We start from the raw sequence: 115,343 nt of genomic DNA on the forward strand, positions 1-115,343 counted from the left end.
CTTTTTTGTCGTTTTCTGCGTTTCTGCATCAGCGACGTTTATTAATTTATCATATCCTTACTCTTAGCGTCAACACTTTTTAATAAAAAATTCTTTTTCTTACATAACGAATACATTCTTCCCTATTAGCAACTCTCCGAAATAAACAAAAAATGATTTTATACCTTTCTTCCATCGCCTTTTTTACAACGCTATGTATACGCTCATCTTCAAAATCAAATAAAAGTTCCTCTAACTCTCTCTTCAGTATGTATTCAATTTCTTTTCTCTCTTCCTTCGTCAACATAATCCCAAGCAAATTATCACCCCAATAACTCCTTACGTGTACCGATAAACGCCCCACTCATTTTCAATTATCAATAATGTATCACCAAAAACAAAATTCTATCACTCATTATATCCATCACTTACGATATTAATCCCTTGTTCTCTTTTTTAAATTTAAAGCATATATGTAACTGAAAAGGATTGGACAAAGGGGCGTAATATTATGTTTTTCTTTTTTATTACGAGTAAAAGAACATTTAAACACATTAGCTTAATAGTCGTACTTTCCTTATTTACAGCATGGCTACTCTTTTTAAAAACATATTCACATGAATCTGCTTTTTCAACTGCTACTGGCCCTAAAGTGATTTACAAAGGGGACACTGCAAAAAAACAAGTTGCATTCACGTTTGACATTAGCTGGGGGGACAAAAAAGCTATTCCAATCCTTAATACACTCAAAGAAAGAGAAATTAAGAATGCAACCTTCTTTCTCTCTGCTGCATGGGCTGAAAGACACCCTGATATTGTCGAACGCATCATGAAAGATGGACATGAGATTGGTAGTATGGGCTATAATTACACATCCTACACTTCACTAGAAGCAAATGAAATACGACGAGATCTTTTGCGGGCACAAGATGTTTTTACGAAACTTGGCGTAAAACAAGTCAAGCTATTACGTCCACCTAGTGGCGATTTTAACAAAACAACTCTTAAAATAGCGGAATCACTCGGATACACCATCGTTCATTGGAGTAACAATTCAAATGACTGGAAAAATCCCGGCGTAAATAAAATCATTTCCACAGTCTCTAGCAATTTAAAGGGTGGAGATATCGTCTTATTACATGCTTCTGATTCTGCCCTTCAAACAAATAAGGCTTTACCATTACTCTTACAAAAATTAAAGAGCGACGGATATGAACAAACATCTGTATCACAACTTATTTCCAACACAAGTACAAAAAGTGAAGATATTAAGTAGTTCCTTTCTACACGGTTCTTCACACATAAAAAGCTCTGCTATCTTTTGTTAAGATAGCAGAGCTTTTTTATCCTAGCATTTACAGACGATAAGAATCTGGATAATTAAAAATCCACTCTCCTCATTAAGCTGACTTACTCTTTTGTCCAATTAAACGATGCAATACAAGTAACTGATATGAATTACATAATAAAAGTGGTATCACCATTAAATATAACCAATCTGTATCATTAATCCGGAGCGCTGGTACCCATTCAAGAATTGTTACAACAACCATAAAGAACAGAGCGGGAACAAATGCTTTTTTATTCGTTTCTTTACTCTTTATATAAGCGACAATTGCCCCAAACACAAATAACATCCCAGCAACAAGTATGTTATTCCCTAATGAAACTTCCCCATTTGCAACAAGTACTGACCTTAAATAAACGAAATCAAATAATACGAACGCAATAAAGAACAGTTGCACTGTATTCCATAAAGAAGATGACCGAAACATCCCTAATCCAAAACGATGGATCGTTAAATACGCAAAGAACCCCATTTGACTTATAACACTAAAAATAAACCCTACGCCCATCAACCAAAAGGAAATTGCTAAAATCTCTTTTCCGTCGAAATTTTGAAAAAATTTAGCGTACTTGTCCCATTCTAAAACAAAACCAATAAAGACTGTGCTAATCCCACCAAGAAACAACGTCGTAAAAAATAGTCGTACCCACTTGCGGCTATTCACAACACATCCCCCATTATTCTTATATTTCTAATTAAATTGTAACAATGACAATTTCAAAAAGCTAGCCATGTTAATGTATAAATTCCTTAAAGAGATTTATATTAAAAAAAGAGAACTTTGCTGAAAGGAGCTCCAACTTATGAAACGGATGCTGCTCGTTTTGATTTCTTCTTTTCTATTTATAGCACTAGCGGCATGTGCACAAGAAAAAGAAGCAAAATCCGAACTTGATTATGATCAAACAAAAAAAATGATTGTTGATATTTTAAAAACCGATCAAGGAAAAAAAGCGATCCAAGACGTATTAACTGATGAAAAAATGAAACAAGCACTCATACTAGATGAAACAGTAGTAAAGAAAACGATTGAAGATGCACTGGTATCTGAAAAAGGGCAACAATTCTGGGAAAAGCTCTTTAAAGACCCTGAGTTCTCATCGAAATTTGCTAAAAGTATGGGAAAAGAACAAACAAACTTAATGAAAACTTTACTAAAAGATCCTGAATACCAATCAGGTGTTATAGAGATTATGAAAAATCCTGAAGTAGAGAAAATTATGTTACAAACAATGAAGAGTAAAGAATATCGTCAATATTTACAGCAAGTACTAACTGAAACTGCCGAAAGTCCTCTCTTCCAAGCTAAGATGATTGACATCATTAGTAAAGGTGTACAAAAAGCCGAAAAAGGTGGGTCTGATAAGAAAGGCGCAGGTGGTGAAGGCGGTTCTCAAGATGGGAACAAAGAACAATAATAAAAATTATAGCACTGAGTGGACAATGTATATATTGTCCACTCATTACTACTTTAGTTTTGCGCGACAGCTGTTTTATCAATAACTGTCTCAGCTATCGTACGATAAATGAGACCCGTTGTATGTGTATCTTCATATACTGACGGCGCAAAGTCCTCTTTATTCCAATCAGGTTGTTGAAGTGGAATTCGGCCAAGTATATCCGTTTGGAGTTCCATAGCCAATTTATCTCCTCCACCTCTTCCAAACACATACTCTTTTTCACCAGTTGCTTTACTTTCAAAATACGCCATATTTTCAACAACACCAAGAATACTATGTTCTGTACGTAAAGCCATGGCTCCAGCGCGCGCTGCTACAAATGCCGCTGTTGGATGCGGCGTTGTTACAATAATCTCTTTACAAGCCGGCAACATCGAATGTACATCTAAAGCAACATCACCCGTACCTGGTGGTAGGTCCAATACTAAGTAATCTAAATCACCCCACTCTACTTCTGTGAAAAAGTGATTTAACATTTTCCCAAGCATCGGTCCTCTCCAAATAACAGGTGCGTTATCTTCTACAAAGAATCCCATTGAGATTACTTTCACGCCTAGACGCTCCACTGGTATTATCTTATCACCTCTTACGATTGGACGTTTTTCTATACCCATCATATCCGGTACACTAAAACCGTAAATATCCGCGTCGATGATACCAACCTTTTTGCCTAAACGAGCTAAAGCAATTGCAAGGTTAACAGAAACAGTTGATTTCCCTACTCCACCTTTTCCACTTGCCACTGCTAAAAATGTTGTATTTGAGTTCGGTGATAATAAGGATTCACTTTTCTCTTCCTCTTGCGGTGGTGCAAACTGAGCTAATTCCTCTTCTGTAAATTCTGCAAAACGAAGTCCAACTGTTGTTGCTCCAAGTTCTTTTACTAACTTTACAATTCCAGACTGCAACTGCATTTGTTCCGCTGTACCCGTCTTTACAATTGCAATTTTAACACTTACATGTTCCTTCTCAGGCTTGACTGTCACCTCTTTAATTGCATTTGTTTCTTTTAACGTTTTATGTATAAACGGATCTACAATCCCTTCCAATGCTTCCACTACCTGCTCTTTTGTTACCATAATTAGCCCAGCCCCCTGTATGAAAAATAACGTATTGTTAATTAAATTTATCTATCTTTATTTTTGAAATAAATGCGTTTACATTTCCAGTATAACATATTTTCGGAAAACTTCGTTAACGAGAAAAACTCGAAAAAATCCTCCTTATTCTGGAGGATTTCCTTTTTCCGTAAAATAACGTAATATACCACGATATATTGCAGCAGCTACTTTTTGTTGGTATTTCTCCGAATTTAACATATATCTTTCATTCACATTCGATAAAAAGCCAGCCTCAATTAAAGCACCTGGTGTTTTGGCATACTTCAATAAATACACGTGAGGAATTGTTTTAGCAGAACGATTCGTATTTTCTAAGCTTGTTCTCAATTCAGCTTGTATAAATTTTGCAGCCCGTTCATTTTCAATCGAAGAACGATAGTAGAACGTTTGTGCGCCCTTGGATCCACTACTAGTTAGGGCATTTAAATGAATACTCGCAAAAAAGTCTACATCAGGCTTATTAATGATCTCAACACGCTTTTTTAAATCCTCTGCTTTACGTCTACTATATGACTTTGTATCTTTATTAGCTAAATCATAATCTCCTTCACGCGTTAAAATAACTAAAGCACCTTGTTCTTGTAAATAATCTTGTACCTTTTTTGTAATCTCAAGTGTAATATCTTTTTCTACAATATCCTTTCCACCAACAGCCCCTCCGTCTGGCCCACCATGCCCAGCATCTAGTACAATCACTTTCCCTGATAAGGGTAAATTCCAAGCTCGCCACGATTTTGTAATTTGAAATTCTTGTTTAACTAAAAAAAACAAAACAACCGCAGCGAGCGCAAAAGAGATAATTCGAATTCTCTTCATACCTTTCCTCCTCCAGCTAGTCCCTCTAATTACTTATATGGGACAAGAGGAAAGTTTATGCTTGTCTTAGTGTAGCTTTAATCGATATCTTCTTTCGCCTTTTTCATAGCCTTCCTGCCACCACAAGCCGATAAACTGCTGGCAAGATTCAAAAAGCAATTCCTCGTCTTGCAACTTAATTTCACGTATAGTCATACTCGTTAAAAATTGAAATAACGTTTCAGTTAATTGTTGTTCTTCTTCTAAAGCCCTATATTTCACATCAAAGAATGATTCGCCATGATAACCAAATTTACTGTATCTCGCTCCTAATAAATAAGATTCTATCCCTAGTTCAATGCAATAATCTTCATACTGACGATGAAGTTCTTGCATTTGAAAGGCATCACGAATATTTAAACGCAATGTTTTTAATGATAATTCTCGCAGCATCTTCCGCTCGTATTTTAACTGCTTTTCTTTTTGTTTTTCTTGTAAGCTGACAATGACATTCATAGTACTTATAAACCTCCCTAATACGTATTAGTCTAAACTTCTAAAGAAGAAGCATACGTAGGACGGTAGCACTAAAATATTCCAAGCTAAAAAAATTACAAAAGAAGAATTAAACATAAAAAAACCCCAACCAAAATGGTTGGGGTTTGTAGTTCGCAAAAATTAACGTTTTGAGAACTGAGGTGCACGACGTGCGCCTTTAAGACCGTATTTTTTACGCTCTTTCATACGTGCGTCACGAGTTAATAGACCCGCACGTTTTAATGTTAGACGGTATTCTGGATCAGCTTTTAATAAAGCGCGAGAAATACCGTGACGAATAGCACCAGCTTGACCAGTGTATCCACCACCATTTACGTTTACAAGTACATTGTAGTTACCTAAAGTTTCTGTTGCAACTAGAGGTTGTTTCACTACTTCACGTAATGCAGCAAATGGGATATAGTTTTCAAAATCACGACCGTTAATAATAACGCGTCCTTCGCCTGGAACTAGGCGTACGCGCGCTACTGAACTCTTACGACGTCCAGTGCCATAGTATTGAACCTGTGCCAAAGTAAGCCCTCCTTTAATTAATTATCCGCGAAGTTCGTAAACTTCTGGTTGTTGTGCTTGGTGTGGATGCTCTGCTCCAGCATACACGTTTAATTTCTTAGACACTTGACGTCCTAAACGTCCTTTTGGAAGCATGCCTTTAATTGCAAGCTCTAACATTTGTACAGGGTAGTTTGTACGCATTTCTAGAGCTGTTCTTTGCTTAAGTCCACCTGGGTGGTTAGTGTGACGGTAGTAAATTTTATCGTTTAATTTATTACCTGTTAAATGAATTTTCTCAGCGTTAATAATAATTACATGATCACCCGTGTCAACGTGTGGTGTAAATGTTGGTTTGTGTTTACCACGTAAAATGGATGCTACTTCAGTAGATAGGCGACCTAAAGTTTGACCTTCAGCATCAACCACATACCATTTACGCTCAACTTCGTTAGCTTTTGCCATAAAAGTCGTACGCATGTGTTTCCCTCCTCGTTATCTTTTCCATAGAAAAAATCTATTGTTTATCTTAAACACGATTTCCTTCCGGGGCTAATCGTGGTTTTAGAAACAATACCATATGTTATGATATACTTTTGAGTTTCTAATGTCAAGCAAATGTTACACCAGGATTAGTTGTTATAGTTTACCTGCCATAAGTAAAGTCCATGACCTGGAGCCATCTTTCCAGCAAACTGGCGATTTTGTTTCGCTAAAATCTCTGGAATACTATCCGGATCAAGCTTTCCTTGACCTACGCTAAGTAACGTACCAACAATAATTCTGACCATATTATATAAAAATCCATTACCTACAAAGCGAAAAATTAATTCATCGTCTTGCTCAATTAATTCGATTTCATAAATTGTTCGTACTTTATCTTTTTTGTCAGTTTTTGCCGAACAAAAAGAAGTAAAGTCATGCGTTCCAATAAAATAAGGAATCGCTTTTCTTATAGAGTTTATTTCGAGTGGATATGGATATTGATATACGTAATTTCTACGGAATACATCCGCAGTCTTTGATAATAATACACGATAGCGATATTCTTTTTTCTCGACACCGTAACGTGCATGAAATTCTTCTGTTTTCTTCTCTACCTGCCTGATAATAATATCATCCGGCAACATTGTATTTAAAGCATTACTCCATTGCCACTCTTCAAGAGACAAAGGTGTATCAAAGTGTATCACTTGTCCTTTGGCGTGAACGGTAGAATCCGTTCTGCCTGATGCCTGCACACGAACAAGTTCTCCTTTATGCAACTTCTGCAATGCTTTCTCTATTTCTTGTTGAACAGTCCGATGCTGTGGTTGAATTTGGTAACCACAAAAATGAATGCCATCATATGCAACTGTACATTTTATTCTTTCCATTTCTCTATTCTCCATTACGACCGCACCCATGCCAAAATACAAGCTAAACAAAGTAAGCTTACAATTGTTACTGTATCACTTATTTTCCAGCGTAGTTGCCTAAATTTAGTACGTCCTTCGCCACTTTTATATCCACGAGATTCCATCGCAATCGCTAAGTCCTCTGCACGCTTAAAAGCACTGATAAATAATGGAACGAGTAGTGAGATAATAGCTTTCATCCTATCTTTTATCGGTCCCCCGGCGAAATCAATGCCACGTGACGCTTGTGCTTTCATAATTTTACTCGTTTCATCCATTAATGTCGGGATAAAACGTAGTGAAATTGACATCATTAATGCGATTTCATGAACAGGAACTTTTATACGCTTAAACGGCTTTAATAACGTCTCCAACCCATCTGTAATTTCAATAGGTGTCGTCGTTAACGTTAATAATGTCGTCATTAAAATAATAACGAAGAATCGTATAGAAATGTATATCCCTTGCTCTAATCCTTTTTCATGTATCGAAAACCAACCAAGCTGGAATAGTACTTCCCCTTCTTTATTTGTAAAAATATGCAGGAAAAATGTAAAAAGAAAAATCCACAGAATTGGTTTTAAGCCCGAAAGTACATAACGAATCGGCACTTTTGCAAAAAATAAAGCAATGAGTGCATATAAAAATAAAAATCCATATGAAATCGCATTATTTGCTAAGAAAACAACAAATACATATAAAAAGACAATCAACAGCTTCGTACGAGGATCAAGTTGATGAATGAGTGACTGACCTGGAATATATCTCCCAATAATCAACTGCTGCATGATTCATGACCACCTTTTCGTAACACCTGTACAACTTCATGAGTAAGATCCTCTAAAGATAAGGTAGCCTTCGAAATTGAAATACCAAACTTCTCTTCAATTGCACGTTTATACTTTAAAGACATTGGAAGATCCACACCGATTTGTTCTAATTCATCAGCATATGAAAATACTTCCTCTGCTCTTCCTTGCAAAAAGACCGTTCCTTTATGCATGACCACTATTTGATCTGCATACTTAGCGGCATCCTCCATATTATGGGTAACAAGAATGACTGTAAGCCCCTGTTCCTTATGCAAATTGTAAAACATCTCCATGAGCTCGTGCTGTCCTTTTGGATCAAGCCCTGCTGTAGGTTCATCTAATACAAGCACTTCGGGTTCCATCGCTAGTACGCCTGCTATTGCAACACGCCTCATTTGCCCACCGCTTAATTCAAACGGAGAACGTGCTAATAACTCTATGTCCAATCCAACAAGCTGGATTGCATCTTTCGCCTTTTGTTTTGCCTCTTCTTCAGATACACCAAAATTAGTCGGTCCAAAACAAATATCCTTTTCAACTGTTTCTTCAAATAGTTGATGTTCTGGAAACTGAAAGACAACCCCTACTTTTTTTCGTAGCGGCTTAAGCTTTTTCTCTTTCTTCCCTGCTGAAATTAAATGTTCACCAATTTGAACCGTACCATTTGTCGGCTGCAATAAACCATTTAAATGTTGAATCATCGTCGACTTACCTGAACCAGTATGACCGATAATGGCATAATAGCCCCCACTTGGAAACGACACGTCTACATCATAAAGTGCGCGTCTTTCAAATGGAGTTTTATATTGATAACGATGTTCTACTTTTTGGAATGTAATCTCCAAAGTTCGTTCACCAAGCTTTCCATTGTAAGATGCGTATTTTGCAAGTGAATTCCATTTCTTTTTAATAATTCTGCTATTTTCACCGAAAAAGGTACATCTAATCCAATCTCTTGGAGCATATGAGAGGATTTGAAAATTTGCTCTGGAGTACCTTCCTCTAATATTTCTCCCTTGTTCAAAATAATAATACGGTCTGACTGTGCCGCTTCTTCTAAATCGTGCGTAATCGATAACACCGTAATACCCTTTTGATCAACAAGTTGTCTGACCGTTTCTACTACTTCACGTCTCCCCTGAGGGTCTAACATTGAAGTTGCTTCATCTAGTATTAAAATAGATGGTTGAAGTGCTAAAACACCTGCTATTGCGACTCGCTGCTTTTGTCCACCAGATAACGAATGGGGTTCTTCATTTAAAAAATCTTCCATACGGACAAGTTGCAGAGCTTGTTCTAGTCTTTCTATCATCTGCTCCCTTGGCATTCCGATGTTCTCTAGGCCGAATACAACGTCATCTTGTACTGTCGTTCCAACAAATTGATTATCTGGATTTTGAAATACCATGCCAATTTGCTTTCGAACATCCCATACTGTTTCCTCTGATAAAATCATTGTATCATTTAAAGTAATTTTCCCTGATTCCGGTAAAAATAAGCCATTCAATAATTTTGCAAGTGTAGACTTCCCTGAACCATTTTGTCCAATAACAGATACCCATTCTCCTTCATATAAGGAAAACGAAACATCTTTTAATGCATAAGAGGCTGCCCCAGGATATTGAAATGATATATTTTCTGTCCGAAGTTTCTCTTTTTTCAATACAAGGCACCCTTTCTTTCGTCAAGTTAGCCTATTTTTATACTTAAAAAAAAAGGGCCATGACCAGTTACTTGAAAAGAACTGTCCTGCCCTTTTAATCATCATTATACTAACTCGATAATTACCATTGGTGCTGCGTCTCCGCGACGTGGACCAATTTTTGCAATACGAGTGTATCCGCCTTGGCGCTCAGCATAGCGTGGAGCTACATCAGCGAATAATTTTTGAAGTGCATCTTGACCAGTCTCAGCGTTAGCAACCTCATTACGGATGAAAGCTGCTGCTTGACGACGAGCATGAAGATCTCCGCGTTTACCTAAAGTGATCATTTTTTCCACTACAGAACGAAGTTCTTTTGCACGAGTTTCTGTCGTTTGGATGCGCTCGTTGATAATTAAATCAGTAGCTAAATCACGTAACATAGCTTTACGTTGCGCACTTGTACGGCCTAATTTTCTGTATGCCATTCGTAGTTCCCTCCTTTGTTGATGGGTTTAAATCCTCAGTCGTCTTTACGTAAACCTAAACCTAATTCCTCAAGTTTATGTTTAACTTCTTCTAAGGATTTACGTCCTAAGTTACGAACTTTCATCATATCTTCTTCTGTTTTGTTCGCAAGCTCTTGTACAGTATTAATTCCTGCACGTTTTAGGCAATTATAAGAACGAACAGAAAGATCTAGTTCTTCGATAGTCATCTCAAGAACTTTTTCTTTTTGATCTTCTTCCTTCTCGACCATAATCTCAGCATTTTGTGCTTCGTCAGTTAAACCAACAAAGATATTTAAATGCTCAGTTAAGATTTTGGCACCTAAAGAGATAGCTTCTTTTGGCCCGATGCTTCCATCCGTCCATACATCAAGCGTAAGCTTATCATAATTAGCCACTTGTCCGACACGTGTCTTTTCCACTTGGTAAGTCACACGTGATACTGGAGTATAAATAGAATCAATAGGAATTACTCCTATTGGTTGATCTTCGCTTTTATTTGCATCAGCTGGCGTATACCCACGGCCACGCTTTGCAGTTAAACGCATGCGGAAATGCGCATTTTTTGCTAACGTCGCAATGTGTAAATCTGGATTTAAGATTTCAACATCACTATCGTGAGTAATATCAGCAGCTGTGACAATACCTTCGCCCTGTACATCGATTTCCAACGTCTTCTCTTCATCAGAGTAGATTTTAAGAGCTAACTTTTTCAAGTTTAAGATCATCGTCGTAACGTCTTCTACTACGCCCTCAACTGTTGAAAATTCGTGTAAAACGCCATCGATTTGGATAGCAGTTACAGCGGCACCAGGGAGTGAGGATAAAAGAATACGACGTAAGGAGTTACCCAAAGTAGTACCATATCCACGCTCAAGCGGTTCAATCACGAATTTGCCATACTTAGCATCTTCGTTAAGTTCAACCGTTTCGATTTTCGGTTTTTCGATTTCAATCATTAACTAAACCCTCCTTCAAAACGTCGAAACCCCGGTTAAACAAAGGAAGAACCTCTGTTTAACCGAAAGTCCCCCTTAGGCAGTTCCCGATTGTGCACAACAAGCGATGTTTCTGTACGAAATTTCTCGATAATGCATCATATCCATTATAGACAAAAGGGAAAATTCTATACAGAAAAATTACACACGACGACGTTTTGGTGGACGACATCCATTATGAGGAACTGGAGTAACATCTCTAATTGCTGTTACTTCTAGACCTGCCGCTTGAAGAGCACGAATTGCAGCTTCACGACCAGCACCAGGACCTTTAACAGTAACCTCTAAAGTTTTTAAACCATGCTCCATTGCAACTTTAGAAGCAGCTTCAGCAGCCATTTGCGCAGCGAATGGAGTAGATTTACGAGATCCACGGAAACCAAGTGCACCAGCACTAGACCAAGAAAGTGCGTTACCATGAGTATCTGTAAGTGTTACGATTGTGTTGTTGAAAGTAGAACGAATATGAGCTATACCAGCTTCAATATTCTTTTTCACACGTTTTTTACGAGTGTTTGTTTTACGTGCCATTGTTAGTTCAACCTCCTTTACTTATTATTTCTTTTTATTTGCTACTGTACGACGTGGACCTTTACGTGTACGAGCATTGTTTTTAGAGTTTTGACCACGAACTGGTAAACCACGACGGTGACGAAGACCACGGTAAGAACCGATCTCCATTAGACGTTTAATGTTAAGAGATACTTCACGACGAAGGTCTCCCTCAACTTTAATACGATCGATGATATCACGGATACGTCCTAATTCATCTTCCGATAAATCACGAACTCGTGTTTCCGAAGAAATACCAGCTTCTGTAAGAATTTTTTCAGCAGTTGTGCGACCAATGCCGAATACGTAAGTTAAAGAAATAACAACGCGCTTGTCACGAGGAATATCTACACCTGCGATACGTGCCATTTTGAATGCACCTCCTTCTGATTAACCTTGTTTTTGTTTATGTTTAGGGTTTTCACAAATAACCATTACTTTTCCACGTCTACGAATAACTTTACATTTTTCGCAGATTGGTTTAACTGACGGTCTTACTTTCATGTCTCGAACCTCCTTAAAGATTACGGAGTGCTATATTATTTAAAACGGTACGTAATACGACCACGATTTAAATCGTACGGAGATAATTCTACCGTAACTTTGTCTCCTGGTAAAATACGAATGAAGTTCATACGGATTTTACCAGAAACGTGAGCCAATACGACATGCCCATTCTCTAATTCTACTTTGAACATAGCATTTGGCAACGTTTCAAGAACGGTACCTTCGACTTCAATTACATCATCTTTAGCCATTCAATAGTTCTCCCTTCTTCAAATCAGTAACATTTTACACTGCTCTGAAATCCCGGAGAGCCAGCTACTTATAAAGTGGTAAGGATTTCGTATCCTGCTTCTGTAAGAGCAATCGTGTGCTCAAAATGGGCACACCATTTACCATCTACCGTTACCACTGTCCAGTCATCAGATAGTGTTTTTACATATCGTCTTCCTTGATTCACCATCGGCTCAACACAGATGACCATTCCCGGCTTTAATCTAGGGCCTCTATTTGGTGGACCATAGTGCGGGATTTGAGGGTCCTCATGTAAGTCTTGCCCGATTCCGTGACCAACATACTCCCTAACGATCGAGAACCCATTCTCTTCAGCATGTGTTTGAACCGCATGCGAGATATTTGATAATCTTTCGCCTGGTTTTACTTGTTCTAGACCAAGATACAACGATTTTTCTGTGACATCAAGTAGCTTTTGAACAGATTCAGAAATGTTTCCAACTGGATACGTCCATGCAGAATCACCATGGTACCCATTGTATTTCGCACCAATATCGATACTGATGATATCGCCCTCTTCGAGCTTACGCTTCCCTGGAATCCCGTGTACAAGCTCTTCATTTACAGAAGCACAAATGCTCCCCGGAAATCCGTTGTATCCTTTAAAAGATGGCGTAGCACCATATTTTCGAATCGTCTTTTCCGCTATTTGATCGAGCTCTTTCGTTGTAATTCCTGGAGTAATATGTTGTTTCAACTCTTGATGAGTTAAAGCAACGATCCTGCCAGCTTCTCGCATGATTTCTATCTCGCGAGGAGTTTTGCAGATGATCATTACGCTAAGTCTCCGATGAGAACATCGATATCAGCAAATACTTTATTGATATCTTGCTCACCATTAATGCTTTGTAAGTAGCCAAGCTCCTCGTAGAAATCAAGCAAAGGTTTTGTTTGCTTAATATTTACATCTAAACGATTTGCTACAGTTTCTTCATTGTCATCAGAGCGTTGATATAATTCGCCACCACATTTATCGCACACATCAGCTTTTGCTGGCGGATTGAATTCTAAGTGGTAAGTCGCACCGCATTCTTTACAAATGCGACGGCCTGTAAGGCGTTTTAATAACAACCCTGAATCCACATTAATGTTTAAAACATAGTCGATTTTTTTGCCAAGATCTTTCATAATCTCTTCAAGAGCTGATGCTTGTGCAACAGTTCGTGGGAAACCATCTAATAAGAAGCCTTTAATACAGTCTTCTTGGCTTAAACGTTCACGAACAATTCCAATTGTAACTTCATCTGGAACAAGCGCACCTTTATCAATAAAAGATTTTGCTTGTAAACCAAGTTCAGTTTCAGCCTTCATAGCTGCACGGAACATATCTCCTGTTGAGATGTGAGGGATGTTATACTTGGCAATAATCTGTTCGGCTTGTGTACCTTTACCAGCACCAGGAAGCCCCATTAAAATCAAGTTCATCCTTGTTCCCCCTCAGTACATGAGCATGTAGGGAAGACAGTTCTTCCCACTTACTCACTGCTTGATAAACCCTTTGTAATGGCGTTTTACCAATTGGCTTTCTAGCTGCTTCATTGTTTCTAAAGCAACGCCGACAACGATTAACATACTCGTTCCACCAATCTGTGCAGATGGAGGAAGATTTCCCAATTTCGTAAAGATAACTGGTAAGATTGCAATCGCTGCTAGGAAAATTGATCCCACAAAGGTCAAACGATACAAGATTTTTGTAAGATATTGTTCTGTATTCTTACCCGGACGAATACCTGGAACATATCCACCTTGTTTGTTTAGATTCTCTGACATTTGCTCTGGATTAACCTGAACAAATGCATAGAAATATGTGAAGGCTACAATGAGCGCAACATATATGATCATTCCCACTGGGTGAGAATAGTTAAAGTTTGCAATAATCCACTGCGACACATCATGTTTCGGGAAGAACTGTGCAATAGTTGGAGGCGTAATTAAGAATGAAACAGCAAAAATGACTGGAATAACACCCGCACTATTTACCTTAAGTGGTAAATGAGTGTTTTGTGCTCCAGCATGATTCCCATTCCCTCCTGTTACACGCTTCGCGTATTGAATTGGGATCTTTCTAACAGCCTGTTGAATGAAAATAACACCAACAATAACCGCTAGCACAGCTAGTAAAATCAATGCAACTTTAACGATACTCATGAACAATTGATCTCCGATATTTTGAAACTGTTGTTGATACACTTGAGATATAACACTTGGGATCGCTGCGGCAATACCGCCAAAGATAAGAATGGAAATACCATTACCTACACCTTTAGCTGTAATCTGTTCACCTAACCACATTAAAAATGCAGTACCAGCAGTCAGTACCGTAGCAATGTATAAATAAGTGCTCCAACCTGGATTCAAAATTAATTGCCCACCTACCATACCGTTAAAACCGATTGACATACCAAACCCCTGAATAAACGCAAGAACAATTGTAAAATAACGCGTGAATTGCGTTAGTTTACGACGGCCCATTTCGCCTTGCTTCGACCATTCCGAAAATTTAGGAACAACATCCATCTGCAATAATTGCACGATGATGGATGCTGTAATATACGGCATGATTCCCATCGCGAAGATGGAGAAGTTTTTCAAGGCGCCACCGCCAAATGTATTTAGGATACCTAAGGCATTTAATTGATCTTGTGCTTTCAGTACGTCTCCATTTGTAAATGGCACTGGGATAAACGTGCCAATCCTGAATACGACTAACATCGCTAAAGTGAATAATATTTTACGTCTTATCTCAGCAACGCGCATAAAGTTGGAGATTGTACGAAACATTAGATCACCTCAACTGATCCGCCAGCTGCTTCAATTGCTTCTTTAGCACTTGAAGAGAACTTGTGCGCTTTAACAGTTAATTTTTTCTCTACTGCTCCGCTTGCAAGAATTTTAACACCGTCGTTTAATTTGCTGATAACGCCAGTTTCCAGCAATAATTCAGGTGTTACTTCTGTACCATCTTCAAAACGATTTAACGTTGATAAGTTTACAATAGTAAACTCTTTACGGTTAATGTTTGTGAAGCCGCGTTTTGGTAAACGACGGAATAGTGGAGTTTGACCACCTTCGAAGCCAAGACGAACACCGCCGCCAGAACGTGCGTTTTGTCCTTTATGACCTCTACCAGCAGTTTTACCGTTACCAGAACCGATACCACGACCGACACGGTTACGTACTTTACGAGAACCTTCTGCAGGTTTTAATTCATGAAGTTTCATTCCCAGGCACCTCCTTATATTAATGAGTTATCCTTAAGCTTCTTTTACAGAGATAAGGTGAGAAACTTTGTTGATCATACCAAGAATAGCAGGAGTTTCTTCCTTAACTACAGTTGAATTCAACTTTTTAAGACCTAAAGCTTCTACCGTCGCACGTTGATCTTGTGGACGACCAATTACACTACGAGTGAGGGTAATTTCTAACTTTTTCGCCATTTGTTTTCCCTCCTTAACCTAGTAGCTCTTCTACAGATTTACCGCGTAATTTTGCAACATCTTCAGCGCGCTTAAGTTCGCTTAATCCGTTCACAGTAGCGCGAATCATGTTGATTGGTGTGTTAGAACCAAGAGATTTCGAAAGAATATCTTGTACACCAGCTAATTCTAGTACCGCACGAACAGGTCCACCAGCAATAACACCAGTACCCTCAGCAGCAGGTTTTAAGAATACTTCACCAGCTCCAAAATGACCGTTGATTGTGTGAGGAATTGTTGTACCAACTAATGGTACAGCGATTAGGTTTTTCTTAGCGTCTTCGATAGCTTTACGGATTGCGTCTGGTACCTCTTGTGCTTTACCAGTACCGAATCCAACATGACCGTTTTTATCGCCAACTACAACTAGTGCAGCAAAGCGGAAACGACGACCACCCTTAACAACTTTCGCGACACGATTTATCGTAACTACACGTTCTTCAAGTTCTAATTTACTTGGGTCAATGCGTTGCATCAATTTTCCCTCCTTTGACCATTAAAATTGTAATCCAGCCTCACGAGCAGCTTCAGCTAGAGCTTTAACACGGCCATGGTATAAGTAACCACCGCGATCAAATACTACTTCTTTAACGCCTTTCTCTACAGCACGCTTAGCAACTGATTCTCCAACTTTCGTAGCAGCTTCAGTATTGCTAGTACCGTTAAGAGCAAGGTCTTTATCAAGAGTAGATGCACTTACTAATGTTACACCATTTACATCATCAATAACTTGAGCGTAAATATGTTGGTTAGAACGGTACACGTTTAAACGTGGACGTTCTGCAGTACCAGTAAGTTTAGCACGTACACGTGCATGTCTTTTCTTACGAGTCGCATTTTTAGCAGCTTTAGTGATCATTCTTGTCACTCCTTTCTTTCACCTAACGGGTTTACTTAGCAGTTTTACCTTCTTTACGACGAACAACTTCGCCTTCGTAACGAATACCTTTACCTTTATATGGTTCAGGAGCACGTACAGCGCGGATGTTAGCAGCAAATTCGCCAACACGTTGCTTGTCGATACCTTTAATTACGATTTTAGTTGGTACAGGTACTTCAACTTCAAGTCCTGCTTCTGGAGTCATTTCTACTGGATGAGAATAACCTACGCTTAAAACAAGTTTATCTCCTTGTTTTTGAGCACGGTAACCAACACCGACTAATTCAAGTCCGCGTACGAAACCTGTAGTTACACCTTCAACCATGTTTCCGATTAAAGCACGAGTTGTACCGTGTAATGCACGGTGTTCCTTCTGTTCAGATGGACGCTCAACTGTTAGTGTATTTTCTTCAATTTTGATAGACATATCAGTTTTGAAAGTACGAGTTAATTCACCTTTAGGGCCTTTTACTGTTACAGTATTGTCTTCTGCAACTGTAATAGTAACACCTGCAGGGATTTCAAGAATCTTTTTACCAATACGAGACATGTGGTCACACCTCCGTTCGTTTTAAATATATATTACCAAACGTATGCTACTACTTCTCCACCAGTTTGTAATTGACGAGCGTCTTTGTCTGTCATTACTCCCTTAGATGTAGAAACAAGAGCGATACCTAATCCGTTAAGTACACGTGGTACTTCATCAGCTTTTGCGTAAACGCGTAAGCCAGGTTTACTGATACGTTTTAATCCAGTGATTACACGTTCATTGTTTGCACCATATTTCAGGAAAATACGAAGGATACCTTGTTTGTTATCCCCAATGTATTCTACATCACGAATGAAACCTTCACGTTTTAAAAGTTCAGCGATCTCTTTTTTGATTTTAGAAGCAGGAACCTCTAATTTCTCATGACGTACCATGTTCGCATTACGGATGCGAGTAAGCATGTCTGCAATTGGATCTGTCATCACCATGTGTTTTACCTCCTTCCCATTTGTGGGTTTTACCAACTAGCTTTTTTAACACCAGGAATTTGACCTTTATATGCAAGTTCACGGAAACAAATACGGCAAAGCTTAAATTTGCGGTATACAGAATGCGGACGACCGCAGCGTTCGCAACGTGTATACTCTTGTACTTTAAACTTAGGAGTACGCTTTTGTTTCGCGATCATAGATTTTTTAGCCACGTTTTCGCCTCCTCTACTTAGCGTTGGCTTCCATTATTTTTGGAATGGCATACCGAATTGTGTTAAAAGTTCACGAGCTTCTTCATCAGTTTTCGCTGTAGTAACGATTACGATGTCCATACCGCGGACTTTACTTACTTTATCATAATCAATCTCAGGGAAAATTAGTTGCTCTTTAACACCTAATGTGTAGTTCCCACGACCATCGAATGATTTCTTAGAAACACCACGGAAATCACGTACACGTGGTAAAGAAACTGATACTAATTTGTCGAAGAACTCATACATTTGTTGTCCGCGTAAAGTTACTTTCGCACCGATTGGCATACCTTCACGAAGACGGAAACCAGCGATTGATTTTTTAGCGCGAGTTACAACAGGTTTTTGACCTGCGATTTGCGTTAATTCTTCTACTGCATTGTCTAAAGCTTTTGAGTTAGATACCGCGTCACCAACACCAGTGTTGATTACGATCTTTTCGATTTTCGGTACTTCCATCACAGATTTATAGTTAAACTTGCTCATTAGAGCAGGAGTAATTTCCTTTTGGAACTTCTCTTTAAGGCGATTCAATGAAGTGACCTCCTTTCTTAAGAAAATTATTTATCTAATAATTCACCAGATTTTTTTGCAATACGAACTTTTTTACCATCTTCTACTTTGAAGCCTACGCGAGTAGGTTCGCCTGTTTTCGGATCTAATACCATAACATTAGAAACGTGAATAGGTGCTTCTTTCGTAATAATTCCACCTTGTGGATTTAATTGAGATGGCTTAGAGTGTTTTTTAACGATGTTAACACCCTCAACGATAACACGGTTTTGCTTTGGGAAAGCCACAAGGATAACGCCTTGTTTTCCTTTGTCTTTACCAGTGATTACCTGAACTTTATCACCTTTTTTTACATGCATCTTAATTCTGCACCTCCTTAGCAAGGCAATACCTTAAATTATAGAACTTCTGGAGCTAAAGAAACGATCTTCATGAAGTTGCTATCACGTAATTCACGAGCTACTGGTCCGAAGATACGAGTACCACGTGGGCTCTTATCGTCTTTGATGATAACCGCTGCGTTTTCATCAAATTTAATATAAGAACCGTCCGGACGACGAGCTCCGCTCTTCGTACGTACCACTACTGCCTTAACAACGTCACCTTTTTTAACAACGCCACCTGGTGTTGCTTGTTTTACCGTAGCAACGATAATATCACCAATATTAGCATATTTACGACCAGAGCCGCCTAATACTTTAATTGTTAAAAGTTCACGTGCACCAGAGTTGTCAGCAACTTTCAAACGAGATTCTTGTTGGATCATGTTATGAAACCTCCCTTCGGACTAAAAATTCCGATTCGTCTATTTAGATAACAACCGCTTCTTCAACGATTTCAACTAAACGGAAACGCTTAGTAGCAGAAAGCGGGCGAGTTTCCATGATTTTAACGATATCGCCAAGTTTTGCTTGGTTTTGCTCATCATGGGCTTTGTACTTTTTAGAATACTTAACACGTTTTCCGTACAAGGAATGAGTTTTGTAAGTTTCAACTAAAACTGTAATCGTTTTGTCCATTTTATCAGACACAACACGACCAGTATAAACTTTGCGTTGGTTACGTTCGCTCACTATGCAAACCTCCCCTCAATTTATCGATTAATTCCGATCTCTCTTTCACAAACTACAGTTTTCATACGAGCAATCGCTTTACGCACTTCACGGATGCGAGTTGGATTCTCTAATTGTCCTGTAGCAAGTTGGAAGCGAAGATTGAACAATTCTTCCTTTAAAGCTTTAACTTTTGTTTCGATTTCGGCAGTGGTTAATTCACGAATATCATTAGTTTTCATTAGATTCACCACCATTTTCTTCACGTTTTACGAACTTACATTTCACAGGTAGTTTGTGAGCTGCAAGACGTAATGCTTCGCGTGCTACCTCTTCAGATACACCCGCGATTTCGAACATAATTTTCCCAGGTTTTACTACTGCTACCCAGCCTTCTGGTGCCCCTTTACCGGAACCCATACGTACTTCTAGAGGTTTTGCAGTGTAAGGTTTAGAAGGGAAAATTTTAATCCATACTTTACCGCCACGTTTCATGTAACGAGTCATTGCACGACGAGCAGCTTCGATTTGACGGTTTGTAATCCATGAAGCAGCTTGTGCTTGTAAACCGAATTCACCGAAAGCAATTTCAGTTCCACCTTTTGCACGACCACGCATTTTACCACGATGCTCTCTACGATATTTTACGCGTTTTGGCATTAACATATTATTTTCCTCCTTCCTCAGAAGCTTTCTTTTTTGTAGGAAGGACTTCTCCACGGTAGATCCATACTTTTACGCCTAATTTACCGTATGTTGTATCAGCTTCAACTGCTGCATAGTCAATATCAGCGCGAAGTGTATGAAGTGGAACAGTTCCTTCACTGTAAGATTCTGCACGAGCGATATCAGCCCCGCCAAGACGACCAGAAACCTGTGTTTTAATACCTTTTGCTCCTGCACGCATAGCACGTTGAATAACTTGCTTTTGTGCACGACGGAATGATACACGGTTTTCTAATTGACGAGCGATGTTTTCGCCCACTAATTTAGCGTTAAGATCAGCTCTCTTAACTTCTAAAATGTTAATGTGTACACGCTTGCCTGTTAATTGGTTAAGAGCTTTACGAAGTGCTTCAACTTCAGTACCACCTTTACCAATTACCATACCAGGTTTTGCAGTGTGAATTGTAACATTTACACGATTTGCTGCACGTTCGATTTCTACTTTAGCAACAGCAGAATCTTTTAAGCGTACAGTAATGTACTCACGGATTTTGATGTCTTCATGTAATAACGTAGCATAATCTTTCTCAGCGAACCAACGAGATTCCCAGTCGCGGATAATACCGACACGAAGACCAATTGGATTAACCTTCTGACCCATCGATTATCCCTCCTTCTTTTCTGATACCACAACTGTGATGTGGCTTGTGCGTTTGTTAATTTGGCTTGCACGACCCATTGCACGTGGACGGAAACGTTTCAACGTTGGACCTTCGTCAACGAAGACTTTTTCAACAACTAGGTTGTTAATATCCATCTCATAATTGTGCTCTGCATTTGCGATTGCAGATTTTAAAACTTTTTCTACAACTGGAGAAGCAGTTTTTGGTGTGTGGTTAAGGATAGCAATCGCTTCACCCACTTGCTTACCTCGGATTAAGTCTACTACTAAACGAACCTTACGAGGAGCAATACGAACTGTTCTCACTACTGCTTTAGCTTGCATTGAAGTGCCTCCTCTCATTATCTTCTAGTTTTCTTATCGTCAGCAAGGTGACCTTTATACGTACGAGTTGGTGCGAATTCACCTAACTTATGGCCAACCATATCCTCAGTGATGTACACAGGTACGTGTTTACGACCATCATATACAGCAATTGTATGTCCGATGAACTGAGGGAAGATTGTTGAACGGCGAGACCAAGTTTTAACAACTTGTTTTTGCTCAGATGCAACTAATTTTTCCATTTTGTTCATTAAGTGATCATCGACAAATGGTCCTTTTTTTAAGCTACGAGCCATTTTGGTGCCTCCCTTCGTGATTGGCGTACGGTTCTTGAAATGAACCGTACTACAATCCCATTATTTTTTACGACGACGAACGATAAATTTATCAGACGCTTTGTTTTTCTTACGAGTCTTGAATCCAAGAGTTGGTTTACCCCATGGAGACATTGGAGACTTACGTCCGATTGGAGAGCGTCCTTCACCACCACCGTGTGGGTGATCAACCGGGTTCATTACAGAACCACGAACTGTTGGGCGCTTACCTAACCAGCGAGAGCGACCTGCTTTACCGATTTTGATAAGTTCGTGTTGTTCGTTACCAACTTGACCGATTGAAGCGCGACAAGCAGATAATACTAAACGTACTTCACCAGAAGTTAAACGTACAAGTACGTATTTTCCTTCTTTACCAAGTACTTGAGCAGACGTACCAGCAGAACGGACTAATTGTCCTCCACGACCAGGCTTAAGCTCGATATTATGAACAACAGTACCTACTGGAATGTTGATTAATGGTAATGCGTTACCGATTTTAATGTCAGCTTCAGGGCCAGACATAACTTCCATACCTACTTCTAAAGTTTTAGGAGCAAGAATGTAACGTTTTTCACCGTCAACGTAGTTAATTAATGCGATATTCGCAGAGCGGTTTGGATCGTATTCGATCGTAGCAACGCGTCCTGGAATTCCATCTTTGTTACGCTTAAAGTCGATGATACGGTATTGACGCTTATGTCCGCCACCTTGATGACGTACAGTAATTTTACCTTGGTTATTACGACCAGCCTTTTTGCTTAAAGGAGCAAGTAAAGACTTTTCTGGTCTGTCAGTCGTGATTTCAGCGAAATCATTCGTAGTCATGTTACGACGACCGTTAGTAGTTGGATTATACTTTTTAATTCCCATCTCAATTTCCCTCCTTCTTTAGTAAGAATTAAACGCCTTGGAAGATTTCGATTTCTTTGCTGTCAGCAGTTAGCTTAACGATTGCTTTACGACGACGGCTAGTAAAACCAGCGTGACGACCAACACGTTTTGCTTTCGGCTTGTAGTTCATGATATTTACTTTGTCTACATTAACACCAAAGATCGCTTCTATAGCGTCTTTAACCTCTGTTTTATTAGATTTAACGTCCACGTCGAACGTGTATTTTTTTTCAGCCATCATTTCCATAGAACGTTCAGTGATAACTGGGCGCTTAATGATATCACGAGGATCTCTCATTATGCAAGCACCTCCTCTACTTTTTCCACTGCCGCTTTTGTCATGATTAGCTTATCATGATGAAGCACATCTAGCACGTTTACGCCATCAGCAGTGATTACTGTTACTCCAGGGATATTGCGAGCAGATAACTCTACAGATTCGTTTGCATCAGCAGTTACGATAAGAGCTTTCTTCTCAACAGTTAATCCTTTAAGTACTGCTACCATGTCTTTTGTTTTTGGTGCATTTAACACTAGGTCCTCAAGAACTACAATGTTGTTCTCAACTACTTTAGTAGCTAATGCAGATTTGATTGCTAAACGACGAACTTTCTTAGGAAGTTTGTACGCATAGCTTCTTGGTGTAGGTCCGAATACCGTACCACCACCACGCCATTGAGGAGAGCGGATAGAACCTTGACGAGCACGTCCAGTTCCTTTTTGACGCCATGGTTTACGACCACCACCACGAACTTCAGAACGAGTTTTTACTTTGTGTGTACCTTGACGTAAAGATGCACGTTGCATCATTACAGCTTCAAATAGTACAGCTTCATTTGGTTCGATACCGAAAATAGCTTCAGCTAATTCGATTTCACCAACCTGTGAACCAGTTTGGTTATATACAGTAACTTTTGGCATTGGAATTCCTCCTTCCTATTGTGAATTATTTGCTAACCTTCACAGCGCCTTGAACAACTACAAGAGATTTCTTAGCACCTGGAACGTTACCTTTTACTAGTAATAAGTTGCGCTCAGTGTCAACTTGAACGATTTCTAAGTTTTGGATAGTAACTTGGTCTCCACCCATACGTCCAGCAAGTTTTTTGCCTTTGAATACACGGTTCGGAGCAACTGGCCCCATTGAACCTGGACGACGGTGATAGCGAGAACCATGAGACATAGGTCCGCGAGATTGTCCGTGGCGTTTAATAACACCTTGGAAACCTTTACCTTTAGAAATTCCTGTTACGTCAACGATTTCACCTGCAGCGAAAACTTCAACTTTTACCTCTTGACCAACCTCTAATCCGTCCACGTCTGCATCGCGGATTTCGCGAATGAAGCGCTTAGGAGTTGTAGATGCTTTAGCAGTGTGGCCTTGTTCAGGTTTGTTAGTTAACTTTTCACGTTTATCTTCAAATCCTAACTGAATTGCGTTGTAGCCATCAGTTTCAGTTGTTTTCTTTTGAAGAACAACGTTTGGATTAGCAGCGATTACCGTTACTGGGATTAACTCACCGTTCTCAGCAAATACTTGAGTCATACCGATCTTTCTTCCTAAGATTCCTTTGGTCATGAGTTACACCTCCTACATTTTTAAGTTATATGAATTATAGTTTGATTTCGATATCTACACCAGATGGTAAATCTAAACGCATTAATGAATCTACTGTTTGCGGAGTAGGACTCACGATGTCGATTAGACGTTTGTGTGTGCGCATTTCGAATTGTTCACGAGAATCTTTGTACTTATGAACAGCACGAAGAATTGTGTAAATAGTCTTCTCAGTTGGTAATGGGATCGGACCAGAAACTGTTGCCCCAGAACGCTTAGCTGTTTCTACAATTTTCTCAGCTGATTGATCAAGAATACGGTGATCATAAGCTTTTAAACGGATACGAATTTTTTCTTTTGCCATTATTTTCCCTCCTTCGTTCGCCTATTTCTAAAATAGACCTTCTCCATGGAAATTTCCCCACACCATGCCATGGCAAAGCGGCCGGGTGTGTCAGCAACCTTCCACTTCATCGCAGTCAAAGACCAACATTGTCTATTATACAATGTTATTCGTCTAGATGCAAGCATCTTTTTGTTCGCATCTGCTTTTCTCTACTTTTGCTATTATACATGGCACTTTAAAGAATATCAAGTTTTCATCTACTCTTATTCAACTTACAGTTTTTGGGTGTTATTTTTCGTTTTATATACTATAGAAGAAACTCATCCAAAAATAGAAAATACACCTCTTTCTTCTATAGTAATAAGCAATAAAAAAACTCAAGGGAGAATCCCTTGAGTTTTTAATAATCTAATTAAAGACTACTCAGCAACGATTGTAGCAACTACACCGTAACCTACTGTACGTCCACCTTCACGAATAGAGAATTTAGTTCCCTCTTCGATAGCGATTGGAGCGATAAGTTCGATAGTCATTTCGATGTTGTCACCAGGCATTACCATTTCAGTACCTTCTGGTAATTGGATGATTCCAGTTACGTCAGTTGTACGGAAGTAGAACTGTGGACGGTAGTTAGCGAAGAATGGAGTATGACGTCCACCTTCTTCTTTAGATAATACGAAAACCTCAGCTTTGAATTTAGCGTGTGCTTTTACAGAGCCAGTTTTAGCAAGAACTTGTCCACGTTGGATGTCTTCACGAGCAACCCCACGAAGTAGAGCACCGATGTTGTCTCCAGCTTGAGCTTGGTCAAGAAGCTTACGGAACATTTCTACACCAGTTACAGTTGTAGTAGCATTCTCTTCAGCAAGACCGATGATTTCTACTACGTCACCAACTTTAACGATTCCACGCTCAACACGACCAGTTGCAACTGTACCACGACCTGTGATAGAGAATACATCCTCGATAGGCATTAAGAATGGTTTGTCAGTTTCACGTTCTGGAGTTGGGATGTAAGCATCAACTTCAGTCATTAATTCGATAATTTTTTCTTCCCACTCAGCTTCTCCTTGAAGAGCTTTAAGAGCAGAACCTTTAATTACAGGAATATCGTCGCCTGGGAATCCGTATTCAGATAATAGGTCGCGAACTTCCATTTCTACTAATTCTAATAATTCTTCGTCATCTACCATGTCGCATTTGTTTAAGAATACAACGATGTAAGGAACACCTACTTGACGAGAAAGAAGGATGTGCTCACGTGTTTGAGGCATTGGACCATCAGCAGCAGATACTACTAAGATACCGCCGTCCATTTGAGCAGCACCAGTGATCATGTTTTTAACATAGTCAGCATGACCTGGGCAGTCAACGTGTGCATAGTGACGAGTTTCAGTTTCGTACTCAACGTGTGCAGTTGAGATTGTGATTCCGCGCTCTCTTTCTTCTGGAGCAGCGTCGATTTGATCGTATCCGCGTGCTTCAGCACCACCAGCTTTTGCAAGAACTGTAGTGATCGCAGCAGTTAATGTAGTTTTACCATGGTCAACGTGGCCGATTGTACCGATGTTAACATGGGGTTTAGAACGTTCGAATTTAGCTTTAGCCATTCTAAATTCCTCCTTAGTTTATATGGGTTATTTTATATTTAGACTAGAAAGTGAAACTTGCGTCTCACTTTCTAAGCTTACATAAGTAGTTATACTTGAACAATCGATAAAAATCAATTATTCACCTTTATTTTTTTTAATAATTTCTTCAGAAACAGACTTCGGTACTTCTTCATAATGATCAAATGTCATTGAGAATGTTCCGCGTCCTTGAGTGTTAGAACGTAATGCCGTTGCATAACCGAACATTTCAGAAAGTGGAACCATAGCGCGAACAACTTGAGCGTTACCGCGAGCTTCCATACCTTCTACACGTCCACGACGAGATGTTACGTCGCCCATAATGTCACCCATGTACTCTTCAGGAATTACAACTTCAACTTTCATCATTGGCTCAAGAATTACTGGGCTACATTTAGAAACCGCAGCTTTAAGCGCCATAGATGCAGCGATTTTGAACGCCATCTCAGATGAATCGACATCATGGTAAGATCCGTCAACTAACGCAGCTTTGATGTCAACTAGTGGGTAACCAGCTAGTACACCATTTTTAAGTGAGTCTTCAAGACCCGCTCCAACAGCTGGGATGTATTCACGTGGAACTACACCGCCGACGATTTTGTTTTGGAATTCAAAACCTTTACCTTCTTCATTAGGTTCAAACTCAATCCAAACGTGACCGAATTGTCCACGACCACCAGATTGACGAGCGAACTTACCTTCAACTTTCGCAGCAGCGCGGAAAGTCTCACGGTATGCTACCTGAGGAGCACCAACGTTTGCTTCCACTTTGAATTCACGGCGCATACGGTCAACGATGATATCAAGGTGAAGTTCACCCATACCAGCGATGATTGTTTGGCCAGTTTCTTGGTCAGTGTGAGCACGGAATGTTGGATCTTCTTCAGAAAGCTTAGATAATGCTGTACCCATTTTATCTTGGTCAGCTTTAGATTTTGGTTCGATAGCTACAGAGATAACTGGTTCTGGGAATTCCATAGACTCAAGGATAACAAGGCTCTTCTCGTCACAAAGAGTATCACCAGTAGTAGTATCTTTTAAACCTACAGCAGCAGCGATATCACCAGCGTAAACTGTTGAAATCTCTTCACGGCTGTTAGCGTGCATTTGTAGGATACGACCTACACGCTCACGCTTACCTTTAGTTGAGTTTTTCACGTATGATCCAGAGTTTAACACACCAGAGTACACACGGAAGAACGTTAACTTACCAACATAAGGATCAGTCATGATTTTGAATGCTAAAGCTGCGAATGGTTCTTCATCGCTAGACTTACGCTCGATAGCTTCATCTGTATCCGGAAGAGTACCTTTAATAGCAGGTACATCTAATGGAGATGGTAGGTAGTCGATAACTGCGTCTAACAGAATTTGAACACCTTTATTTTTGAATGCAGAACCACAGATTACTGGGAAGAATTCTACAGAAGTTGTAGCCTTACGGATACCAGCTTTAAGCTCTTCTACAGTGATTTCTTCACCTTCTAGGTACTTCATCATCATTTCTTCATCAAGCTCAGCTACCGCTTCAATAAGTTTTCCACGGTATTCTTCAGCTAATTCTTTATGCTCTTCAGGAATTTCGACACGCTCGATGTCTGTTCCTAAATCGTTAGCGTACATGTAAGCACACTCTTCAACAAGGTCAATGATACCATTGAACTCATCTTCAGCACCGATTGGTAACTGAATTGGATGTGCGTTTGCTTGTAAACGATCGTGGATTGTTCCTACAGAGTATAAGAAATCTGCACCAATCTTATCCATTTTGTTAACGAATACGATACGAGGTACACCATAAGTAGTAGCCTGACGCCAAACAGTTTCTGTTTGTGGTTCTACACCAGATTGTGCATCAAGTACTGCTACTGCGCCATCAAGTACGCGTAAAGAACGTTCTACTTCTACTGTGAAATCTACGTGTCCTGGAGTGTCAATGATATTTACACGGTGACCTTTCCATTGTGCTGTAGTTGCAGCAGAAGTAATTGTGATACCACGTTCTTGCTCTTGCTCCATCCAGTCCATCTGAGATGCACCTTCATGAGTTTCACCGATTTTATGAATACGTCCTGTGTAATACAGAATACGCTCAGTTGCTGTTGTTTTACCAGCATCGATGTGAGCCATGATACCAATATTACGAGTGTTTTCTAAAGAGAACTCTCTAGTCATTTGGTGTCTTGCTCCTTCCATATATGGATTGGATTATTTTATTTTAAGTAGCAAAAAAGCCACTTTATATTGTTACATATGCCAGTGTCCAGTACCCTCATTATGTAAAACGAGCGCCCAACGAAAGGGAGAGGCATTCTCCCTCTCCACACTTCCATAAGCGACAAATAAAGCGGTTTATGCTTACATTTATTTTACGTTGAATCCTACCAACGGTAATGAGCAAATGCTTTGTTAGCTTCTGCCATTTTATGAGTGTCTTCACGTTTCTTAACAGATGCACCAGCGTTGTTAGCTGCATCTAAGATTTCGTAAGCTAGACGCTCTTCCATAGTTTTTTCACCACGAAGACGAGCATAGTTTACTAACCAGCGAAGACCTAAAGTTGTACGACGTTCTGGACGAACCTCAACTGGAACTTGGTAGTTAGCACCACCAACACGACGAGCGCGTACTTCAAGAACAGGCATGATGTTCTTAAGAGCTTGCTCGAATACTTCCATTGGTTCTTTATCTGAACGTTCACGAACGATATCGAAAGCGTTATAAAGAATTGTTTGAGATTTACCTTTTTTACCGTCAACCATCATTTTGTTGATTAGGCGTGTTACAAGTTTAGAATTGTACATTGGATCTGGTAACACGTCACGTTTCGCAACAGGTCCTTTACGAGGCATATTGAGTTCCTCCTTTCATTATAAGTTTATTATTTTTTAGCAGGTTTTGGTCGCTTAGTACCATATTTAGAACGTCCTTGCATACGTTTGTCAACACCAGCTGTATCAAGCGCACCACGAACGATGTGGTAACGTACCCCTGGTAAATCCTTTACTCGACCACCGCGAATTAATACTACGCTATGCTCTTGTAGGTTATGACCGATACCTGGGATGTAAGCTGTAACTTCAATACCGTTTGTTAAACGTACACGAGCGTATTTACGTAACGCTGAGTTCGGTTTCTTCGGAGTCATTGTACCAACACGAGTACACACACCACGTTTTTGAGGTGCAGAGATATCAGTTGATTTTTTCTTTAAAGAATTAAAACCTTTGTTTAACGCAGGTGATTTAGACTTCCATACTTTATCAGTACGACCATTTCTCACTAATTGGTTAATAGTAGGCATTTGATTATCCTCCCTTCGCATGTTTGTATGACCACATATCCAGGTGGTTCATTATTAGTTGAAAACAAAGTTTTTGCAAGGAAGAGCAAATGCTCTCTCCTCACAAAAACAGTTTTAACTTATTATTCCTATTGCTGAAGCTCCCACTTGAATCCCCGAAACTTTTCCAAGCTTACGAACTGATTCAACTTTGGTTATGGGTATGTTATGTTGCAAGGCAGTACGAATGATAACATGGGTTAACCGCACATCAGCATCTTCCGCAATAACAACTTCTTTAACTATACCATTTTTGATTGCTTCCAATGTTCGTTTATGACCAACGACTACATTTTCAGCATTTGACACTTTTTGATAAGACATTTAAATATCCTCCAAAGCATCATTCAGGAGCAACCTTGATTATAGTAACATTTTGTCTCATACAATGTCAACTAGGATCAGCTGTTTTTATACAAAATTTACGACGGAAAATTTTACTGTTCCACATAAACTTCATCGTTTTCTACATTCATGTTATCTTGTGTTGTTTTTACAAGATCCACTTTGCGATAACGATTCATACCTGTTCCAGCAGGAACAAGCTTACCGATAATAACATTCTCTTTCAATCCTAGAAGCTCATCGCGTTTACCCTTAATTGCTGCATCTGTTAGAACACGAGTTGTTTCTTGGAATGACGCCGCAGATAAGAACGAATCTGTCTCAAGTGAAGCTTTTGTAATACCAAGTAGAACCGGTCTAGCCGTTGCTGGTTGTTTACCTTTCAGTAACACCTTCGCATTCGCATCAGTAAACTGATGGATATCTAGTAATGTTCCTGGTAATACATCTGTTTCACCCGCATCACTTACACGAACTTTACGTAGCATTTGACGTACCATTACTTCTACGTGTTTGTCACCAATTTCTACCCCTTGCATACGGTATACTTTTTGAACTTCACGTAATAAGTATTCTTGAACTGCTGTAATGTCCGTTACTTTTAGTAATTCCTTCGGATCAATAGAACCTTCTGTTAACTCTTTACCGTGGCTAATTGGCTGTCCTAGAGTTACTTTCAGACGAGCACCGTAAGGAATAGCATACGTACGAGCTTCAACTTCACCCTGTACAACTACTTCTTGGCGATCTTTAACATCGTTGATCGCTGCGATAACACCGTCAATTTCACTGATAACTGCCTGACCCTTCGGATTACGAGCTTCGAAGATCTCTTGGATACGAGGTAAACCTTGTGTGATATCATCCCCGGCAACCCCACCTGTATGGAACGTACGCATCGTTAACTGTGTACCTGGCTCACCGATAGATTGAGCTGCGATAATACCTACCGCTTCTCCTACTTCTACGTCTGTACCAGTTGCTAAGTTACGACCGTAACACTTCTTACATACACCATGGCGAGTATTACACGTAAACGCTGAACGAATGTTTACAGTTTCAACACCCGACTTTTCAACGATATGAGCAATATCTTCAGTAATTAATTGATTTTCAACAACTAATACTTCACCTGTTTCAGGATGTTTTACAGTTTTTCTTGCAAAACGTCCAACAAGACGATCATATAGTGACTCAATAACTTCATTACCCTCTTTAATCGCACCAATTAGTAAACCGCGATCTGTTCCACAATCATCTTGACGAACAATTACATCTTGTGCAACGTCTACAAGACGACGTGTTAAGTAACCAGAATCGGCAGTTTTAAGTGCTGTATCGGCAAGACCTTTACGCGCACCATGCGTAGAGATGAAGTACTCAAGTACTGTTAAACCTTCACGGAAACTCGATTTGATCGGAAGCTCAATGATACGACCAGATGGATTGGCCATCAGACCACGCATACCAGCAAGCTGAGTAAAGTTCGATGCGTTACCACGGGCACCGGAATCACTCATCATGAAGATTGGGTTGCGTTTATTCAAGGATTTCATCAGCTTTCCTTGGATAACATCTTTTGCATTACTCCAAATAGAGATAACGCGATCGTAACGTTCTTCTTCCGTGATTAAACCGCGACGGAATTGTTTAATTACATTATCTACTTTTGCTTGTGCTTCATGGAGAATTTCATCTTTTTCACCTAATACAAGAATATCTGATACCCCAACTGTAATACCAGCTTTTGTAGAGTATTTAAATCCTAAGTTTTTCATACGGTCAAGCATGCGAGACGTTTCTGTAATTTGGAAACGTTTGAATACTTCCGCAATAATATTACCAAGGATTTTCTTGCTAAATGGTGCCACTTCTTCGCGACTAGCAATAATTTCTTTAATGTTCGCACCTTTTTCAACGAAATATTCCGCTGGTGTTTCTTTTTCAAGGTTTGAGTTTGTTGGTTCATTAATATAAGGGAACGACTCTGGTAAGATTTCGTTAAATATTAATTTACCAACTGTTGTTAATAGAAGCTTACTCTTTTGCTCTTCAGTAAACGTTACATTATTTACCGAACTCGCAGCAACTGCAACACGTGTGTGCAGATGTACATATCCATTTTGGTATGCAAGTATTGCTTCGTTTGCATCTTTGAAGACCATACCTTCACCGATTGCACCCTCGCGCTCAAGTGTTAAGTAATAGTTACCTAATACCATATCCTGAGATGGAGTAACAACTGGTTTTCCGTCTTTTGGATTCAAGATGTTTTGTGCCGCTAACATAAGGATACGAGCTTCTGCTTGTGCCTCTGATGATAACGGAACGTGAACCGCCATTTGGTCACCGTCAAAGTCCGCGTTGTATGCAGTACATACAAGTGGGTGAAGACGGATTGCACGACCTTCTACTAGTGTAGGTTCAAACGCCTGGATACCAAGACGGTGAAGTGTTGGTGCGCGGTTTAGAAGCACTGGATGCTCTTTGATCACAGATTCTAAAACGTCCCAAACTTCAGGGTGTACACGCTCGATTTTACGTTTAGCACTCTTAATGTTGTGTGCTAATCCTTTTCCAACTAACTCTTTCATAACGAAAGGTTTAAACAATTCAAGTGCCATTTCTTTCGGCAATCCACATTGGTACATCTTTAAGTTCGGTCCTACAACGATTACAGAACGGCCAGAGTAGTCAACACGTTTACCTAATAAGTTTTGACGGAAACGTCCTTGTTTACCTTTAAGCATGTGAGATAGTGATTTTAATGGACGGTTACCTGGTCCAGTAACTGGACGGCCACGGCGACCATTATCGATTAATGCGTCTACAGCTTCTTGTAACATACGTTTTTCGTTTTGAACGATAATGCTTGGTGCACCTAAGTCCAATAGACGTTTTAAACGGTTGTTACGGTTAATTACACGACGATATAAGTCGTTTAAGTCAGAAGTAGCAAAACGTCCACCATCTAACTGTACCATTGGGCGTAGTTCTGGTGGGATAACTGGAAGAACCTCTAAGATCATCCAAGATGGGTGATTTCCAGAGTTACGGAATGCTTCTAATACTTCTAGACGTTTAATAGCACGAGTACGGCGTTGTCCTTGTGCTGTTTTTAATTCTTCTTTTAAGAAGTCTACTTCTTTATCTAAATCGATGTCTTGCAGTAATTTTTTAATCGCTTCTGCACCCATAGCAGCATGGAATGTACTGCCATATCGATCACGATATGCACGGTATTCTTTTTCAGAAAGTAATTGCTTCTTATCAAGTGGTGTATCTCCACTTTCTGTTACAACATAAGAAGCGAAATAAATTACTTCTTCAAGCGCGCGAGGGGACATGTCTAAGACAAGTCCCATGCGGCTCGGGATACCTTTGAAATACCAAATATGAGATACAGGAGCAGCTAATTCGATATGACCCATACGTTCACGACGAACTTTTGCACGCGTTACTTCAACGCCACATCGATCACAAACTACACCTTTATAACGTACACGTTTATATTTCCCGCAATGACATTCCCAGTCCTTTTGTGGTCCGAAAATACGCTCACAGAACAAGCCATCTTTTTCAGGCTTTAACGTACGATAGTTAATTGTTTCTGGTTTCTTAACTTCACCGTATGACCAAGAACGAATCTTGTCAGGTGAAGCAAGTCCAATCTTCATATATTCAAAGTTATTTACATCTATCAAGGGGCCTACCTCCCTTTTAGTCTACAGGTTATCCCAATTATTCCTTAGTTGTCTCAACTTCAACATTCAATTTATCTGCTGATTGATGATCATCGTCATCTTCCGTATCACGCATTTCAATTTCTGTATCGTTGATAGACATCATTTTAACGTCCATACCTAAACTTTGCAGTTCTTTAATCAATACTTTGAATGATTCAGGAACGCCTGGTTCTGGAACATTTTCACCTTTAACAATTGCTTCATACGTCTTAACACGTCCAATAACATCATCAGACTTCACTGTTAAGATTTCTTGAAGAGTATAAGCAGCACCATAAGCTTCAAGTGCCCAAACCTCCATCTCACCGAAACGCTGTCCACCGAACTGAGCTTTACCTCCAAGAGGTTGCTGCGTTACAAGTGAGTATGGTCCAGTAGAACGAGCATGAAGTTTATCGTCAACCATGTGCGCAAGTTTGATCATATACATGACACCAACAGATACACGGTTATCGAATGGCTCACCAGTACGTCCGTCATACAGGATTGTTTTCGCGTCATTTGCCATACCAGCTTCTTCAATTGTGCCCCATACATCTTCCTCACGAGCACCATCGAATACCGGTGTTGCAATGTGAATACCAAGGTATCTTGCTGCCATACCAAGATGAAGCTCTAATACCTGACCGATATTCATACGAGATGGTACCCCTAATGGGTTTAACATGATATCGATTGGCGTACCATCTGGTAAGTAAGGCATATCTTCTTCCGGTAAAATACGGGAGATAACACCTTTGTTACCATGACGACCGGCCATTTTGTCACCTTCAGAAATTTTACGCTTTTGAACGATATATGCACGTACAAGTTGATTCACGCCTGGTGGCAATTCATCGCCATCTTCACGGTTAAACACTTTTACGTCTAAGATAATACCGCCACCACCGTGTGGTACACGTAGTGATGTATCACGTACTTCACGTGCTTTTTCACCGAAGATTGCATGTAATAGACGTTCTTCTGCCGTTAATTCTGTTACACCTTTTGGCGTTACTTTACCAACAAGTAGATCTCCATCTTTTACTTCAGCACCGACGCGAATAATACCGCGCTCGTCAAGATTACGAAGTGCATCTTCTCCAACATTCGGGATATCACGTGTAATTTCTTCTGGTCCAAGCTTCGTATCACGAGCTTCTGATTCATATTCTTCAATATGGATAGAAGTGTACACATCATCTTTTACAAGGCGCTCACTCATGATGATCGCATCCTCATAGTTATAACCGTCCCATGTCATAAAGCCAACAAGCACGTTACGTCCAAGCGCCAGTTCACCTAGTTCCATAGAAGGACCATCCGCAAGGATTTCACCTTTTACAACTTGGTCTCCAACACTTACGATTGGACGTTGGTTGTAGCAAGTTCCTTGGTTAGAACGAATGAATTTTTGCATTTTGTAGCGATCTAAGTCGCCTTTTACTGTTTGACCGTCAACGTCTACATAGCGACGTACCCAAACTTCACGTGCTTCTACGCGCTCAACAACACCAGGCTGTTTACAGATTACTGCAGCACCTGAGTCTTTTGCTGATACGTACTCCATACCTGTACCTACAATCGGAGATTCCGGATTTATTAACGGAACCGCCTGACGTTGCATGTTCGCTCCCATAAGTGCGCGGTTAGAGTCATCGTTTTCTAAGAACGGAATACAAGCTGTCGCTGCCGACACTACTTGTTTTGGAGATACATCCATGTAGTCGATGCGTTCTTTATTTGTGACAATGTTTTCACCACGGAAACGAGCTACGATATCTTCATCAAGGAATTCCCCTACTTCAGATAATTTCATATTCGCTTGGGCTACAACATAGTTATCTTCTTCATCTGCTGTTAAATAATCAACCTGCCCTGTTACAAGACCAGTTTCTGGGTCAACACGACGGTATGGCGTTTCAATGAAACCAAACTCATTTACTTTCGCAAACGAAGATAATGAGTTAATCAAACCGATGTTTGGTCCCTCTGGCGTTTCAATTGGACACATACGACCATAGTGAGAGTAGTGAACGTCACGTACTTCAAAGCCTGCGCGCTCACGCGTTAAACCACCGGGTCCTAATGCAGATAGTCTTCGTTTGTGAGTTAGCTCTGCTAATGGGTTTGTTTGATCCATGAACTGAGATAACTGAGAACTTCCGAAGAACTCTTTAATAGATGCAATAACCGGGCGAATGTTAATTAACGCTTGTGGTGTAATTGCATTTGTATCTTGAATCGACATTCTCTCACGAACAACACGTTCCATACGAGAAAGACCGATACGGAATTGGTTTTGTAGTAACTCTCCTACAGAACGCAGACGACGATTTCCTAAGTGGTCAATATCATCTGTATCCCCTACTTTATATAGCAAGTTAAAGAAGTAGCTAATAGAAGCAAGAATATCACCTGGTGTGATGTGTTTTATATCACGAGTAATATTTGCATTCCCAATTACGTTTATAGATCGTTCGCCTTCTGATTCTGGAGCATAAATCTTAATAGATTGCAGCTCAACATCGCCTGCTACCACTCCACCCATTGGTTTCGCTGTTTTGAATCCAATGTTTTTCTCTAAGTAAGGTAGAATGCGATCCAGTGTACGACGATCTAAGACTGTTCCTTCTGCCGCTAAAATTTCACCAGTTTCTGGATCCACCAGTGTTTCAGCTAAACGTTGGTTAAACAATCTGTTTTTAATGTGTAGCTTTTTGTTGATCTTATAGCGACCTACATTTGCTAAATCGTAGCGCTTCGGATCAAAGAAACGAGACACAAGTAAGCTCTTTGCATTTTCTACTGTTGGTGGTTCACCAGGGCGTAGACGCTCATAAATTTCAAGCAATGCTTTCTCTGTGCTATCTGTGTTGTCTTTTTCTAACGTATTGCTTAAGTATTCGTTATCACCTAAAAGCTCGGTGATTTCTTGATCAGAGCCAAACCCTAATGCGCGTAACAAAACAGTTACAGGAAGTTTACGCGTACGGTCAATACGCACATATACAACATCCTTAGCATCTGTTTCATACTCTAACCAAGCTCCGCGGTTTGGAATTACAGTAGCAGTAAAACCACGTTTTCCGTTTTTATCCACTTTGCCACTATAGTATACGCTTGGAGAGCGAACTAACTGGGAAACGATAACACGTTCTGCACCGTTAATTACGAATGTTCCAGTCTCTGTCATGAGTGGGAAATCTCCCATGAACACATCTTGTTCTTTTACTTCACCAGTTTCCTTGTTGATTAGACGCACTTTTACACGAAGTGGTGCTGCATACGTCACATCACGCTCTTTGCATTCTTCTACAGAGTATTTAGGTTCACCCAAGCTGTAGTCGATAAATTCAAGCGATAGATTTCCCGTAAAGTCTTCGATCGGAGAAATGTCTTGGAACATTTCTCGCAAACCCTCATCAAGAAACCACTGATAAGAAGAGGTTTGAATTTCGATAAGATTTGGTAACTCTAATACTTCACTAATACGGGCATAACTTCTTCGTTGGCGGTGGCGTCCGTATTGAACTAGTTGACCTGTCAACTGCTTCACCCCTCAAATCATGAGTATTATAAATGCACAAAAAAATTTGTGCAAAATCACAAATAAATACAACTACTGCTATTAGCGTAGTTTTTTTCTCTTAAAGATAGATACGTTGAGTCTTTCTACCTGCTCAAAAAAGAAAAATGGCTTCTATAAGAAAACCATCATTCTGTTTCATAATCTGCTGATTTTACTATCTTTTCCAAGAGAAGCAAAAATATACATCTTTCTCAACGCAGAAAATCATATATTGGCATTGTATAATGTTAACATAGCCAAAAATAACCGTCAACGCTTTTTTGATTTTATGATATAATATCCTTTTTTCTTTTCTACAACTTCAACTTCAGAAAATACTTCTTCTAGTTTTTTCATCGCAGATGGCGCACCTTGTTTCTTTTGAATAACAATCCACAATTCTCCACCTGAAACTAAATACTCCACAGCCTTTTCTAAAATCTCATGCACGATATCTTTACCAGCACGAATTGGAGGATTAGATAGAATAACAGCATACTTGCCATCTACATTTTCATAGACACTACTTTGTAAAATACGTATATTTTCAATTCTGTTATTAGCGGCATTTTCTTTTGCAAGTCCCAAGGCCCTTTCATTCACATCCACCATGTGAATTTCACGATTTTGAAACTCTTTCGCTAACGACAAACCGATTGGACCGTACCCACATCCTACGTCTAACACATTACCTTTAACATCTGGCATTTGAAACGCTTCAATTAAAAGACGAGAACCAAAGTCCACTTCGTTTTTCGAGAACACCCCATGGTCAGATAAAAAAGTAAATCGAGATTCACGAAGTGTAACTTCCCATCGTTTACGATCACTTTTACTAGAAGGGTCGTTAGAAAAATAATGGTCTGCCATATGGCCACCTCTTTTCTTTACAGTTAAAAAAAAAGCTCGCATAAGAGCGAGCTTTTTTTAAAGCACCAAAAGTTAATTACTTAACTTCTACAGCAGCGCCAACTTCTTCAAGTTTAGCTTTCATTTCTTCAGCTTCCTCTTTAGTAACGCCTTCTTTGATTGCTTTTGGAGTGTTGTCAACTAATTCTTTAGCTTCTTTTAAGCCAAGACCAGTGATTTCACGTACAGCTTTGATAACTTTGATTTTTTGAGCGCCAGCACTTGCAAGTACTACGTCAAATTCAGTTTGCTCAGCAGCAGCTTCACCAGCGCCACCAGCTACAGCTACAGGAGCAGCAGCAGTTACGCCGAATTCTTCCTCGATAGCTTTTACTAAGTCGTTAAGTTCTAATACAGTCATAGATTTAACTGCTTCAATGATTTGTTCTTTAGTCATTGTAAATATCCTCCCTTAAATAGGTTTGTATTGTTTTATAGATAACAAGTAATTATCTTTTAAAAAATTAAGCGCCTTGCTCTTCCTTTTGATCTGCAACTGCTTTAGTAGCAAGTGCAAGGTTACGGATTGGAGCTTGAAGAACGCTAAGAAGCATAGAAAGTAAGCCTTCACGTGATGGAAGAGTAGCGATAGCTTTAACCTCATCAAGTGTTACAAGTTTACCTTCGATTACGCCCGCTTTAATTTCTAAAGCTTCATGATTTTTAGCGAAGTCGTTTAATACTTTCGCAGGAGCAACTACATCCTCGTTACTGAACGCGATTGCGTTTGGTCCTGTTAAGAATTCGTTTAACTCAGCCATTTCAGCAGACTCTGCAGCACGACGAGTTAAAGAGTTTTTGTAAACTTTGAACTCAACGCCAGCTTCACGTAAGTTTTTACGTAATTCTGTTGCTTCAGAAACTGTTAAACCACGGTAGTCAACAACAATTGTAGATTTACTCGCGCGAAGTTTTTCAGCGATTTCAGTTACAACTTGTTGTTTAGTTTCGATTACTTTGCTCATGTTATTACACCTCCTGTAGATTATATAGAAGATGTACCGAAAGTGCACTAAAAACCTCCATGCCCAACTTGTAGACATGGAGGCATATAGTCACAGAAAAAAGATTCCGCTTCGTATATTAACACCTAGGTAGGAAATTAAGTCGAATCGACTCCTACTGTCTACGGTACACTATTAAAATTCACAACATAAATGATTATATTAAAACTTCTTTATGAAGTCAACTTCCAATTTTTACGCAAGTGTAGAAACGTCTACGCGTACGCCAGGTCCCATTGTAGAAGCAACAGTTGCGTTCTTCATGTAAGTACCTTTTGCAGCAGCTGGCTTAGCTTTTTGTAGCGTGTCAGCAATTGTTTTGAAGTTTTCTACTAATTTAGCATCTTCGAAAGATACTTTACCGATTGGAACGTGGATGTTACCAGCTTTATCAACGCGGTATTCAACTTTACCAGCTTTGATTTCGTTAACAGCTTTAGTTACATCGAAAGTAACTGTTCCAGTTTTAGGGTTTGGCATTAAACCTTTAGGTCCTAATACACGACCAAGTTTACCAACTTCACCCATCATGTCAGGAGTTGCTACTACTACATCGAAATCAAACCAACCTTTTTGGATTTTACCGATGTAATCAGCATCGCCTACGAATTCAGCGCCAGCAGCTTCAGCTTCTTTTGCTTTTTCGCCTTTAGCGAATACTAATACACGTTGTACTTTACCAGTACCGTGTGGAAGAACAACTGCACCACGAATTTGTTGGTCAGCTTTCTTAGGGTCAACACCTAAACGGAATGCAGCTTCTACAGTTGCATCAAATTTAGCTGTGTTTGTTTTCTTTACTAATTCTACTGCTTCTGTTGCAGAGTAAGCAGATGCACGATCAACAAGCTTCGCAGCTTCAACGTACTTTTTACCTCTTTTAGCCATGTTTGTTTCCTCCTTGAATGTGGTTTTAGCGGAATAACCTCCCACGTTTACGCCTTCATTCCGGGAACCCCCGAGGATGTGCGCCCATCCATTTATTTAAAAATGATGATCATTTACGATAATAAAGGTTGCGAATTGGAATTCCAGACCCGCAACCTTTTTTACAAAAAACAAATCGAATTAGTCTTCGATAACGATGCCCATACTGCGCGCAGTACCTTCAACCATACGCATTGCAGCTTCTACGCTAGCAGCGTTTAGGTCAGGCATTTTAGTTTCAGCGATTTCGCGTACTTTATCACGCTTAACAGTTGCCACTTTATTACGGTTTGGTTCACCAGAACCAGACTCAATACCAGCTACTTTCTTAAGAAGAACAGCAGCAGGAGGAGTTTTAGTAATGAAAGTGAATGAACGGTCCTCAAATACCGTAATTTCAACAGGGATGATAAGACCAGCTTGATCAGCTGTACGAGCGTTAAACTCTTTACAGAAGCCCATGATGTTAACACCTGCTTGTCCTAATGCTGGACCAACCGGCGGAGCTGGATTAGCTTTACCTGCAGGAATCTGAAGTTTTACCATTTTAATTACCTTTTTAGCCACGAGACACACCTCCTTAAGTCCGTGATGTGGTCAATTGGGCAGTGATTTGCCCTCCCACTTCATATTTTATCATAATGATAAAATCTTTTTCAAAAAACGTCTCCGTTACCGAAGACGTACTGACTTAAAAGATATTATCACTTTTTACAATTCATTTCAAGTTTCATTTTATAATTTTTCAATTTGATGGAAATCAAGTTCAACCGGAGTCTCGCGACCGAACATGTCTACAAGCACGCTAACTTTTTTCTTTTCCACATCAATTTCTTCAATCGCACCTGTATAATCCGCGAATGGCCCCTCATTTACACGCACTGTTTCATGAAGTTCAAATTCGAAATCAACCACTTCATTGTCCATTCCCATATGCTTCATGATGGTAACAACTTCCTCTTCTAATAGAGGCGATGGTTTAGATCCTGAACCAGAAGAACCGACAAAGCCTGTTACACCTGGCGTATTACGAACAACATACCAAGAATCATCAGTCATGATTAGTTCTACTAATACGTAACCTGGGAACACTTTTCTTTTCGTTATTTTTTCTTTACCATTTTTCATTTCTACTTCTACTTCTTCCGGGACAACAACACGGAAAATTTTATCTTGCATACCCATTGATTCTACACGTTTCTCTAGGTTTGCTTTTACTTTATTTTCATATCCAGAATAAGTATGGACAACATACCAACTTTTTTCCATTCATTTAGGACGAGCGTCCTTCCCTCCCTGACGTACATTTTTTTGCGCAAATGAAAAAACCCGTTCACCGGGCTTTTACACAGTTCTTATAAATAACATTATATCATGGATAAGTGCTTCTTATTCAAGAATTAACCAAGAATTAACCGAATTAAAGAAGAAATGCCCATATCAACCACTGCGAAGAAAATCGCAAAGAACACAACTGTCGCGATAACAGTCGTTGTTGATCGGAGTAATTCATCTTTTTTAGGCCAACTTACTTTTTTCATTTCGCGACCTACATCGCCGAAAAAGTTCGTTAAACGCATCTACGGGACCTCCAGTTTATTATTTCAATTATTTATTTTGTTTCTTTGTGAACTGTATGCTTATTGCATGTTTTACAAAACTTCTTTATCTCAAGTCGCTCTACTGAGCTCGTATCTTTCATCGTAGAGTAGTTTCGATTTTTACACTCTTCACATGAGAGTACAACTTTTTTCCTCATTAGTTACACCAACCTTGTAACATTGTCCCTAAAAATGTATCATACAACAAAAGACAATGTCAATGTCATGACTTTCACTCTCTTAACAAAAAGAAAACAGGTGAATTATTTTACACCTGCGGCACTTGCTATGAATTTAAAGTTGTGCTCTCTCTCATCTCCATATATCTTTCTAATTTCCTTTTTACACGCTGCAATGCGTTATCAATAGATTTCACGTGCCTGTTTAACTGTTCTGAAATTTCTTGATAGGAACGACCATCTAAGTATAAAGAGAGCACTTTTCTTTCTAAATCGCTTAATAATTCAGATATTTTAGATTCTATGTCTGTATATTCTTCCTGACTTATAATCATCTCTTCTGGATCAGTTACTTTCGATTCCGAAATAACATCTAATAATGTTCGATCAGATTCCTCATCGTAAATTGGCTTATCTAAAGACACATACGAATTTAACGGAATATGTTTTTGCCTTGTTGCTGTTTTAATAGCGGTAATAATTTGTCGAGTGATACACAGTTCAGCAAATGCTTTGAACGAAGACAGCTTGTCCCCTTTATAATCACGAATAGCTTTAAACAATCCAATCATGCCTTCTTGAACAATATCTTCTCGATCGGCACCCACTAAGAAATAAGATCTTGATTTCGCGCGAACAAAGTTCTTATATTTGTGAATTAAATATTCTAGAGCGTCAGTATTACCTTTTCGAACTAACTCAACGATTGCCTCATCCTCTAAATCACGAAATGTAACGTCGCCTACACTTACGAAGCCTGCTTCCACCCTGATCCCTCCGACCGCTATATATTTAGCAATATTATACAGTAAAAAGATAAAGAGCGTCAATGCTTCAACGCTCTCCTCTTCTTAATTTTTCTAATTTTTCTGTAATATCTTCACTAAATATCTTTCGCATGGCGGGTTGCTTTTCTTTCGTGTCTTTTGTACACCTTCTTACTTGTTGTTCCATCGCTTGCACTTCTAACTCTAATTCACGCGCAGATTTTCGAAGTGCACCTTGCGCAAATATAATCCACTGCTCCGTATAATCCGAAGTTGCAACGTATATTTGTGTATTTATATTTCTAAGCTCAATCGCAAGTTGTTCTATCTTTTCATCTGCAGTTTGATTTTTTCTCGTGAATATTACTTCCACCCGTGATTGTTTCATCTTTTTTTCAATACCATAGACTGTATAGGCATCAAAGACAATCATTACCTTTGTGCCTGTATACCCTTGATAATCCGCCATCTTATCAATAAGTGCGTCTCTTGATGACTGTAAATCTACATCCCGCAGTTTCTTCAAGTCTCCCCAAGCCCCGATAATGTTGTAACCGTCAACGATTAAAATATCGTTCATTTTTTATTTACCAATTTCGTGACGTTTACGATATACCTCATACATTAACAAACTTGCGGCTACTGAAGCATTTAAGGATGTAACTTTACCGACCATCGGTAAAGTAATTAGGAAATCACACTTTTCACCAATAATACGACTCATACCTTTTCCTTCACTACCAATTACTAGTCCGATTGGCATATTACCATCTAAATTACGGTAATCTGTTTTCCCTTTGGCATCTGTACCAGCAATCCAAAGTCCACGTTCTTTTAATTCATCAATTGTACGCGATAAATTTGTTACACGTGCAACAGGAATATATTCAATTGCCCCAGTCGACGCTTTCGCAACTGACGCTGTAAGCCCCACAGCTCTTCTTTTTGGAATAATAACCCCATGAGCCCCTGTTGCATCCGCAGTACGCATAATAGAGCCTAAGTTATGCGGGTCTTCAATTTCATCTAAAATTAAGAAGAACGGATCTTCATTGCGTTTTTCTGCTAATTTAAACAAATCCTCTAACTCAGCATATTGATATGCAGCTACTTGAGCAATTACACCTTGATGATTACCCTCAACCAATTGATCTAATTTCTTCTTTGGTGCGTGTTGCAAAATAACCTTATTCTCTTTTGCTAATGCTAGTACAATTTGCACTTGTCCTTTGGCAGCACCTTCCGCTACCAAAATTTTATTAATATCTCTCCCCGCTCTTAAAGCTTCAATTACAGGGTTACGTCCGATAATATATTCACTACTCATGATGATGTGCTCCCTTCCTTTTCTTCCAAAACGTCAATCGCCTTATATACAATCTCGTCCAATCTTTCACGATTATTCAACAAGTGATGATAACCGATTAGTGCTTCAAAGGCTGTACTGTGTCGATATGTTTGTACATCTGTATTTTTTGGAACAGTACCCGAATTCGCATTACGCCCTCTTCTTAATACCGCCTCTTCCTCTTCTGTCAAAAATGCCGTTTCTAATAAATGATAAACAACTTTCGCCTGTGCTTTTGCCGAAACAAAGCCCGTCCCTAAGCGATGTAATTGATTAGGGCGAACTGTTCCCTTTTGAAGGAGGTGATAGCGGATATATTGCTCATATACCGCATCACCCATATATGCTAAAGCTAAGCTGTTCAATTGCTTTGCATCAATCATTCTTATCCTCTTTTCCATCTTGTACCTTGAGCGGTATCTTCTAAAATAATATTACGTCCTTTTAAATCATCGCGAATTTGATCAGATAGTGCGAAGTCACGATTTTGACGAGCTTCAATACGCTTTTGGATTAGTGCTTCAATTTCTTCATCAAGCAACTCTTCTTGTGCTAATTCTAATCCTAAAATACTAAATAATGTTTCAAGTTGTTTTACATACGCTTCAATTACAACTTTAGAAGTATGTTCTTCTAACAAATATTGATTTGCGTGATTTGCTACGTTATATAATTCAGTAATCGCATTAGCCGTATTGAAATCATCATCCATCGCTTCTTCGAATGCAACCTGGAACTTTTCCATTTCAGCTAACCATTTTTCATTATGGTCCGTTAAATCCGTACTACTTTCCATACGATGCTTTAAGTTACCGTAAGCTGTTTTAATTCTTTCTAGTCCATTATTAGTACTTTGCAATAAATCCTCGCTAAAGTTAATTGGGTGACGGTAATGTACCGATAGCATAAAGAACCTGATTAACTGTGGATCATATTGTTTAATGATATCGTGAACTAAAATGAAGTTTCCAAGCGACTTAGACATCTTCTCGTTATTAATATTAATATATCCGTTATGCATCCAATAACGTGCAAATGTTTTTCCTGTCAACGCCTCAGACTGCGCAATTTCATTTTCATGATGAGGAAATGCTAAATCTTGACCACCAGCATGAATATCAATTGTATCCCCTAAATATTTACGCGCCATTGCTGAGCATTCAATATGCCACCCTGGGCGTCCTTTCCCCCAAGGGCTTTCCCAGAAGATTTCTCCTTCTTTCGCAGCTTTCCATAAAGCAAAATCAAGAGGGTCTTGTTTCTTTTCTCCTACTTCAATACGTGCACCGTGACGTAAGTCCGCAATCGGTTGATGTGATAATTTACCGTAACCTTCGAATTCTTTCGTTTTAAAGTACACATCACCTTCTGATTCATATGCATACCCTTTATTCACAAGTTCTTGAATAAATTCAATAATGATATCCATATTTTCCGTTACACGTGGATGAACCGTTGCATGTTTGCAACCTAGTGCCGTTACATCTTCAAAGTAAGCTTCAACAAAACGATCTGCAATTGTTGGCACATCTTCACCCAATTCGTTTGCCGCCTTAATTAATTTATCATCCACGTCAGTAAAGTTAGATACATACTGCACATCATATCCTTTATATTCTAAATAACGGCGTACTGTATCAAACACCATAGGTGGTCTTGCATTCCCAATGTGAATGTAGTTATACACTGTAGGTCCGCACACATACATCTTTACCTTATTTTCTTCTAATGGCATAAACTCTTCTTTTTGACGCGTTAACGTATTATAAATGTGAATAGTCATTTTTATCCTTCCTTCCTACCTTTACTTCGAGTTGCTTTCTCAATTTATCAAGTTCTACTTCCATAACCTTTAATTTATCAAAAATCGGATCCGGAAGATCAGAATGATTTAATTCTTGACCAATTTTTACTCCATTTTGAATAACGACTCGGCCAGGTATACCTACAACTGTAGAATGCGCAGGAACTTCCTTTAACACGACAGATCCTGCTCCAATTTTAGAATTCTCTCCAATAGTAATAGAACCTAGTACTTTAGCACCTGTTGCAATTAATACATTATCCTGAATTGTAGGGTGCCTCTTTCCTTTTTCTTTACCTGTACCACCTAATGTGACACCTTGATAAATTGTTACGTTTTCGCCAATTTCACACGTTTCTCCAATCACAACCCCCATTCCATGATCAATGAAAAAACGACGACCAATAGTTGCTCCTGGATGAATCTCAATGCCAGTAAAAAAACGACTAACTTGCGAAATCCAACGTGCCATAAAGAAAAAATTCCTTTTATAAAAAGCATGTGCAATTCGATGGGCCCAAACTGCATGTAATCCAGAGTAAGTTAAAATGACTTCGAAATAACTTCTTGCCGCTGGATCCTGTTCAAAAACGACTTCAATATCTTCCCGAAGCCTCTTAAACATCGATGTTCCCTCCCCTTTATGGGCTGCTTTTTTCGAGTGAACTAACTCCCCACTTCCCCCTAAATCTTTATACAAGGGGATAAAACTTATACTCACACCATTTACATGGTATAAAAAAAAGACGCCTCTGTCATATAGACAGAGACGCCTTTTAAGCGCGGTTCCACTCTGTTTAGGCTAAAGAAGCCTCAAACTCATCCATGATAACGGTTTACACCGCTTCTGTTTACTTTGCGCCCTAAGACGTTCCGCGAAATACTTCGCTGTTCAACAGAAGACTCGAAGGGGCATTTCAAAAATCCGCTTATAAACCACTTCCAGCCTAAGGGTGGTTCTCTCTGTAAAAAGCCTGATTTTCTACTTCTCCTTCTCGTCGCTTTTCCTTATTAGATTTTAGATATACTTATTATATTGCTAAACCTAGAAAATGTTAACCAATTACTTTTTGAATACGATTTAAAACTTTTTCTTTTCCAAGAAGAGCAATAGCGTTAGGAAGCTCTGGACCATGTGTTTGTCCAGTAGTAGCAACACGGATTGGCATAAATAGGTTTTTACCTTTATGTCCTGTTTCTTTTTGAACTGCTTTAATAGCCGCCTTAACTGCCGCTGGCTCCATTGCTTCTAAAGCTTCTAATTGATCGGCAAATGCACGAAGTACTTCAGGTACTTGTTCACCTTTCAATACTTCTTGTCCCTCTTCTTCATGATCAACATGATCTTTAAAGAACATTTCAGAAAGCTCTACAATTTCAGCTCCAAAGCTCATTTGGTCATGATATAAAGCAATTACATCACGAACCCACGCTTGTTCTTGTTCGCTTAAGTTTTCACCTACGCGACCCGCTTTCACTAAATGCGGTAAGCTTAGTTCAACAACCGTATCTAAATCTTGTTTTTTCATATATTGGTTGTTCATCCATTTTAGTTTTTGGGAATCAAATAATGCAGGTGATTTTGATAAACGAGCTGCATCAAACATTTTGATGAACTCATCTTGAGAGAAGACTTCTTCTTCACCTACTGGTGACCAACCTAGTAATGCAATAAAGTTAAAGATTGCTTCTGGAAGATATCCAAGCTCTTTATATTGCTCAATAAATTGAATAATAGATTCGTCACGCTTACTTAGCTTTTTACGGCTTTCGTTTACAATTAAAGTCATATGACCGAACTTCGGGATATCCCAACCGAAAGCTTCGTAAATCATCATTTGTTTTGGCGTGTTTGAAATATGATCATCACCACGAAGTACGTGTGTAATCTCCATTAAGTGATCATCTACCGCTACCGCAAAGTTATAAGTTGGAATTCCATCTTTTTTCACGATAACGAAATCACCAAAATCATTTGAATGGAATGCAACTTCATCTTTTACGAGATCTTTAAACGTGTAGTCGCTATCAGCCGGCACACGGAAGCGAATACTTGGAATACGGCCTTCAGCCTCAAATCCTTTAATTTGCTCCTCAGTTAAATCACGGTGGTTTCCTGCATAACGCGGTGTTTCACCACGAGCGATTTGACCTTCACGCTCTGCTTCTAGCTCTTCTTCTGTCATATAACATTTGTAAGCTAAATCACGCTCTAATAAATCTTTATATAATTTTTTATAAATATCTAAACGCTCTGTTTGACGATATGGTCCAAATTCACCACCAACATCAACACCTTCATCCCAGTCCATACCGAGCCATTTCAAGTATTTTAATTGGCTTTCTTCTCCACCAGCAACATTACGTTTCACATCAGTATCTTCAATACGAATAATAAACTTACCATCTTGATGACGAGCAAATAAATAATTAAATAATGCCGTACGCGCATTTCCGATATGTAAGTGTCCTGTTGGACTTGGCGCATAGCGCACTCTCACTTGCTTTTCCATAGTTGGTACACCTTCCAATCTTAATGTCAACACATTCTATAATTGTACACCAAAAAAACGTGATTATCCATCTTACGAATTAAAAACCACTATTTTTTCTGTAATAAAACAACCGCTTGAGAAGCAATCCCTTCTTCTCTACCTGTAAATCCTAATTTTTCTGTTGTTGTTGCCTTTACATTAATATTATCAATAGACGTTTCTAATAGTTCACTAATGCGTTTACGCATGCTTTCAATATGCGGTGCCATTTTTGGCTTTTGGGCAATAATTGTACAATCTAGGTTCCCTAGCTCATAACCTTGTTCACGCACAAATTCCCAAACCTTTTGTAACAATACAGCTGAATCCGCATCTTTGAAGGCAGGATCTGTATCGGGAAAATGTTTTCCAATATCTCCTGCTGCAATTGCTCCTAGACATGCGTCAGCAATCGTATGTAACAATACATCTGCATCCGAGTGACCGATTAATCCTTTTTCATGAGGAATTGTAATTCCACCGATAATTAACGGTCTACCTTCCGCAAATTCATGTACATCAAAACCTTGTCCAATTCGAAACATTCTTTACATCCTCCTCAATCTAAACTACTTTATGAATTCTATATTATATTGCTATCTCTATAAAGAAAAGCTCGGCAACTGCCGAGCTTTTCTTTACTATAATACCATCACTTCTATTTCTTCTGAACATGAAGGAAACTTTCAGCAATTAGTAAATCCTCTGGAGTCGTCACTTTAATATTATAGTAACTCCCCTCTACTACGCCTACTTTCTTCCCTACACGTTCTACGAGACTTGCGTCATCTGTACCAAGAAAACAACTTTGCTTTGCACTTCTATGAGCTTCTAATAAAAGAGGAACAGAAAATCCTTGCGGTGTTTGAACCGCTTTAAGCTGAGAACGTTCTACCGTTTCAACAACAACACCCTGTTCTACTTTCTTAATGGTATCCTTCACTGGCACCGCACAAATGGAAGCACCATATTTCTCTGCTGCAGTTAATACATCTTGCATCATCTTATTCGTTACGAACGGGCGCGCACCATCGTGTACGAGAACATATTCAACACCACTCACATACTGAAGCGCATTATACACACTATCTTGTCTTTCGGCCCCGCCTTGAATAAATTGCACCTGCTTTTCAACCGGGTACTTCTGCATTAACTCCTCAAAATAAGGGCGTTCCTCTTCGTTAATTGCCATGATAATACGTTTACATGCTTTATCTTTTTCAAAAGCACGTAATGTATGCACAATGATAGGTACTCCATTTATAAGTAAGAACAACTTGTTTTTGCCAGCACCCATCCGTTTCCCTTGACCCGCTGCTGGAATAATTAACGTATACATATTAATAATCCTCTACTTATAATGCTTTTTCTAATAATTTACGTTTTGCGAAAATCATACGACCAGCCGATGTTTGCAACACACTTGTAACTAGTACATTAAGTTGCGAACCGACATATTCTCTACCGTCTTCTACTACAATCATCGTGCCATCATCTAAATATGCCACACCTTGATTTTGTTCTTTACCATCTTTCACAACATAAACACTTAATTCTTCGCCAGGGAGTACGACTGGTTTAATTGCATTTGCTAAATCGTTAATGTTTAATACTGTTACTCCTTGTAATTCAGAAACTTTGTTTAAGTTGAAATCATTTGTTACAACAGTTCCACCAGTGATTTTAGCTAACTTTACAAGCTTGCTATCCACCTCTTGGATATCCTCAAAATCGCCTTCATAAATTTCCACCGGAATTGGTAGCTCTTTTTGAATACGATTTAAAATGTCTAATCCTCTGCGACCACGATTACGCTTTAAAGCATCAGAAGAATCGGCAATATGCTGAAGCTCTTCTAATACGAATTGTGGAATCACAATTGTTCCTTCTAAAAACTTCGTTTGGCAAATATCCGCAATACGTCCATCAATAATTACGCTTGTATCGAGAATTTTCCAATGAGTTGTAGATTTTTCTACCTCTACCTCTTCGTTCTCGCTATTGTTTTTCTTCTTACCTCCACGCTGGGGTAATGTAAATAATCCTAGCAATTCATTTCTCTTTTTAAATCCTACTTGGAATCCTAAATAACCAAGTAAAAGAGTAAAGAACACTTGTAATACTGTACTAATGACTGGAATCGTGAATTCACGAATTGGTATCAAAATTAAATATGCAACAATAAGACCAGAGATCAACCCTAATGTACCAAATAAAACATCCGCTACCGGTGCCTTTACAAGGGCTTCTTCGATATGTTTAATAAGTTGAACAATATAATCCACAAGCCAAAATGTTGTTAAAAATAAAATAATTGCACCAATAATCGCACGAACGTACGATCCCTCAAGCAAAGGAACAGCACCAACGTCCAATACATTAATAACTTTTGGGATTAGAAAAATCCCTAACGCTCCCCCGATCACTAAAAAGAAGAGCTGTACGATCCTTTTTAACATCCAACCACCTCCTACTCATTATTAACCATTGTTTTGCTAATCAAAACGCCGAATGCAAAAGCGGACGTGTTTTTTTGTAAATAGTTTTATTTACCAATATACCATATCATATAACAAAAATGTTCTAGTGTCGTTATATTATGGAATCAATGTAATATTCTTAATTGTGTCTACTCATATAGAGATGCTCTTGAATTCTTTTTAGGCCCTCTCGTATTTTCTTCGCCCTAACTTCCCCAATTCCTTCCACATCATCCAATTCATTAATAGTCGCACGACAAACACCTTGCAATGTTTTAAATCGATTAATTAAATTTTCAATGATAAGTGGTGGAACACGAGAAATTTTGCTTGCGATTCGGTATCCCCTCGGTGTCACGCTTTCTTCTAAGCTCATTTGCCCTGGATAGCCGAGCAATTTAACTAAATCGCTATCCTCTAAAAGCTGTGTATTTGCAAGATCTTGTAACTTTTTCAAAATTTGATGGTGATCCTGCGTTTTTTCTTGATAATAATCCTTAATTAATAACGCTGCCTCTGCTTCTAAGTCGGCTAGTAATTCTGTAAGTTGTAAACGAATTAACCTTCCTTCCGTTCCTAACTCATGAATGTAGCTCACTATTTCATTTTTAATACGCAGTACCATTTCAACACTATGTAAAACGTGAACTACCTCGGACATTGTAACGACCTCTTCAAATTCTAGAATGCCCAAATTCGTAATCCCATCATTCCATACAGCTTTATATTTTTCTAACGTTTGAATAGCTTGGTTTGCCTTTGTTAAAATTACACCTATATCTTTTAGTGTATAACGTAAGTTCCCTTGATATAGTGTAATTACGTTACGTCTTTGTGAAATAGCCACAACAAGGCTAGCCGTCTGCTTTGCTACACGCTCTGCCGTTCGGTGACGCATACCTGTTTCAATAGAATCAATGGATGGATCTGGAACTAATTGTGCATTTGCAATTAAAATTTTGCTCCCAGTTTCATTTAAAATAAGTGCCCCATCCATTTTTGCTAATTCATATAAACTAGCCGGTGAGAATGCACAATTAATGTGAAATCCTCCATCAACAATACTTTTAATCTGCTCATTATACCCAAGAACAATTAGCCCTCCAGTTTGCGCACGAAGTACGTTATCTATCCCTTCGCGTAGTGGTGTTCCTGGGGCAACAAGCTGTAGAATATTAATCATACTTTTGACACGTTGCTTGTTTTCCTCCATAGCCTAGCCTCCTAATGTCAAACGAAGCGCTTCTCCTAAATTAGAAACACCTACTACCTCAATCCCATCTGGAATTGTCCATCCTCCCAAATTTTTTCTAGGAATAATAGCACGTTGAAATCCTAATTTCGCTGCTTCTTGTACACGTTGTTCAATTCTTGATACTCTTCTTATTTCTCCAGTTAGGCCTACTTCTCCTATTACCGCATCGGCTGGTGCAGTAGCTTTATCTCTGAAACTTGAAGCAATACTTAAGGCGACAGCTAAATCGATTGCTGGTTCATCTAATTTCAAGCCACCCGCAACTTTTAAATATGCGTCTTGATTTTGCAACAATAAACCTGTTCTTTTTTCTAGCACTGCCATAATAAGTGAAACGCGGTTATGATCAATTCCCGTCGCCATTCTTCGAGGATTTCCAAAACTAGTAGGGGAGATTAATGCTTGTATTTCTACTAAAACCGGTCTTGTTCCTTCCATTGAAGCAACCACTGTGGATCCTGCAACTCCAACTGGACGTTCCTCAAGGAAAATTTCAGAAGGATTTAGTACTTCTGCAAGACCTAGTTCCTTCATTTCAAAGATACCCATTTCATTTGTGGAACCAAAACGGTTCTTCACAGCTCGCAAAATACGATATGTATGGTGACGATCTCCTTCAAAGTAAAGAACTGCATCAACCATATGTTCTAGCATACGTGGTCCTGCAATTGCCCCTTCTTTTGTCACATGTCCGACGATAAAAATAGGAATCCCTTTCGTCTTTGCAAGTTTCATTAATTCCGCTGTACATTCACGTACTTGCGTTACACTCCCTGGGGCTGACGTCACTTCAGGTAAATGTATCGTCTGAATGGAGTCAATAACAACAAAAGCTGGATTCATCTCTTCAATGTGCGCTGCAATTCTCTGTAAATCAGTCTCTGCTACAACAAATAGATTACTACCCTTTACATGCAAACGATCTGCACGAAGTTTGATCTGCTTTGCTGACTCCTCACCTGATATGTATAGTACATCATATGAAGAATCTGCTAATTGCGATGAAATTTGTAATAACAATGTTGATTTCCCAATCCCAGGGTCTCCACCAATAAGTACTAAAGATCCATCTACAATCCCGCCACCAAGTACACGGTTAAACTCTTGAAATTTCGTTTCAATACGCGCCTCAGACTTTGTTTCTACCTCTGTTAAGCGTCTTGGTTTTGTTACTTCTGATTGAATTGCATTGGCATAATTAAGGCGTCTTGATGATACAACTGGTTCCATCTCTTCAACAAGCGTATTCCATTGACCACACCCAGGACATTTCCCCATATATTTTGGCGACTGATAACCACATTCTTGACATGTAAATTTTGTTTTCTTTTTAGCCATATCTTTTATAGTTCACTTCACTTTCATCTACAAACGTTTATCCTTCTCGTACAAGAAAGAGGGCTATCGCGTAGCCCTCTTTGTTTGTCTATACTTATTTTACCTTTTCCGCACTATGAATGACAAATGATTCTCCTTCTATATCAAAGATAACTTTTTGTCCTTTCTCAATAGCACCTTTTAACAGTTCTTCTGATAGTCTATCTTCTACATGTTTTTGAATTGCTCTACGAAGCGGACGAGCACCGTACTCTCGATCAAATCCTTTATCAGCAATTGCTGAAATTGCTCCTTCTGTTAAGTGCAATTCAATCTCTTGTTCTTTTAAGCGTTTCACTAACTGATTCACCATAAGAGTTACAATTTCTTGAATATGTTTTTTCTCAAGCATATGGAACACGATAATTTCATCAATACGGTTTAAGAATTCTGGACGAAATGCTTTTTTCAATTCATCCATTACTTTACCTTTCATATCTGAATAATCGCGGCTCTCATCTTGTACGTTAAATCCAAGATGTTTATTACGTTTTAATGCGTCTGCACCAACATTAGACGTCATAATAACAATTGTATTACGGAAATCAACTGTACGTCCTTTAGAATCTGTTAAACGGCCATCTTCTAATACTTGTAGTAAAATATTAAACACATCAGGATGAGCTTTCTCTACTTCATCTAATAAGACAACTGAATATGGCTTACGACGAACTTTCTCTGTTAATTGTCCACCTTCTTCATATCCAACATATCCTGGAGGAGATCCAACTAAACGAGAAGTAGAATGCTTTTCCATGTACTCAGACATATCGATGCGGATCATTGCATCCTCATCACCGAACATAGATTCTGCTAATGCTCTTGCTAGTTCTGTTTTACCTACACCAGTAGGTCCTAGGAAAATAAATGAGCCAATTGGACGTTTCGGATCTTTTAATCCCGCTCTCGCACGACGAACAGCTTTTGCCACAGCTACAACTGCTTCATCCTGCCCAATTAAACGATCATGTAAAATTGATTCCAAGTTTAATAATTTATCTGTCTCTGTTTGTGCAAGTTTAGAAACTGGAATACGTGTCCATGTGGAAACGACATTTGCAATATCTTCTACTGTTACTTCTGAGTTTTCTTGTCCTTGTTTCTCTTTCCACTGACGCTTTGTATCTTCTAACTTTTCACGTAAACGTTGTTCCATATCACGTAAGGAAGCAGCTTTTTCAAATTCTTGGCTTTGTACAGCTGCATCTTTTTCTTTTCTAATTTCCTCAAGCTTCACTTCAAGCTCTTTTAAGTTTGGCGGTGTTGTATAAGAACGTAAGCGCACTTTTGATGCAGCCTCATCAATTAAATCGATTGCTTTATCAGGTAAAAAACGGTCTGTAATGTAACGATCTGAAAGTTTTACAGCTGCATCGATTGCATCATCTGTAATAGATACGCGGTGATGCGCCTCATAACGGTCACGTAAACCTTTTAAAATTTGAACTGATTCTTCTAAGTTTGGTTCATCAACATGAATTGGTTGGAAACGTCTTTCTAATGCCGCATCCTTTTCAATATATTTACGATATTCGTCTAAAGTTGTTGCACCAATACATTGTAATTCACCACGTGCTAAAGATGGTTTTAAAATATTCGATGCATCAATTGCACCTTCCGCCCCGCCTGCACCAATTAACGTATGAAGCTCATCAATAAATAGAATGATGTTACCAGCTTGGCGAATCTCATCCATCACTTTCTTTAAACGATCCTCAAATTCACCACGATATTTTGTTCCAGCAACAACTGTACCCATATCTAATGTCATAACACGCTTATCTCTTAAAGTTTCAGGAACTTCATTATTTACAATTTGCTGTGCTAATCCTTCCGCAATTGCTGTCTTACCTACACCAGGTTCTCCAATTAATACTGGATTGTTTTTTGTTCTACGGCTTAACACTTCAATTACACGTTGAATTTCTTTACTACGTCCAATAACAGGATCTAAACGATTTTCACGTGCAACAACTGTTAAATCACGTGCTAGACTGTCAAGTGTAGGTGTATTCGCATTTGTTGATGAACCACCCTGGTGACCTGAACTAGCTTCATTACTTCCAAGGAGTTGTAACACTTGTTGTCTTGCTTTATTTAGGCTTACACCTAAATTATTTAAAACGCGTGCTGCTACACCTTCACCTTCACGGATTAAACCAAGTAAAATATGTTCTGTTCCAACGTAGGAATGGCCTAGCTTACGAGCTTCGTCCATAGACAACTCAATAACTTTTTTAGCACGAGGTGTGTAATGTACTGTTTGAGAAGCTTCTGTTCCACGTCCAATTAATGCTTCTACCTCTTTTTGAACTTTCTCTGGACTTAATCCAAGAGCAATTAACGCTTTTGCTGCAATTCCTTCACCTTCGCGTACAAGCCCAAGTAAAATATGTTCTGTTCCAATATTATTATGCCCAATGCGAATTGCTTCCTCTTGAGATAAAGCTAATACTTTCTGTGCTCGTTCTGTAAATCTTCCAAACATCATAGAAATCGCCTCCTACTTGCGCTTAATTTTGTTCAATTCGTAATCGCTCACGGATTAAGGTTGCTCTTCGATAATCTCTTTCTTCTGGTCCTAAAGGTCCTCCTGCATATTGTTGCAAAATGCCTGGCTGAGTAAGAACCATTAACTCAGTTAAAATATTTCTCGATATACCTTGTATATATCCTAAGTCAATACCAAGCCGTACATCTGATAAGCAATTGGCTGCTTCTGCAGATTGAATTAAACGACTGTTAGCTAGTATTCCGTAAGAACGATATACTTTATCTTCAAGCTCAATGCTTGAATTTTGTACAATTAATTCTCTAGCCGTTTTTTCTTGATGGATGATTTGTTGAATGACACTCTTTAAATCTGCAATAATATCTTCTTCTGATTTCCCTAGTGTCATTTGATTTGACACTTGAAATATATTACCTAACGCTTCGCTACCTTCACCGTATATTCCTCTTACAACTAACCCTAATTTTTGAATTACTTGTATAATACGGTTAATTCTTTTCGTTAAAACCAGTCCCGGCAAATGAATCATTACCGAAGCCCTTAATCCTGTACCGACGTTAGTGGGGCAACTCGTAATATATCCAAGCGATTCATCAAAAGCATATTCAACCTGCTCCTCGATCCAATTATCTATTTGATTGGCACTTTGAAGCGCCTCTGATAACTGTAAACCTGAAAATAGGCACTGAATCCTAACATGATCCTCTTCATTAAGCATGATACTTATATGTTCACTTTCTGATAGTAGGCATGCTCCGTATTCTGTTCCTGCAAGATTTGGACTAATTAAATGCTTCTCAACTAAAACTCTCCTTTGAAGAGGATTTAATTCATTCATTTTTAATAGTTCAAACTCCCCAAAAGGTTCTACAGTTTTTTTTATAAACTTCTTCTTAAATAACTCATGAATCTGCTTAGCTTCTTCCTCGTTTTGCATAGTAGAGAATTGATATTTTTTAAAATTACGAGCCAAACGAATTCGACTACTTAAAACAATATCAGAATCAGGGCCATCTCCCTTCATCCATGGACTAATCGCTTCATTCATGATTCTGTCCAGTGACATAGAACTATTCCCCCTCTCTATGCTCACTAAGCTGATTTACAAGACCTCGAATTTTATCTCGTACTTCAGCCGCTTTCTCAAATTCCTCTTTCTGTACATATTGTTTCAGATTGAGTTTTAGTTCATCTAATTCTTTCTTTAAGTAGATATTTCCTTCTATACGTTCAGGAATTTTTCCACAATGATCCGTATGCCCACCGTGAAGACGTTTTAACAACGGTTTTAAATGCCCCTTAAATGTATCGTAACAAGAAGCACATCCAAAGCGTCCCACTTTTGTAAATTGTTCATATGTCATCTTACAATTCGGACATCTTGATATATTTGTATTTGAAAATGCATCTTGCCCTTCTTCAAACATTGCCGGTTCACTATGCAATAATCCGGCTAATAGGTCATGGAATGAAAAATTAGACTGCGGTGATTGAAAGAAAGACGTATAGCCACTTTGTTCTGCACATTGCTCGCAAAGATGAACTTCCGCCTTTTTTCCGTTGATTACTTTTGTATAATGTAAAGTTGCTGGTCTTATATTACAGTTTTGACAAGTCATCGCTATCCCCCACCTTTACAACAGGAACGATCTATCTCATGATACTTTTCATACATTACTAGATTGTTCTCTTTCCTTAATCCATTTAGTAAAAGCACATGTCATCTTTCAAAATCCCTACAATATTAAACTGCATTATCTTAGCTATCATTCTTAACAAAAGTTATATTTATTTATATTTCAGTGTTCTTAACATTGCGCATAATATTCGAGCCCTAAGTTCATCTCGAGAAGGAACATCCATTAATAATACAGAACGATCTAGTACGCTTAACATAAGTTTAGCTTCACGATTTGTTATAATACCCTCTTCTATTAAACGTATAATCATGCTTTCTGCATTTCCTTGTGCAACGCTATGATCAATCATATGAAGCATTTGATCAATAATGTCTATATCATCATGCAGTTTGACTTTTATAATGCGAATGTAACCTCCTCCACCTCGTTTACTTTCTACTACGAATCCTCTTTCTAACGTAAAACGGGTATTGATTACATAGTTGATTTGAGACGGCACACAATCGAATCGATCAGCGACCTCATTCCTCTTGATTTCAATCGCATTATTATTGCTTAAGTCAATAACTTGCTTTAGATATTTCTCAATGATATCAGATATATTTCTCATTTATCCGCCACCTTTATTGACTTTGACTATCTTTGACTTTAATTATATACGTATTAAAAAAATTTGCAACTCTTTTGCTTATTCACTATCCTAGCCACATTTCCCTGTCTTTAATCAAAAGGACGATTCTTTAAGTAAAGATTTTTTAAATTACTATGAATTGTAAAAAGAAACACGAAAAAACACAAGTCAAAAGACTTGTGTTTTTATTTTGCTTGGCGACGTCCTACTCTCACAGGGACAAGGTCCCAACTACCATCGGCGCTAGAGAGCTTAACTTCCGTGTTCGGTATGGGAACGGGTGTGACCTCTCTGCCATCATCACCAAACTGATGAAGGTATATTCCTTCAAAACTAGATAACATTGCTTCATATTATATGGTTAAGTCCTCGATCTATTAGTATTCGTCAGCTCCACATGTCACCATGCTTCCACCTCGAACCTATCAACCTGATCATCTTTCAGGGATCTTACTAGCTTACGCTATGGGAAATCTCATCTTGAGGGGGGCTTCATGCTTAGATGCTTTCAGCACTTATCCCTTCCGCACATAGCTACCCAGCTATGCCCTTGGCAGAACAACTGGTACACCAGCGGTGCGTCCATCCCGGTCCTCTCGTACTAAGGACAGCTCCTCTCAAATTTCCTGCGCCCACGACGGATAGGGACCGAACTGTCTCACGACGTTCTGAACCCAGCTCGCGTACCGCTTTAATGGGCGAACAGCCCAACCCTTGGGACCGACTACAGCCCCAGGATGCGATGAGCCGACATCGAGGTGCCAAACCTCCCCGTCGATGTGGACTCTTGGGGGAGATAAGCCTGTTATCCCCGGGGTAGCTTTTATCCGTTGAGCGATGGCCCTTCCATGCGGAACCACCGGATCACTAAGCCCGACTTTCGTCCCTGCTCGACTTGTAGGTCTCGCAGTCAAGCTCCCTTATGCCTTTGCACTCTACGAATGATTTCCAACCATTCTGAGGGAACCTTTGGGCGCCTCCGTTACACTTTAGGAGGCGACCGCCCCAGTCAAACTGCCCACCTGACACTGTCTCCCGGGTCGATGAGACCCGTAGGTTAGAATTTCAATACAGTCAGGGCGGTATCCCACCAGCGCCTCCACCGAAGCTAGCGCTCCGGTTTCAATGGCTCCCGCCTATCCTGTACAAACTGTACCAAAATTCAATATCAGGCTACAGTAAAGCTCCACGGGGTCTTTCCGTCCTGTCGCGGGTAACCTGCATCTTCACAGGTACTATAATTTCACCGAGTCTCTGGTTGAGACAGTGCCCAAATCGTTACACCTTTCGTGCGGGTCGGAACTTACCCGACAAGGAATTTCGCTACCTTAGGACCGTTATAGTTACGGCCGCCGTTTACTGGGGCTTCAGTTCAGAGCTTCGCTTACGCTAACCCCTCTCCTTAACCTTCCAGCACCGGGCAGGTGTCAGCCCCTATACTTCGCCTTACGGCTTCGCAGAGACCTGTGTTTTTGCTAAACAGTCGCTTGGGCCTATTCACTGCGGCTTTCCGTTAAGAAAGCACCCCTTCTCCCGAAGTTACGGGGTCATTTTGCCGAGTTCCTTAACCAGAGTTCTCTCGCACACCTTAGGATTCTCTCCTCGCCTACCTGTGTCGGTTTGCGGTACAGGCACCTTTTATCTCGCTAGAAGCTTTTCTTGGCAGCGGGGAATCAAAGACTTCGCTCCATAAGGAGCTTCCCCATCACAGCTCAGCCTTCACGATAAGCGGATTTGCCTACTTATCAGCCTAACTGCTTGGACGTGCACAACCAATCGCACGCTTCTTCTATCCTTCTGCGTCCCTCCATTGCTCAAACGATAAAGAGGTGGTACAGGAATATCAACCTGTTGTCCATCGCCTACGCCTGTCGGCCTCGGCTTAGGTCCTGACTAACCCTGAGCGGACGAGCCTTCCTCAGGAAACCTTAGGCATTCGGTGGACGGGATTCTCACCCGTCTTTCGCTACTCATACCGGCATTCTCACTTCTAAGCGCTCCACCAGTCCTTCCGGTCTGACTTCACTGCACTTAGAACGCTCCCCTACCACTGATACCATTGGTATCAATTCGCAGCTTCGGTGGTGTATTTAGCCCCGGTACATTTTCGGCGCAGAGTCACTCGACTAGTGAGCTATTACGCACTCTTTAAATGGTGGCTGCTTCTGAGCCAACATCCTAGTTGTCTAAGCAACTCCACATCCTTTTCCACTTAATACACACTTTGGGACCTTAGCTGGCGATCTGGGCTGTTTCCCTCTTGACTACGGATCTTATCACTCGCAGTCTGACTCCTAAGGATAAGTCATTGGCATTCGGAGTTTGACTGAATTCGGTAATCCGATGAGGACCCCTAGTTCAATCAGTGCTCTACCTCCAAGACTCTTACACTTAAGGCTAGCCCTAAAGCTATTTCGGGGAGAACCAGCTATCTCCAGGTTCGATTGGAATTTCTCCGCTACCCACACCTCATCCCCGCACTTTTCAACGTGCGTGGGTTCGGGCCTCCATTCAGTGTTACCTGAACTTCACCCTGGACATGGGTAGATCACCTGGTTTCGGGTCTACGACCACGTACTAAACGCCCTATTCAGACTCGCTTTCGCTGCGGCTCCGCCTCTTCAGCTTAACCTCGCACGGGATCGTAACTCGCCGGTTCATTCTACAAAAGGCACGCCATCACCCATTAACGGGCTCTGACTATTTGTAGGCACACGGTTTCAGGATCTCTTTCACTCCCCTTCCGGGGTGCTTTTCACCTTTCCCTCACGGTACTGGTTCACTATCGATCACTAGGGAGTATTTAGCCTTGGGAGATGGTCCTCCCAGATTCCGACGGAATTTCACGTGTTCCGCCGTACTCAGGATACATTCAAGAGAGAACGAAGTTTCGACTACGGGGTTATTACCCTCTGTGACGGACCTTTCCAGGTCGCTTCGTCTACCTCGTTCCTTTGTAACTCCGTATAGAATGTCCTACAACCCCAAGAGGCAAGCCTCTTGGTTTGGGCTAGATTCCGTTTCGCTCGCCGCTACTCAGGAAATCGCATTTGCTTTCTCTTCCTCCAGGTACTTAGATGTTTCAGTTCCCTGGGTCTGTCTTCCATACCCTATGTATTCAGGTAAGGATACCATACCATTACGTATAGTGGGTTTCCCCATTCGGAAATCTTCGGATCAAAGCTTACTTACAGCTCCCCGAAGCATATCGGCGTTAGTCCCGTCCTTCATCGACTCCTAGTGTCAAGGCATCCACCGTGCGCCCTTTCTAACTTAACCAAACTAAAATTAAAAAAATATGAGCTACACTGTTATCTAGTTTTCAAAGAACATACATTTAAACTTGAGAGATAGTTCTCTCAAAACTGAACGAAACAAAACAAGTCAACGTTTATTGATGAACTGCGTTCATCAATTCTCCATAGAAAGGAGGTGATCCAGCCGCACCTTCCGATACGGCTACCTTGTTACGACTTCACCCCAATCATCTGTCCCACCTTAGGCGGCTGGCTCCATAAAGGTTACCCCACCGACTTCGGGTGTTACAAACTCTCGTGGTGTGACGGGCGGTGTGTACAAGGCCCGGGAACGTATTCACCGCGGCATGCTGATCCGCGATTACTAGCGATTCCAGCTTCATGTAGGCGAGTTGCAGCCTACAATCCGAACTGAGAACGGTTTTATGAGATTAGCTCCACCTCGCGGTCTTGCAGCTCTTTGTACCGTCCATTGTAGCACGTGTGTAGCCCAGGTCATAAGGGGCATGATGATTTGACGTCATCCCCACCTTCCTCCGGTTTGTCACCGGCAGTCACCTTAGAGTGCCCAACTTAATGATGGCAACTAAGATCAAGGGTTGCGCTCGTTGCGGGACTTAACCCAACATCTCACGACACGAGCTGACGACAACCATGCACCACCTGTCACTCTGCTCCCGAAGGAGAAGCTCTATCTCTAGAGTTTTCAGAGGATGTCAAGACCTGGTAAGGTTCTTCGCGTTGCTTCGAATTAAACCACATGCTCCACCGCTTGTGCGGGCCCCCGTCAATTCCTTTGAGTTTCAGCCTTGCGGCCGTACTCCCCAGGCGGAGTGCTTAATGCGTTAACTTCAGCACTAAAGGGCGGAAACCCTCTAACACTTAGCACTCATCGTTTACGGCGTGGACTACCAGGGTATCTAATCCTGTTTGCTCCCCACGCTTTCGCGCCTCAGTGTCAGTTACAGACCAGAAAGTCGCCTTCGCCACTGGTGTTCCTCCATATCTCTACGCATTTCACCGCTACACATGGAATTCCACTTTCCTCTTCTGCACTCAAGTCTCCCAGTTTCCAATGACCCTCCACGGTTGAGCCGTGGGCTTTCACATCAGACTTAAGAAACCACCTGCGCGCGCTTTACGCCCAATAATTCCGGATAACGCTTGCCACCTACGTATTACCGCGGCTGCTGGCACGTAGTTAGCCGTGGCTTTCTGGTTAGGTACCGTCAAGGTGCCAGCTTATTCAACTAGCACTTGTTCTTCCCTAACAACAGAGTTTTACGACCCGAAAGCCTTCATCACTCACGCGGCGTTGCTCCGTCAGACTTTCGTCCATTGCGGAAGATTCCCTACTGCTGCCTCCCGTAGGAGTCTGGGCCGTGTCTCAGTCCCAGTGTGGCCGATCACCCTCTCAGGTCGGCTACGCATCGTCGCCTTGGTGAGCCGTTACCTCACCAACTAGCTAATGCGACGCGGGTCCATCCATAAGTGACAGCCGAAGCCGCCTTTCAATTTCGAACTATGCAGTTCAAAATATTATCCGGTATTAGCCCCGGTTTCCCGGAGTTATCCCAGTCTTATGGGTAGGTTACCCACGTGTTACTCACCCGTCCGCCGCTAACTTCATAAGAGCAAGCTCTTAATCCATTCGCTCGACTTGCATGTATTAGGCACGCCGCCAGCGTTCATCCTGAGCCAGGATCAAACTCTCCAATAAAGTTAGTTTGTCTAGCATCTAAAAATAAAAATTGACGTTCACGTTGTTTGTTTCGTTCAGTTTTCAAAGAACTTTTTTGGTGGAGCCTAGCGGGATCGAACCGCTGACCTCCTGCGTGCAAGGCAGGCGCTCTCCCAGCTGAGCTAAGGCCCCAAACAAGTATCGGGAAGACAGGATTTGAACCTGCGACCCCCTGGTCCCAAACCAGGTGCTCTACCAAGCTGAGCCACTTCCCGAAAGAAAACGCGCCCGAGAGGAGTCGAACCCCTAACCTCTTGATCCGTAGTCAAACGCTCTATCCAATTGAGCTACGGGCGCATATGGTGCCGAGGGCGGGGGTCGAACCCGCACGGTGGTCACCCACCGCAGGATTTTAAGTCCTGTGCGTCTGCCTGTTCCGCCACCCCGGCATGTCATACTGAAAATTGGAGCGGAAGACGGGATTCGAACCCGCGACCCCAACCTTGGCAAGGTTGTATTCTACCACTGAACTACTTCCGCAAGACATGTTTGAGTTATTCTATTAAAAGTGCGGGTGAAGGGAGTCGAACCCCCACGCCAAAGGCGCTAGATCCTAAGTCTAGTGCGTCTGCCAATTCCGCCACACCCGCATATTTCATTAAAATGGTGAGCCATGAAGGATTCGAACCTTCGACCCTCTGATTAAAAGTCAGATGCTCTACCAACTGAGCTAATGGCTCTTGCAATAAAAACTGGTGCCGACTAGAGGACTTGAACCCCCAACCTACTGATTACAAGTCAGTTGCTCTACCAATTGAGCTAAGTCGGCTAAATGGTGGAGGATGACGGGATCGAACCGCCGACCCCCTGCTTGTAAGGCAGGTGCTCTCCCAGCTGAGCTAATCCTCCGAATTGCCTGGCAACGTCCTACTCTCACAGGGACAAGGTCCCAACTACCATCGGCGCTAGAGAGCTTAACTTCCGTGTTCGGTATGGGAACGGGTGTGGCCTCTCTGCCATCATTACCAGACTGTATTCATTTAAGACAAGAATTATTATAACTTATTTACTTTTGAAAGTCAATAAGTTTTTTATATTCTTTCAAAACTAGATAACAGCGCTTCATATTATATGGTTAAGTCCTCGATCTATTAGTATTCGTCAGCTCCACATGTCACCATGCTTCCACCTCGAACCTATCAACCTGATCATCTTTCAGGGATCTTACTAGCTTACGCTATGGGAAATCTCATCTTGAGGGGGGCTTCATGCTTAGATGCTTTCAGCACTTATCCCTTCCGCACATAGCTACCCAGCTATGCCCTTGGCAGAACAACTGGTACACCAGCGGTGCGTCCATCCCGGTCCTCTCGTACTAAGGACAGCTCCTCTCAAATTTCCTGCGCCCACGACGGATAGGGACCGAACTGTCTCACGACGTTCTGAACCCAGCTCGCGTACCGCTTTAATGGGCGAACAGCCCAACCCTTGGGACCGACTACAGCCCCAGGATGCGATGAGCCGACATCGAGGTGCCAAACCTCCCCGTCGATGTGGACTCTTGGGGGAGATAAGCCTGTTATCCCCGGGGTAGCTTTTATCCGTTGAGCGATGGCCCTTCCATGCGGAACCACCGGATCACTAAGCCCGACTTTCGTCCCTGCTCGACTTGTAGGTCTCGCAGTCAAGCTCCCTTATGCCTTTGCACTCTACGAATGATTTCCAACCATTCTGAGGGAACCTTTGGGCGCCTCCGTTACACTTTAGGAGGCGACCGCCCCAGTCAAACTGCCCACCTGACACTGTCTCCCGGGTCGATAAGACCCGTAGGTTAGAATTTCAATACAGTCAGGGCGGTATCCCACCAGCGCCTCCACCGAAGCTAGCGCTCCGGTTTCAATGGCTCCCGCCTATCCTGTACAAACTGTACCAAAATTCAATATCAGGCTACAGTAAAGCTCCACGGGGTCTTTCCGTCCTGTCGCGGGTAACCTGCATCTTCACAGGTACTATAATTTCACCGAGTCTCTGGTTGAGACAGTGCCCAAATCGTTACACCTTTCGTGCGGGTCGGAACTTACCCGACAAGGAATTTCGCTACCTTAGGACCGTTATAGTTACGGCCGCCGTTTACTGGGGCTTCAGTTCAGAGCTTCGCTTACGCTAACCCCTCTCCTTAACCTTCCAGCACCGGGCAGGTGTCAGCCCCTATACTTCGCCTTACGGCTTCGCAGAGACCTGTGTTTTTGCTAAACAGTCGCTTGGGCCTATTCACTGCGGCTTTCCGTTAAGAAAGCACCCCTTCTCCCGAAGTTACGGGGTCATTTTGCCGAGTTCCTTAACCAGAGTTCTCTCGCACACCTTAGGATTCTCTCCTCGCCTACCTGTGTCGGTTTGCGGTACAGGCACCTTTTATCTCGCTAGAAGCTTTTCTTGGCAGCGGGGAATCAAAGACTTCGCTCCATAAGGAGCTTCCCCATCACAGCTCAGCCTTCACGATAAGCGGATTTGCCTACTTATCAGCCTAACTGCTTGGACGTGCACAACCAATCGCACGCTTCTTCTATCCTTCTGCGTCCCTCCATTGCTCAAACGATAAAGAGGTGGTACAGGAATATCAACCTGTTGTCCATCGCCTACGCCTGTCGGCCTCGGCTTAGGTCCTGACTAACCCTGAGCGGACGAGCCTTCCTCAGGAAACCTTAGGCATTCGGTGGACGGGATTCTCACCCGTCTTTCGCTACTCATACCGGCATTCTCACTTCTAAGCGCTCCACCAGTCCTTCCGGTCTGACTTCACTGCACTTAGAACGCTCCCCTACCACTGATACCATTGGTATCAATTCGCAGCTTCGGTGGTGTATTTAGCCCCGGTACATTTTCGGCGCAGAGTCACTCGACTAGTGAGCTATTACGCACTCTTTAAATGGTGGCTGCTTCTGAGCCAACATCCTAGTTGTCTAAGCAACTCCACATCCTTTTCCACTTAATACACACTTTGGGACCTTAGCTGGCGATCTGGGCTGTTTCCCTCTTGACTACGGATCTTATCACTCGCAGTCTGACTCCTAAGGATAAGTCATTGGCATTCGGAGTTTGACTGAATTCGGTAATCCGATGAGGACCCCTAGTTCAATCAGTGCTCTACCTCCAAGACTCTTACACTTAAGGCTAGCCCTAAAGCTATTTCGGGGAGAACCAGCTATCTCCAGGTTCGATTGGAATTTCTCCGCTACCCACACCTCATCCCCGCACTTTTCAACGTGCGTGGGTTCGGGCCTCCATTCAGTGTTACCTGAACTTCACCCTGGACATGGGTAGATCACCTGGTTTCGGGTCTACGACCACGTACTAAACGCCCTATTCAGACTCGCTTTCGCTGCGGCTCCGCCTCTTCAGCTTAACCTCGCACGGGATCGTAACTCGCCGGTTCATTCTACAAAAGGCACGCCATCACCCATTAACGGGCTCTGACTATTTGTAGGCACACGGTTTCAGGATCTCTTTCACTCCCCTTCCGGGGTGCTTTTCACCTTTCCCTCACGGTACTGGTTCACTATCGATCACTAGGGAGTATTTAGCCTTGGGAGATGGTCCTCCCAGATTCCGACGGAATTTCACGTGTTCCGCCGTACTCAGGATACATTCAAGAGAGAACGAAGTTTCGACTACGGGGTTATTACCCTCTGTGACGGACCTTTCCAGGTCGCTTCGTCTACCTCGTTCCTTTGTAACTCCGTATAGAATGTCCTACAACCCCAAGAGGCAAGCCTCTTGGTTTGGGCTAGATTCCGTTTCGCTCGCCGCTACTCAGGAAATCGCATTTGCTTTCTCTTCCTCCAGGTACTTAGATGTTTCAGTTCCCTGGGTCTGTCTTCCATACCCTATGTATTCAGGTAAGGATACCATACCATTACGTATAGTGGGTTTCCCCATTCGGAAATCTTCGGATCAAAGCTTACTTACAGCTCCCCGAAGCATATCGGCGTTAGTCCCGTCCTTCATCGACTCCTAGTGTCAAGGCATCCACCGTGCGCCCTTTCTAACTTAACCAAACTAAAATTAAAAAAATATGAGCTACACTGTTATCTAGTTTTCAAAGAACATACATTTAAACTTGAGAGATAGTTCTCTCAAAACTGAACGAAACAAAACAAGTCAACGTTTATTGATGAACTGCGTTCATCAATTCTCCATAGAAAGGAGGTGATCCAGCCGCACCTTCCGATACGGCTACCTTGTTACGACTTCACCCCAATCATCTGTCCCACCTTAGGCGGCTGGCTCCATAAAGGTTACCCCACCGACTTCGGGTGTTACAAACTCTCGTGGTGTGACGGGCGGTGTGTACAAGGCCCGGGAACGTATTCACCGCGGCATGCTGATCCGCGATTACTAGCGATTCCAGCTTCATGTAGGCGAGTTGCAGCCTACAATCCGAACTGAGAACGGTTTTATGAGATTAGCTCCACCTCGCGGTCTTGCAGCTCTTTGTACCGTCCATTGTAGCACGTGTGTAGCCCAGGTCATAAGGGGCATGATGATTTGACGTCATCCCCACCTTCCTCCGGTTTGTCACCGGCAGTCACCTTAGAGTGCCCAACTTAATGATGGCAACTAAGATCAAGGGTTGCGCTCGTTGCGGGACTTAACCCAACATCTCACGACACGAGCTGACGACAACCATGCACCACCTGTCACTCTGCTCCCGAAGGAGAAGCTCTATCTCTAGAGTTTTCAGAGGATGTCAAGACCTGGTAAGGTTCTTCGCGTTGCTTCGAATTAAACCACATGCTCCACCGCTTGTGCGGGCCCCCGTCAATTCCTTTGAGTTTCAGCCTTGCGGCCGTACTCCCCAGGCGGAGTGCTTAATGCGTTAACTTCAGCACTAAAGGGCGGAAACCCTCTAACACTTAGCACTCATCGTTTACGGCGTGGACTACCAGGGTATCTAATCCTGTTTGCTCCCCACGCTTTCGCGCCTCAGTGTCAGTTACAGACCAGAAAGTCGCCTTCGCCACTGGTGTTCCTCCATATCTCTACGCATTTCACCGCTACACATGGAATTCCACTTTCCTCTTCTGCACTCAAGTCTCCCAGTTTCCAATGACCCTCCACGGTTGAGCCGTGGGCTTTCACATCAGACTTAAGAAACCACCTGCGCGCGCTTTACGCCCAATAATTCCGGATAACGCTTGCCACCTACGTATTACCGCGGCTGCTGGCACGTAGTTAGCCGTGGCTTTCTGGTTAGGTACCGTCAAGGTGCCAGCTTATTCAACTAGCACTTGTTCTTCCCTAACAACAGAGTTTTACGACCCGAAAGCCTTCATCACTCACGCGGCGTTGCTCCGTCAGACTTTCGTCCATTGCGGAAGATTCCCTACTGCTGCCTCCCGTAGGAGTCTGGGCCGTGTCTCAGTCCCAGTGTGGCCGATCACCCTCTCAGGTCGGCTACGCATCGTCGCCTTGGTGAGCCGTTACCTCACCAACTAGCTAATGCGACGCGGGTCCATCCATAAGTGACAGCCGAAGCCGCCTTTCAATTTCGAACTATGCAGTTCAAAATATTATCCGGTATTAGCCCCGGTTTCCCGGAGTTATCCCAGTCTTATGGGTAGGTTACCCACGTGTTACTCACCCGTCCGCCGCTAACTTCATAAGAGTAAGCTCTTAATCCATTCGCTCGACTTGCATGTATTAGGCACGCCGCCAGCGTTCATCCTGAGCCAGGATCAAACTCTCCAATAAAGTTAGTTTGTCTAGCATCTAAAAATAAAAATTGACGTTTACGTTGTTTGTTTCGTTCAGTTTTCAAAGAACTACTTAGTCGCTCATTTGCGACTTCCTTATGTTAACATCTTCATTTTTCGATGTCAACTAAGTTTTTCAATTTCTTTTTTGTCGTTTTCTGCGTTTCCGCATCAGCGACGGTTATTAATATATCATGTAGGAAAATGAAATGCAATAGTTTTTCTAATAAAATTTTTAACTTAGTAAAAAAGCATAAAAACAGCAACTTTCTTCTATATAAGTATAGTTTTTTAATCTGGCATCCACTTAACGAACAATAATCTCGCTTTCCTTTTAATAGAAGGTTTCTCTCCCCTCAAATAAAGAAATAAAAAAAGCTTTGGAGAAATCTCCAAAGCTTAGTCTTGTTTATGGCGCATAGCTGGGAATAATAGTACGTCACGAATAGATGGTGCGTTTGTTAATAACATAACAAGACGATCAATACCGATTCCTAACCCACCCGTAGGAGGCATACCGTACTCAAGAGCTTCGATATAATCATCATCCATCATGTGAGCTTCGTCATTACCTTGCTCGCGCTCTTTTAGTTGAGCTTCAAAACGTTCTTTTTGATCGATTGGATCATTTAACTCAGTGAATGCATTTGCATGTTCACGCGCAACGATAAATAACTCGAAACGATCTGTGAATCGTGGATCTTCGTCATTCTTTTTCGCAAGTGGCGAAATTTCTACCGGATGACCGTAAATAAATGTTGGTTGGATTAATTTATCTTCTACTTTTTGTTCGAAGAACTCATTAATAATATGACCAACTTCCATTGTATTCTTAATTTCCACATTATGTTCTTTTGCAAGTTCACGCGCTTCTTCTACACTCATTGGATTCCAGAAATCTGCTCCAGAGTGTTGCTTAATTGCATCTACCATATGAAGACGTGTCCATTCTGGCTCTAGATTAATTTCATAATCACCATATTGGATTGTTGTTGTACCCAATACTTTTTTCGCGATATGAGCAACCATATTTTCTGTTAGTTTCATAATATCATTATAATCAGCGTACGCTTCATATAATTCAATCATCGTAAACTCAGGGTTATGACGAGTTGATACACCCTCATTACGGAATACACGGCCGATCTCATAAACCTTTTCTAATCCACCCACAATAAGACGTTTTAAATGAAGTTCAATTGCGATACGCATATATAATTCCATATCTAACGCATTATGGTGTGTAGTGAAAGGACGAGCAGACGCTCCACCTGCAATCGCGTGCATCATAGGCGTTTCCACTTCAAGATAACCGTTGTCATCTAAATATCTTCTCATTTCACGAATGATTTTACTACGGGTAACGAACGTTTCACGGCTTTCCATACTTGTAATTAAGTCCAAGTAACGTTGACGATAGCGTTGTTCAACATCTTTTAATCCATGGTATTTATCCGGTAATGGACGAAGGGATTTCGTTAAAAGTGTAAATCCTATTGCTTTTACTGAAAGTTCTCCAACGTTTGTTTTGAACACTTTACCTTCAATACCTACTAAGTCACCTAAATCTGCTGTCGTAAATAACTCGTACTCTTCATCTCCAACAGTATCTTTACGAACATAAATTTGAACTTGCCCCTGTAAATCTTGAATATGCGCAAATCCCGCTTTTCCTTTACCGCGTTTTGTCATAATACGACCAGCGATAGAAACAGTGATTTCTTTCTCTTCTAATTCTTCTTTAGAGAATTCTCCATATAGACTTACTAAGTCAGTTGTTGAATTTGTGCGTTCAAATCGTTTACCGAACGGATCGATTCCTTGCTCACGTAAATTATGTAGCTTTTCACGACGAACAAGCAATTGGTCGTTTAATTCTTCGTGGTTCATGTTATCCATGATATTAATATCACTCCAGCTCTATTAATTTTTACAATATATACAGTATAGCATTTTCTACTCAACTAGAAAAACTGCCAGCAACTAACTGGCAGTTCTTCTTTCTTTCACGTAATTATAGGAAGTGTATAGAAGAATGTCAATCTCCTATGCCCCCTTATTAACCAACATAAATTGTTTGTTGTTTCGCTTCTACTTCTTCTACAAATGCACCTAATACATTCGCAAGGTCTTCACGTGTGTCGCAAGTATTGATACCATTACGCACACTCGCATTACCACGAACACCTTTTAAATACCAAGCTGCATGCTTTCTCATCTCTCTTACGGCAACATTTTCGTTCTTTAAATCGATAAGACGATCTAGATGCAACATACATACATCAATTTTCTCACGCACTGTTGGTTCCGGCATTAACTCACCTGTCTCTAAATACTTTACCGTACGATAAATCATCCACGGATCTCCAAGAGCAGCGCGACCAATCATAACACCATCTACACCAATTTCATCAAGCATACGCTTTGCATCTTGTGGTGTTTCGACATCACCATTTCCGATAACCGGAATATTTACAGCCTGCTTTACTTGTTTAATAATATTCCAATCCGCTTTACCTTCATACATTTGCACTCGTGTACGCCCATGAACAGCTATCGCTTGTCCACCAGCACGCTCAACAGCTCTAGCATTTTCTATTGCGAAAATATGTTCTTCATCCCAACCAATACGCATTTTAACTGTAACTGGCTTTTCAACAGCATCTACAACCGCCGCTACCATCTCATATATTTTATTTGGGTCTAAAAGCCACTTTGCTCCTGCATCACACTTAGTGATTTTCGGTACTGGGCACCCCATATTAATATCAATAATGTCTGCTGTCGTATATTTATCTACGTATTTCGCAGCATCTACAAGAGTTTCTTTCTCTCCACCAAAAATTTGTAAACTTAATGGCTTTTCTCTCTCATCGATATATAACATATCTAATGTTCTTTTGTTATTAAGTAATATTGCCTTATCACTTACCATTTCAGCACAAACTAAACCTGCACCAAATTCTTTTACCGTCAAACGGAATGCAGAGTTACACACTCCCGCCATCGGTGCTAGTACAACTGGATTTTTCATCTCAATATTTGCAATCTTTAACACCCGACTTACTCCTTCCTTTACGGTCACTTTGGCATCAATTCGTCTATTGAAACGTTTAATGTTTTAGCGACTTCTACTACAAAATCTTGGGAAGGTGATCTATTGCCCCTCTCAACTTCACCTAAAACCGATACAGATACCCCTAATTCTTTCGCAAAACCTTCTTGCGTATAGCCTTTTAGCTTTCGAAAAGCACGAATGCGTCTTCCCCATTTTTCTGCTTCCATACCGTTACTCCCTCTCGCCTTTTCATTTCTTCTACTTGTGAACGTGAAATGTCTTGTTTTATATCTTGATTGATTTCTAACAACGGAACGATAACAAAAGCTCTTTCGAACATCCGCGGATGCGGAACAATAAGATTCTCTGCTTCAATATTTTCTTGATTATATAGTAAAATGTCAAGGTCGATGGTCCTCGGGCCCCATCTAATTTCCCTTTTTCTTCCTAGGTCATTCTCTACCCTTTGTGTTACTTTCAATAATTCTTGCGGTGATAAATTGGTAGAAATTTTTATAACTAAATTTAAAAAGCAATTTTGGTCAGTATAGCCAACCGGATCAGTTTCATATACAGACGAAACATCATCAACTTGGATATGCTGGTTTTTATTTAAAAACTGAATTGCTTCAGTTAAATAAGTATAACGCTCCCCAATATTGGAACCTAATGCAATGTACGCTATATTATTCATGGACGCTCTCTCGTAATTTCTACCGCTACAGCACGATAATGTCCTGGTATCGGCGGATCCGGTTTAATTACCTTAATTGTACACCGTGAAATACTCTCATATTGTTTCAATATATCTGTAGCGATATTTTCAGCGATACTCTCTACAAGCTTATACGTTCTATCTTCAACAACTTTTCTACACAGCTCAAAAAGTTCCCCGTAATTGACAGAATGCTCTAAGTCGTCACTTTCTCCTGCGCGTTTTAAATCCAACTCCACCGTTAAATCTACTTTAAATCTCTGACCTAATTTATTCTCTTCTGGGAATACACCATGATAACCGTAAAACTCCATATCATGGATATAAATTTTATCCAATTACTTTACCCCCTTACCAATCATCGCGTCCATCATCTTAGCCATACGCGCCATTTCTTTCACATCATGAACACGGATAAACTCACAGCCCTTTTCAATACCAAGACAAACGGTAGCTCCCGTTCCTTCAAGACGTTCCTCCACTGGTAAATCTAACACATGGCCAATAAAGGACTTTCTTGAAGTACCTAAGAGAACTGGGTAACCCAGTACATTTAACTGTTCTAAATTGCGCATCGCTTCTAAATTTTGCTCAGGTGTTTTCGCAAAACCGATACCTGGGTCTAAAATAATATTCTCATCTCGCACACCAGCATCTTTAGCAATTTTAATACTTTCATACAAATCAGCAATCATATCGGCCATTAAATTGCGGTAATTCATATTATCTCGGTTATGCATTAAGATAATGGGCACATCATAATAGGCTGCAACTTCAGCAATCCTCGGTTCCGCCTTCGCTCCCCAAATATCATTAATAATATGAGCACCAGCTTCAATCGCTTGTTTCGCAACCTCAGCTTTATACGTATCAATAGAAATAGGTAGCTTTACTTCTTTTGACACTGCCTGAATCATTGGAACAACTCGCTTTATTTCCTCTTCTACTGAAACTTTAGCGAAACCCGGACGGGTAGATTCGCCGCCAATATCAATAATATGGACACCTTCACTTTTCATTTCTTTCGCATGTCGCACCGCAGCATCTACTTCGTTGTAACTCCCACCATCAGAAAATGAATCTGGCGTTACATTTAAAATCCCCATAATTAATGTCTTTTCATTTAAGTTCAATGTATATTCGCCGCAGCGCAAATCATAATCCCACTTCAAACTACACATCTCCTCTTCGCAATTCATTTCTGCTCCACAATTTCTCTCTCTGCACTCCATAAAGATCCATAAGTCTTTTTGTAACCACTCCCACTTTACCCGGGAAATCTTTCTCTTCTATACGATAAAGGGGGACAATCTCTTGAATAGAGTTCGTTACGAACACTTCATCCGCTGAAAGCAATTCATCTTTTGTAAAGAAACCTTCCTTTACTTCTATATCTAGCTCTTCAGCAGCCTTTATAATAAACGCACGAGTGATTCCGTTTAAAATCCCTGTTTCTAATGAAGGAGTATATAAAATATCTCCTTTAACAAAAAAGAGATTCGAAACAATACCCTCTGCAACATAACCTGTTTCGGTAAGAAAAATACCTTCCTTATTCACAACATTTCCAATTTCGCGTTTCCCTAAAATATTATTTAAATAATGATGGGACTTCAAGCGAAATGCACCCTCTGGTGTATTTCTCACTTGCTTTAAAATAACTCCTTCTTTTTCCACTACATTCCCTGGAGCTGCTAAAGGTTTTATAAAAACAATAACAGACGGTTCTTCATATACTTCCGTTTGTAATCCTATTTCATCTATACCCGCCGATACATTTAAGCGCACATATGCATGCTTTAACCCATTCTTAACAAGTAGATTCTTTAAAATAAGCATCACTTCATCTTTTGTCATTGTCCATTTGATTTGCAATATATCGAGCGCATCCATTAAGCGTTCATAATGATCATCCAATAAAAAGAGATGACCATTATAAATACGAAATGTCTCAAAAACCCCAAGTCCATATAGGTAACCGTGGTCATAAGGAGAAATTTTCGCTTCACTCGCTTCTACATACGTGCCATTTACGTAAATTAACACGATGTCACACTTGGGCTATATTTGCGAATGAAATTCTGTAGCAACTCTTTCCCGTGAGAAGTCATAATAGATTCCGGATGGAATTGTACCCCTTCAATCGGCAACGTTTTATGACGAAGCGCCATAATTTCACCTTCTTCAGTCCAAGATGTTATCTCTAAACAATTCGGTAACGTCTCTTTTTTAACGATAAGAGAGTGATAACGTGTCGCGGTAAATGGATTTGGGATATCAGAAAAAATCGTCTGCCCATCATGATGCATTAAAGATGTTTTTCCATGCATCAAACGCTCTGCCCTGACAACATCCCCTCCAAATACTTGCGCAATTGATTGATGTCCAAGACAGACCCCAAAAATCGGAAGCTTACCTGCAAAATATTTAATAACATCCATACTGATTCCCGCCTCATTAGGACTACATGGACCTGGCGAAATCATTAAAAAATCTGGTTTCATATTCTCAATATCCGAAATAGTCACTTCATCATTACGCTTAACAACAAGCTCTTGTCCAAGTTCTCCAAGAAATTGCACTAAATTAAATGTAAAAGAATCATAATTATCAATCATTAATATCATTTCTCTCACCTAACCGTTTCTTCGCTACTTTCTTTTGCACGCCATAAAGCGATTGCTTTTTTTAACGACTCTTTATATTCATCTTTTGGATTTGAATCAATTACAATACCCGCTCCAGCTTGCACATGCGCTTGTCCATCTTTAGCAAGTAGTGTTCGGATTACAATATTCAATTCCGTATCTCCAGAATAACCAATCCAACCAATTGAACCCGTATAAATTCCTCGGCGAACAGGTTCTAATTCCTCAATGATTTCCATCGTACGTATTTTCGGGGCACCGGTAATTGTCCCACCAGGAAATACAGCCTTCACCAAATCGAAAGCATCTTTATCTGCTTCCACCTCACCACGCACATTAGAAACAATATGCATAACGTGTGAGTATTTTTCAATTACCATAAATTCATCTACTTCAACAGTGCCATATTTACAAACCCGGCCCAAGTCATTTCGTTCTAAATCCACAAGCATTACATGCTCTGCTCTTTCCTTTTCATTTTCAATTAATTCTTTCGCTAATTCTTCATCCTCTTGCTCACTTGCTCCTCGAGAGCGCGTACCAGCAATCGGTCTTGTACTCACTTCTTTTCCTTGCTTTTTAATTAGCAATTCAGGCGAAGCACTAACAATTTGAAAATCTCCAAACTCCAAGTAACCCATATATGGAGATGGATTAATTTCACGAAGACTTGTATATATTTCTAGTGGATGTGTTTGTAATGTTCTTTCTTGTCTTGTCGACAAGTTTACTTGAAACACATCACCCGCTCCAATATATTCTTGAATACGTTCAACGGCCTTCATAAAGCCCTCTTCCGTAAAAGCGACTGCTTCATTTTTCTTTTCAGGAGATTCAAACGGCATATTCACTTCGGGGGCTTCTTTCATCCAAAGACCCTTCCATTCATTTAATCGTTCTTCTGCCTCTTCACACTCATCTGCATAATGCGTAATAATCCATAATACTCTCTCCTGTTGATCATACACAAACACGTCATCAAATAACAAAAAGAATATGTCAGGTATATTAATATCATCCTTCGCAAGAGAAGAAAGTTTTTCAATATAACGGATACAATCATAACTAAAGTATCCAATTGCCCCACCCTGAAAAGGTGGGTACTCCGGATTATAATCCGTTTTCCATTTCTCCATATACGCTTGCATTAAATCTAATGGATTCCCTCGCTCTATTGTTTCCTTACCACTTTCACTTATATGTAACGTCTCATTCTTACCCTGAATTACCGCTACTGGATCCAGCCCAACAATGTTATAACGACCACCACGTCCACTTTCTAACAAAATATGTTGCGGCTTATCCTGAGAAAGAAATTTATATTGCTTAAAGAAATCTAACTGATATGGAATAGAAAGCGCTAAAGATTTTCTTCGTTGCATATCAACACCCCGTCTTCTGTTATCCCACCCTCTTAAGCCAATCAACTCAAACTACATAAAATTATTTATATAGAGAATGATTATACTTGAGGGCTAGTGAAAATAAATTAATTATACTACTTCTTATTTTACATGAAGTTTTCTAGTCATTCACTCTTTTCCTTTTTCCAATCAAAAAAGAAAAAGCATCCTTTTTTAAGGATGCTTTTCAAATCACATTCAATTATGACTCAAATTGATAAAGTGGTGTACTTAAATAACGTTCACCGTTACTTGGGATAATAACAAGTACCTTTTTCCCTTTACCTAATTTCTTCGCAACTTCTGTCGCTGCATAAACGACTGCTCCCGAAGAGATACCAACTAAAATACCTTCTTCTTTAGCCACTCTTCTCGCATATTCGAACGCTTGCTCCGTTTTCACTTGAATAATTTCATCATATACCTCTACATCCAATGTCTCCGGAACAAACCCCGCTCCAATTCCTTGGATCTTATGTGGTCCTGGCTTTCCACCAGATAATACTGGTGAATCCGCAGGTTCTACCGCGTAAATTTTGATATCTTTATAAGCCTCTTTCAGCACTTCACCGGCACCTGTAATTGTTCCACCTGTACCAATACCTGCGATAAACGCATCTAATTGATCCCCCATCTGTTCAACAATTTCTGGACCTGTTGTTATACGATGGATTTCTGGATTCGCTTGATTTTGGAACTGTTGTGGTATAAAGTACCCATGTTCTTCTGCTAATTCAGTTGCCTTTCGAATTGCTCCGCCCATTCCTTCAGGTCCTGGAGTCAATACTAATTCAGCACCGTAAGCGCGTAATAAATTACGACGCTCAATACTCATTGTTTCTGGCATTACTAAAATTGCCTTATATCCTTTAGCAGCTGCTACCATCGCTAAGCCAATACCTGTGTTACCACTTGTCGGCTCAATGATTGTATCGCCCTCTTTTAATAATCCTTTATTTTCAGCATCTTCAATCATAGCTAACGCGATACGATCTTTAACACTGCTCCCCGGATTCATAAATTCTAATTTTAAGTATACATCTGCGCTGTCTGATTCTACGATGCGGTTCAACTTAACGATCGGCGTTTTCCCGATTAATTCTGAAACTGATTGTGCCACTCGCATTCCTGTCACTCCTAACACCGAGTATTTTTATTGGTTTTATCTATATTTAGATTTTGTCAGAAAATTCCCTATTTGTCAATCTATTTGGGCGGCTGATTCTCCACCTAAACTTCTTTATTACAGCTTCTCAATTAGACTTGTAATATCTTCTTTAGCGAATTTATGTCGTTCATTACAGAAGTGACAGTGAACTTCCGTCTCTTCTTCTTCTGCACGGATTTGTTCTAACTCCGCTTTACCTAAACTAATTAGCACACTTTCAATACGCTCACGTGAACATGTACAATTAAATTGAACATCCATTGTTTCTAGCACTTTCACTTTATCTTCTCCAAGCACTTCATACAGTAATTCTTCTGGAGAAAGACCTTGTTCGATTAATTGTGATACCGGCGGGATTTGTTGAAGACGCTCTTCAATAAATGAAATTGTTTCTTCCTGCGCACCTGGCATAATTTGAAGAATGAATCCACCCGCCGCTAATACGCTATCATCTCCATTTACAAGAACACCAACACCTACAGAAGAAGGTGTCTGCTCAGAAACCGCGAAATAATATGTGAAATCTTCCCCTAGTTCTCCTGAAACAATGGGAGATTGACCAATAAACGGTTCACGCATACCGATATCTTTAATTACCGTTACAAATCCTTCTGTACCTACCGCTTGATATACACGTAATTTTCCTTGTTCCGTTCCTTCAAAATCAACATGCGGATTCGTTACATAACCACGTACATCCCCATTTGCATGAGCATCGACTAAGATAGGACCAATCGGGCCGTTACCCTCTACTTTAATCGTTAACTTCTGCTCGCCTTTTAACATAGCACCCATCATTGTACCCGCAGTTAAAGAACGACCAAGTGCCGCTGAAGCTGTTCTCCATGTATCATGACGCTTTTGCGCCTCACTTACTGTATTTGTTGTACGTACACTATAAGCACGAACCTCTCCATTAAACGCTAACGCTTTTACTAAATAATCTTTCATACTTATTTATTCACCCTTCTCATGTTGTAAATTTGCATTACGCTCATATAACATATACAAACCTTTTAACGTTAAAAACGGATCTACAATATCAATTACATTTGATTCTTCTGAAATTAATTTTGCTAATCCACCTGTTGCAATAACTTTCGGTTCTTGCTTAGCTTCTTCCTTCATACGCTTAACAATACCTTCCACTTGTCCAACGTATCCATAAAGAATACCTGATTGCATTGCACTTACTGTATTCTTCCCGATAACACTACCCGGTTTTGTAATTTCAATACGAGGAAGCTTTGCTGCCCTGCTATATAAAGCCTCTGCCGAAATCATAATTCCTGGCGTAATGACGCCACCCATATAATGCTTCTCTTCGTTAATATAACAATATGTAGTAGCCGTACCAAAATCAACAATAATAAGCGGACTTCCATATAAGTGGATTCCTGCTACTGCATTTACAATTCGGTCCGCGCCTACTTCACGTGGATTTTCATATTTAATATTCAAGCCAGTTTTTATCCCAGGCCCCACTACAAGCGGTTTAATTTTAAAATACTTTTCACACATACGCTCTAAAGCGAACATAATTGGCGGTACGACTGAAGACACAATAATACCTTTCACATCTTCAAAAGAAAGACCTTCATGCTCAAGTAACTGCTTTACAAGCATCCCATACTCATCTTCTGTTTTATGACGATCTGTTTCCATGCGCCAATGCTGACGAAGTTCTCCCTCTTCAAACACACCTAGTACCGCATTTGTGTTCCCTACATCCAATACAAAAATCATATTCTCACCACTTATCTTATTTAATCTATATTTGCGCAGTATGTATAAAACTTATAAAAACATCATATCACACATACTTATATAATCATTTTTTCTATACTCATCATTGTACAAAAAGATTACTCTCTATTTCAATTTTTAATAATAGTTTCATTCAATTTTTTTGCCAATTAAATTCATTCCACAAAAAAAAGGAGTGACTATTGTCACTCCTTTTTTCTTACTTATCTTCTGTATCTTCATCGTCTTTCTTCATATTGATGTTTACTTTCACATCATCTGAAGATGTTGGACGCTCAGGTAATCTGCCATAATCATATAAATGATTAATTTGCTCTGCATCTAATGTTTCTACTTCAAGTAACGTTTTCGCGATAATATCAAGCTTATCTCGTTTTTCAGTAAGAATTTGTTTCGCACGAGCATAACAGTCTTTAATAATTATTTGCATTTCCACATCAATTTCATGCGCGATTGCATCACTGTAGTTTTGTTCTGAATGGAAGTCTCTTCCTAAGAATACCTGACCACCTTGTGAGCTACCAAATTGCATCGGTCCAAGCTTATCACTCATCCCGAATTCTGTAACCATACGTCTTGCAATACCAGTCGCACGTTGGAAGTCGTTGTGAGCACCTGTACTTGCTTCACCAAATACAATCTCCTCAGCTACTCGACCACCAAGTAAACCAGTGATTTTATCAAGTAACTCTGGTTTTGTCATGAAGTAACGATCTTCCTTCGGAAGCATTACCGCATATCCACCAGCTTGACCACGAGGGACAATTGTTACTTTATGAACGATATCTGCTTCATCAAGGACAACACCAATTACAGTATGGCCAGCCTCATGGAATGCAACGATATTACGTTCTTTTTCAGAGATAACGCGACTTTTCTTAGCTGGACCTGCAATAACACGATCCGTCGCTTCATCGATGTCACTCATATCAATTTTCTTCTTATCTTGACGCGCAGCTACTAAAGCAGCTTCGTTTAATAAGTTTTCAAGATCGGCACCAGAGAATCCTGGTGTACGAGTTGCAATTGCTCTTAAGTTGACATTCTCATCAAGCGGTTTATTACGAGCGTGTACCTTAAGTACAGCTTCACGACCATTTACATCTGGACGATCTACTGTAATTTGACGGTCAAAACGACCTGGACGTAATAACGCTGGATCAAGAATATCAGGACGGTTTGTCGCAGCGATGATAATAATACCTTCATTTGCACCGAATCCATCCATTTCAACAAGCAATTGGTTCAACGTTTGTTCACGCTCATCATGACCACCGCCAAGACCCGCGCCACGTTGACGTCCTACTGCATCAATTTCATCAATGAAAATGATACAAGGAGCATTTTTCTTTGCGTTTTCAAATAAATCACGTACACGGGATGCACCGACACCGACGAACATCTCTACGAAGTCAGAACCACTAATAGAGAAGAACGGAACGCCTGCTTCACCTGCAACAGCACGTGCTAGTAAAGTTTTACCTGTACCTGGAGGTCCCACTAATAGAACACCCTTCGGAATACGGGCACCAACTTCAGCGAACTTACGAGGGTCTTTCAAGAATTCAACTACCTCAACAAGTTCTTGTTTCTCTTCATCCGCTCCAGCAACATCTCTGAAACGAATTTTTTTCTTTTCATCATTGTATAGCTTCGCCTTACTTTTCCCGAAGTTCATAACACGGCTACCGCCGCCCTGAGCTTGGTTTAATAAGAAGAAGAATAAAATGAAGATAATGACAAACGGAATGATAGAAGTAAAGAACGTTACCCAAGCACTTGTTTCTTCTGCTGGTTGATACTTAACTTCAGCCCCTTGCGCTTTATCATTAATTTTCTTTTGTAATTCCTCAGTATTTGGTGCATAAGTAACAAATTGTTCTCCTTGGCTAGAAGTCTTGAATTGTCCCTTTACCTCAAACACACCATTTTTCGGTTGAAGCTGCACATTACGCACTTCACCTTTTTCAAGTTGAGTAATGAATTTATCGTAGCTAACTGATGTCGTTTTTTGCGTCGAACCATTAAAATAGCTCACGATTCCAATTACTACTAAGAATATCAGTAAATAAAAGATGGTATTACGGAAGATACGATTCATTCCTAACCTCCTCTCACGGCATAAACACTATAGTAAATCGTAACATAAAAAAAATTTCCTATACAATTGTAACGCCTATATTTAATTAATTTGAGTAAACACTTGGTTTTAATACTCCTACATAAGGAAGATTACGGTACTGCTCTTTATAATCTAATCCATATCCTACAACAAATTCATGAGGAACAGTAAATCCAACATAATCTGCTTTCAGATCAACCTTACGACCTGTTGGCTTATCTAATAAAGTAACAATTTTTACAGATTTCGCTTTACGATATTTAAACAGATCCACTAAATAGCTTAGTGTAAGACCGCTATCAATAATATCTTCAACGATTAAAATATCGCGACCTTCTACCGAAGTATCAAGATCTTTTAAGATTTTTACTTCGCCTGTCGAAACTGTAGAGTGACCGTAGCTAGATACAGCCATAAAATCCATTTCAAGATATGTATCTGTTCTCTTTAATAAATCTGCCATAAATGGCATTGCACCCTTTAGTACACCAATCGCAAGAGGTACTGTATTTTTGTAATCCTCTGCAATAACTGCACCTAGTTCGTGCACCTTTTCTTGTATTTGTTCTTCAGAAATTAATACTTTTTCGATATCTTGATTCATCATTTCATTATCCTCCCGGAAGACTCCTTGCTTTTGTAGTGAATAATCATGTATTTACCCTTCTTTGCTAGCTCTTTCGAAGTAGCAAACGCAGATCGTTTCAACAAGGGTACCCAAATAATATTTCCACTTGCGTCACAAACGATCGGCCATTCTTCTCTTTTTTCTTTTGGTACTTTTGCTTCGATAAAAACAGCTTTTATCTTTTTTGTGCCATCCATACCTTGCATTGACATGCGATCTCCATTTTCCCTAGACCGAATACGAAGTGGATACGATATATCATTATACTTAGCAACAAATACTGTTTCATTCATGTTACTCGGTATATCTTCGCTCACCTCTGTTACAAGTTTATCCCCATTCGGCAATATAATTGTCCCAGGTACTGATAAATCTTGCGAAAAAGGAGAAACAATTTCTTGTTTAAATCCAAAACCACATTCTTCGTATGTGCGAACAATTTTCAAACCACCTGGAAAATCTAGTGAACCTGAAGGTTGTGCCCGCTTAAAAAATTCAATCACCTTGTCAATATGTATAGAAGAAAGCGAAGATGGAATCTTATATTCATAAAGATAGTTTAATATTAGTTGAATCCCTCTTCTTTGTAAAGGCATAGACATGGATTCAAAGGCAGGAATTGATAAGCTAATTTGTTTATCGCTTTTTTTTGTAATTACTTTATTCATTTTCTCAAAAGCTAATTCCTGCAAATAAGCCTCATCCTCTTGCATCTGCACGCTAAATTTTTGAAATTTCTCATGCATTTGTGGATTTTCTTCTTTCAAATAAGGAAGGACATATTTACGTAATCGATTCCTTGTATATACTTCTTTTTTATTACTCGGATCTATACGCGGAATAACTTTTAATTTATTACAGTAATCAACAATTTCTTCCTTAGTTACCCCAAGTAACGGCCTAATTAAATATCCATTATGAAAAGATCGCTTCACTGCAATTCCTGCGTATCCTTTCGGAGTACTCCCTCGTACAAGGCGCATTAAAATCGTCTCTACTTGATCATCTCCATGGTGACCAAGAGCTACATATCTCGCATCATATTTCTTCATTATTCTTTCCAAAAATGCATATCTGCATTCTCTAGCTGCAACTTGTGCATTCATTCCATATTGCTGTTGATATTGCGACACATTAATTCTTAGCGTTTCACAAATAACTCCTAGCTCTTTGCAAAGACCCTGTACAAACTGTAAATCCTCATAAGATTCATTACCTCTAAACATATGGTCCACATGTGCTACTACAATTTCTAGCTGTTTTTCTGCCCTTTTTTCTAACAAATAATATAAAAGAGCCAAAGAGTCAGGACCACCAGAAACCCCTACAACAATTGTTGAATGTTTCTTTAATACATCATGCTGCTTTACAAAGTCATCTACTTTTTCAACAAATGCATCTTTCAACTTCGCAATCACCTTTCATTAAACAAGAACAACAACATTAGTTACCTTGTATATAATGGTACAACTTTTACAAACATTGTGCAAAAAAAAGATGTACAAAATCCATATTTTTATCTTACATCCCTCCTGTATATTTAACAAAGTAATCACATTACCTTTTTAATCAAAAAAACCTAGGCATCTACCTAGGTTTTTTGATTATTTTATTGCGCCTGCATTCCTACTATTGGAATCGTAGCCCACTTCGGCATATTTTTCTTTACTTTCGCCACCACAATAGTCATATCATCATTTATATAACCATCACCAGAGCGAATTACTTCTTCCATAATAATATCAGCGATTTCCTGTGGGTCCTCTGTTTGTAGTTCTTTAATTTTACGTTTTATCCATAATTCGTGATTCTCCACATGTTGCGCTCCCTCAAAGATGCCGTCACTCATCATGATAAGAAGATCACCCGTTTTTAATTGCTCACCAACCACATCAACTTCAACATCTTCAATGATTCCCATCGGTAAATTACTTGCCTCAATTTTCAAAATATTATTTCCGCGTTTAACAAAACTCGGCGTCGATCCAATCTTTAAAAACTTCGCACTCGCATCCCGTAAATCTACCATAGCCAAGTCAAGCGTTGTATACATCTCCTCTGTCGTCCTTAAAGAAAGAATCGAATTGATGGACTTAATCGCTATTTCTTCATCAATACCTGATTGAAGTATCTTTTGTAATAATTTTACCGTTTCCCTACTCTCCATATGAGCCCTTTGTCCATTTCCCATACCATCACTAATCGCAAGTGCATATTTACCAACGCTCAAATCCATCATCGCGTAGGAATCACCTGAAATAAACCCACCACCTTTTGCAGCTGTGGCCAATCCTGTATCAAGAGAATACGTCTTCGCTGAACCAAATGATATTAAACTGTGCCCATTTGGATATGAGGATTTCTCTTCATGCTTAACGACGATATTCTCTTTTAAAATATCTGAAAGCATTGGAGCAACCAACTTCTCACATTCCCCATGTTCATTAGATGCAGCCGGAATCAACATTTCAATATCAATACTTCCTCTATCTAAACAATAAATATCAACATGCTCCACTTCGACACCAAAATCACGAAACGCTTGTAAAATTTGCTCCTCCTGCGCTTGATGGTTCTCTCTTTCTCGTTGTATCTCCTTAGCGAAATCCTCCATCACTTTTGATACACCTAGTAATTGCTCCGCTACAATTCTACGATTTTCCTTCATTTGTTTTCTTAATTTCTGCCCCTCATAGAAGTGATCTAATTCACCTGCTACTAAATCCGTTACTTTCTTCCCTCTCACACAATGCTTGTCCCATTCACGAACTAACTTCCGATTATGTTGCAGCGTTCCTTCTTCTGTTTCACTCATTATTTGTTTCATATAATCGTATGTTTTATCAAAATTAACTACCCAACATTGATCCTTCTTAAAGCATGTTTGACATGTTTTTGCAGTAATTGTACTTAAAAATAAATCAGCTTCTGTTTCTTTATCTTCCTCCTCCACATACCCGTATACAGAAAAGCTATTAGACAAAGCAGCAAATACATTAGCAAATTGATTGATTTTGTTTGCTGTAACATCGCGCACTCTTCTTAAATATTGTTGTTGATCCTGTGAATGTTCCTGTGTACCCGGCATAAATTTAGCAATACGATCCATAACAAGCTTCGGTGTTAATAAGAAGAAAACAATTGCTACACCAGATTCAATTAAAGTTGTTACAATACTTGTTTGCTTGTCTACATATAATGTAATTAAGCTTGTACCAATTAATAAACCTAAACTAACTCCTATACGCTTCCCTTCTTTTAACAATCCCCCAAGCAATCCTGAAAAGGCAAGGAGACTAAGTTGAGACAAGCTCGCCACATTTGCTAAACTTAATATTAACCCAGTGACAACTCCTACCGTGGACCCTGTAGCTGCCCCTGCAATAAAGGCAAATACTAATACTAAATATCTAGTGAAAATATGTTGAATAGAAGCATCATAAACAAACCAATCTGTTGTGCCCGTTAAAACAGATGCTAGTAATATAATTAAACAAACAATTTCTTCTGTTTCTAACGCTTGTTGCTTCCCTTTCCTTTCCACTAAAAGCGGAACACTTTGTAAAAATATCATCGTTAATACGAAGCTAAGCCCCGCTTCGATCGTACTGACGAGCAGATCATACATGGTGACGGTTTGCTGTGCAAAATATACAACAACTAAATGTGCGGTTAATGCGGAGATAAATACTTGGAATGGTACAAGTCCAACAGTTTTACGTGTAAACCGACTAAAGAAGATATTATAAATAAAGAAGGTAAAGATAGATGCAAAAGTAAAAAATAAATTATCTATTGAAACTGAAAGTGCTCCCCCCATTAGGGCTAAGAACGCGAGCGGCATTTTATCTCGCTTCATAACATAAACAGCAGCAAAAAACGGCAATGCAAACGGTAAAATGTTTGTTAATATATATGCTCGTCCCAAAAGAAAACCAATAACAGCAATAATGAATCCCCATCTAAAGAAAACTTTTTCAAACTTCATTCGCAACTTACTCGTCCACTTTATTGTTCCAAGCTGACTTTCATTCATCGCCAATGCACTTGTATTCATAGTATTCCTTCCTGCTTTAGGCATATTTTTAACACCACCTGCATAGTTTAATTACTGTAATTATAAAAGATGATTATTGGTTTTTTTGTCAAAACAACAGTTTTGACTTTTATAATCGTTCGACTTTTTATTCGAAATAAATCTACATATATACATAGTATTTAATTTATTTAAAGTTAGTTGAAAGAATGTTCAGAAAATATAGGATGATTTTGTAGAAGTATTGTACGTCTTAATTTATATTTAACAAAAAAAGACCATGCAAATTTGCATGATCTTTTTAGATGACCCGTACGGGATTCGAACCCGTGTTACCGCCGTGAAAGGGCGGTGTCTTAACCACTTGACCAACGGGCCGTTAAATTAAATATAGCGGCGGAGGGGATCGAACCCCCGACCTCACGGGTATGAACCGTACGCTCTAGCCAGCTGAGCTACACCGCCATGTCGTCGTATTTAACGGACAATTAGTATATTACATCAGATATATTTTAAAGTCAATACATCTCAAAAACTTTTTTAAAAATATATTCTCTCACATAAAAAAGTACCCGAGTAATTACTCTGGGCACCTCTCTATATGTTAAGAATTAAACGGACTTATTATCCGCGACGTGCGCCACGGCCACCACGTTTAGATTCTGTGTTACGCTTTAAAGAAGTTAAACGATCTTCACTATCTTTTAAAAAGCGTGCCATCTTTTGCTCAAATGTTTCTTTTGGAGCTCGTTCGTTACCGCCACCGCGGTTATCTCTGTTGGAAGAACGATTATTACGTTGTGGACGTCCAGAACGTTGTTGATCACCACCACGTTGGTATTCACCGCGTGGACGATCTCCTTCTGTTTTTTCACGTTCTTTCGCTTTCTTAATAGATAGGCCAATTTTGCCATCTTTTTCAACATTGATAACTTTTACTTCTACTTGGTCGCCTACTTTTAAGTGATCGTTAATATCTTTCACATAATTATCAGCAACTTCACTAATATGAACAAGACCTGTTAAGCCTTCTGGCAGCTCCACAAAAGCCCCAAAATTTGTAATACCTGTTACTTTACCCTGTAACTTGCTGCCTACCTCGATTGACATAAAAAAAATGCTCCTCCTTAGTGGTTAAAAAGTCAAATTTTACTTTATTATATATAATCCTAAAATACAGTGTCAATAAGACATACTCTACTTAGAAACAGGAAAAATTATCTCCCCTTTTCCGGAGAAGAAATAATCCCTTCTAGCAATCTTTAAAACGTACTCTTCATCATTCAACTTTTGAACTTCATCTTTTAGATTCTTTTCTTTTTTCGTTAATGAATCCAGTTCTTTTTTCATGTCCTTAACTTTTGCTTCTTTTGCTTTAATGGAACTGTTTTGTTGATAAAACGTCACACTAATACTAGCAATAATTGTAAAAGCAAAGACAAGAAAAACCGCTAAACGGCGATAAAGTCGCTTCCTGTTCTCATCCGTTTGTATTATATGTTCTTTAACAGGATTTGGACTCTGTTTGTCGATTGTTCTTTGTCTCAGTTCCCTCATTTCCGAGGTCCCCCTAACTTCTTTTTTATACGCACCCATAATTGGAAGATATGTCCCTTCAATTTTGCTACATATTGCAGGAACCCTACATGCTTCATTATAAAAAGTTTAACACGATTAGGGAGAAGTTTCCATATGAGCGAAGCAATAAACCGAACAGGCGAGAAAAAAACTTTCCATATGAAAAGTAATATCCAAATCACCATTTTCCATAACACATGTCCAATTGAAAGCAGTATACGAAATAAGAATAATATAAATGCAATAAATAGCTGTGCTATAATAATAACAGGTTTTATCATGAGTAGCTGTATAATTCGAACAAAAAATTGTGTTGTTTGTACAAAAATATAGATGAGAAAATTTAACATCTTCATGTATAGTGCTTTCAATAAGCTTTGATATGCTGCAAAACCACATAGTAACGCCAAAAATACATATATACGTAGTTCGGCTTCATTTACACGCAGTAATACATAAAAAACGAATAATGCTTGGACAATCCAAAATAGTATATCATGTATAAATACAAGCCAACGTTTACGCTCTTGGCGTTTTAAAAACCGTTGGTATGTATCTAAAGAAGCACCAATCCAAGCACCCATTCCAATCATCGAAAGCATTGTATACAACTGAATTGTTAGGCTCATTTAAACAGCTTACTAAAGAAGCCTTTAGTTTTCTCCCCTTGGTTCTCATCAATATACAGCATTTCATGAACTTTCCCTTTAATTGATACAACACCCTTTTCTACATCTAAATTCTTCATTTGCAAATTTTGACCACGAATTGTTAAAAAACCCATTACAGTCTCGAGTAAAAACTCTTCGCTATCAAAACTCTCTACTTGCTTTACACCAGTAATGTCGATTACACGCCTGCCACGCATAATAATATCATGCTCTACAGAAACATTTTGTTGATTAGAAGACATAGGTGAGTAACCATTATTCACGAAAATCCCCCCATAGCTTTATACTAGCTAATAGTAATGTATGAAGGGCTAACCTATTTTAGAACAAGCCTTCTTCCGCTTTCACTTTTTCCTCACGAACGAGACTATACATGTTTGCTGCATCTTCTTTTTTAGTTGTTTCTTTCAATTCATTTACTTTCACAGTTACTATTTTTTGCCCGAAACGAATTGTTAATTCATCCTCTACCTTCACATCTGAACTCGCTTTTGCCACTTGGCCATTAATCGAAATTCTTCCTTGGTCAGACACTTCTTTTGCTAATGTTCTTCTTTTAATTAAACGTGATACTTTCAAAAATTTATCTAGACGCATATCAAATCCCCCTATTAACGCTCTGTTTGTTTTGCCTCTTCCCATAAAATATCTAACTGTTCTAATGATAAATCTTGCATTTCCTTATTCATTTCAGCTACTTTTGCTTCCATGTATAAAAAGCGATCCATAAATTTCTCATTAGTTGAACGTAACGCTTCTTCTGGATCTAATTTATAATGACGAGCTATATTCACAAATGCAAATAGTAAATCACCAAATTCACCTAGCATCTTTTTCTCATCCATGTTTACAACTTCTTGTTGGAATTCTTGCCATTCTTCTAAGGCCTTCTCTATCATCGGCTGCACATCAACCCAATCAAATCCAACCTTTCCAGCTTTCTTCTGAATTTCATAAGCACGCATTAGTTGTGGCAAGCTTTTTGGAATACCCGCTAAAACAGATTCTTTCACGAATCCCTTTTCTTGTTTTTTAATTTCTTCCCAATTTGCAATCACTTCATCAGCATTATTTACATCCGTATCCCCAAACACATGCGGATGACGACGAACCATTTTCTCAGCTAAAGTCCGAATAATATCATCTATAGAGAACCAACCTTCATCCTCTCCAATTTGGGCATGAAGCATAACTTGTAATAATATATCACCTAGTTCTTCTACTAAATGATCATCATCCTCTTCATCAATTGCTTCTAGCACTTCATACGCTTCTTCAATTAAGTATTTCTTTAAAGATTGATGAGTTTGCTTTTTATCCCATGGGCAACCATTCGGTCCACGAAGATCAGCAATAATTGCTCTAAGCACATCAAACTGCTGATATAAGGACGCACGTTCCTTAACTGGCGGTACATACACACTCGTTAAATTATTTAATTCTGTTTCGTGATCTAACATGTATAACGATACCTTTTTCACTTGCTCGAATGAAGTCCCTGCAGCTGTTACGATATACACTTCGTAATCATCTGGCAAAATCTCCATTAACGTTAGCTTCACATCTGAAGCAACGAATGCATCATACACTTGGCAAAAGATTAAATGTTGACGTAATTCTAATTGTCCTCTTTCAAATGATGTAGCATCAATTAATTGGAACCCTTCAATCGGATCAATTTTTAGACTTGCAAACATCGGATCAAGGAAACTTTGTCCACCTTCAATTCGCACTTCAATATTTGCTGCTTCTCCTTTTTCCAAAAGTAGCTGAACTGTTCTTTCTGCTACAAGCGGATGACCTGGAACAGCATAAATAATTTCTGCGCCTTTAGCTTGTTCTAACAATGTATTCGCAATTGTTTCATATACGATTTCAAATGTATCATGTGCCTCATATACATTATCAAAGGCCGTATACTTTATAGCTTCTTTCTCCAATTCTTCTATAACTGGGTGCTCCTTCGTTCTAACAAACATATGGTCTGCTTCTTTTATCTTTCGATATACACCCATTGTTAACTGATCTAACTCACCAGCACCTAATCCTAAAATAGTAATGATTCCACTCACAACCAGTCACCTCTATCCACTCTTCTTCAACGAACCTTCTTTTTTCTCTTGTTTCATAACGGTTCCTAATTCTTCTTTTGTAAATACACGTAATTTTAAAATTAAAAACATATATGCTAATCCACCGATAGCTACACCTAACAGCGCTTCAAGCGTCGCAATTCCTCTATGTCCTGTATCAATTACTAATCCGGACATTCGTAACATACGCATAAAGATTATTAATACAAACCCCATACCGATACCACTAATAGCTACACCTAACATATTCCGCCTATCAATAAGCGGCTCCGATACAGCTCGCATAAGTAACACACTATTTAGCAAGGCAATTACAATAAGCGCAACTAAAGTTGCAATTGCAGCTCCCTTTACACCAAAATACGGCATTAATATATAGTTTAAAACTAACTTCAAACAACCTCCAAATACAACGAATATTGCTGGTTTTAATGTTTGTCCCACTCCTTGCAAAATGGAAGCAGTTGTAATTGACAATGAACTAAATAAAATAGATAAAGATAAAATCGATAACACATCTGATCCATCACTATTTTCAAACAACATAATATTTGTAGGTTGAATAATACAAGTTAATCCAATAGCAGCTGCAGATCCAATAACAAATGTTATTTTCATTGCTAACTTTACCTTTTCTTGAATAAATGAAAGATCTCCTCTTTCTTTCGCCGCTGTAATAATAGGAATAAGTGACAATGAGAAAGAAGTTGTCACAACAGTACCTAATTGCATAAGCGGGATACTTCTATCATAAACACCTTTTAATACCTTTGCATTTTCAACTTGCTCTCCCGCACGAATAAGCAAAGTATACAAGGAAATAGAATCCGCCATTTGTATAAAAATAAGGACTAAATTACTAACACAAATCGCTAATCCCTGCCAAAAAAGGATTCGAACAATCCCTTTTTTATTTCTAATTCCCTTCCATCCTTTGAAGAAAATAGCATGGAAATCATGACGCATATAAAGTAAAAGTACGATAATCCCAATAAGCCCGCCTGCAATTGAACCTAGCATGGCACCCGCACCAACTGTATATAAATCAAATCCATGAGCAATAAGGAATAGTGATAAAAATACAATAATAGAAACACGAATCGTTTGTTCAATTACTTGCGAAACAGCCGTCGGCATCATATTATTGAATCCTTGAAAATATCCTCTCGCTACAGATAAAAATGGCATTAGTAGGAATGAAAACGAAATAACGCGTAATAATTTATCTAAATGTATATCGCCCATAGCCGATGCAATTGTTTCGGCCCCAAAGAATAATGTGAAAAATCCTATAAATCCAATTCCTAATAAAAACCAAAAAGATACACAAATAATTTCTTCTGCTTCTTTTTGTTTTCCTCGTTCTAATCTTTCTGCGACCATTTTTGAAATAATAATGGGAAACCCATAAGTAGCTAAAATCAAACAAAATCCATAAAACGGATAAATTTGTTGGTAAATATAAAAACCAACATCACCCGCTATATTTTGATATGGAATACGGTAAAAAGCGCTTAATACCTTCGTAACAAAACTTGCGATTGTTAATATAATAGCCCCACGCCAAAAGGCTTGGTACTTCTTCGCTTCCATACAAGAAAACTCCTTTTTCTATTCTCACCCCTCGTATTATATCACAAAGAAAAACTGGCTCTCCTTCATATTCCTTACATTCACTGACTTCTTTCAACAGCAAAAATATTCAATGAAAAAAGGTAGCAAAGCGCTACCTTCGTTCAATATACTTATATCTCCAAATAGTTAATTTCTCAAATAGAAATATCATAATTAGGAAAGATTGCTACTTATAGAAATTACACTTCGCTACTGCTCCATTTGTTTCGCTAAAAAGCTTGCAGCTGTATTTACTGATTTATGCTCTACTTCACTTATAATAGCCTCTTTAGAGAAGATAACGACAGCTCCGATTGGATCTCCATTTGCAATAATCGAGCCAATTGTATAAGAGCTCACTTTTTCTGTTACTCCATCAATAATTGAAATTTCGCTTTCATCTGTCATAATTACAGACTTACGCTCTTCCATTGTCTTCTCAATTAAATCGCCAACACTTTTATTTAAGTATTCTTTTTTAGATGCGCCTGCTACTGCGATAATAGAATCACGATCGCATACAAGCACATTATGTCCTAAGCTATCGTATAAAGCTTCCGTATATTCCTTTGCAAAATTACCTAGTTCACTAATTGGAGAATATTTTTTCAAAATCACTTCTCCATCGCGATCAACAAATATTTCTAGTGGATCTCCCTCACGAATACGTAAAGTTCTACGAATTTCCTTCGGAATTACTACCCTGCCTAAATCATCAATTCGACGTACGATTCCAGTTGCTTTCATTCTAATGCTGCCTCACTTTCTACTGATGATCAAAGTGGTGAATTTACCTGTTCATGTAAAAATCACCAACTATTAAACATAGTATTTTACACATTAGTTCTTCTATGCACGTCGAATTGTATTTTTTATCTTATATTAGGCATTTATTACTTCTTTTTTTACATCTGGCAAGCCTTTTAATAAATTTTCAGCAATTGTTAACCATTTCGACGTCTCTAATCCATTCGTTTTCATCACAATTTTCAATTGTGACCCCTCCATACCAAGACCGATCATACGGCCAAAACTACTTCCTAGCATGAATAATTTTCCACCATCTATATTTTGGCTCGCTTGTTCAGAAAACAGGAATGTTACTTCAAATTTATTTTGCTTAATTAACTCAATTTGTTCTTTCATTGCCAACACCTTAATGTTTGCAATTTGTAATAAATAACCAACTTCTTGTGGATAATCACCAAATCTGTCGATCATCTCTTCCTGCAACTCTTCAATATCTTCAATTGCAGAAATACCTCTAAATTGTTTATACATCATAATTTTTTGTTTACTATCTGAAATGTACGCATCCGGTAAATATGCATCTACTTCTAAATCAATTTCAACATTAACGGTATTTTCAACTCCGTCTGTTCCTCTACGTTGCTCAATTGCATCTTTTAACATTTGAGAATATAGATCAAATCCGACAGAATCAATAAATCCATGTTGTTCTGCCCCTAACAAATTACCCGCACCACGAATTGATAAGTCTCTCATCGCAATTTTGAAACCAGATCCAAGCTCTGTAAACTCTTTAATTGCTTGCAGACGCCTCTCTGCAACTTCCGATAACACTTTATCACGTTTGTATGCAAAGTATGCATACGCGACGCGATTAGAACGCCCAACACGACCACGAAGCTGATACAACTGCGATAATCCCATACGATCTGCATCAAATACAATTAATGTATTTACATTCGGAATATCTACACCCGTCTCAATAATTGTTGTACTTACAAGAACATCATGCTGCCCTTCTAAAAACGATAGCATAACAGACTCTAATTCACCTTCATTCATTTTCCCATGTGCGTATGTTACACGAGCATCTGGAACTAACATCGAAATTTCATCTGCTTTTCTTTCAATATCCTCCACACGGTTATATAGGAAGTAAATTTGACCGCCTCTTGCTAACTCACGCTCTATCGCTTCTCGCATTAACGCTGGATTATACTCTACTACATATGTTTGTACTGGGAAACGATTCTCTGGTGGTGTCTCAATAACAGATAAATCGCGCACACCAAGCATAGACATATGAAGTGTACGTGGAATCGGAGTTGCCGTTAATGTTAACACGTCAACATTTGCTTTCAATTGTTTAATTTTTTCTTTATGTGTAACGCCGAATCTTTGTTCTTCATCAATAATAAGAAGTCCTAAATCTTTATAAGTAACATCTTTAGATAAAATACGATGCGTTCCGATTACAATATCCACCGTTCCATCTTTTAAACCTTTAATCGTTTCATTTTGTTGTTTTCGTGTACGGAATCTACTTAGTAACCCTATATTAATCGGATAATCTTGAAAACGCTCTCGAATTGTTTCATAGTGTTGTTGTGCAAGGATTGTTGTTGGTACTAAAATCGCAACTTGTTTTTCATCCATAATTGCTTTAAATGCCGCACGAATAGCTACTTCAGTCTTTCCATATCCTACGTCACCACAAAGAAGCCTATCCATCGGACGTCCGCGTTCCATATCTTTCTTAATCTCTTCAATAGAACGTAATTGATCCTCTGTCTCTTGATATGGGAATAAAGATTCAAACTCTTGTTGCTCTGCCGTATCTGGTGTATATGCATAACCTTTCGAAGCTTCACGCTCGGCATATAATTTAATTAGGTCATCTGCAATGTCTTGTACAGATTTTTCAACTTTCGTTTTGACCTTCTTCCAATCATTTCCGCCTAATTTATAAACTTTTGGTTCCTTACCTTCAGACCCTACGTATTTTTGCACTTGATCAATTTGTTCAATTGGAACGTATAACTTATCATTACCTTGATATTTAATATTTAAATAATCTTTATGAACACCATTAATCTCTAATGTCTCAATACCTAAAAATTTACCTATACCATGATTTACATGAACTACATGGTCTCCAACTTTTAATTCGGAATAACTTTTAATACGTTCAGCGTTAGATAACTTTTGCTTACGTTGTGATTTTTTAACCTTCTTATGAAAAAGCTCCTTTTCAGTAATGACAACAAACTTTTGCATCGGCATTTCAAAGCCTGCATGTAAATCACCTACAGCAATTTGTAACCTTCCAGGCAATAAGATATCTGTCGCCTCTACAATGTCTGCATCAATATCATAATCACTTAAAATATGTTGTAGTTTTTTTACACGTTCATCATCTGTTCCAAGCACAACGGTCGTAAAATTACCTTCATTCCATCTATCAATTTCAGTTTTTAACAAATGCATCTGTCCGTGGAAATCTTGCATCGTTTTACATGTCACATTTACAATATTTTGAGGATGCGTGTGTGCTATATGGCGTAAGAATAACGTTAAATATACAAAACTTCTTTTTTTATTATGAAGAAACTCCTCAAACGAGTGGGAGAAAGATAAATCCTGAATAATTGTTCCTTCGCCAAGAAGTGATATATACCATTCCGCTTCTTCTGTTTCAAGATGTGATGCTGTTTCTTGAATACGGGAAATCTCATCTAAAATTACAACACCATTTTCTGGTAAATAATCTATCAGACTAGCAGGTTCTTTATAGAAAATAGATAAATATTTAAACATTTGTTCTATACTCTGCCCGTTTTTCAACATTTCAATTTCATGACTAACCGTCTCAAGCACAGTAGTCTTTAATTTATCATCGGAAAGCTTTTGCATCGTCTTAGTCAAACCTTCTTCAAGATGCTTAATTCCCGATTTCAATTCTTCCTGTGAAAATAAAAACTCTGTTGCTGGACCGAACTTAACACTTTCCTTTTTATCTTGAGAACGCTGTTCATCCACATCAAACAATCGAATAGAATCGACTTCTGTATCGAAGAATTCAATACGAAACGGTAATTCTTCCGTTAATGGGTAAATATCTAATATTCCCCCGCGTAAACTGAACTCTCCTGGAGCTTCTACCATTGACTTACGCTCGTAGCCAATATGATGTAAAGTATGCAAGAGTGCATCTAAATCAATCTCTTGCCCTAGATTGATTTCAATTTGCCTTTGCTTCCATAATTCTTTTATTGGTAAAAACCTACGCAGCCCTGCAACTGGCGCTACAATAATCCCATTCTCTCCTGCAGCTAAGCGATTTAACACTTCAATACGCTGTGCCTTCAATTCTGGACTTGCAACACCAACCTCCGATGCTATCAATTCATTTACCGGATATAGCCAAACATCTTTTTCACCAAGTAACGCCACTAAATCTTCATGTACTTTTTGTGCTTGGTATAAATTGTGCGTCACGATAAGTTGTGATTGCTTTGTCTTTTTATATAAAGCTGCCATTAATAATGAACGAGAGGATGTTGCCATACCCGATACAAGTTGTTCTTTCAACCCATCTTCTAGCCCATTAATAACCGATTGTATTTCTTCATTTTTATAAAATTGCTCTAATAAACCTATCATTTTCAAAACTCCTCTCAACATAAAGAGCAAGTTACTATATTTTATGCAAATATTTTGGAAAAAGAAAACAGAAAAATGCTTTGGACATGCCAAAGCGACAACATTTTATTGCAGAAATTTTTCATATTCATAATACTCAGGATAAGATGCGAGCGTTTCTTGACACGATTCACAAATCGTTTTTATATATATATTTCCATTCTCATGAAAATGAATCATATCCACTACTTCTTGCTCTGTTAGTTGAAACAAAACGTCGCTATATACTTTTTCTGCGATAATGGAGCCCACATTACTTCCACAATGTCTACAGTAATAATAACCTTCCATACTAGCCTCCTAAATATCCAATTGCTACTAGTATGGGATAAAACAAAATAAAATATTCCAGATTGTGCGCTTAACTATTAAAAGTATTCATGATTTGGAGAAAAGGTTTATTTAACCATTCCTCACATGCATCTGCTGCATTTTCAATGGATTGATTAACGCCAGATATTTCTTCAGATGTAAAACGTCCTAATACGTAATCCACTACTTTCATCCCATTTTTCGGACGATCGATTCCCATGCGGATACGTTGAAATTCTTGTGTTCCTAAATGTGAAATTGTTGATTTCACACCATTATGTCCACCCGCACTACCTTTCATGCGAAGGCGTAATTTACCTACAGGAATATCTAAATCATCGTACATAACAATGAAGTCCTCGACATCAATTTTATAATAATCCATGAGTGGACGGATACTTTCCCCAGATAAATTCATATATGTAAGTGGCTTTAGTAAGATTACTTTTTCCCCATTAACAAAACCTGCGCCAAATACCCCTTTAAACTTTTGTTCATTCAAAGAAATACTCCAACGTTTTGCAAGTTCATCGATTGCCATAAATCCAATATTATGCCTTGTTAATTCATATTCTCTACCTGGGTTCCCAAGTCCTACTATTAATTTCATTCTTGTACCACTACTTTCTTTTTTCGATACGAAAAGACGTAACCAAGCTTGGTTACGTCTCATTCTATCCAATTAATTGAATAATACACTTACAGATTCTTCTTCGTATACACGAATGATTGCTTCTCCGATTAATGGAGCAACTGAAAGTTCATGTACTTTATCAATTTTCTTCTCTTCTGGTAATACGATAGAGTTCGTTACAACTAACTCTTTAATATTCGAATTTTGAATACGCTCAATTGCTGGACCAGATAATACTGGGTGTGTACAGCAAGCATATACTTCAGAAGCACCGTTCTCAACAAGAGCGTTTGCCGCTAATGTAATTGTACCAGCTGTATCAATGATGTCATCAATTAAAATTGCTGTTTTGCCTTCGATGTTACCGATAATGTTCATTACCTCAGATACATTCGGACGAGGACGACGCTTATCAATAATAGCGATTGGCGCTTTTAGGCGATCTGCCATTTTTCTAGCACGAGTTACACCACCGTGATCAGGAGATACGATTACGATATCTTTAAGGCCTTTTGCTTCAAAGTAGTCTGAAAGAATCGGTACACCCATTAAGTGGTCGATCGGGATATCAAAGAATCCTTGAATTTGCGGAGCATGTAAATCTAGAGTGATTACACGAGTTGCACCTGCTGTTTCAAGCAAGTTTGCTACAAGTTTCGATGTAATTGGTTCACGAGAACGCGCTTTACGGTCTTGACGCGCATAACCATAGTAAGGAATAACAATATTAATTGTTTTTGCAGATGCACGTTTTAATGCATCAATCATAATAAGTAATTCCATGATATGTTCGTTTACTGGGAAGCTTGTAGATTGAATAATGAATACATCGCAACCACGGATACTTTCTTCAATGTTAATTTGAACTTCTCCATCACTAAAACGATCAACAGAACATTTTCCTAGTCCTACTCCAATATGCTTTGCGATTTGCTCAGCAAGTTCCTTATTAGAGTTTAAAGAGAATACTTTCAAATTAGAATTTAGATATTGAGTCGACATCTAGATTAACCCTCCACATTATGATTTTTTCTTATTCAGCAATTGATCAACATAGTCTTCTTTGTTAACTTGACGTGCACGTGCTACTGATAATGCTTTTGATGGAACATTCTCTGTTATTGTAGAGCCTGCTGCCACATAAGCACCATCTTCAACTGTTACAGGCGCAACAAGGTTTGAATTACATCCAATAAATACCCCGTTACCAATTACAGTTTTAAATTTATTCTTGCCGTCGTAGTTCACCGTAATTGAACCACAACCAAGATTCACGTCTTCTCCAACTTGTGCATCCCCGATATAACTTAAGTGTGAAGCTTTACTTCTATTACCAAAAACAGTTTTTTTGATTTCTACGAAGTTTCCAACGCGCACTTCATCTCCAATAACTGAATCTGGGCGAATATGTGCAAATGGACCAACTGATACTTCTGTACCAAGTTTGCTGTCATGTACAGTAGATTGACGAATTACCGTACGATCTCCAATTTCACTATCGCGAATTACTGTATGCGGTCCAATTTCACAATCAGAACCAATTACAGTGTTCCCCTCAATAACCGTTCCTGGGTGAAGAACTGTATCACTACCAATAACTGCATCCGCAGAAATGTATGTGTTACTTGGATCAATAATTGTAACACCATTTACCATGTTCTTTCTGTTAATACGATTTTTCATAATAATTTCCGCTTGCGATAGAGCGACTCTGTCGTTAACACCTAACGTTTCATCGAAGTGCTCTGTTTGATAAGCTGATACAATATGACCTTCATTTTTTAAAATTTCAATAACGTCCGGAAGGTAATATTCGCCCTGTACATTATCATTTGAAACTTTAGAAAGTGAAGCAAATAAAGCTTTATTATCAAAACAATACGTACCTGTATTGATTTCTTTAATAGCTAATTCTTTTTCATTTGCATCCTTATGCTCAACAATCTTTTCAACATGACCATTCTCATTACGAACGATACGGCCATATCCAGCAGGCTCTTCTATGTACGCTGTTAGTACCGTCGCCATTGCTCCCGCTTCTTCGTGTTGCTGAAGCAATGCTTCCATCGTTTCAGCAGTTATTAGAGGTGTATCACCACAAATAACTAAAGTTGTTCCCTCTTCATTTGCAAGTACACTTGCAGCTTGATCAACAGCATGAGCTGTACCAAGTTGTTCTGCTTGTAATGCAAACTCACTTACGTTTCCTAGCTGTTCTTGTACCTTTTCAGCACCATGTCCAACGACTGTTACAAGTTTCTGCAATCCTAATTGAGATACTTCATTGACTACATGTTGTACCATTGGTTTTCCACATACAGGATGCAGCACTTTGTATAGCTTGGACTTCATACGTGTGCCTTTACCTGCAGCTAGAATCACTGCAAATCTGTTTGACATATAGACCCTCCATCGCAACCTATTTATCCATTAACGATATTATCCTAAATCATCATATATTTCAAGAAACACATTATAACTATTAAATTTTACCATAATTCTTATAAGATGTTTTACTCTTTAGTATCTTTTTTAAGGAATAAGCTATACTATTTTAAATGATTTTGAAAAAATTAGAAGTTTTTCATCTTTATTTTTTCAAAATATGAATTTTTATAATTAGAAACGTGTATTATTCAAAAAAAAAACAAACTCCTGTAAATGCTTACAGGAGTTTGCTACAAAATTATAAGACTTTCTTTCAAAAGCCCTTTTCATTCGAATTTTACGAAGCGCCTGCTTCTTCAAACTCAACCTCTTCTAACTCGCCTAAACGATGATACTCTGTTAAAACCGCATCTTGAATTTTAGAGCGTGTATTAGAATTAATTGGATGTGCAATGTCACGGAATTCTCCATCTGGAGTACGTTTACTTGGCATTGCTACAAATAATCCATTATTACCATCAATTACACGAATATCATGAACAACAAATTCATGGTCTAGAGTAATAGAGGCAATTGCTCTCATGCGGCCTTCTGTGTTTACGCGGCGTAATCTTACGTCAGTCACTTCCATCTTGTGTTCACCACCCTTTTCTAAATAAGCGATATATTTGTATAAATTCCACAAAATTTCTATTTTTCCTTTAATTTTTTAAAAATTTTTAAGATAAAAATTTTTATTGTAGTTGAATATAAGGATTAGTAGAGGTTATCGCTTACAAAGAGTTACTTAACTAGGGCAATTACTTCGATTTCAACAGAAACATCTTTCGGTAATTTTGCTACTTGTACACAAGAACGCGCTGGTTTATGAGTAGAGAAATAAGAACCGTATACTCCATTAACAGCATTAAAATCATCCATATCCTTCAAGAATACTGTTGTTTTTACCACTGTATCAAATGAAGCACCTGCTTCTGCTAATACCGCTTGTAAATTTTCAAATACTTGCTCTGTTTGTACTGTTACATCTCCTGTTACAAGTTCTCCACTTGCCGTTAACGGAATTTGTCCTGAACTATAGAACATATTATTTACAATAATCCCTTGTGAATATGGTCCGATTGCCTGTGGTGCTTTGCTTGTTTGAACAACTTTCATACTTTTCACCCTTTTATTATTTATTTTTACTCTTTAAAAATAGTGTACCAAAGGCAGTTTGTCCATCTATTTTGTAATTTATAAATAGGAATAAAAAAAGGTAAAGCTATCTGCTTTACCTTTTTACTCAGCCTCTACAAGCCCTTTATCAAATGGTGCAAGTGCATAATTCCCCTTTTCCACTTGAATCGCTTTTTCTTTCACATCAACTTCTGACAGACGAATTAATGATACAAAGTTATTAATAAGTCTTTCTTCAATATCCGTAGACTCTACTAATACGCCAATCCCAACAACATTAGCTTTAAACTCTTCTAGCATGCTCATCATACCTTGAATGGTTCCGCCAGCTTTCATAAAGTCATCAATAATTAAAACATTGGACCCTTCTGGAAGGCTACGCTTTGCTAAAGTCATCGTTTGGATTCGCTTAGAGGAACCTGATACATAGTTAATACTAACAGTGGGTCCTTCTGTTACCTTATTATCTTTTCTCGCAATTACTACCGGTACATCTAAGTAGTTCGCTACTGCATAAGCAAGCGGAATTCCTTTTGTCGCTACCGTCATAACCGCATCAATTGGTTGCCTAGCAAAAACAGAAGCAAATAAACGACCTGCGCCATTAATCTGGCGAGGATTACTTAAAAGATCCGTCATATATAAGTAACCGCCAGGCAAAATACGGTCTGGGTTTTCAAATAAGCTACAAAGCTCGTTAATAATCAGATTTGCCTCTTCTTCACTTATATAAGGAATATATTTCACTCCTCCTGCTGCTCCTGGTACCGTTTGCAATGTGCCGACACCTTGTTGTTCAAACGTTTGCTTAATAATAACTAAATCTTCACTAATGGAAGATTTAGCCGATTGATACCTTTCAGCAAAAAAAGTGAGAGAAACTAGCTGACGAGGATTTTGTAACAAGTAATACGTCAGATCGACCAATCTTGTACTTCGTCTAATTTTCATACTCTCACCCCAAATCACGAATATTCTAAACAAATCATAACGTATTATACGTCTTTATTCAAGCGTTTCTCGCTCTCCTAATAAACGCACTGCATATACTTGCTCGCAAAATCCTTTTAACCCGTTATATATGCGGTGCATTCGCGAATCATGGTGTACAAGACCAAATACAGTTGGGCCACTTCCACTCATTAATACGGCATCTGCCCCAAAGCGTTTCATCTGTGATTTAATACGTGCAACCTCGGGATGCATCGCAAACGTCACATCTTCTAAAACGTTACCAACAGTATCACAAATTCCTTTATAATCGCCATGGTTAATGACTTCAACCATTTTATCTACATTTGGATGAGTAACACGATTTAATTTTAAATTTCCGTACACGTCAGCAGTAGATACACCAATGTGGGGCTTTGCTAAAACAACCCAACAAGAAGGCGGAGTCTTTATATGTTCAATTTCTTCTCCTCTTCCAGTGGCAATAGCAGTTCCACCATATACACAGAACGATACATCTGATCCAATTTCTGCGCCAAGCTTTGCTAATTCATCGATAGTTAGCCCTAAATTCCATAACTTATTAAGGCCACGTAATGTCGCTGCTGCATCACTACTTCCACCTGCTAATCCAGCGGCTACTGGAATCGTTTTTTCAATAGTAATAGACACACCTTTTTTTACATTAAACTTCACTTTTAATAATTTCGCTGCTTGATAAGCTAAATTGCGTTGGTCGTCTGGGACATACCGATTATGGGACAAAATTTCAATACGGTCTTCTGCTAATTCCGTTAGCTCTAAACGATCTGCCAAGTCGATTGTTGTCATAATCATTTTCACTTCATGATATCCATCTTGTCTTTTTCCCAGTACATCTAACGACAGATTAATCTTTGCTGGTGCTTTCACTAGTAGCTTCAATCTATTCACCCACTCTATGTACTCAATCTTTTATCGTTTATTTTACCATAAATTTATAGTAAGACGATGACACTTCCCTAATTATATCGAAAAGCATTCAGAATGAAACTACTTATGTCAAATGATGGCACCTTTTAGCGTGCAAAAAGCCGAGGAATCTCTCCTCGGCTACCGTAGCATAGAAAGTATCTTACAACTACTGGTTTCGTTTCATTAATTGCTGTTCTGCAATTTCTATAGCACGTTTCACCATATTACCAGCATCTTTCGCACGAATTCCGCCCCATCCTTCTTTCTGAACAACATCATAAAATCCAAGCTCTTTTGCAAGCTCTTCTTTAAATTGATTTGACATGACTCCTCTTCGTCTACTCAATGCAGAGTCCCTCCTTATTTTGCTACGGTATAATTAGTATGCAAAATAATATAGCTTTTCATTTATGGGAATATATGTAACAAAAAATACATTAATTATAAAATACTTCATTTTGAGATTCATCGTAAAATGTTAGCTCTACTGTCTCTGTTAAAACATCTGCATAACTATAAGATACACGTTGCAATGCATCTTCTTGCTGGTCTAATTGTACAACAAACACAGAACGATACGTTTCTGCAAGTACACCTGATTGCTCCACAGTTTTTCTTCTCCCACTATTTGCCTTTAACATAAGTCGCTGTCCAAGATGGTGATCTAATTCGCTTTTAATTTCATCTAAACGTTTTGACATATACTTTGCTACACCTCGCTGTAATTTAGATTGAACACTTAAAACACGATATATCTATCCCAATTATTAACCGCAATTCACAGACAATATCATTATAAAAGCATCATGCGTTCAAATAGATAGAAGAAATACTATATTCTAAAAGTATCATTGTATAGTCTGCACGTTCTTGCCGCTTTTTATCCAGACTCATTTAAATCATTTCCACATAAAAAAGCAAGATACGTATGTACCTTGCTCATTCGTCATAATGTTGAAAGGGCAATCCTGTTCGTAAAATCCCTCTTGTTTCAATTCCGCCTAGTCCCTTTTCGCCAGTAATTGTATTACGCACAACGTCCCATACATTTACTCTTTCCATAAATGAAGTGAAACTAATTTTGCCAACTACATATACAGGATCTAGAGCATGAATATTAATTCTAGACGGTGAACTAGCAAAATTAGCACCTGCCCGAATCAACGCCTCAAAGTGTGATTGACAAGCCCCAGCAAAAATAACGAGTTGATCTAACGATGGATACTTTTTCCGCACTTCTCGAACGGCCTGTACAAAATGTCTAGAATGTCTATATGCTGCTAAATCTCCCATAACTCCTTTTGACTTTGTATATGCATCATGTCCTGTAATAACTAAAATGTCTGGGCGAAAATGATCTATTAAGTCTACTACCTTTTCATGCATCTCCGTTTCCTTACAATGAATACCTTGAACAGGAACGCCTATTTTATTATATAAATCTAAGCACTTGCGCAAATATAAAGGATCTCCATCTATATGCAATACACGTCCTGGCATTTGAAAATAATTCACTTCACTTGTATATCCACCAGTTGAATTATGTTCATGTCTTTGTTTCATCAACACGTAATCTTGCTGAAACAACCGGTAAGTACGCTCCATCGTTTCTTTTTCACGCTTCACTCTATTTTTATGTTCTCGTTGATCTATACTAACTAAATCTGCAAGTGGTGCATCCGCCACAAGTCTAATTTCCTCTCCAAATAATATTGCCATATCGCCTTTTATTTCTATAATACGAAAAAGAATATCCCTATTATGAGAATATCGTTCAACTAATTCTCCAACATGTAAATCCATTCTCCTACCTCCAAACTCCAAACTCGTTAGGCCATCTTACCTGTTTTTAAAGTATGAATTTAGGAAAGGAAAGGTGACAAAAGGGACAGCTCAAGTTGAACTGTCCCTTTCATATTCTTATGACAATTTATGAAGAATTAATGCATTACTTAATGTTGCAAACTCTTCGATAGATAGCGTTTCGCCTCTTCGCTTCGGATCAATTCCTACTTCTGTCAAAATTCGATCCAACAGCTCTTTATCTTTCGGGAAACCATTTAAATTATTTGATAAATTATTCATTAAAGTTTTACGACGCTGTGCGAAACTTGCTCGTACTACTTCAAAGAAGAAAGTTTCATCTGTCACTTCCACAACTGGTTTAGGACGCTTTAGAAGACGGATAATCGCAGAATCAACATTTGGTTGTGGCACAAACACTGTACGCGGTACAGTCATAACTGTTTCTACCTCTGTATAATACTGAATGGCAATTGATAAAGAACCATACTCTTTCGTTCCTGGTTTAGCAGCTAAACGATCCCCAACTTCTTTTTGCATCATAACAACAAATCCACGAACCGGTAATTTTTCTTCAAGCAATTTAAATAAAATTGGCGTTGTAATATAGTATGGTAAGTTAGCTACTACCATTACATCTTGCCCTTCTTCAAATTGCTCACTAAACACTTCATGTACATCTGCTTTTAGTACATCTTTATTTATAACTGTAACGTTGCTATATGGAGCTAACGTCTCGTCTAAAATTGGTAATAATCTCTGATCAATTTCAAAAGCCACTACTTTTTTAGCACGCTTTGCCAATTGCTCTGTTAACGCACCGATACCTGGTCCAATTTCAATTGCGCCACTTTCTGAACCGATTTCTGCGTGATCAACGATACGATTTAATACATTCGTATCAATTAAAAAATTTTGTCCTAAACTTTTTTTGAATGAAAATCCATACTTTTCAACAATGTCTTTCGTACGATTTGGTGTTGCGATATCCTTCATTTTTTTTCCTCCTGTATTACTTGCTTATAAGCTTCTGCAAATGATTCCTTTGAAACCTGAAACATTTGTAAACGTTTATGTAACTGTTTTGCGTTTGTATAACCAATCTTTAATAGCTTACCCACTCTTTCTCTGCGACTCTTTGCCATTTCTCCGCCCACTAAGCCCGCATCGACTAGATCACTCCAACTAATTTCACTTGTGTAAGCTTCCATTTCTTCATGTATATTCTCTAAAGCACGGCGAATCGACTCATTAGAAGCATGTTCGATTCCAACACCTTTTTTCCTTTTAGCAAGTGCTTCTTCCTTCGTTAAAAAAGCATGCTTACATCCAGGAACCTTGTCAGAAATAATTTTTCGAATACGCTCTCCAGGATAATCCGGATCTGTGAAAATAATAACGCCTCGTTTTTGCTGCGCTAATTTAACTTGCTCAATAACGTGATCACCGATTGCTGAACCGTTCGTTTCGATTGTATCCGCATCAACAGCACGTTTAATCGCAACTGTATCATCTTTACCTTCTACAACGATAATCTCTTTAATTTTCATGCTTGCCTCCACACTCTTTTCATCTCTACTTAGTAAAACAAAAAAATGACGACTTTTCCATTATTATTTTCCCAATCGTACATTTTAAAAAGTAGAAGAGAAAAATCTTTGTTCACTATCCTTATTGTAACACTTCTATCTCCATCTTAATTTATCCGCAATATTTCTACACTTATGTTATGAGTAAATAGTTGGTTCTTATCACTTCTACTATCTCTCTTCTCAAAAAATAAAAAAAGAATGGGACTCCCCATTCTTTTTTATTCAACACCAAATAAGGATTTGGCATTCTTTGTTGTTACTTGTGCTACTTCGTCATAAGAAATTCCTTTTAAATTCGCAATTTCTTCTGCTACCAGTTTTACATAACTAGGTTCATTTCGTTTCCCTCGAAATGGGTGTGGTGTTAAATACGGGCAATCTGTCTCTATCAATAATTTTTCTAACGGAATCTCCATAGCAACTTCTTTCGGTTTCTTGGCATTTTTAAATGTTACTGGACCACCTAATGAAATTAAAAAGTTCATATCGACACATCGCTGCGCTACTTCTACACTACCGCTAAAGCAATGCATAATGCCCCCTACTTCAGCTGCATTCTCTTCCTCTAGGATATCAACAATATCTTGAGTTGCATCGCGGTTATGTATAATAATCGGTAATTCCACCTTTTTCGCTAATGCAATTTGTTTACGGAATACTTCCTTCTGTATTTCTTTTGGAGACTTATCCCAGTGATAATCTAATCCCATTTCCCCAATTGCAACTACTTTAGGATGAGCCGCTAATTCTTCTAACCAAGCTAAATGTTCTTCTTTCATATCGATTGCATCAACAGGATGCCATCCAACTGCAGCGTAAATAAAATCATAAGCCTCTGCTAATTCAATTGCTTTCTTTATCGTTACTTCATCAAATCCAACAACAACTGTATATGTAACTCCCGCTTCTTTCATTCTCGCGATAACTTCTTGTAAATCTTCTTCAAATTGCTCTGCATTTAAATGTGAATGTGTATCAAACAACATAATAAATAACTCCTTTTATATTGAAATCAATTCTCTCATAGAAAAACTACACTCTTTCTAACTTAACGATAACAATACTTCAATTTTAATGCAAAAAACGGAATGTAAAAAGAAAAAAGACGCTTCACCAATGTTACACGTGAAACATCTCTTTTCTTGTCTCAATTACTTGATTTTTGTACCATTTGGTAAATTCTGGTCAATTGATGCTAATGACAATACGCCATTCTCTTCACCTGCTAAAATCATACCTTGTGATAATTCACCACGTAATTTTACAGGTTTTAAATTCGTTACACAAATAACCTTTTTACCTTTTAGTTCTTCTGGGGAATAGAATTTAGCAATCCCAGAAACCACTTGACGCTTCTCTGTACCTAAATCAAGCTGAATTTTTAACAACTTATCTGCTTTTTTCACAGGTTCAGCGGATATTACTTCAGCTACTCGTAATTCTACTTTAAAGAAATCATCAATTGTAATTTCTTCTGCCTTTGGTTCTTCTGCTTTTTTCTCTTCTACTTTAGGAGCAGAACCTTGCATTTGTTCTTTAATATACCCCACTTCTACTTCCATTTCCAAACGAGGGAAGATTGGGTTTCCTTTTTCTACTTTTGTTCCAGCTGGAATACATCCAATTGTAGATAGGCTTTCCCAAGATTTATGCGCCTCTTCAGTAAGTCCAAGTTGAGCAAACATCTTACTTGGTGCTACTGTTAGGAATGGCATAAGCATAATACCTGTTTGACGAAGTACCTCAGCTAAGTGGGCCATTACAGACGCAAGTTTTTCGCGATCATTCTCATCCTTCGCTAATACCCACGGCTGCGTTTCATCAATATATTTGTTCGTACGGCTAACTAATTGCCAAATGGAACTTAGCGCTACAGAGAATTCCATATTCTCCATTGCCTCTTCTACTTTTTTCAATGTATCTTTGGCAAATGTCACTAACGTTTCATCGAACTCAGTTACATTTGCTTTAAATGCAGGGATTTCCCCGTTAAAGTATTTATCAATCATAGCTACTGTACGATTTAATAAGTTACCTAAATCATTCGCTAAATCAAAGTTGATTCGTTCAACAAATCCTTCTGGTGTGAATACTCCATCAGATCCAAATGGAACTTCGCGAAGTAAGTAGTAACGCAATGCATCTAATCCGTAACGATCAATTAGTGTAACTGGATCTACTACGTTTCCTTTTGACTTACTCATTTTTCCATCCTTCATTAAAATCCAGCCATGAGCAAAGACTTTCTTCGGAAGTGGTAAATCTAAAGCCATTAAAATAATTGGCCAATAAATTGTGTGGAAACGAACGATTTCTTTCCCAACTAAATGGACATCTGCTGGCCAGAATTTTTTATACTTCTCTTCATTTTCTGTTCCGTATCCTAATGCAGTAATGTAATTAGACAACGCATCTACCCATACGTAAATAACGTGTTTTGGGTTACCTGGAACACGAACTCCCCAGTCAAATGAAGTACGAGAAACAGCTAAATCTTCTAATCCTGGTTTAATGAAGTTATTAATCATTTCATTTTTACGGGACTCCGGCTGAATGAAATGTGGGTTATCTTCATAGAACTTTAATAGTCGGTCTACATATTTACCCATTCTAAAGAAATAAGACTCTTCGCGAACAAGTTCTACAGCGTGACCACTATCTGGGCTTTTTCCGCCAACTACTTTGTCACCTTCCATAATTGGATCTACTAATTGATGCGCTGTATAGAATGTTTCATCTTGTACAGAATACCAACCTTCATATTCATCAAGATAAATATCGCCTTGATCTACTAGCTGCTTGAAGATTTTCTCAACAACATCTTTATGACGATCTTCAGTTGTACGAATAAAATCATCATAAGAGATATCCATCTTCTCCCAAAGTTCTTTAATCCCTGATACAATGTTATCCACATATGCCTGTGGTGTAACATTTAGTTCTTCTGCTTTCTTTTGGATCTTCTGTCCATGCTCATCAGTTCCTGTTAAATAATGAACATTGTATCCTTGCATACGCTTATATCGTGCCATCGCATCTCCTGCTACTGTCGTATAAGCATGTCCAATGTGTAACTTTCCACTTGGATAATAAATTGGGGTAGTAATATAAAAGGACTTATTTTCCTCTTTCATCGTTTTGGACCTCCCGAATAACCTCATATGTATTTATAAACAGTATATCAAAAACTCATATATAAAGTGAAACTTTAATCCGTGGAGAGGGTTCATCCCCCATGGATTATTAGCCCACACCAATCGGGCTTTTACGAGCAGCCCGACTCCCACTTAACTTCTTTGCTCCGGCTAAATTTTAAAGTGGGAGTCTTACTGCTCGCAAATAGCGGGATAAAAACGAGTTAATGCTCGATATCTTTATCATCTATTACTCATATTCAAAAAAAATATACAATATATTTCCCGAAAAGTATAAACATTACAAAAAAATACAAAACAATTGTAGAAATGACTTACATTCTATCATATATAAGAAGTATAAAAATCTATAAATCTTTTTTTAAAATATAGAATTTAATAATTGACGGAAATGTAAATGATTGGTATCATATGTCCATAGGGTATTTTGTCGAAAAATGACGAATCAAAAAAATAGACTCGAAACTTATAAACTATTTATTTAGGAGGAAAAGAATTATGAAATCTACTGGTATCGTTCGTAAAGTTGATGAATTAGGTCGTGTAGTAATTCCAATCGAATTACGCCGTACTTTAGGTATTGCAGAAAAGGATGCTCTTGAAATCTACGTTGATGATGAAAAAATCATCTTAAAGAAATATAAACCAAACATGACTTGCCAAGTAACTGGTGAAGTATCTGATGGTAACCTATCTTTAGCTGAAGGTAAAATTATCTTAAGTAAAGAAGGCGCTGAACAAGTCTTAAACGAACTTCAAGATTATATCGAAACAGCAAAATAAGCTTCTCAATTATGAGAAGCTTATTTTTTATCCACATGATAGATTTGATATACGTCTCGTTTCGACAAATCTCGATCTTTAGCGACTGTTTTTATCGCTTCTTTTGAATTCATACCTTTTTCATTTATATAATGTTCAATATGATTATATACTGAAATAGCTTCCCACCATTGTTCTTCTGGAGTAGGTTCTTCTGTTGAACCTGCTACTAAAATACAAAACTCACCACGAACTTCATTTTGCTTCGTCCACTCAATCCCTTCTTCAATTGTTCCACGAATAAACTCTTCAAATTTTTTCGTTAGCTCACGACATAATACGATTTCCCTATTTCCTAATACTTCTTGCATAGAGATTAAAGTATCATCTAAACGATGTGGCGCCTCATAAAACATCATTGTAGTTGGAATATAGCGTAGCTTTTCTAATTCAAGCTTACGTCCCTTTTTATTTCTTTGCAGGAAACCATAGAAATAAAAATGTTTTGTCTCAAGTCCTGATGCAATCAATGCTGTAAGGGCTGCATTTGCCCCAGGAAGCGGGATAACATGATATTGTTCTGCTACAGCCTCTACAACGATATCATAACCAGGATCTGAAATACATGGCATACCAGCATCGCTCACAATGGCTACAGTCTTACCTTCTTCTAACTTATCTAAAATTTTCCGTCCACTTACTCCTTTATTATGCTCATGATAACTCATAACTGGTGTTTCAATTTCAAAGTAATTACAAAGTTTCTTCGTTTGCCTTGTATCTTCCGCTGCAATAATGTCTGCCTCTTTTAAAATTCGGATTGCACGAAATGTCATATCCTCTAAATTTCCGATTGGAGTCGGTACTAAATATAAAACTCCCTTTTCATTTTGCTGAAAGCTTTTTTGCTGCCACATAGCGTTCTCCTTTTTGCATATATTCTTCTTTTTTTTTCCTCGTTAACTGCTTAAAGTGATACTCAGCTTGCATAGCCGTTCGCTTATCCTCATGATCCTCTACATATTTTAAAACAACTGGAAGTCTAGCGCGTGTATATCTAGCACCTTTTCCACTATTATGGGTCTGAATCCGTTTTTCTATATGATTCGTGTATCCAGCATAATAACTTCCATCAGAACACTCCACCACATAAAAACAATGCTTATTCTTCTCCATATAAAATTGAACGAAGCTCCTTTGTATATTCATTGTTTTCTTCATATACAAAAAGAGGTGGTAAGATTTTTAAATCAGCATTCCCATCCTTAATTCCTTCAATTAACAATGTATTCGCTTCTTTACCAGCCTTAGGATAAACAAATCGCACACGTTTCGGTTCAATTTTGTATTTACGCATTAATGTGACGATGTCGAGCAAACGACCTGGACGATGCACAAACGCTACTTTCCCACCCTGCTTCACTAGCTGGCTACTTGCGTATACAACATCTTCTAGTGTGCACATAATTTCATGACGAGCTATCGCTAAATGTTCATTCATATTCTTCTCAGAAGTTTGTGGTGTTTGAAAATAAGGAGGATTACATGTTACAACATCATATTGATGACGTCCAAGTTTCTCCGGCATATCTTTCAAATCTCCATGGATTAAATGAATTCTTTCTGCTAAATTATTGTATTGAACGCTTCTTATTCCCATATCATATAAGCGCTCTTGAATTTCTACACCTGTAATTTTCCCTTTTGTCCTTGTACTTAATAAAAGAGGGATAACTGCGTTACCTGTACACAAATCAAGTAAATTACCTTTTTGAATTGGCACCCAAGCAAAATCTGCAAGTAAAACAGCATCCAAAGAAAAATTAAATACTGATGGACTTTGTACAATCTTCATATCTTGCGCTAATAAGTAATCTAAACGCTCATCTTCATATAAATTCATATATTGCTCCCTTTCTTACACTTAACCTACCCTATTTCATCTTCTATTAATGTAAAAATAAATTTCATTCTACTCTCATGTATAAAAAATTACCTTTCCAATTATATTGGAAAGGTAATCTCACTTTTTATTTAAAAATGACAGACAGAATAAACAATCTCCCTCTTTACGTACACTTCCATAATGTAGATTGCAAATATGAAAACCTTCTTGATATAGTCTCGCTAGATTATCGTAGCCTTCACCAATATCTGTCTTCGCCTTCATTTCTTTGCGTTTTTGAGTTTTTTGTTTTTCCTTGTTCTGCACTTCTTCAAAACGATGTCGCAAATTTTCATTTTCCATTTTTATATGTTGGTTTTCTTCCAATAATTCTGCAAGATGTTGTTTTAATTCTCCCAACTGTTTGTATAAATGTCCAATTTGCTCTTCCATACTAGAAACCGATGCAAAAATATCCTTTTTCTCCACAAGCACCCACCTCATTAATCTGTGGTTTGACTCGAAACGACCCCTTTATTCATTAATTCATCTAACGTATATTCTACTATCCGTTCCTTGTCTACTAGTTCCACTTGAATTAATCTTTCTAAAATATTTAATCCGATAACACGGCCAGTACCGTGCGGTGTTTGTATACGTTGATCTAAATCAGGAAGTTGTTCCTTTGCTGCCTCATATTCATCATTCTCATATTTTAAGCAACACATTAAGCGACCACATAAACCAGAGATTTTTGCAGGATTTAATGATAAATTTTGATCCTTTGCCATTTTAATGGATACAGGTTCAAAATCTCCTAAAAAAGTAGAACAACAAAGCATACGACCACATGGACCAATACCACCAAGCATTTTTGCTTCGTCACGAACGCCGATCTGTCTCAGCTCAATTCTTGTCCTAAAAATTGCCGCTAAGTCTTTCACTAGTTCCCGGAAATCAATCCGACCATCCGCAGTAAAGTAAAAAATAATCTTATTACGATCGAACGTATACTCTACATCTACAAGCTTCATATCAAGATTATGTTCTCCTACCTTTTGTTGACAAACTTGATATGCTTCTTTCGCAGCATGCCTATTCTCTTCAACAATGGTACGATCATTTTCATTTGCAATACGAATAACTTTTTTTAGCGGTAATACAACGTCATTTTCATCAACTTGCTTTTTGGTAATAACTACTTTTCCGTACTCAATACCTCTTACCGTTTCTACAATTACAAACTCATTTTCTGAGATATCGAACTGATTCGGATCAAAGTAATATACCTTTCCGGCCTTCTTAAAGCGAACACCTACTACATCATACAAAACGGTCATCCCTCCTGCAACCGCAACACTAACTGTTCGAACACAAGCTGCGCATTTACATTAGCGTTGATTCTATTTTTTGCCTCTAATATATTAAAGAGAGCTGATACAATGCGCTTCTGAGCATAAGAAAAGGATTCAAACATCTCTTTCTGCTCATGAAAAACAAGACGATCTTCTTCTCCAAGTTGAACATATAATAAATCCTTATAAATAAGGAGTAACATATCTAAGCCTTGCTGTAATTGTTCTTTCTCTCCAAAGTGCTTTCCCCATTTTTCTTGTACAAAAAAAATAGAGGCCTTATCTTTTTCGAGCGCTTCACATAATTTTATCACTAAAGCTCTCGCTTGTGCAAACCATTCATCATTACACATTAATAAAGCTTCTTCAAAACTATTTGTAAGCTGCGCAGCAAGTGTAGATAAAGAAACTGTAATACCTTCTTCCTCTAACCTCTTAATTAAAGATTCTGTAGGCAACGGCCTAAACGTAACAACTTGACAACGAGATAAGATTGTATTTAAAATCTGATGACTTTGTTCAGTAAGTAAAATAGCTGTTGTATCACTACTTGGTTCTTCTAAAAACTTTAAGAGCGTATTCGCTGCATTTGCTGTCATACGATCTGCATGCTCAATAATATATACTTTTTTATTTGCTTCTAATCCTGTTTTTGAAAACTCTTCTTGTAAATCATGAATTTGCTGTTTTTTAATAGATAATCCATCTGGTTTTACAATATGTAAGTTTGGGTAGTTACCTGAATCAATTCGGCGACAATTCGTACATACATGACAAGGCTCTACACCATTTCTTTGTGAACAGAGAAAACTTTTTGCCATTTGAATTGCTGTGGCGAACTTCCCAGTCCCTTTCCCTCCCTCTAACAAGTAAGCGTGGGATATACGCTCTTTTGCAATGCTATTCATCAACATTTTGACACCGATGGGCTGTATAGCAGAAAGCTGCTCCCACGTATTTATCATACTGCATACCTCACTTATTTCATTCTTTCCTTCTATTATAACAATTTATCTTCTATAATCTGAACAACTTCTTCTATAAGTTTTTTCATTGGTTGATCAGCATTTACTAATACAATGCGATTAGAGAAACGCTCTACAACTTGTAAATACCCTTCACGCACACGTTTATGGAAAGAGATATCTTCCATATCTAGTCGATTTACTTCACGTCCTGCATCTTTTCCAATTCGTGCTAAACCTACCTCTGGCTCAATATCTAAATAGATTGTTAAACTAGGCATACAATCTTCCGTTGCGAAACGATTAATTTCAAATACTTTATCCATACCTAAGCCTCTTGCATATCCTTGATATGCTAAAGAGCTATCTATAAAACGATCACATAGTACAAGATAGTTTTCCTCAAGTGCTGGCATAACTTTTTCCACTAAATGTTGTCTACGTGCAGCAGCATATAAGAGCGCCTCTGTACGTGCTTCCATCATCGTATACTCTTGTTTATGTAAAATTGTTCTAATATCTTCAGAAATTGCAATACCACCCGGTTCTCTGGTCGCCATTACCTTTTGTTCCTTTTGCTCAAAATATGGTAATAAACTTTTAATTAATGTTGTTTTACCCGAACCTTCTGGCCCTTCAATTGTTACAAATAATCCCTTCATCCTAAAACCTACTTTCTATATCATACACGTTCATATATTGCGTACTACCTTGAAAACGAGCCCCTGTTTTCTCTAAATGAGTAATTTGCTTTGTATGTTCTTGAGTAATTCTCTCTCC

Annotated in this window: 123 protein-coding genes, 11 tRNA genes, 6 rRNA genes and 2 other annotated features (1 of these 142 running past the window's edge); of the genes, 3 read left to right on the forward strand and 137 right to left on the reverse strand. The window is 39.0% G+C overall.

Going from position 1 to position 115,343, the window contains the following annotated elements; translation table 11 throughout:
• Positions 1 to 79 precede the first annotated feature (79 nt).
• Positions 80 to 298: a hypothetical protein gene (locus JFU54_RS03640; RefSeq protein ID WP_044441818.1), complete on the reverse strand. Its 219-nt coding sequence runs from the start codon at positions 296 to 298 to the stop codon at positions 80 to 82.
• 192 nt (positions 299 to 490) lie between these two features.
• Here JFU54_RS03640 and pdaB point away from each other — a divergent pair, with 192 nt between their 5' ends.
• On the forward strand, positions 491 to 1,255 hold the full coding sequence (gene pdaB / locus JFU54_RS03645) for a polysaccharide deacetylase family sporulation protein PdaB (RefSeq protein WP_002029332.1): 765 nt from the start codon (positions 491 to 493) through the stop codon (positions 1,253 to 1,255).
• A 124-nt stretch (positions 1,256 to 1,379) separates the two neighbouring features.
• Here pdaB and kbaA read toward each other — a convergent pair whose 3' ends face one another.
• A complete protein-coding gene (kbaA, locus tag JFU54_RS03650) occupies positions 1,380 to 1,991 on the reverse strand; it encodes a KinB signaling pathway activation protein KbaA (protein ID WP_002124701.1) in 612 nt (203 codons plus the stop codon).
• Positions 1,992 to 2,130: 139 nt separating this feature from the next.
• On the opposite strand from kbaA, the gene gerD reads away from it, so the two are divergent.
• The gene (gene gerD / locus JFU54_RS03655; RefSeq protein ID WP_002009716.1) at positions 2,131 to 2,745 is read left to right on the forward strand and encodes a spore germination lipoprotein GerD; all 615 of its coding nucleotides are present in this window, start codon (positions 2,131 to 2,133) and stop codon (positions 2,743 to 2,745) included.
• 53 nt (positions 2,746 to 2,798) lie between these two features.
• Here the strand turns inward: gerD and JFU54_RS03660 are convergent, their stop codons facing one another.
• The 127 genes from JFU54_RS03660 to metG all read right to left on the reverse strand — a co-directional run bounded on the left by JFU54_RS03660 (position 2,799) and on the right by metG (position 109,575).
• Positions 2,799 to 3,866: an Mrp/NBP35 family ATP-binding protein gene (locus JFU54_RS03660; protein WP_201063794.1), complete on the reverse strand. Its 1,068-nt coding sequence runs from the start codon at positions 3,864 to 3,866 to the stop codon at positions 2,799 to 2,801.
• 144 nt (positions 3,867 to 4,010) lie between these two features.
• Positions 4,011 to 4,724: an N-acetylmuramoyl-L-alanine amidase CwlD gene (gene cwlD, locus JFU54_RS03665; RefSeq protein WP_002009721.1), complete on the reverse strand. Its 714-nt coding sequence runs from the start codon at positions 4,722 to 4,724 to the stop codon at positions 4,011 to 4,013.
• Positions 4,725 to 4,790: 66 nt separating this feature from the next.
• Positions 4,791 to 5,219 (reverse strand): DUF2521 family protein, encoded by a 429-nt coding sequence (locus tag JFU54_RS03670; protein WP_002029335.1) that lies wholly within the window; start codon positions 5,217 to 5,219, stop codon positions 4,791 to 4,793.
• A 162-nt stretch (positions 5,220 to 5,381) separates the two neighbouring features.
• Entirely contained in the window at positions 5,382 to 5,774 is a 393-nt protein-coding gene (gene rpsI / locus JFU54_RS03675; protein ID WP_002009728.1) for a 30S ribosomal protein S9, read from the reverse strand.
• A gap of 21 nt (positions 5,775 to 5,795) precedes the next feature.
• Positions 5,796 to 6,233, reverse strand: coding sequence for a 50S ribosomal protein L13 (gene rplM / locus JFU54_RS03680; protein ID WP_002029337.1), 438 nt, complete (start codon positions 6,231 to 6,233; stop codon positions 5,796 to 5,798).
• Positions 6,234 to 6,385: 152 nt separating this feature from the next.
• Entirely contained in the window at positions 6,386 to 7,129 is a 744-nt protein-coding gene (gene truA / locus JFU54_RS03685) for a tRNA pseudouridine(38-40) synthase TruA (RefSeq protein ID WP_002124694.1), read from the reverse strand.
• A 14-nt stretch (positions 7,130 to 7,143) separates the two neighbouring features.
• Positions 7,144 to 7,938, reverse strand: a complete 795-nt coding sequence (locus JFU54_RS03690; protein WP_002124692.1) for an energy-coupling factor transporter transmembrane component T family protein — start codon at positions 7,936 to 7,938, stop codon at positions 7,144 to 7,146.
• Positions 7,926 to 8,807, reverse strand: a complete 882-nt coding sequence (locus JFU54_RS03695) for an energy-coupling factor ABC transporter ATP-binding protein (protein ID WP_002124690.1) — start codon at positions 8,805 to 8,807, stop codon at positions 7,926 to 7,928. Before JFU54_RS03695 ends, JFU54_RS03690 begins: the two co-directional genes overlap by 13 nt.
• Positions 8,783 to 9,625, reverse strand: a complete 843-nt coding sequence (locus tag JFU54_RS03700) for an energy-coupling factor ABC transporter ATP-binding protein (RefSeq protein WP_002029339.1) — start codon at positions 9,623 to 9,625, stop codon at positions 8,783 to 8,785. Before JFU54_RS03700 ends, JFU54_RS03695 begins: the two co-directional genes overlap by 25 nt.
• Positions 9,626 to 9,729: 104 nt before the next feature.
• Positions 9,730 to 10,092, reverse strand: coding sequence for a 50S ribosomal protein L17 (gene rplQ, locus JFU54_RS03705; RefSeq protein WP_000331490.1), 363 nt, complete (start codon positions 10,090 to 10,092; stop codon positions 9,730 to 9,732).
• Between the two features lie 35 nt (positions 10,093 to 10,127).
• Positions 10,128 to 11,072, reverse strand: coding sequence for a DNA-directed RNA polymerase subunit alpha (locus tag JFU54_RS03710; protein ID WP_002029340.1), 945 nt, complete (start codon positions 11,070 to 11,072; stop codon positions 10,128 to 10,130).
• 180 nt (positions 11,073 to 11,252) lie between these two features.
• Positions 11,253 to 11,642, reverse strand: coding sequence for a 30S ribosomal protein S11 (gene rpsK, locus JFU54_RS03715; RefSeq protein WP_002009745.1), 390 nt, complete (start codon positions 11,640 to 11,642; stop codon positions 11,253 to 11,255).
• Positions 11,643 to 11,666: 24 nt separating this feature from the next.
• Positions 11,667 to 12,032 carry a 30S ribosomal protein S13 gene (gene rpsM / locus JFU54_RS03720; RefSeq protein ID WP_002009746.1) on the reverse strand — a complete coding sequence of 122 codons (366 nt, stop codon included), beginning with the start codon at positions 12,030 to 12,032 and terminating at the stop codon, positions 11,667 to 11,669.
• Between the two features lie 21 nt (positions 12,033 to 12,053).
• Positions 12,054 to 12,167, reverse strand: a complete 114-nt coding sequence (gene rpmJ, locus JFU54_RS03725; protein ID WP_000868344.1) for a 50S ribosomal protein L36 — start codon at positions 12,165 to 12,167, stop codon at positions 12,054 to 12,056.
• Between the two features lie 35 nt (positions 12,168 to 12,202).
• A complete protein-coding gene (infA, locus tag JFU54_RS03730) occupies positions 12,203 to 12,421 on the reverse strand; it encodes a translation initiation factor IF-1 (RefSeq protein ID WP_001029884.1) in 219 nt (72 codons plus the stop codon).
• A gap of 68 nt (positions 12,422 to 12,489) precedes the next feature.
• Complete coding sequence (map, locus tag JFU54_RS03735) at positions 12,490 to 13,236, reverse strand: type I methionyl aminopeptidase (protein WP_000582542.1); 747 nt, start codon at positions 13,234 to 13,236, stop codon at positions 12,490 to 12,492.
• On the reverse strand, positions 13,236 to 13,886 hold the full coding sequence (locus JFU54_RS03740) for an adenylate kinase (protein ID WP_002009751.1): 651 nt from the start codon (positions 13,884 to 13,886) through the stop codon (positions 13,236 to 13,238). The genes map and JFU54_RS03740 overlap by 1 nt, the downstream gene beginning before the upstream one ends.
• A gap of 54 nt (positions 13,887 to 13,940) precedes the next feature.
• Positions 13,941 to 15,242 (reverse strand): preprotein translocase subunit SecY, encoded by a 1,302-nt coding sequence (secY, locus tag JFU54_RS03745; protein WP_002124688.1) that lies wholly within the window; start codon positions 15,240 to 15,242, stop codon positions 13,941 to 13,943.
• Complete coding sequence (gene rplO, locus JFU54_RS03750; RefSeq protein ID WP_002009754.1) at positions 15,242 to 15,682, reverse strand: 50S ribosomal protein L15; 441 nt, start codon at positions 15,680 to 15,682, stop codon at positions 15,242 to 15,244. Before rplO ends, secY begins: the two co-directional genes overlap by 1 nt.
• A gap of 33 nt (positions 15,683 to 15,715) precedes the next feature.
• Positions 15,716 to 15,898, reverse strand: a complete 183-nt coding sequence (gene rpmD / locus JFU54_RS03755; RefSeq protein ID WP_002009757.1) for a 50S ribosomal protein L30 — start codon at positions 15,896 to 15,898, stop codon at positions 15,716 to 15,718.
• A 13-nt stretch (positions 15,899 to 15,911) separates the two neighbouring features.
• On the reverse strand, positions 15,912 to 16,412 hold the full coding sequence (rpsE, locus tag JFU54_RS03760; RefSeq protein ID WP_002009759.1) for a 30S ribosomal protein S5: 501 nt from the start codon (positions 16,410 to 16,412) through the stop codon (positions 15,912 to 15,914).
• A 21-nt stretch (positions 16,413 to 16,433) separates the two neighbouring features.
• Positions 16,434 to 16,796: a 50S ribosomal protein L18 gene (gene rplR, locus JFU54_RS03765; RefSeq protein ID WP_002009761.1), complete on the reverse strand. Its 363-nt coding sequence runs from the start codon at positions 16,794 to 16,796 to the stop codon at positions 16,434 to 16,436.
• Positions 16,797 to 16,827: 31 nt separating this feature from the next.
• Complete coding sequence (rplF, locus tag JFU54_RS03770) at positions 16,828 to 17,367, reverse strand: 50S ribosomal protein L6 (RefSeq protein ID WP_002009762.1); 540 nt, start codon at positions 17,365 to 17,367, stop codon at positions 16,828 to 16,830.
• A 32-nt stretch (positions 17,368 to 17,399) separates the two neighbouring features.
• Positions 17,400 to 17,798 carry a 30S ribosomal protein S8 gene (gene rpsH / locus JFU54_RS03775; RefSeq protein ID WP_002009764.1) on the reverse strand — a complete coding sequence of 133 codons (399 nt, stop codon included), beginning with the start codon at positions 17,796 to 17,798 and terminating at the stop codon, positions 17,400 to 17,402.
• Between the two features lie 29 nt (positions 17,799 to 17,827).
• Positions 17,828 to 18,013: a 30S ribosomal protein S14 gene (gene rpsN, locus JFU54_RS03780; RefSeq protein WP_001085700.1), complete on the reverse strand. Its 186-nt coding sequence runs from the start codon at positions 18,011 to 18,013 to the stop codon at positions 17,828 to 17,830.
• Between the two features lie 33 nt (positions 18,014 to 18,046).
• Positions 18,047 to 18,586 (reverse strand): 50S ribosomal protein L5, encoded by a 540-nt coding sequence (gene rplE, locus JFU54_RS03785; protein WP_002091528.1) that lies wholly within the window; start codon positions 18,584 to 18,586, stop codon positions 18,047 to 18,049.
• 26 nt (positions 18,587 to 18,612) lie between these two features.
• Positions 18,613 to 18,924, reverse strand: a complete 312-nt coding sequence (gene rplX / locus JFU54_RS03790) for a 50S ribosomal protein L24 (protein ID WP_000558201.1) — start codon at positions 18,922 to 18,924, stop codon at positions 18,613 to 18,615.
• Positions 18,925 to 18,962: 38 nt separating this feature from the next.
• Complete coding sequence (gene rplN, locus JFU54_RS03795) at positions 18,963 to 19,331, reverse strand: 50S ribosomal protein L14 (RefSeq protein ID WP_000615912.1); 369 nt, start codon at positions 19,329 to 19,331, stop codon at positions 18,963 to 18,965.
• Positions 19,332 to 19,374: 43 nt separating this feature from the next.
• The gene (gene rpsQ, locus JFU54_RS03800; protein ID WP_002091526.1) at positions 19,375 to 19,638 is read right to left on the reverse strand and encodes a 30S ribosomal protein S17; all 264 of its coding nucleotides are present in this window, start codon (positions 19,636 to 19,638) and stop codon (positions 19,375 to 19,377) included.
• A gap of 20 nt (positions 19,639 to 19,658) precedes the next feature.
• Positions 19,659 to 19,859, reverse strand: coding sequence for a 50S ribosomal protein L29 (gene rpmC / locus JFU54_RS03805; protein WP_002091523.1), 201 nt, complete (start codon positions 19,857 to 19,859; stop codon positions 19,659 to 19,661).
• A complete protein-coding gene (gene rplP / locus JFU54_RS03810; RefSeq protein ID WP_000928969.1) occupies positions 19,849 to 20,283 on the reverse strand; it encodes a 50S ribosomal protein L16 in 435 nt (144 codons plus the stop codon). Before rplP ends, rpmC begins: the two co-directional genes overlap by 11 nt.
• 1 nt (position 20,284) lies before the next feature.
• Positions 20,285 to 20,944, reverse strand: a complete 660-nt coding sequence (rpsC, locus tag JFU54_RS03815) for a 30S ribosomal protein S3 (RefSeq protein ID WP_002009771.1) — start codon at positions 20,942 to 20,944, stop codon at positions 20,285 to 20,287.
• Between the two features lie 3 nt (positions 20,945 to 20,947).
• Complete coding sequence (gene rplV, locus JFU54_RS03820) at positions 20,948 to 21,289, reverse strand: 50S ribosomal protein L22 (RefSeq protein ID WP_002009773.1); 342 nt, start codon at positions 21,287 to 21,289, stop codon at positions 20,948 to 20,950.
• A gap of 17 nt (positions 21,290 to 21,306) precedes the next feature.
• Complete coding sequence (rpsS, locus tag JFU54_RS03825) at positions 21,307 to 21,585, reverse strand: 30S ribosomal protein S19 (protein ID WP_000124452.1); 279 nt, start codon at positions 21,583 to 21,585, stop codon at positions 21,307 to 21,309.
• A 60-nt stretch (positions 21,586 to 21,645) separates the two neighbouring features.
• Positions 21,646 to 22,476 carry a 50S ribosomal protein L2 gene (gene rplB / locus JFU54_RS03830; protein ID WP_000511584.1) on the reverse strand — a complete coding sequence of 277 codons (831 nt, stop codon included), beginning with the start codon at positions 22,474 to 22,476 and terminating at the stop codon, positions 21,646 to 21,648.
• 28 nt (positions 22,477 to 22,504) lie between these two features.
• Positions 22,505 to 22,795: a 50S ribosomal protein L23 gene (gene rplW, locus JFU54_RS03835; protein ID WP_001205557.1), complete on the reverse strand. Its 291-nt coding sequence runs from the start codon at positions 22,793 to 22,795 to the stop codon at positions 22,505 to 22,507.
• On the reverse strand, positions 22,795 to 23,418 hold the full coding sequence (rplD, locus tag JFU54_RS03840; protein WP_001127261.1) for a 50S ribosomal protein L4: 624 nt from the start codon (positions 23,416 to 23,418) through the stop codon (positions 22,795 to 22,797). The genes rplW and rplD overlap by 1 nt, the downstream gene beginning before the upstream one ends.
• Positions 23,419 to 23,443: 25 nt before the next feature.
• A complete protein-coding gene (gene rplC, locus JFU54_RS03845) occupies positions 23,444 to 24,076 on the reverse strand; it encodes a 50S ribosomal protein L3 (RefSeq protein WP_000160209.1) in 633 nt (210 codons plus the stop codon).
• Between the two features lie 34 nt (positions 24,077 to 24,110).
• Positions 24,111 to 24,419 (reverse strand): 30S ribosomal protein S10, encoded by a 309-nt coding sequence (gene rpsJ, locus JFU54_RS03850; protein WP_001040595.1) that lies wholly within the window; start codon positions 24,417 to 24,419, stop codon positions 24,111 to 24,113.
• A 401-nt stretch (positions 24,420 to 24,820) separates the two neighbouring features.
• Positions 24,821 to 26,011 (reverse strand): elongation factor Tu, encoded by a 1,191-nt coding sequence (gene tuf / locus JFU54_RS03855; RefSeq protein ID WP_002009778.1) that lies wholly within the window; start codon positions 26,009 to 26,011, stop codon positions 24,821 to 24,823.
• 117 nt (positions 26,012 to 26,128) lie between these two features.
• Entirely contained in the window at positions 26,129 to 28,207 is a 2,079-nt protein-coding gene (gene fusA, locus JFU54_RS03860; RefSeq protein ID WP_002113318.1) for an elongation factor G, read from the reverse strand.
• A gap of 206 nt (positions 28,208 to 28,413) precedes the next feature.
• The gene (rpsG, locus tag JFU54_RS03865) at positions 28,414 to 28,884 is read right to left on the reverse strand and encodes a 30S ribosomal protein S7 (protein ID WP_001137492.1); all 471 of its coding nucleotides are present in this window, start codon (positions 28,882 to 28,884) and stop codon (positions 28,414 to 28,416) included.
• A gap of 29 nt (positions 28,885 to 28,913) precedes the next feature.
• Positions 28,914 to 29,336: a 30S ribosomal protein S12 gene (gene rpsL / locus JFU54_RS03870; RefSeq protein WP_001142341.1), complete on the reverse strand. Its 423-nt coding sequence runs from the start codon at positions 29,334 to 29,336 to the stop codon at positions 28,914 to 28,916.
• A gap of 114 nt (positions 29,337 to 29,450) precedes the next feature.
• Positions 29,451 to 29,699 (reverse strand): 50S ribosomal protein L7ae-like protein, encoded by a 249-nt coding sequence (locus JFU54_RS03875; protein WP_000121833.1) that lies wholly within the window; start codon positions 29,697 to 29,699, stop codon positions 29,451 to 29,453.
• A gap of 113 nt (positions 29,700 to 29,812) precedes the next feature.
• Positions 29,813 to 33,424, reverse strand: a complete 3,612-nt coding sequence (gene rpoC, locus JFU54_RS03880; protein WP_002009783.1) for a DNA-directed RNA polymerase subunit beta' — start codon at positions 33,422 to 33,424, stop codon at positions 29,813 to 29,815.
• Positions 33,425 to 33,461: 37 nt separating this feature from the next.
• Positions 33,462 to 36,995, reverse strand: a complete 3,534-nt coding sequence (gene rpoB / locus JFU54_RS03885) for a DNA-directed RNA polymerase subunit beta (protein WP_002113316.1) — start codon at positions 36,993 to 36,995, stop codon at positions 33,462 to 33,464.
• A gap of 291 nt (positions 36,996 to 37,286) precedes the next feature.
• Positions 37,287 to 37,886 (reverse strand): class I SAM-dependent methyltransferase, encoded by a 600-nt coding sequence (locus JFU54_RS03890; protein ID WP_002124684.1) that lies wholly within the window; start codon positions 37,884 to 37,886, stop codon positions 37,287 to 37,289.
• A 76-nt stretch (positions 37,887 to 37,962) separates the two neighbouring features.
• Positions 37,963 to 38,322 (reverse strand): 50S ribosomal protein L7/L12, encoded by a 360-nt coding sequence (rplL, locus tag JFU54_RS03895; protein WP_002009788.1) that lies wholly within the window; start codon positions 38,320 to 38,322, stop codon positions 37,963 to 37,965.
• A gap of 67 nt (positions 38,323 to 38,389) precedes the next feature.
• Positions 38,390 to 38,890 (reverse strand): 50S ribosomal protein L10, encoded by a 501-nt coding sequence (gene rplJ / locus JFU54_RS03900; RefSeq protein ID WP_002009790.1) that lies wholly within the window; start codon positions 38,888 to 38,890, stop codon positions 38,390 to 38,392.
• Positions 38,891 to 38,929: 39 nt separating this feature from the next.
• Positions 38,930 to 39,075: a sequence feature (ribosomal protein L10 leader region), on the reverse strand.
• 49 nt (positions 39,076 to 39,124) lie between these two features.
• Positions 39,125 to 39,817, reverse strand: a complete 693-nt coding sequence (rplA, locus tag JFU54_RS03905; RefSeq protein ID WP_002009792.1) for a 50S ribosomal protein L1 — start codon at positions 39,815 to 39,817, stop codon at positions 39,125 to 39,127.
• A gap of 180 nt (positions 39,818 to 39,997) precedes the next feature.
• Entirely contained in the window at positions 39,998 to 40,423 is a 426-nt protein-coding gene (gene rplK / locus JFU54_RS03910) for a 50S ribosomal protein L11 (RefSeq protein WP_001085872.1), read from the reverse strand.
• A 168-nt stretch (positions 40,424 to 40,591) separates the two neighbouring features.
• On the reverse strand, positions 40,592 to 41,125 hold the full coding sequence (nusG, locus tag JFU54_RS03915) for a transcription termination/antitermination protein NusG (RefSeq protein WP_002009795.1): 534 nt from the start codon (positions 41,123 to 41,125) through the stop codon (positions 40,592 to 40,594).
• Between the two features lie 131 nt (positions 41,126 to 41,256).
• Positions 41,257 to 41,436, reverse strand: coding sequence for a preprotein translocase subunit SecE (secE, locus tag JFU54_RS03920; RefSeq protein WP_002009797.1), 180 nt, complete (start codon positions 41,434 to 41,436; stop codon positions 41,257 to 41,259).
• Between the two features lie 32 nt (positions 41,437 to 41,468).
• Complete coding sequence (gene rpmG, locus JFU54_RS03925; protein WP_012260172.1) at positions 41,469 to 41,615, reverse strand: 50S ribosomal protein L33; 147 nt, start codon at positions 41,613 to 41,615, stop codon at positions 41,469 to 41,471.
• A gap of 128 nt (positions 41,616 to 41,743) precedes the next feature.
• Positions 41,744 to 42,403 carry an RNA polymerase factor sigma-70 gene (locus JFU54_RS03930; RefSeq protein ID WP_002009799.1) on the reverse strand — a complete coding sequence of 220 codons (660 nt, stop codon included), beginning with the start codon at positions 42,401 to 42,403 and terminating at the stop codon, positions 41,744 to 41,746.
• A gap of 67 nt (positions 42,404 to 42,470) precedes the next feature.
• The gene (locus JFU54_RS03935; protein WP_002009801.1) at positions 42,471 to 42,983 is read right to left on the reverse strand and encodes an NYN domain-containing protein; all 513 of its coding nucleotides are present in this window, start codon (positions 42,981 to 42,983) and stop codon (positions 42,471 to 42,473) included.
• 3 nt (positions 42,984 to 42,986) lie between these two features.
• Positions 42,987 to 43,730 carry a 23S rRNA (guanosine(2251)-2'-O)-methyltransferase RlmB gene (rlmB, locus tag JFU54_RS03940; RefSeq protein WP_002091503.1) on the reverse strand — a complete coding sequence of 248 codons (744 nt, stop codon included), beginning with the start codon at positions 43,728 to 43,730 and terminating at the stop codon, positions 42,987 to 42,989.
• Positions 43,727 to 44,134 (reverse strand): Mini-ribonuclease 3, encoded by a 408-nt coding sequence (locus tag JFU54_RS03945; protein ID WP_002009804.1) that lies wholly within the window; start codon positions 44,132 to 44,134, stop codon positions 43,727 to 43,729. Before JFU54_RS03945 ends, rlmB begins: the two co-directional genes overlap by 4 nt.
• A 2-nt stretch (positions 44,135 to 44,136) precedes the next feature.
• The gene (cysS, locus tag JFU54_RS03950; protein ID WP_002091500.1) at positions 44,137 to 45,534 is read right to left on the reverse strand and encodes a cysteine--tRNA ligase; all 1,398 of its coding nucleotides are present in this window, start codon (positions 45,532 to 45,534) and stop codon (positions 44,137 to 44,139) included.
• Positions 45,515 to 46,180, reverse strand: coding sequence for a serine O-acetyltransferase (gene cysE, locus JFU54_RS03955; protein WP_002091498.1), 666 nt, complete (start codon positions 46,178 to 46,180; stop codon positions 45,515 to 45,517). Before cysE ends, cysS begins: the two co-directional genes overlap by 20 nt.
• Before the next feature lie 137 nt (positions 46,181 to 46,317).
• Positions 46,318 to 46,563: a binding site (T-box leader), on the reverse strand.
• A 47-nt stretch (positions 46,564 to 46,610) separates the two neighbouring features.
• Entirely contained in the window at positions 46,611 to 48,068 is a 1,458-nt protein-coding gene (gltX, locus tag JFU54_RS03960) for a glutamate--tRNA ligase (RefSeq protein ID WP_002091496.1), read from the reverse strand.
• A gap of 89 nt (positions 48,069 to 48,157) precedes the next feature.
• Complete coding sequence (gene ispF / locus JFU54_RS03965) at positions 48,158 to 48,634, reverse strand: 2-C-methyl-D-erythritol 2,4-cyclodiphosphate synthase (RefSeq protein WP_000488386.1); 477 nt, start codon at positions 48,632 to 48,634, stop codon at positions 48,158 to 48,160.
• Between the two features lie 113 nt (positions 48,635 to 48,747).
• A complete protein-coding gene (gene ispD, locus JFU54_RS03970) occupies positions 48,748 to 49,428 on the reverse strand; it encodes a 2-C-methyl-D-erythritol 4-phosphate cytidylyltransferase (protein ID WP_002009811.1) in 681 nt (226 codons plus the stop codon).
• A 16-nt stretch (positions 49,429 to 49,444) separates the two neighbouring features.
• Positions 49,445 to 50,548 (reverse strand): PIN/TRAM domain-containing protein, encoded by a 1,104-nt coding sequence (locus tag JFU54_RS03975; protein WP_002063406.1) that lies wholly within the window; start codon positions 50,546 to 50,548, stop codon positions 49,445 to 49,447.
• A gap of 160 nt (positions 50,549 to 50,708) precedes the next feature.
• Complete coding sequence (gene disA / locus JFU54_RS03980; RefSeq protein WP_000392162.1) at positions 50,709 to 51,782, reverse strand: DNA integrity scanning diadenylate cyclase DisA; 1,074 nt, start codon at positions 51,780 to 51,782, stop codon at positions 50,709 to 50,711.
• A gap of 3 nt (positions 51,783 to 51,785) precedes the next feature.
• Positions 51,786 to 53,162: a DNA repair protein RadA gene (gene radA / locus JFU54_RS03985; protein ID WP_002009817.1), complete on the reverse strand. Its 1,377-nt coding sequence runs from the start codon at positions 53,160 to 53,162 to the stop codon at positions 51,786 to 51,788.
• Positions 53,163 to 53,256: 94 nt separating this feature from the next.
• A complete protein-coding gene (gene clpC, locus JFU54_RS03990; RefSeq protein ID WP_002009819.1) occupies positions 53,257 to 55,692 on the reverse strand; it encodes an ATP-dependent protease ATP-binding subunit ClpC in 2,436 nt (811 codons plus the stop codon).
• 22 nt (positions 55,693 to 55,714) lie between these two features.
• Positions 55,715 to 56,779, reverse strand: coding sequence for a protein-arginine kinase McsB (gene mcsB, locus JFU54_RS03995; RefSeq protein WP_002139949.1), 1,065 nt, complete (start codon positions 56,777 to 56,779; stop codon positions 55,715 to 55,717).
• Positions 56,780 to 56,783: 4 nt separating this feature from the next.
• The gene (gene mcsA, locus JFU54_RS04000; protein ID WP_002009823.1) at positions 56,784 to 57,332 is read right to left on the reverse strand and encodes a protein-arginine kinase activator protein McsA; all 549 of its coding nucleotides are present in this window, start codon (positions 57,330 to 57,332) and stop codon (positions 56,784 to 56,786) included.
• A 169-nt stretch (positions 57,333 to 57,501) separates the two neighbouring features.
• Positions 57,502 to 57,963: a transcriptional regulator CtsR gene (ctsR, locus tag JFU54_RS04005; protein ID WP_002029353.1), complete on the reverse strand. Its 462-nt coding sequence runs from the start codon at positions 57,961 to 57,963 to the stop codon at positions 57,502 to 57,504.
• 213 nt (positions 57,964 to 58,176) lie between these two features.
• Positions 58,177 to 58,292, reverse strand: a 5S ribosomal RNA gene (rrf, locus tag JFU54_RS04010).
• A 49-nt stretch (positions 58,293 to 58,341) separates the two neighbouring features.
• Positions 58,342 to 61,263, reverse strand: a 23S ribosomal RNA gene (locus JFU54_RS04015).
• A gap of 146 nt (positions 61,264 to 61,409) precedes the next feature.
• Positions 61,410 to 62,961: ribosomal RNA gene (locus JFU54_RS04020) — 16S ribosomal RNA — on the reverse strand.
• 77 nt (positions 62,962 to 63,038) lie between these two features.
• Positions 63,039 to 63,114, reverse strand: a tRNA-Ala gene (locus tag JFU54_RS04025).
• Positions 63,115 to 63,123: 9 nt separating this feature from the next.
• A tRNA-Pro gene (locus JFU54_RS04030) sits at positions 63,124 to 63,197 on the reverse strand.
• Positions 63,198 to 63,205: 8 nt separating this feature from the next.
• Positions 63,206 to 63,279: transfer RNA gene (locus JFU54_RS04035), tRNA-Arg, on the reverse strand.
• A 3-nt stretch (positions 63,280 to 63,282) separates the two neighbouring features.
• Positions 63,283 to 63,371: transfer RNA gene (locus JFU54_RS04040), tRNA-Leu, on the reverse strand.
• Positions 63,372 to 63,387: 16 nt separating this feature from the next.
• A tRNA-Gly gene (locus tag JFU54_RS04045) sits at positions 63,388 to 63,462 on the reverse strand.
• Positions 63,463 to 63,491: 29 nt separating this feature from the next.
• Positions 63,492 to 63,572, reverse strand: a tRNA-Leu gene (locus tag JFU54_RS04050).
• Between the two features lie 14 nt (positions 63,573 to 63,586).
• A tRNA-Lys gene (locus JFU54_RS04055) sits at positions 63,587 to 63,662 on the reverse strand.
• A gap of 13 nt (positions 63,663 to 63,675) precedes the next feature.
• Positions 63,676 to 63,751 (reverse strand) — tRNA-Thr (locus tag JFU54_RS04060).
• Positions 63,752 to 63,755: 4 nt separating this feature from the next.
• Positions 63,756 to 63,831 (reverse strand) — tRNA-Val (locus tag JFU54_RS04065).
• A gap of 5 nt (positions 63,832 to 63,836) precedes the next feature.
• Positions 63,837 to 63,952, reverse strand: a 5S ribosomal RNA gene (gene rrf, locus JFU54_RS04070).
• Positions 63,953 to 64,053: 101 nt separating this feature from the next.
• Positions 64,054 to 66,975: ribosomal RNA gene (locus tag JFU54_RS04075) — 23S ribosomal RNA — on the reverse strand.
• Between the two features lie 146 nt (positions 66,976 to 67,121).
• A 16S ribosomal RNA gene (locus tag JFU54_RS04080) occupies positions 67,122 to 68,673 on the reverse strand.
• The 16S, 23S and 5S rRNA genes sit together here with 9 tRNA genes alongside, the layout of an rRNA operon.
• Positions 68,674 to 69,074: 401 nt before the next feature.
• Positions 69,075 to 70,574, reverse strand: a complete 1,500-nt coding sequence (gene lysS / locus JFU54_RS04085) for a lysine--tRNA ligase (protein WP_002009709.1) — start codon at positions 70,572 to 70,574, stop codon at positions 69,075 to 69,077.
• A gap of 160 nt (positions 70,575 to 70,734) precedes the next feature.
• Positions 70,735 to 71,733 carry a tRNA dihydrouridine synthase DusB gene (dusB, locus tag JFU54_RS04090; protein WP_002009708.1) on the reverse strand — a complete coding sequence of 333 codons (999 nt, stop codon included), beginning with the start codon at positions 71,731 to 71,733 and terminating at the stop codon, positions 70,735 to 70,737.
• 23 nt (positions 71,734 to 71,756) lie between these two features.
• Positions 71,757 to 71,960, reverse strand: coding sequence for a helix-turn-helix domain-containing protein (locus tag JFU54_RS04095; RefSeq protein WP_002009706.1), 204 nt, complete (start codon positions 71,958 to 71,960; stop codon positions 71,757 to 71,759).
• Complete coding sequence (gene folK / locus JFU54_RS04100; RefSeq protein ID WP_002138868.1) at positions 71,912 to 72,427, reverse strand: 2-amino-4-hydroxy-6-hydroxymethyldihydropteridine diphosphokinase; 516 nt, start codon at positions 72,425 to 72,427, stop codon at positions 71,912 to 71,914. The genes JFU54_RS04095 and folK overlap by 49 nt, the downstream gene beginning before the upstream one ends.
• Entirely contained in the window at positions 72,424 to 72,786 is a 363-nt protein-coding gene (folB, locus tag JFU54_RS04105; RefSeq protein ID WP_000358063.1) for a dihydroneopterin aldolase, read from the reverse strand. The genes folK and folB overlap by 4 nt, the downstream gene beginning before the upstream one ends.
• Positions 72,787 to 73,647: a dihydropteroate synthase gene (gene folP / locus JFU54_RS04110; protein ID WP_061689485.1), complete on the reverse strand. Its 861-nt coding sequence runs from the start codon at positions 73,645 to 73,647 to the stop codon at positions 72,787 to 72,789.
• On the reverse strand, positions 73,622 to 74,494 hold the full coding sequence (pabC, locus tag JFU54_RS04115) for an aminodeoxychorismate lyase (protein WP_088038123.1): 873 nt from the start codon (positions 74,492 to 74,494) through the stop codon (positions 73,622 to 73,624). Before pabC ends, folP begins: the two co-directional genes overlap by 26 nt.
• Positions 74,488 to 75,075, reverse strand: coding sequence for an aminodeoxychorismate/anthranilate synthase component II (gene pabA, locus JFU54_RS04120; protein ID WP_002113273.1), 588 nt, complete (start codon positions 75,073 to 75,075; stop codon positions 74,488 to 74,490). Before pabA ends, pabC begins: the two co-directional genes overlap by 7 nt.
• 5 nt (positions 75,076 to 75,080) lie before the next feature.
• Positions 75,081 to 76,478 (reverse strand): anthranilate synthase component I, encoded by a 1,398-nt coding sequence (trpE, locus tag JFU54_RS04125; protein WP_061689483.1) that lies wholly within the window; start codon positions 76,476 to 76,478, stop codon positions 75,081 to 75,083.
• Positions 76,479 to 76,701: 223 nt separating this feature from the next.
• Entirely contained in the window at positions 76,702 to 77,625 is a 924-nt protein-coding gene (gene cysK, locus JFU54_RS04130; RefSeq protein WP_002130221.1) for a cysteine synthase A, read from the reverse strand.
• Positions 77,626 to 77,742: 117 nt separating this feature from the next.
• Positions 77,743 to 78,618 carry a redox-regulated molecular chaperone HslO gene (gene hslO, locus JFU54_RS04135; RefSeq protein ID WP_002009693.1) on the reverse strand — a complete coding sequence of 292 codons (876 nt, stop codon included), beginning with the start codon at positions 78,616 to 78,618 and terminating at the stop codon, positions 77,743 to 77,745.
• A gap of 6 nt (positions 78,619 to 78,624) precedes the next feature.
• A complete protein-coding gene (locus JFU54_RS04140; protein ID WP_002009692.1) occupies positions 78,625 to 79,413 on the reverse strand; it encodes a type III pantothenate kinase in 789 nt (262 codons plus the stop codon).
• Between the two features lie 220 nt (positions 79,414 to 79,633).
• Positions 79,634 to 81,535 carry an ATP-dependent zinc metalloprotease FtsH gene (ftsH, locus tag JFU54_RS04145; RefSeq protein ID WP_002091565.1) on the reverse strand — a complete coding sequence of 634 codons (1,902 nt, stop codon included), beginning with the start codon at positions 81,533 to 81,535 and terminating at the stop codon, positions 79,634 to 79,636.
• Positions 81,536 to 81,620: 85 nt separating this feature from the next.
• Positions 81,621 to 82,163: a hypoxanthine phosphoribosyltransferase gene (gene hpt, locus JFU54_RS04150; RefSeq protein ID WP_002124550.1), complete on the reverse strand. Its 543-nt coding sequence runs from the start codon at positions 82,161 to 82,163 to the stop codon at positions 81,621 to 81,623.
• Positions 82,160 to 83,590, reverse strand: coding sequence for a tRNA lysidine(34) synthetase TilS (tilS, locus tag JFU54_RS04155; protein WP_002107305.1), 1,431 nt, complete (start codon positions 83,588 to 83,590; stop codon positions 82,160 to 82,162). The genes hpt and tilS overlap by 4 nt, the downstream gene beginning before the upstream one ends.
• A gap of 203 nt (positions 83,591 to 83,793) precedes the next feature.
• Positions 83,794 to 86,265, reverse strand: coding sequence for a stage II sporulation protein E (gene spoIIE / locus JFU54_RS04160; protein WP_002091571.1), 2,472 nt, complete (start codon positions 86,263 to 86,265; stop codon positions 83,794 to 83,796).
• A 261-nt stretch (positions 86,266 to 86,526) separates the two neighbouring features.
• Positions 86,527 to 86,598 (reverse strand) — tRNA-Glu (locus JFU54_RS04165).
• A gap of 13 nt (positions 86,599 to 86,611) precedes the next feature.
• Positions 86,612 to 86,685, reverse strand: a tRNA-Met gene (locus JFU54_RS04170).
• Positions 86,686 to 86,844: 159 nt separating this feature from the next.
• The gene (locus JFU54_RS04175) at positions 86,845 to 87,330 is read right to left on the reverse strand and encodes a S1 domain-containing RNA-binding protein (RefSeq protein WP_002009683.1); all 486 of its coding nucleotides are present in this window, start codon (positions 87,328 to 87,330) and stop codon (positions 86,845 to 86,847) included.
• An 87-nt stretch (positions 87,331 to 87,417) separates the two neighbouring features.
• Positions 87,418 to 87,777 carry a cell division protein DivIC gene (divIC, locus tag JFU54_RS04180; RefSeq protein WP_002091572.1) on the reverse strand — a complete coding sequence of 120 codons (360 nt, stop codon included), beginning with the start codon at positions 87,775 to 87,777 and terminating at the stop codon, positions 87,418 to 87,420.
• Complete coding sequence (yabQ, locus tag JFU54_RS04185) at positions 87,774 to 88,427, reverse strand: spore cortex biosynthesis protein YabQ (RefSeq protein ID WP_002091573.1); 654 nt, start codon at positions 88,425 to 88,427, stop codon at positions 87,774 to 87,776. Before yabQ ends, divIC begins: the two co-directional genes overlap by 4 nt.
• Entirely contained in the window at positions 88,424 to 88,732 is a 309-nt protein-coding gene (gene yabP, locus JFU54_RS04190) for a sporulation protein YabP (RefSeq protein ID WP_001059101.1), read from the reverse strand. Before yabP ends, yabQ begins: the two co-directional genes overlap by 4 nt.
• Before the next feature lie 58 nt (positions 88,733 to 88,790).
• Positions 88,791 to 89,066, reverse strand: coding sequence for an RNA-binding S4 domain-containing protein (locus tag JFU54_RS04195; protein WP_002009677.1), 276 nt, complete (start codon positions 89,064 to 89,066; stop codon positions 88,791 to 88,793).
• Positions 89,067 to 89,080: 14 nt separating this feature from the next.
• Positions 89,081 to 90,541, reverse strand: a complete 1,461-nt coding sequence (yabN, locus tag JFU54_RS04200) for a bifunctional methyltransferase/pyrophosphohydrolase YabN (RefSeq protein WP_002009675.1) — start codon at positions 90,539 to 90,541, stop codon at positions 89,081 to 89,083.
• Positions 90,542 to 90,553: 12 nt separating this feature from the next.
• Entirely contained in the window at positions 90,554 to 92,155 is a 1,602-nt protein-coding gene (locus tag JFU54_RS04205; RefSeq protein ID WP_002029318.1) for a putative polysaccharide biosynthesis protein, read from the reverse strand.
• Positions 92,156 to 92,386: 231 nt separating this feature from the next.
• Positions 92,387 to 92,923 carry a stage V sporulation protein T gene (gene spoVT, locus JFU54_RS04210; protein ID WP_002009670.1) on the reverse strand — a complete coding sequence of 179 codons (537 nt, stop codon included), beginning with the start codon at positions 92,921 to 92,923 and terminating at the stop codon, positions 92,387 to 92,389.
• Between the two features lie 135 nt (positions 92,924 to 93,058).
• Positions 93,059 to 96,589 carry a transcription-repair coupling factor gene (mfd, locus tag JFU54_RS04215; RefSeq protein WP_016102352.1) on the reverse strand — a complete coding sequence of 1,177 codons (3,531 nt, stop codon included), beginning with the start codon at positions 96,587 to 96,589 and terminating at the stop codon, positions 93,059 to 93,061.
• Between the two features lie 105 nt (positions 96,590 to 96,694).
• Complete coding sequence (locus tag JFU54_RS04220) at positions 96,695 to 96,919, reverse strand: anti-sigma-F factor Fin family protein (protein WP_002091576.1); 225 nt, start codon at positions 96,917 to 96,919, stop codon at positions 96,695 to 96,697.
• Positions 96,920 to 96,989: 70 nt separating this feature from the next.
• Positions 96,990 to 97,550, reverse strand: a complete 561-nt coding sequence (gene pth / locus JFU54_RS04225) for an aminoacyl-tRNA hydrolase (RefSeq protein WP_002144538.1) — start codon at positions 97,548 to 97,550, stop codon at positions 96,990 to 96,992.
• 72 nt (positions 97,551 to 97,622) lie between these two features.
• Complete coding sequence (locus JFU54_RS04230) at positions 97,623 to 98,576, reverse strand: ribose-phosphate diphosphokinase (RefSeq protein ID WP_002091580.1); 954 nt, start codon at positions 98,574 to 98,576, stop codon at positions 97,623 to 97,625.
• 18 nt (positions 98,577 to 98,594) lie between these two features.
• Positions 98,595 to 99,974: a bifunctional UDP-N-acetylglucosamine diphosphorylase/glucosamine-1-phosphate N-acetyltransferase GlmU gene (glmU, locus tag JFU54_RS04235; RefSeq protein WP_002166365.1), complete on the reverse strand. Its 1,380-nt coding sequence runs from the start codon at positions 99,972 to 99,974 to the stop codon at positions 98,595 to 98,597.
• Positions 99,975 to 100,299: 325 nt separating this feature from the next.
• The gene (spoVG, locus tag JFU54_RS04240) at positions 100,300 to 100,593 is read right to left on the reverse strand and encodes a septation regulator SpoVG (protein ID WP_000454042.1); all 294 of its coding nucleotides are present in this window, start codon (positions 100,591 to 100,593) and stop codon (positions 100,300 to 100,302) included.
• Between the two features lie 152 nt (positions 100,594 to 100,745).
• Positions 100,746 to 101,120, reverse strand: a complete 375-nt coding sequence (locus JFU54_RS04245) for a RidA family protein (protein WP_201063795.1) — start codon at positions 101,118 to 101,120, stop codon at positions 100,746 to 100,748.
• A gap of 123 nt (positions 101,121 to 101,243) precedes the next feature.
• Complete coding sequence (gene purR, locus JFU54_RS04250) at positions 101,244 to 102,092, reverse strand: pur operon repressor (RefSeq protein WP_002091587.1); 849 nt, start codon at positions 102,090 to 102,092, stop codon at positions 101,244 to 101,246.
• Between the two features lie 54 nt (positions 102,093 to 102,146).
• Positions 102,147 to 103,016, reverse strand: a complete 870-nt coding sequence (ispE, locus tag JFU54_RS04255; RefSeq protein ID WP_012260164.1) for a 4-(cytidine 5'-diphospho)-2-C-methyl-D-erythritol kinase — start codon at positions 103,014 to 103,016, stop codon at positions 102,147 to 102,149.
• A 196-nt stretch (positions 103,017 to 103,212) separates the two neighbouring features.
• Positions 103,213 to 103,392 (reverse strand): acid-soluble spore protein SspF, encoded by a 180-nt coding sequence (sspF, locus tag JFU54_RS04260; protein ID WP_002094215.1) that lies wholly within the window; start codon positions 103,390 to 103,392, stop codon positions 103,213 to 103,215.
• A gap of 91 nt (positions 103,393 to 103,483) precedes the next feature.
• Positions 103,484 to 103,747, reverse strand: coding sequence for a biofilm formation stimulator Veg (veg, locus tag JFU54_RS04265; protein ID WP_002009653.1), 264 nt, complete (start codon positions 103,745 to 103,747; stop codon positions 103,484 to 103,486).
• Positions 103,748 to 103,985: 238 nt separating this feature from the next.
• Positions 103,986 to 104,849: a sporulation peptidase YabG gene (gene yabG / locus JFU54_RS04270; RefSeq protein WP_002009651.1), complete on the reverse strand. Its 864-nt coding sequence runs from the start codon at positions 104,847 to 104,849 to the stop codon at positions 103,986 to 103,988.
• Positions 104,850 to 104,966: 117 nt separating this feature from the next.
• A complete protein-coding gene (gene rsmA / locus JFU54_RS04275; protein ID WP_002091590.1) occupies positions 104,967 to 105,845 on the reverse strand; it encodes a 16S rRNA (adenine(1518)-N(6)/adenine(1519)-N(6))-dimethyltransferase RsmA in 879 nt (292 codons plus the stop codon).
• Positions 105,842 to 106,399, reverse strand: a complete 558-nt coding sequence (rnmV, locus tag JFU54_RS04280; RefSeq protein WP_002029323.1) for a ribonuclease M5 — start codon at positions 106,397 to 106,399, stop codon at positions 105,842 to 105,844. The genes rsmA and rnmV overlap by 4 nt, the downstream gene beginning before the upstream one ends.
• Positions 106,400 to 106,659: 260 nt before the next feature.
• Positions 106,660 to 107,427 (reverse strand): TatD family hydrolase, encoded by a 768-nt coding sequence (locus JFU54_RS04285; RefSeq protein ID WP_201063796.1) that lies wholly within the window; start codon positions 107,425 to 107,427, stop codon positions 106,660 to 106,662.
• 165 nt (positions 107,428 to 107,592) lie between these two features.
• The gene (gene metG / locus JFU54_RS04290) at positions 107,593 to 109,575 is read right to left on the reverse strand and encodes a methionine--tRNA ligase (RefSeq protein ID WP_002029324.1); all 1,983 of its coding nucleotides are present in this window, start codon (positions 109,573 to 109,575) and stop codon (positions 107,593 to 107,595) included.
• Positions 109,576 to 110,094: 519 nt separating this feature from the next.
• On the opposite strand from metG, the gene JFU54_RS04295 reads away from it, so the two are divergent.
• Positions 110,095 to 110,379: a transition state genes transcriptional regulator AbrB gene (locus tag JFU54_RS04295; RefSeq protein WP_000843037.1), complete on the forward strand. Its 285-nt coding sequence runs from the start codon at positions 110,095 to 110,097 to the stop codon at positions 110,377 to 110,379.
• A 20-nt stretch (positions 110,380 to 110,399) separates the two neighbouring features.
• On the opposite strand, the gene rsmI is transcribed toward JFU54_RS04295, so the two are convergent.
• The 8 genes from rsmI to JFU54_RS04335 form a co-directional block, all read right to left on the reverse strand.
• Positions 110,400 to 111,275 carry a 16S rRNA (cytidine(1402)-2'-O)-methyltransferase gene (rsmI, locus tag JFU54_RS04300; RefSeq protein WP_201063797.1) on the reverse strand — a complete coding sequence of 292 codons (876 nt, stop codon included), beginning with the start codon at positions 111,273 to 111,275 and terminating at the stop codon, positions 110,400 to 110,402.
• A complete protein-coding gene (locus JFU54_RS04305; RefSeq protein WP_002130207.1) occupies positions 111,244 to 111,534 on the reverse strand; it encodes a GIY-YIG nuclease family protein in 291 nt (96 codons plus the stop codon). Before JFU54_RS04305 ends, rsmI begins: the two co-directional genes overlap by 32 nt.
• A complete protein-coding gene (locus JFU54_RS04310; RefSeq protein ID WP_002029328.1) occupies positions 111,521 to 112,261 on the reverse strand; it encodes a tRNA1(Val) (adenine(37)-N6)-methyltransferase in 741 nt (246 codons plus the stop codon). Before JFU54_RS04310 ends, JFU54_RS04305 begins: the two co-directional genes overlap by 14 nt.
• 120 nt (positions 112,262 to 112,381) lie before the next feature.
• Positions 112,382 to 112,732: a DNA replication initiation control protein YabA gene (gene yabA, locus JFU54_RS04315; RefSeq protein WP_002009639.1), complete on the reverse strand. Its 351-nt coding sequence runs from the start codon at positions 112,730 to 112,732 to the stop codon at positions 112,382 to 112,384.
• A gap of 14 nt (positions 112,733 to 112,746) precedes the next feature.
• Positions 112,747 to 113,574, reverse strand: coding sequence for a PSP1 domain-containing protein (locus JFU54_RS04320; protein ID WP_002009637.1), 828 nt, complete (start codon positions 113,572 to 113,574; stop codon positions 112,747 to 112,749).
• A 5-nt stretch (positions 113,575 to 113,579) separates the two neighbouring features.
• Complete coding sequence (gene holB, locus JFU54_RS04325) at positions 113,580 to 114,563, reverse strand: DNA polymerase III subunit delta' (RefSeq protein WP_002009636.1); 984 nt, start codon at positions 114,561 to 114,563, stop codon at positions 113,580 to 113,582.
• Positions 114,564 to 114,598: 35 nt separating this feature from the next.
• Positions 114,599 to 115,225 carry a dTMP kinase gene (gene tmk / locus JFU54_RS04330; RefSeq protein ID WP_002009634.1) on the reverse strand — a complete coding sequence of 209 codons (627 nt, stop codon included), beginning with the start codon at positions 115,223 to 115,225 and terminating at the stop codon, positions 114,599 to 114,601.
• Between the two features lies 1 nt (position 115,226).
• Positions 115,227 to 115,343, reverse strand: partial view of an aminotransferase class I/II-fold pyridoxal phosphate-dependent enzyme gene (locus tag JFU54_RS04335; protein ID WP_033708702.1) — the final stretch only. It continues 1,305 nt past the right edge of the window; 117 of the gene's 1,422 nt are visible here — the last part of the coding sequence; its start codon lies off the right edge, out of view; the stop codon is at positions 115,227 to 115,229.

Source organism: Bacillus sp. TH19 (genome assembly GCF_016651075.1).
Lineage (GTDB): Bacteria > Bacillota > Bacilli > Bacillales > Bacillaceae_G > Bacillus_A > Bacillus_A mycoides.

Bases quoted from the DNA above. Each gene is read 5' to 3' on its own strand.
- pdaB (WP_002029332.1), top strand. From the start codon at position 491: ATGTTTTTCTTTTTTATTACGAGTAAAAGAACATTTAAACACATTAGC.
- gerD (WP_002009716.1), top strand. From the start codon at position 2,131: ATGAAACGGATGCTGCTCGTTTTGATTTCTTCTTTTCTATTTATAGCA.
- JFU54_RS03660 (WP_201063794.1), bottom strand. From the start codon at position 3,866: ATGGTAACAAAAGAGCAGGTAGTGGAAGCATTGGAAGGGATTGTAGAT.
- cwlD (WP_002009721.1), bottom strand. From the start codon at position 4,724: ATGAAGAGAATTCGAATTATCTCTTTTGCGCTCGCTGCGGTTGTTTTG.
- JFU54_RS03670 (WP_002029335.1), bottom strand. From the start codon at position 5,219: ATGAATGTCATTGTCAGCTTACAAGAAAAACAAAAAGAAAAGCAGTTA.
- rplM (WP_002029337.1), bottom strand. From the start codon at position 6,233: ATGCGTACGACTTTTATGGCAAAAGCTAACGAAGTTGAGCGTAAATGG.
- truA (WP_002124694.1), bottom strand. From the start codon at position 7,129: ATGGAAAGAATAAAATGTACAGTTGCATATGATGGCATTCATTTTTGT.
- JFU54_RS03690 (WP_002124692.1), bottom strand. From the start codon at position 7,938: ATGCAGCAGTTGATTATTGGGAGATATATTCCAGGTCAGTCACTCATT.
- rplQ (WP_000331490.1), bottom strand. From the start codon at position 10,092: ATGGCATACAGAAAATTAGGCCGTACAAGTGCGCAACGTAAAGCTATG.
- JFU54_RS03710 (WP_002029340.1), bottom strand. From the start codon at position 11,072: ATGATTGAAATCGAAAAACCGAAAATCGAAACGGTTGAACTTAACGAA.
- rpsK (WP_002009745.1), bottom strand. From the start codon at position 11,642: ATGGCACGTAAAACAAACACTCGTAAAAAACGTGTGAAAAAGAATATT.
- rpsM (WP_002009746.1), bottom strand. From the start codon at position 12,032: ATGGCACGTATCGCAGGTGTAGATATTCCTCGTGACAAGCGCGTTGTT.
- rpmJ (WP_000868344.1), bottom strand. From the start codon at position 12,167: ATGAAAGTAAGACCGTCAGTTAAACCAATCTGCGAAAAATGTAAAGTT.
- infA (WP_001029884.1), bottom strand. From the start codon at position 12,421: ATGGCTAAAGATGATGTAATTGAAGTCGAAGGTACCGTTCTTGAAACG.
- map (WP_000582542.1), bottom strand. From the start codon at position 13,236: ATGATCATCTGCAAAACTCCTCGCGAGATAGAAATCATGCGAGAAGCT.
- JFU54_RS03740 (WP_002009751.1), bottom strand. From the start codon at position 13,886: ATGAACTTGATTTTAATGGGGCTTCCTGGTGCTGGTAAAGGTACACAA.
- secY (WP_002124688.1), bottom strand. From the start codon at position 15,242: ATGTTTCGTACAATCTCCAACTTTATGCGCGTTGCTGAGATAAGACGT.
- rplO (WP_002009754.1), bottom strand. From the start codon at position 15,682: ATGAAACTTCATGAATTAAAACCTGCAGAAGGTTCTCGTAAAGTACGT.
- rpmD (WP_002009757.1), bottom strand. From the start codon at position 15,898: ATGGCGAAAAAGTTAGAAATTACCCTCACTCGTAGTGTAATTGGTCGT.
- rpsE (WP_002009759.1), bottom strand. From the start codon at position 16,412: ATGCAACGCATTGACCCAAGTAAATTAGAACTTGAAGAACGTGTAGTT.
- rplR (WP_002009761.1), bottom strand. From the start codon at position 16,796: ATGATCACTAAAGCTGCTAAAAATGCGACTCGTAAGAAAAGACATGCA.
- rplF (WP_002009762.1), bottom strand. From the start codon at position 17,367: ATGTCTCGTATTGGTAAAAAGATTCTTGAAATCCCTGCAGGTGTTACT.
- rpsH (WP_002009764.1), bottom strand. From the start codon at position 17,798: ATGGTGATGACAGATCCAATTGCAGACATGCTTACTCGCATCCGTAAT.
- rplX (WP_000558201.1), bottom strand. From the start codon at position 18,924: ATGCATGTAAAAAAAGGTGATAAAGTTCAGGTAATCACTGGTAAAGAC.
- rplN (WP_000615912.1), bottom strand. From the start codon at position 19,331: ATGATCCAACAAGAATCTCGTTTGAAAGTTGCTGACAACTCTGGTGCA.
- rpmC (WP_002091523.1), bottom strand. From the start codon at position 19,859: ATGAAAACTAATGATATTCGTGAATTAACCACTGCCGAAATCGAAACA.
- rplP (WP_000928969.1), bottom strand. From the start codon at position 20,283: ATGTTAATGCCAAAACGCGTAAAATATCGTAGAGAGCATCGTGGTAAA.
- rpsC (WP_002009771.1), bottom strand. From the start codon at position 20,944: ATGGGTCAGAAGGTTAATCCAATTGGTCTTCGTGTCGGTATTATCCGC.
- rplV (WP_002009773.1), bottom strand. From the start codon at position 21,289: ATGCAAGCTAAAGCAGTAGTGAGAACAGTTCGTATTGCTCCTCGTAAG.
- rpsS (WP_000124452.1), bottom strand. From the start codon at position 21,585: ATGGCTCGTAGCTTAAAAAAAGGACCATTTGTCGATGATCACTTAATG.
- rplB (WP_000511584.1), bottom strand. From the start codon at position 22,476: ATGGGAATTAAAAAGTATAATCCAACTACTAACGGTCGTCGTAACATG.
- rplW (WP_001205557.1), bottom strand. From the start codon at position 22,795: ATGAGAGATCCTCGTGATATCATTAAGCGCCCAGTTATCACTGAACGT.
- rplD (WP_001127261.1), bottom strand. From the start codon at position 23,418: ATGCCAAAAGTTACTGTATATAACCAAACTGGTTCACAGGTTGGTGAA.
- rplC (WP_000160209.1), bottom strand. From the start codon at position 24,076: ATGACCAAAGGAATCTTAGGAAGAAAGATCGGTATGACTCAAGTATTT.
- rpsJ (WP_001040595.1), bottom strand. From the start codon at position 24,419: ATGGCAAAAGAAAAAATTCGTATCCGTTTAAAAGCTTATGATCACCGT.
- tuf (WP_002009778.1), bottom strand. From the start codon at position 26,011: ATGGCTAAAGCTAAATTCGAACGTTCTAAACCCCATGTTAACATCGGT.
- fusA (WP_002113318.1), bottom strand. From the start codon at position 28,207: ATGACTAGAGAGTTCTCTTTAGAAAACACTCGTAATATTGGTATCATG.
- rpsG (WP_001137492.1), bottom strand. From the start codon at position 28,884: ATGCCTCGTAAAGGACCTGTTGCGAAACGTGACGTGTTACCAGATCCA.
- rpsL (WP_001142341.1), bottom strand. From the start codon at position 29,336: ATGCCTACTATTAACCAATTAGTGAGAAATGGTCGTACTGATAAAGTA.
- JFU54_RS03875 (WP_000121833.1), bottom strand. From the start codon at position 29,699: ATGTCTTATCAAAAAGTGTCAAATGCTGAAAATGTAGTCGTTGGTCAT.
- JFU54_RS03890 (WP_002124684.1), bottom strand. From the start codon at position 37,886: ATGGCAGACCATTATTTTTCTAACGACCCTTCTAGTAAAAGTGATCGT.
- rplL (WP_002009788.1), bottom strand. From the start codon at position 38,322: ATGACTAAAGAACAAATCATTGAAGCAGTTAAATCTATGACTGTATTA.
- rplJ (WP_002009790.1), bottom strand. From the start codon at position 38,890: ATGAGCAAAGTAATCGAAACTAAACAACAAGTTGTAACTGAAATCGCT.
- rplA (WP_002009792.1), bottom strand. From the start codon at position 39,817: ATGGCTAAAAGAGGTAAAAAGTACGTTGAAGCTGCGAAGCTTGTTGAT.
- nusG (WP_002009795.1), bottom strand. From the start codon at position 41,125: ATGGAAAAAAGTTGGTATGTTGTCCATACTTATTCTGGATATGAAAAT.
- secE (WP_002009797.1), bottom strand. From the start codon at position 41,436: ATGCGTTTAACGAACTTTTTCGGCGATGTAGGTCGCGAAATGAAAAAA.
- rpmG (WP_012260172.1), bottom strand. From the start codon at position 41,615: ATGAGGAAAAAAGTTGTACTCTCATGTGAAGAGTGTAAAAATCGAAAC.
- JFU54_RS03935 (WP_002009801.1), bottom strand. From the start codon at position 42,983: ATGAACGATATTTTAATCGTTGACGGTTACAACATTATCGGGGCTTGG.
- rlmB (WP_002091503.1), bottom strand. From the start codon at position 43,730: ATGAGTAGTGAATATATTATCGGACGTAACCCTGTAATTGAAGCTTTA.
- JFU54_RS03945 (WP_002009804.1), bottom strand. From the start codon at position 44,134: ATGATTGATGCAAAGCAATTGAACAGCTTAGCTTTAGCATATATGGGT.
- cysS (WP_002091500.1), bottom strand. From the start codon at position 45,534: ATGACTATTCACATTTATAATACGTTAACGCGTCAAAAAGAAGAGTTT.
- cysE (WP_002091498.1), bottom strand. From the start codon at position 46,180: ATGTTTAAGAGGCTTCGGGAAGATATTGAAGTCGTTTTTGAACAGGAT.
- gltX (WP_002091496.1), bottom strand. From the start codon at position 48,068: ATGGAAAAGCAAGTGAGAGTGCGCTATGCGCCAAGTCCAACAGGACAC.
- ispF (WP_000488386.1), bottom strand. From the start codon at position 48,634: ATGTTTCGAATTGGACAAGGTTTTGATGTACATGAATTTGCGGAAGGT.
- ispD (WP_002009811.1), bottom strand. From the start codon at position 49,428: ATGTATACGTTAATTATTCCAGCAGCGGGTCAAGGGAAACGGATGGGT.
- JFU54_RS03975 (WP_002063406.1), bottom strand. From the start codon at position 50,548: ATGTTAAAAAGGATCGTACAGCTCTTCTTTTTAGTGATCGGGGGAGCG.
- disA (WP_000392162.1), bottom strand. From the start codon at position 51,782: ATGGAGGAAAACAAGCAACGTGTCAAAAGTATGATTAATATTCTACAG.
- radA (WP_002009817.1), bottom strand. From the start codon at position 53,162: ATGGCTAAAAAGAAAACAAAATTTACATGTCAAGAATGTGGTTATCAG.
- clpC (WP_002009819.1), bottom strand. From the start codon at position 55,692: ATGATGTTTGGAAGATTTACAGAACGAGCACAGAAAGTATTAGCTTTA.
- mcsB (WP_002139949.1), bottom strand. From the start codon at position 56,779: ATGTCACTGGACAGAATCATGAATGAAGCGATTAGTCCATGGATGAAG.
- mcsA (WP_002009823.1), bottom strand. From the start codon at position 57,332: ATGACTTGTCAAAACTGTAATATAAGACCAGCAACTTTACATTATACA.
- ctsR (WP_002029353.1), bottom strand. From the start codon at position 57,963: ATGAGAAATATATCTGATATCATTGAGAAATATCTAAAGCAAGTTATT.
- lysS (WP_002009709.1), bottom strand. From the start codon at position 70,574: ATGGATAACATGAACCACGAAGAATTAAACGACCAATTGCTTGTTCGT.
- JFU54_RS04095 (WP_002009706.1), bottom strand. From the start codon at position 71,960: ATGGAAGCAGAAAAATGGGGAAGACGCATTCGTGCTTTTCGAAAGCTA.
- folK (WP_002138868.1), bottom strand. From the start codon at position 72,427: ATGAATAATATAGCGTACATTGCATTAGGTTCCAATATTGGGGAGCGT.
- folP (WP_061689485.1), bottom strand. From the start codon at position 73,647: ATGAATTGCGAAGAGGAGATGTGTAGTTTGAAGTGGGATTATGATTTG.
- pabA (WP_002113273.1), bottom strand. From the start codon at position 75,075: ATGATATTAATGATTGATAATTATGATTCTTTTACATTTAATTTAGTG.
- trpE (WP_061689483.1), bottom strand. From the start codon at position 76,478: ATGCAACGAAGAAAATCTTTAGCGCTTTCTATTCCATATCAGTTAGAT.
- cysK (WP_002130221.1), bottom strand. From the start codon at position 77,625: ATGCGAGTGGCACAATCAGTTTCAGAATTAATCGGGAAAACGCCGATC.
- hslO (WP_002009693.1), bottom strand. From the start codon at position 78,618: ATGAAAGATTATTTAGTAAAAGCGTTAGCGTTTAATGGAGAGGTTCGT.
- JFU54_RS04140 (WP_002009692.1), bottom strand. From the start codon at position 79,413: ATGATTTTTGTATTGGATGTAGGGAACACAAATGCGGTACTAGGTGTG.
- ftsH (WP_002091565.1), bottom strand. From the start codon at position 81,535: ATGAATCGTATCTTCCGTAATACCATCTTTTATTTACTGATATTCTTA.
- hpt (WP_002124550.1), bottom strand. From the start codon at position 82,163: ATGATGAATCAAGATATCGAAAAAGTATTAATTTCTGAAGAACAAATA.
- spoIIE (WP_002091571.1), bottom strand. From the start codon at position 86,265: ATGCCTAAAGCAGGAAGGAATACTATGAATACAAGTGCATTGGCGATG.
- JFU54_RS04175 (WP_002009683.1), bottom strand. From the start codon at position 87,330: ATGTCAATCGAGGTAGGCAGCAAGTTACAGGGTAAAGTAACAGGTATT.
- divIC (WP_002091572.1), bottom strand. From the start codon at position 87,777: ATGAGGGAACTGAGACAAAGAACAATCGACAAACAGAGTCCAAATCCT.
- yabQ (WP_002091573.1), bottom strand. From the start codon at position 88,427: ATGAGCCTAACAATTCAGTTGTATACAATGCTTTCGATGATTGGAATG.
- JFU54_RS04195 (WP_002009677.1), bottom strand. From the start codon at position 89,066: ATGCGTCTAGATAAATTTTTGAAAGTATCACGTTTAATTAAAAGAAGA.
- JFU54_RS04205 (WP_002029318.1), bottom strand. From the start codon at position 92,155: ATGGAAGCGAAGAAGTACCAAGCCTTTTGGCGTGGGGCTATTATATTA.
- spoVT (WP_002009670.1), bottom strand. From the start codon at position 92,923: ATGAAAGCAACTGGAATCGTACGTCGAATTGATGATTTAGGCAGGGTA.
- mfd (WP_016102352.1), bottom strand. From the start codon at position 96,589: ATGATAGGTTTATTAGAGCAATTTTATAAAAATGAAGAAATACAATCG.
- JFU54_RS04220 (WP_002091576.1), bottom strand. From the start codon at position 96,919: ATGGAAGGTTATTATTACTGTAGACATTGTGGAAGTAATGTGGGCTCC.
- pth (WP_002144538.1), bottom strand. From the start codon at position 97,550: ATGAAATTAATAGTAGGACTTGGGAACCCAGGTAGAGAATATGAATTA.
- JFU54_RS04230 (WP_002091580.1), bottom strand. From the start codon at position 98,576: ATGTCGACTCAATATCTAAATTCTAATTTGAAAGTATTCTCTTTAAAC.
- glmU (WP_002166365.1), bottom strand. From the start codon at position 99,974: ATGTCAAACAGATTTGCAGTGATTCTAGCTGCAGGTAAAGGCACACGT.
- spoVG (WP_000454042.1), bottom strand. From the start codon at position 100,593: ATGGAAGTGACTGACGTAAGATTACGCCGCGTAAACACAGAAGGCCGC.
- JFU54_RS04245 (WP_201063795.1), bottom strand. From the start codon at position 101,120: ATGAAAGTTGTTCAAACAAGCAAAGCACCACAGGCAATCGGACCATAT.
- purR (WP_002091587.1), bottom strand. From the start codon at position 102,092: ATGAAAATTAGACGAAGTACAAGATTGGTCGATCTGACGTATTACTTG.
- veg (WP_002009653.1), bottom strand. From the start codon at position 103,747: ATGTCAAAACGTTTAGATGAAATTAAAAGCGAATTAGATCACCATCTT.
- yabG (WP_002009651.1), bottom strand. From the start codon at position 104,849: ATGGATTTACATGTTGGAGAATTAGTTGAACGATATTCTCATAATAGG.
- rsmA (WP_002091590.1), bottom strand. From the start codon at position 105,845: ATGAAGGATATCGCAACACCAAATCGTACGAAAGACATTGTTGAAAAG.
- rnmV (WP_002029323.1), bottom strand. From the start codon at position 106,399: ATGAAAATTAAAGAGATTATCGTTGTAGAAGGTAAAGATGATACAGTT.
- JFU54_RS04285 (WP_201063796.1), bottom strand. From the start codon at position 107,427: ATGTTGTTTGATACACATTCACATTTAAATGCAGAGCAATTTGAAGAA.
- metG (WP_002029324.1), bottom strand. From the start codon at position 109,575: ATGAAAGAGGAAAATAAGTCCTTTTATATTACTACCCCAATTTATTAT.
- JFU54_RS04295 (WP_000843037.1), top strand. From the start codon at position 110,095: ATGAAATCTACTGGTATCGTTCGTAAAGTTGATGAATTAGGTCGTGTA.
- rsmI (WP_201063797.1), bottom strand. From the start codon at position 111,275: ATGTGGCAGCAAAAAAGCTTTCAGCAAAATGAAAAGGGAGTTTTATAT.
- JFU54_RS04305 (WP_002130207.1), bottom strand. From the start codon at position 111,534: ATGGAGAAGAATAAGCATTGTTTTTATGTGGTGGAGTGTTCTGATGGA.
- JFU54_RS04310 (WP_002029328.1), bottom strand. From the start codon at position 112,261: ATGAATTTATATGAAGATGAGCGTTTAGATTACTTATTAGCGCAAGAT.
- holB (WP_002009636.1), bottom strand. From the start codon at position 114,563: ATGATAAATACGTGGGAGCAGCTTTCTGCTATACAGCCCATCGGTGTC.
- tmk (WP_002009634.1), bottom strand. From the start codon at position 115,225: ATGAAGGGATTATTTGTAACAATTGAAGGGCCAGAAGGTTCGGGTAAA.